This window comes from Pantoea sp. X-Soil-ISGK-421, from assembly GCF_059730785.1.
In genome coordinates this window covers 1-115,343 of sequence record NZ_AP035979.1, presented here as the reverse complement: position 1 = coordinate 115,343, position 115,343 = coordinate 1, and the positions used below count along the sequence as shown (strand labels likewise).

General features: G+C 54.4%; 109 protein-coding genes and 1 tRNA gene (1 of these 110 running past the window's edge). 57 read left to right on the top strand and 53 right to left on the bottom strand.

The features are described 5' to 3' along the window. From selA to AC6I8K_RS00535, 4 genes are all read left to right on the top strand, one after another. Nucleotides 1-621 carry the 3' portion of an L-seryl-tRNA(Sec) selenium transferase gene (gene selA / locus AC6I8K_RS00550; protein WP_497826076.1) on the top strand. 759 nt of this gene lie to the left of the window's left edge, so only the last 621 of its 1,380 coding nucleotides appear in the window; its start codon lies beyond the left edge, outside the window; its stop codon occupies nt 619-621. Then, nucleotides 618-2,471, top strand: a complete 1,854-nt coding sequence (gene selB / locus AC6I8K_RS00545) for a selenocysteine-specific translation elongation factor (protein ID WP_497826075.1) — start codon at nt 618-620, stop codon at nt 2,469-2,471. The genes selA and selB overlap by 4 nt, the downstream gene beginning before the upstream one ends. A 111-nt stretch (nt 2,472-2,582) precedes the next feature. Beyond that, on the top strand, nt 2,583-2,867 hold the full coding sequence (locus AC6I8K_RS00540; RefSeq protein WP_064738334.1) for a type II toxin-antitoxin system ParD family antitoxin: 285 nt from the start codon (nt 2,583-2,585) through the stop codon (nt 2,865-2,867). Further along, nucleotides 2,854-3,141, top strand: coding sequence for a type II toxin-antitoxin system RelE/ParE family toxin (locus AC6I8K_RS00535; protein ID WP_497826074.1), 288 nt, complete (start codon nt 2,854-2,856; stop codon nt 3,139-3,141). The genes AC6I8K_RS00540 and AC6I8K_RS00535 overlap by 14 nt, the downstream gene beginning before the upstream one ends. A 75-nt stretch (nt 3,142-3,216) precedes the next feature. Here the strand turns inward: AC6I8K_RS00535 and glyS are convergent, their stop codons facing one another. Together glyS and glyQ are read right to left on the bottom strand one after the other, a co-directional pair. Further along, complete coding sequence (gene glyS / locus AC6I8K_RS00530; protein ID WP_497826073.1) at nt 3,217-5,286, bottom strand: glycine--tRNA ligase subunit beta; 2,070 nt, start codon at nt 5,284-5,286, stop codon at nt 3,217-3,219. A gap of 9 nt (nt 5,287-5,295) precedes the next feature. Next, complete coding sequence (glyQ, locus tag AC6I8K_RS00525) at nt 5,296-6,207, bottom strand: glycine--tRNA ligase subunit alpha (RefSeq protein WP_497826072.1); 912 nt, start codon at nt 6,205-6,207, stop codon at nt 5,296-5,298. A 347-nt stretch (nt 6,208-6,554) separates the two neighbouring features. Between glyQ and AC6I8K_RS00520 the strand changes: the two genes are divergently transcribed. The 10 genes from AC6I8K_RS00520 to AC6I8K_RS00475 all read left to right on the top strand — a co-directional run bounded on the left by AC6I8K_RS00520 (nt 6,555) and on the right by AC6I8K_RS00475 (nt 16,983). Beyond that, nucleotides 6,555-6,947: a RidA family protein gene (locus AC6I8K_RS00520; RefSeq protein ID WP_064738236.1), complete on the top strand. Its 393-nt coding sequence runs from the start codon at nt 6,555-6,557 to the stop codon at nt 6,945-6,947. Next, the gene (locus AC6I8K_RS00515) at nt 6,947-7,918 is read left to right on the top strand and encodes a D-2-hydroxyacid dehydrogenase (protein WP_497826071.1); all 972 of its coding nucleotides are present in this window, start codon (nt 6,947-6,949) and stop codon (nt 7,916-7,918) included. Before AC6I8K_RS00520 ends, AC6I8K_RS00515 begins: the two co-directional genes overlap by 1 nt. Before the next feature lie 116 nt (nt 7,919-8,034). Further along, nucleotides 8,035-8,931 carry a transporter substrate-binding domain-containing protein gene (locus AC6I8K_RS00510; protein ID WP_064738335.1) on the top strand — a complete coding sequence of 299 codons (897 nt, stop codon included), beginning with the start codon at nt 8,035-8,037 and terminating at the stop codon, nt 8,929-8,931. 64 nt (nt 8,932-8,995) lie between these two features. Beyond that, nucleotides 8,996-10,522: an amino acid ABC transporter permease/ATP-binding protein gene (locus AC6I8K_RS00505; RefSeq protein WP_483816536.1), complete on the top strand. Its 1,527-nt coding sequence runs from the start codon at nt 8,996-8,998 to the stop codon at nt 10,520-10,522. Next, nucleotides 10,509-11,561, top strand: a complete 1,053-nt coding sequence (locus AC6I8K_RS00500) for an alpha-hydroxy acid oxidase (RefSeq protein ID WP_497826070.1) — start codon at nt 10,509-10,511, stop codon at nt 11,559-11,561. Before AC6I8K_RS00505 ends, AC6I8K_RS00500 begins: the two co-directional genes overlap by 14 nt. Continuing rightward, entirely contained in the window at nt 11,561-12,484 is a 924-nt protein-coding gene (locus AC6I8K_RS00495) for an ABC transporter substrate-binding protein (protein WP_497826069.1), read from the top strand. Before AC6I8K_RS00500 ends, AC6I8K_RS00495 begins: the two co-directional genes overlap by 1 nt. Then, nucleotides 12,484-13,860 (top strand): dihydroorotase, encoded by a 1,377-nt coding sequence (locus AC6I8K_RS00490; protein ID WP_483816533.1) that lies wholly within the window; start codon nt 12,484-12,486, stop codon nt 13,858-13,860. The genes AC6I8K_RS00495 and AC6I8K_RS00490 overlap by 1 nt, the downstream gene beginning before the upstream one ends. A 14-nt stretch (nt 13,861-13,874) precedes the next feature. Next, entirely contained in the window at nt 13,875-14,636 is a 762-nt protein-coding gene (locus tag AC6I8K_RS00485; protein WP_497826068.1) for a GntR family transcriptional regulator, read from the top strand. 33 nt (nt 14,637-14,669) lie between these two features. Then, on the top strand, nt 14,670-15,785 hold the full coding sequence (locus AC6I8K_RS00480; protein WP_483816531.1) for a mandelate racemase/muconate lactonizing enzyme family protein: 1,116 nt from the start codon (nt 14,670-14,672) through the stop codon (nt 15,783-15,785). Between the two features lie 202 nt (nt 15,786-15,987). Beyond that, nucleotides 15,988-16,983 carry an acyltransferase gene (locus tag AC6I8K_RS00475; RefSeq protein ID WP_497826067.1) on the top strand — a complete coding sequence of 332 codons (996 nt, stop codon included), beginning with the start codon at nt 15,988-15,990 and terminating at the stop codon, nt 16,981-16,983. On the opposite strand, the gene AC6I8K_RS00470 is transcribed toward AC6I8K_RS00475, so the two are convergent. From AC6I8K_RS00470 to xylA, 3 genes are all read right to left on the bottom strand, one after another. Beyond that, nucleotides 16,968-17,900 (bottom strand): GlxA family transcriptional regulator, encoded by a 933-nt coding sequence (locus AC6I8K_RS00470; RefSeq protein ID WP_483816529.1) that lies wholly within the window; start codon nt 17,898-17,900, stop codon nt 16,968-16,970. The two genes, AC6I8K_RS00475 and AC6I8K_RS00470, sit on opposite strands and share 16 nt — an antisense overlap. A gap of 202 nt (nt 17,901-18,102) precedes the next feature. Then, nucleotides 18,103-19,545 (bottom strand): xylulokinase, encoded by a 1,443-nt coding sequence (gene xylB, locus AC6I8K_RS00465; protein ID WP_497826066.1) that lies wholly within the window; start codon nt 19,543-19,545, stop codon nt 18,103-18,105. 17 nt (nt 19,546-19,562) lie between these two features. Then, complete coding sequence (gene xylA / locus AC6I8K_RS00460) at nt 19,563-20,885, bottom strand: xylose isomerase (protein WP_497826065.1); 1,323 nt, start codon at nt 20,883-20,885, stop codon at nt 19,563-19,565. 345 nt (nt 20,886-21,230) lie between these two features. Here xylA and xylF point away from each other — a divergent pair, with 345 nt between their 5' ends. From xylF to AC6I8K_RS00415, 9 genes are all read left to right on the top strand, one after another. Continuing rightward, nucleotides 21,231-22,223 carry a D-xylose ABC transporter substrate-binding protein gene (xylF, locus tag AC6I8K_RS00455; RefSeq protein WP_497826064.1) on the top strand — a complete coding sequence of 331 codons (993 nt, stop codon included), beginning with the start codon at nt 21,231-21,233 and terminating at the stop codon, nt 22,221-22,223. Between the two features lie 22 nt (nt 22,224-22,245). After that, entirely contained in the window at nt 22,246-23,772 is a 1,527-nt protein-coding gene (locus tag AC6I8K_RS00450) for a xylose ABC transporter ATP-binding protein (protein ID WP_497826063.1), read from the top strand. Then, nucleotides 23,765-24,946 (top strand): xylose ABC transporter permease XylH, encoded by a 1,182-nt coding sequence (gene xylH, locus AC6I8K_RS00445; protein WP_483816524.1) that lies wholly within the window; start codon nt 23,765-23,767, stop codon nt 24,944-24,946. The genes AC6I8K_RS00450 and xylH overlap by 8 nt, the downstream gene beginning before the upstream one ends. A gap of 93 nt (nt 24,947-25,039) precedes the next feature. Then, complete coding sequence (gene xylR / locus AC6I8K_RS00440) at nt 25,040-26,218, top strand: D-xylose utilization transcriptional activator XylR (RefSeq protein ID WP_483816523.1); 1,179 nt, start codon at nt 25,040-25,042, stop codon at nt 26,216-26,218. A gap of 61 nt (nt 26,219-26,279) precedes the next feature. Continuing rightward, nucleotides 26,280-26,374: transfer RNA gene (locus AC6I8K_RS00435), tRNA-Sec, on the top strand. A gap of 431 nt (nt 26,375-26,805) precedes the next feature. Next, nucleotides 26,806-26,937, top strand: a complete 132-nt coding sequence (locus tag AC6I8K_RS00430; RefSeq protein WP_497826062.1) for a hypothetical protein — start codon at nt 26,806-26,808, stop codon at nt 26,935-26,937. After that, on the top strand, nt 26,937-27,212 hold the full coding sequence (locus AC6I8K_RS00425) for an ogr/Delta-like zinc finger family protein (RefSeq protein ID WP_497826061.1): 276 nt from the start codon (nt 26,937-26,939) through the stop codon (nt 27,210-27,212). The genes AC6I8K_RS00430 and AC6I8K_RS00425 overlap by 1 nt, the downstream gene beginning before the upstream one ends. 622 nt (nt 27,213-27,834) lie before the next feature. Continuing rightward, complete coding sequence (locus AC6I8K_RS00420) at nt 27,835-29,565, top strand: ATP-dependent nuclease (protein WP_497826060.1); 1,731 nt, start codon at nt 27,835-27,837, stop codon at nt 29,563-29,565. A 69-nt stretch (nt 29,566-29,634) separates the two neighbouring features. Further along, nucleotides 29,635-30,492 carry a DNA adenine methylase gene (locus AC6I8K_RS00415; protein ID WP_497826059.1) on the top strand — a complete coding sequence of 286 codons (858 nt, stop codon included), beginning with the start codon at nt 29,635-29,637 and terminating at the stop codon, nt 30,490-30,492. A 168-nt stretch (nt 30,493-30,660) separates the two neighbouring features. Here the strand turns inward: AC6I8K_RS00415 and AC6I8K_RS00410 are convergent, their stop codons facing one another. After that, nucleotides 30,661-31,320 (bottom strand): DUF1345 domain-containing protein, encoded by a 660-nt coding sequence (locus AC6I8K_RS00410; protein WP_064738252.1) that lies wholly within the window; start codon nt 31,318-31,320, stop codon nt 30,661-30,663. Between the two features lie 78 nt (nt 31,321-31,398). Continuing rightward, nucleotides 31,399-34,116 carry a TMAO reductase system sensor histidine kinase/response regulator TorS gene (gene torS, locus AC6I8K_RS00405; RefSeq protein ID WP_497826058.1) on the bottom strand — a complete coding sequence of 906 codons (2,718 nt, stop codon included), beginning with the start codon at nt 34,114-34,116 and terminating at the stop codon, nt 31,399-31,401. Between the two features lie 77 nt (nt 34,117-34,193). Here torS and torT point away from each other — a divergent pair, with 77 nt between their 5' ends. Next, nucleotides 34,194-35,219, top strand: a complete 1,026-nt coding sequence (gene torT, locus AC6I8K_RS00400; protein ID WP_497826057.1) for a TMAO reductase system periplasmic protein TorT — start codon at nt 34,194-34,196, stop codon at nt 35,217-35,219. Here torT and torR read toward each other — a convergent pair. Then, on the bottom strand, nt 35,192-35,884 hold the full coding sequence (gene torR / locus AC6I8K_RS00395; RefSeq protein ID WP_064738255.1) for a two-component system response regulator TorR: 693 nt from the start codon (nt 35,882-35,884) through the stop codon (nt 35,192-35,194). The genes torT and torR overlap by 28 nt on opposite strands. 131 nt (nt 35,885-36,015) lie before the next feature. Here torR and torC point away from each other — a divergent pair, with 131 nt between their 5' ends. From torC to AC6I8K_RS00375, 4 genes are all read left to right on the top strand, one after another. After that, nucleotides 36,016-37,179, top strand: a complete 1,164-nt coding sequence (gene torC / locus AC6I8K_RS00390; protein ID WP_497826056.1) for a pentaheme c-type cytochrome TorC — start codon at nt 36,016-36,018, stop codon at nt 37,177-37,179. A gap of 10 nt (nt 37,180-37,189) precedes the next feature. Further along, nucleotides 37,190-39,724 (top strand): trimethylamine-N-oxide reductase TorA, encoded by a 2,535-nt coding sequence (gene torA, locus AC6I8K_RS00385; RefSeq protein ID WP_497826055.1) that lies wholly within the window; start codon nt 37,190-37,192, stop codon nt 39,722-39,724. After that, nucleotides 39,724-40,359, top strand: a complete 636-nt coding sequence (torD, locus tag AC6I8K_RS00380) for a molecular chaperone TorD (RefSeq protein WP_497826054.1) — start codon at nt 39,724-39,726, stop codon at nt 40,357-40,359. Before torA ends, torD begins: the two co-directional genes overlap by 1 nt. 101 nt (nt 40,360-40,460) lie before the next feature. Beyond that, entirely contained in the window at nt 40,461-41,309 is an 849-nt protein-coding gene (locus AC6I8K_RS00375; RefSeq protein WP_081112537.1) for an AraC family transcriptional regulator, read from the top strand. Here AC6I8K_RS00375 and AC6I8K_RS00370 read toward each other — a convergent pair. After that, the gene (locus AC6I8K_RS00370) at nt 41,266-41,658 is read right to left on the bottom strand and encodes a helix-turn-helix domain-containing protein (protein WP_483816517.1); all 393 of its coding nucleotides are present in this window, start codon (nt 41,656-41,658) and stop codon (nt 41,266-41,268) included. The genes AC6I8K_RS00375 and AC6I8K_RS00370 overlap by 44 nt on opposite strands. Before the next feature lie 244 nt (nt 41,659-41,902). Between AC6I8K_RS00370 and AC6I8K_RS00365 the strand changes: the two genes are divergently transcribed. Continuing rightward, entirely contained in the window at nt 41,903-42,280 is a 378-nt protein-coding gene (locus tag AC6I8K_RS00365; protein WP_483816516.1) for a DUF1360 domain-containing protein, read from the top strand. Nucleotides 42,281-42,310: 30 nt separating this feature from the next. Here the strand turns inward: AC6I8K_RS00365 and AC6I8K_RS00360 are convergent, their stop codons facing one another. Continuing rightward, nucleotides 42,311-42,775: an Rrf2 family transcriptional regulator gene (locus AC6I8K_RS00360; protein WP_064738261.1), complete on the bottom strand. Its 465-nt coding sequence runs from the start codon at nt 42,773-42,775 to the stop codon at nt 42,311-42,313. A 133-nt stretch (nt 42,776-42,908) separates the two neighbouring features. Here AC6I8K_RS00360 and AC6I8K_RS00355 point away from each other — a divergent pair, with 133 nt between their 5' ends. Further along, the gene (locus AC6I8K_RS00355) at nt 42,909-43,349 is read left to right on the top strand and encodes an acetyltransferase (RefSeq protein WP_483816515.1); all 441 of its coding nucleotides are present in this window, start codon (nt 42,909-42,911) and stop codon (nt 43,347-43,349) included. A 1-nt stretch (nt 43,350) separates the two neighbouring features. Here AC6I8K_RS00355 and AC6I8K_RS00350 read toward each other — a convergent pair whose 3' ends face one another. Then, nucleotides 43,351-44,343, bottom strand: coding sequence for a LacI family DNA-binding transcriptional regulator (locus tag AC6I8K_RS00350; protein ID WP_064738263.1), 993 nt, complete (start codon nt 44,341-44,343; stop codon nt 43,351-43,353). A gap of 401 nt (nt 44,344-44,744) precedes the next feature. Between AC6I8K_RS00350 and AC6I8K_RS00345 the strand changes: the two genes are divergently transcribed. Beyond that, nucleotides 44,745-46,208: a sugar porter family MFS transporter gene (locus tag AC6I8K_RS00345; RefSeq protein WP_497826053.1), complete on the top strand. Its 1,464-nt coding sequence runs from the start codon at nt 44,745-44,747 to the stop codon at nt 46,206-46,208. A 56-nt stretch (nt 46,209-46,264) separates the two neighbouring features. On the opposite strand, the gene AC6I8K_RS00340 is transcribed toward AC6I8K_RS00345, so the two are convergent. From AC6I8K_RS00340 to AC6I8K_RS00320, 5 genes are all read right to left on the bottom strand, one after another. Beyond that, entirely contained in the window at nt 46,265-47,398 is a 1,134-nt protein-coding gene (locus AC6I8K_RS00340) for an ROK family protein (protein WP_497826052.1), read from the bottom strand. Between the two features lie 8 nt (nt 47,399-47,406). Further along, nucleotides 47,407-48,147, bottom strand: a complete 741-nt coding sequence (dnaC, locus tag AC6I8K_RS00335) for a replicative helicase loader DnaC (protein ID WP_007893471.1) — start codon at nt 48,145-48,147, stop codon at nt 47,407-47,409. Continuing rightward, nucleotides 48,147-48,683 carry a primosomal protein DnaT gene (gene dnaT, locus AC6I8K_RS00330; RefSeq protein ID WP_497826051.1) on the bottom strand — a complete coding sequence of 179 codons (537 nt, stop codon included), beginning with the start codon at nt 48,681-48,683 and terminating at the stop codon, nt 48,147-48,149. The genes dnaC and dnaT overlap by 1 nt, the downstream gene beginning before the upstream one ends. 111 nt (nt 48,684-48,794) lie before the next feature. Next, nucleotides 48,795-49,472, bottom strand: a complete 678-nt coding sequence (locus tag AC6I8K_RS00325) for a hypothetical protein (protein ID WP_497826050.1) — start codon at nt 49,470-49,472, stop codon at nt 48,795-48,797. Nucleotides 49,473-49,545: 73 nt separating this feature from the next. Further along, nucleotides 49,546-50,241, bottom strand: coding sequence for a hypothetical protein (locus AC6I8K_RS00320; protein ID WP_064738268.1), 696 nt, complete (start codon nt 50,239-50,241; stop codon nt 49,546-49,548). A 141-nt stretch (nt 50,242-50,382) separates the two neighbouring features. On the opposite strand from AC6I8K_RS00320, the gene AC6I8K_RS00315 reads away from it, so the two are divergent. The 9 genes from AC6I8K_RS00315 (at nt 50,383) to AC6I8K_RS00275 (ending at nt 59,763) form a co-directional block, all read left to right on the top strand. Beyond that, nucleotides 50,383-50,943 carry a DNA-3-methyladenine glycosylase I gene (locus AC6I8K_RS00315; protein ID WP_064738269.1) on the top strand — a complete coding sequence of 187 codons (561 nt, stop codon included), beginning with the start codon at nt 50,383-50,385 and terminating at the stop codon, nt 50,941-50,943. 109 nt (nt 50,944-51,052) lie between these two features. Then, entirely contained in the window at nt 51,053-51,715 is a 663-nt protein-coding gene (locus AC6I8K_RS00310) for an OmpA family lipoprotein (protein ID WP_064738270.1), read from the top strand. Nucleotides 51,716-51,874: 159 nt separating this feature from the next. Beyond that, nucleotides 51,875-52,879, top strand: coding sequence for a LacI family DNA-binding transcriptional regulator (locus AC6I8K_RS00305; RefSeq protein WP_483816510.1), 1,005 nt, complete (start codon nt 51,875-51,877; stop codon nt 52,877-52,879). Nucleotides 52,880-52,937: 58 nt separating this feature from the next. After that, complete coding sequence (locus AC6I8K_RS00300) at nt 52,938-53,963, top strand: LacI family DNA-binding transcriptional regulator (protein WP_497826049.1); 1,026 nt, start codon at nt 52,938-52,940, stop codon at nt 53,961-53,963. A gap of 125 nt (nt 53,964-54,088) precedes the next feature. Next, entirely contained in the window at nt 54,089-54,835 is a 747-nt protein-coding gene (locus tag AC6I8K_RS00295) for a sugar phosphate isomerase/epimerase family protein (protein WP_497826048.1), read from the top strand. Between the two features lie 10 nt (nt 54,836-54,845). Beyond that, nucleotides 54,846-55,790 (top strand): sugar kinase, encoded by a 945-nt coding sequence (locus tag AC6I8K_RS00290; protein WP_497827211.1) that lies wholly within the window; start codon nt 54,846-54,848, stop codon nt 55,788-55,790. A 320-nt stretch (nt 55,791-56,110) separates the two neighbouring features. After that, nucleotides 56,111-57,394 carry an MFS transporter gene (locus AC6I8K_RS00285; protein WP_064738275.1) on the top strand — a complete coding sequence of 428 codons (1,284 nt, stop codon included), beginning with the start codon at nt 56,111-56,113 and terminating at the stop codon, nt 57,392-57,394. Nucleotides 57,395-57,459: 65 nt separating this feature from the next. Further along, nucleotides 57,460-58,434, top strand: a complete 975-nt coding sequence (ghrB, locus tag AC6I8K_RS00280; RefSeq protein WP_064738276.1) for a glyoxylate/hydroxypyruvate reductase GhrB — start codon at nt 57,460-57,462, stop codon at nt 58,432-58,434. 81 nt (nt 58,435-58,515) lie between these two features. Then, nucleotides 58,516-59,763: a valine--pyruvate transaminase gene (locus AC6I8K_RS00275; protein ID WP_497826047.1), complete on the top strand. Its 1,248-nt coding sequence runs from the start codon at nt 58,516-58,518 to the stop codon at nt 59,761-59,763. Between the two features lie 32 nt (nt 59,764-59,795). On the opposite strand, the gene AC6I8K_RS00270 is transcribed toward AC6I8K_RS00275, so the two are convergent. Next, nucleotides 59,796-61,229 carry an aminotransferase-like domain-containing protein gene (locus AC6I8K_RS00270; protein WP_483816506.1) on the bottom strand — a complete coding sequence of 478 codons (1,434 nt, stop codon included), beginning with the start codon at nt 61,227-61,229 and terminating at the stop codon, nt 59,796-59,798. Nucleotides 61,230-61,427: 198 nt separating this feature from the next. Between AC6I8K_RS00270 and AC6I8K_RS00265 the strand changes: the two genes are divergently transcribed. Genes AC6I8K_RS00265 through AC6I8K_RS00240 form a run of 6 tightly spaced genes read left to right on the top strand, consistent with a single transcriptional unit; the run spans nt 61,428 to nt 67,145 of the window. Beyond that, complete coding sequence (locus AC6I8K_RS00265) at nt 61,428-62,894, top strand: hypothetical protein (RefSeq protein WP_064738279.1); 1,467 nt, start codon at nt 61,428-61,430, stop codon at nt 62,892-62,894. Between the two features lie 17 nt (nt 62,895-62,911). Continuing rightward, a complete protein-coding gene (locus tag AC6I8K_RS00260) occupies nt 62,912-64,189 on the top strand; it encodes an ATP-grasp domain-containing protein (RefSeq protein WP_064738280.1) in 1,278 nt (425 codons plus the stop codon). Further along, complete coding sequence (locus AC6I8K_RS00255) at nt 64,177-64,884, top strand: class II glutamine amidotransferase (protein WP_497826046.1); 708 nt, start codon at nt 64,177-64,179, stop codon at nt 64,882-64,884. Before AC6I8K_RS00260 ends, AC6I8K_RS00255 begins: the two co-directional genes overlap by 13 nt. Nucleotides 64,885-64,889: 5 nt before the next feature. After that, a complete protein-coding gene (locus tag AC6I8K_RS00250) occupies nt 64,890-65,690 on the top strand; it encodes a 2OG-Fe(II)-dependent halogenase WelO5 family protein (protein WP_064738282.1) in 801 nt (266 codons plus the stop codon). Between the two features lie 27 nt (nt 65,691-65,717). Then, the gene (locus tag AC6I8K_RS00245; RefSeq protein ID WP_064738283.1) at nt 65,718-66,218 is read left to right on the top strand and encodes a YbaK/EbsC family protein; all 501 of its coding nucleotides are present in this window, start codon (nt 65,718-65,720) and stop codon (nt 66,216-66,218) included. Nucleotides 66,219-66,239: 21 nt separating this feature from the next. Then, nucleotides 66,240-67,145, top strand: a complete 906-nt coding sequence (locus AC6I8K_RS00240) for an EamA family transporter (RefSeq protein ID WP_497826045.1) — start codon at nt 66,240-66,242, stop codon at nt 67,143-67,145. Nucleotides 67,146-67,226: 81 nt separating this feature from the next. Here AC6I8K_RS00240 and ibpA read toward each other — a convergent pair whose 3' ends face one another. Further along, complete coding sequence (ibpA, locus tag AC6I8K_RS00235) at nt 67,227-67,640, bottom strand: small heat shock chaperone IbpA (RefSeq protein ID WP_049852393.1); 414 nt, start codon at nt 67,638-67,640, stop codon at nt 67,227-67,229. 286 nt (nt 67,641-67,926) lie between these two features. On the opposite strand from ibpA, the gene AC6I8K_RS00230 reads away from it, so the two are divergent. Continuing rightward, complete coding sequence (locus tag AC6I8K_RS00230; RefSeq protein WP_064738337.1) at nt 67,927-68,286, top strand: YceK/YidQ family lipoprotein; 360 nt, start codon at nt 67,927-67,929, stop codon at nt 68,284-68,286. Here AC6I8K_RS00230 and AC6I8K_RS00225 read toward each other — a convergent pair. From AC6I8K_RS00225 to AC6I8K_RS00180, 10 genes are all read right to left on the bottom strand, one after another. Next, on the bottom strand, nt 68,264-69,526 hold the full coding sequence (locus tag AC6I8K_RS00225; RefSeq protein ID WP_497826044.1) for a YidR family protein: 1,263 nt from the start codon (nt 69,524-69,526) through the stop codon (nt 68,264-68,266). The genes AC6I8K_RS00230 and AC6I8K_RS00225 overlap by 23 nt on opposite strands. 127 nt (nt 69,527-69,653) lie before the next feature. Further along, complete coding sequence (locus AC6I8K_RS00220) at nt 69,654-70,946, bottom strand: MFS transporter (protein WP_483816502.1); 1,293 nt, start codon at nt 70,944-70,946, stop codon at nt 69,654-69,656. A 196-nt stretch (nt 70,947-71,142) separates the two neighbouring features. Then, nucleotides 71,143-72,291, bottom strand: coding sequence for a galactonate dehydratase (gene dgoD / locus AC6I8K_RS00215; protein ID WP_483816501.1), 1,149 nt, complete (start codon nt 72,289-72,291; stop codon nt 71,143-71,145). Then, nucleotides 72,288-72,905: a 2-dehydro-3-deoxy-6-phosphogalactonate aldolase gene (locus tag AC6I8K_RS00210; RefSeq protein ID WP_483816500.1), complete on the bottom strand. Its 618-nt coding sequence runs from the start codon at nt 72,903-72,905 to the stop codon at nt 72,288-72,290. Before AC6I8K_RS00210 ends, dgoD begins: the two co-directional genes overlap by 4 nt. Next, the gene (locus tag AC6I8K_RS00205; protein WP_497826043.1) at nt 72,889-73,767 is read right to left on the bottom strand and encodes a 2-dehydro-3-deoxygalactonokinase; all 879 of its coding nucleotides are present in this window, start codon (nt 73,765-73,767) and stop codon (nt 72,889-72,891) included. The genes AC6I8K_RS00210 and AC6I8K_RS00205 overlap by 17 nt, the downstream gene beginning before the upstream one ends. Next, nucleotides 73,764-74,462: a FadR/GntR family transcriptional regulator gene (locus tag AC6I8K_RS00200; protein WP_064738289.1), complete on the bottom strand. Its 699-nt coding sequence runs from the start codon at nt 74,460-74,462 to the stop codon at nt 73,764-73,766. Before AC6I8K_RS00200 ends, AC6I8K_RS00205 begins: the two co-directional genes overlap by 4 nt. Nucleotides 74,463-74,704: 242 nt before the next feature. After that, on the bottom strand, nt 74,705-75,514 hold the full coding sequence (yidA, locus tag AC6I8K_RS00195; protein ID WP_064738290.1) for a sugar-phosphatase: 810 nt from the start codon (nt 75,512-75,514) through the stop codon (nt 74,705-74,707). A gap of 151 nt (nt 75,515-75,665) precedes the next feature. Beyond that, a complete protein-coding gene (locus tag AC6I8K_RS00190) occupies nt 75,666-75,980 on the bottom strand; it encodes a pentapeptide MXKDX repeat protein (RefSeq protein WP_497826042.1) in 315 nt (104 codons plus the stop codon). Nucleotides 75,981-76,048: 68 nt separating this feature from the next. Beyond that, nucleotides 76,049-76,837 carry a molybdopterin-dependent oxidoreductase gene (locus AC6I8K_RS00185; RefSeq protein ID WP_497826041.1) on the bottom strand — a complete coding sequence of 263 codons (789 nt, stop codon included), beginning with the start codon at nt 76,835-76,837 and terminating at the stop codon, nt 76,049-76,051. Between the two features lie 10 nt (nt 76,838-76,847). Beyond that, nucleotides 76,848-77,459 (bottom strand): cytochrome b/b6 domain-containing protein, encoded by a 612-nt coding sequence (locus AC6I8K_RS00180; protein ID WP_483817939.1) that lies wholly within the window; start codon nt 77,457-77,459, stop codon nt 76,848-76,850. Between the two features lie 267 nt (nt 77,460-77,726). On the opposite strand from AC6I8K_RS00180, the gene AC6I8K_RS00175 reads away from it, so the two are divergent. Together AC6I8K_RS00175 and AC6I8K_RS00170 are read left to right on the top strand one after the other, a co-directional pair. After that, nucleotides 77,727-78,437 carry a response regulator transcription factor gene (locus tag AC6I8K_RS00175; protein ID WP_497827210.1) on the top strand — a complete coding sequence of 237 codons (711 nt, stop codon included), beginning with the start codon at nt 77,727-77,729 and terminating at the stop codon, nt 78,435-78,437. A 10-nt stretch (nt 78,438-78,447) separates the two neighbouring features. After that, nucleotides 78,448-79,920, top strand: coding sequence for a sensor histidine kinase (locus AC6I8K_RS00170; protein WP_483817937.1), 1,473 nt, complete (start codon nt 78,448-78,450; stop codon nt 79,918-79,920). Nucleotides 79,921-79,971: 51 nt separating this feature from the next. Here AC6I8K_RS00170 and gyrB read toward each other — a convergent pair whose 3' ends face one another. From gyrB to dnaA, 4 genes are all read right to left on the bottom strand, one after another. Next, the gene (gene gyrB, locus AC6I8K_RS00165; RefSeq protein ID WP_064738294.1) at nt 79,972-82,380 is read right to left on the bottom strand and encodes a DNA topoisomerase (ATP-hydrolyzing) subunit B; all 2,409 of its coding nucleotides are present in this window, start codon (nt 82,378-82,380) and stop codon (nt 79,972-79,974) included. 17 nt (nt 82,381-82,397) lie between these two features. Beyond that, on the bottom strand, nt 82,398-83,483 hold the full coding sequence (recF, locus tag AC6I8K_RS00160) for a DNA replication/repair protein RecF (protein WP_064738295.1): 1,086 nt from the start codon (nt 83,481-83,483) through the stop codon (nt 82,398-82,400). Nucleotides 83,484-83,582: 99 nt separating this feature from the next. Next, nucleotides 83,583-84,683 carry a DNA polymerase III subunit beta gene (dnaN, locus tag AC6I8K_RS00155; RefSeq protein WP_497826040.1) on the bottom strand — a complete coding sequence of 367 codons (1,101 nt, stop codon included), beginning with the start codon at nt 84,681-84,683 and terminating at the stop codon, nt 83,583-83,585. 5 nt (nt 84,684-84,688) lie between these two features. After that, nucleotides 84,689-86,095 carry a chromosomal replication initiator protein DnaA gene (gene dnaA, locus AC6I8K_RS00150; protein ID WP_064738297.1) on the bottom strand — a complete coding sequence of 469 codons (1,407 nt, stop codon included), beginning with the start codon at nt 86,093-86,095 and terminating at the stop codon, nt 84,689-84,691. Nucleotides 86,096-86,697: 602 nt separating this feature from the next. On the opposite strand from dnaA, the gene rpmH reads away from it, so the two are divergent. The 6 genes from rpmH to AC6I8K_RS00120 all read left to right on the top strand — a co-directional run bounded on the left by rpmH (nt 86,698) and on the right by AC6I8K_RS00120 (nt 91,352). Beyond that, nucleotides 86,698-86,838 carry a 50S ribosomal protein L34 gene (gene rpmH, locus AC6I8K_RS00145; protein ID WP_003849659.1) on the top strand — a complete coding sequence of 47 codons (141 nt, stop codon included), beginning with the start codon at nt 86,698-86,700 and terminating at the stop codon, nt 86,836-86,838. A 14-nt stretch (nt 86,839-86,852) separates the two neighbouring features. Next, nucleotides 86,853-87,212 carry a ribonuclease P protein component gene (gene rnpA, locus AC6I8K_RS00140; RefSeq protein WP_034830013.1) on the top strand — a complete coding sequence of 120 codons (360 nt, stop codon included), beginning with the start codon at nt 86,853-86,855 and terminating at the stop codon, nt 87,210-87,212. Next, entirely contained in the window at nt 87,176-87,433 is a 258-nt protein-coding gene (gene yidD, locus AC6I8K_RS00135; protein ID WP_007893564.1) for a membrane protein insertion efficiency factor YidD, read from the top strand. Before rnpA ends, yidD begins: the two co-directional genes overlap by 37 nt. 2 nt (nt 87,434-87,435) lie before the next feature. Then, nucleotides 87,436-89,082, top strand: coding sequence for a membrane protein insertase YidC (gene yidC, locus AC6I8K_RS00130; protein ID WP_064738298.1), 1,647 nt, complete (start codon nt 87,436-87,438; stop codon nt 89,080-89,082). A gap of 84 nt (nt 89,083-89,166) precedes the next feature. Beyond that, nucleotides 89,167-90,531: a tRNA uridine-5-carboxymethylaminomethyl(34) synthesis GTPase MnmE gene (mnmE, locus tag AC6I8K_RS00125; protein WP_497826039.1), complete on the top strand. Its 1,365-nt coding sequence runs from the start codon at nt 89,167-89,169 to the stop codon at nt 90,529-90,531. 230 nt (nt 90,532-90,761) lie between these two features. Next, nucleotides 90,762-91,352, top strand: coding sequence for a malonic semialdehyde reductase (locus AC6I8K_RS00120; protein WP_064738301.1), 591 nt, complete (start codon nt 90,762-90,764; stop codon nt 91,350-91,352). 42 nt (nt 91,353-91,394) lie between these two features. Here the strand turns inward: AC6I8K_RS00120 and AC6I8K_RS00115 are convergent, their stop codons facing one another. Further along, nucleotides 91,395-91,904 (bottom strand): flavin reductase family protein, encoded by a 510-nt coding sequence (locus AC6I8K_RS00115; protein ID WP_064738302.1) that lies wholly within the window; start codon nt 91,902-91,904, stop codon nt 91,395-91,397. A 293-nt stretch (nt 91,905-92,197) separates the two neighbouring features. Between AC6I8K_RS00115 and AC6I8K_RS00110 the strand changes: the two genes are divergently transcribed. Then, a complete protein-coding gene (locus AC6I8K_RS00110; protein WP_064738303.1) occupies nt 92,198-92,944 on the top strand; it encodes a 4'-phosphopantetheinyl transferase family protein in 747 nt (248 codons plus the stop codon). A gap of 27 nt (nt 92,945-92,971) precedes the next feature. Here AC6I8K_RS00110 and AC6I8K_RS00105 read toward each other — a convergent pair whose 3' ends face one another. After that, complete coding sequence (locus tag AC6I8K_RS00105; RefSeq protein WP_497826038.1) at nt 92,972-94,285, bottom strand: NCS2 family permease; 1,314 nt, start codon at nt 94,283-94,285, stop codon at nt 92,972-92,974. Nucleotides 94,286-94,437: 152 nt separating this feature from the next. Here AC6I8K_RS00105 and yieH point away from each other — a divergent pair, with 152 nt between their 5' ends. Beyond that, nucleotides 94,438-95,100, top strand: a complete 663-nt coding sequence (gene yieH, locus AC6I8K_RS00100) for a 6-phosphogluconate phosphatase (RefSeq protein WP_064738304.1) — start codon at nt 94,438-94,440, stop codon at nt 95,098-95,100. Nucleotides 95,101-95,189: 89 nt separating this feature from the next. Here the strand turns inward: yieH and AC6I8K_RS00095 are convergent, their stop codons facing one another. The 19 genes from AC6I8K_RS00095 to mnmG form a co-directional block, all read right to left on the bottom strand. After that, a complete protein-coding gene (locus AC6I8K_RS00095) occupies nt 95,190-96,428 on the bottom strand; it encodes an MFS transporter (protein ID WP_497826037.1) in 1,239 nt (412 codons plus the stop codon). A 119-nt stretch (nt 96,429-96,547) separates the two neighbouring features. Next, a complete protein-coding gene (gene phoU, locus AC6I8K_RS00090) occupies nt 96,548-97,282 on the bottom strand; it encodes a phosphate signaling complex protein PhoU (RefSeq protein WP_007893583.1) in 735 nt (244 codons plus the stop codon). A 14-nt stretch (nt 97,283-97,296) separates the two neighbouring features. Continuing rightward, complete coding sequence (pstB, locus tag AC6I8K_RS00085) at nt 97,297-98,070, bottom strand: phosphate ABC transporter ATP-binding protein PstB (protein WP_007893584.1); 774 nt, start codon at nt 98,068-98,070, stop codon at nt 97,297-97,299. Between the two features lie 43 nt (nt 98,071-98,113). Next, nucleotides 98,114-99,001 carry a phosphate ABC transporter permease PstA gene (gene pstA / locus AC6I8K_RS00080; RefSeq protein ID WP_064738306.1) on the bottom strand — a complete coding sequence of 296 codons (888 nt, stop codon included), beginning with the start codon at nt 98,999-99,001 and terminating at the stop codon, nt 98,114-98,116. Then, a complete protein-coding gene (gene pstC, locus AC6I8K_RS00075) occupies nt 98,998-99,960 on the bottom strand; it encodes a phosphate ABC transporter permease PstC (protein ID WP_061719978.1) in 963 nt (320 codons plus the stop codon). The genes pstA and pstC overlap by 4 nt, the downstream gene beginning before the upstream one ends. 74 nt (nt 99,961-100,034) lie before the next feature. Next, nucleotides 100,035-101,078 carry a phosphate ABC transporter substrate-binding protein PstS gene (pstS, locus tag AC6I8K_RS00070; RefSeq protein WP_064738307.1) on the bottom strand — a complete coding sequence of 348 codons (1,044 nt, stop codon included), beginning with the start codon at nt 101,076-101,078 and terminating at the stop codon, nt 100,035-100,037. Between the two features lie 176 nt (nt 101,079-101,254). Continuing rightward, entirely contained in the window at nt 101,255-103,084 is a 1,830-nt protein-coding gene (gene glmS, locus AC6I8K_RS00065; protein ID WP_064738308.1) for a glutamine--fructose-6-phosphate transaminase (isomerizing), read from the bottom strand. 129 nt (nt 103,085-103,213) lie between these two features. Further along, nucleotides 103,214-104,584 carry a bifunctional UDP-N-acetylglucosamine diphosphorylase/glucosamine-1-phosphate N-acetyltransferase GlmU gene (glmU, locus tag AC6I8K_RS00060; RefSeq protein WP_483816488.1) on the bottom strand — a complete coding sequence of 457 codons (1,371 nt, stop codon included), beginning with the start codon at nt 104,582-104,584 and terminating at the stop codon, nt 103,214-103,216. A 163-nt stretch (nt 104,585-104,747) separates the two neighbouring features. Next, complete coding sequence (locus AC6I8K_RS00055) at nt 104,748-105,167, bottom strand: F0F1 ATP synthase subunit epsilon (protein WP_008106717.1); 420 nt, start codon at nt 105,165-105,167, stop codon at nt 104,748-104,750. A gap of 24 nt (nt 105,168-105,191) precedes the next feature. Beyond that, nucleotides 105,192-106,589 (bottom strand): F0F1 ATP synthase subunit beta, encoded by a 1,398-nt coding sequence (gene atpD, locus AC6I8K_RS00050; protein WP_007893594.1) that lies wholly within the window; start codon nt 106,587-106,589, stop codon nt 105,192-105,194. A 63-nt stretch (nt 106,590-106,652) separates the two neighbouring features. Beyond that, on the bottom strand, nt 106,653-107,519 hold the full coding sequence (gene atpG / locus AC6I8K_RS00045) for a F0F1 ATP synthase subunit gamma (RefSeq protein WP_007893596.1): 867 nt from the start codon (nt 107,517-107,519) through the stop codon (nt 106,653-106,655). 52 nt (nt 107,520-107,571) lie between these two features. After that, nucleotides 107,572-109,113, bottom strand: coding sequence for a F0F1 ATP synthase subunit alpha (gene atpA / locus AC6I8K_RS00040; RefSeq protein ID WP_064738310.1), 1,542 nt, complete (start codon nt 109,111-109,113; stop codon nt 107,572-107,574). A 14-nt stretch (nt 109,114-109,127) separates the two neighbouring features. Continuing rightward, a complete protein-coding gene (atpH, locus tag AC6I8K_RS00035) occupies nt 109,128-109,661 on the bottom strand; it encodes a F0F1 ATP synthase subunit delta (RefSeq protein ID WP_064738311.1) in 534 nt (177 codons plus the stop codon). Nucleotides 109,662-109,675: 14 nt separating this feature from the next. Then, entirely contained in the window at nt 109,676-110,146 is a 471-nt protein-coding gene (gene atpF, locus AC6I8K_RS00030) for a F0F1 ATP synthase subunit B (RefSeq protein ID WP_007893603.1), read from the bottom strand. A gap of 107 nt (nt 110,147-110,253) precedes the next feature. After that, nucleotides 110,254-110,493: a F0F1 ATP synthase subunit C gene (gene atpE / locus AC6I8K_RS00025; RefSeq protein WP_003849523.1), complete on the bottom strand. Its 240-nt coding sequence runs from the start codon at nt 110,491-110,493 to the stop codon at nt 110,254-110,256. A gap of 49 nt (nt 110,494-110,542) precedes the next feature. Then, nucleotides 110,543-111,361: a F0F1 ATP synthase subunit A gene (gene atpB, locus AC6I8K_RS00020; protein ID WP_007893608.1), complete on the bottom strand. Its 819-nt coding sequence runs from the start codon at nt 111,359-111,361 to the stop codon at nt 110,543-110,545. 8 nt (nt 111,362-111,369) lie between these two features. Further along, nucleotides 111,370-111,750, bottom strand: coding sequence for a F0F1 ATP synthase subunit I (gene atpI / locus AC6I8K_RS00015; RefSeq protein WP_064738312.1), 381 nt, complete (start codon nt 111,748-111,750; stop codon nt 111,370-111,372). Nucleotides 111,751-112,463: 713 nt separating this feature from the next. After that, complete coding sequence (gene rsmG / locus AC6I8K_RS00010; RefSeq protein WP_497826036.1) at nt 112,464-113,081, bottom strand: 16S rRNA (guanine(527)-N(7))-methyltransferase RsmG; 618 nt, start codon at nt 113,079-113,081, stop codon at nt 112,464-112,466. 47 nt (nt 113,082-113,128) lie between these two features. Continuing rightward, nucleotides 113,129-115,018, bottom strand: a complete 1,890-nt coding sequence (gene mnmG / locus AC6I8K_RS00005) for a tRNA uridine-5-carboxymethylaminomethyl(34) synthesis enzyme MnmG (RefSeq protein WP_064738314.1) — start codon at nt 115,016-115,018, stop codon at nt 113,129-113,131. Between the last annotated feature and the right edge of the window lie 325 nt (nt 115,019-115,343).

Here is a 115,343-nt window from a genome sequence, read left to right as displayed (position 1 = left end):
GATCTTGGCAGCGGTTCACTGATCGATATGACCGAATATGGCCTGCCCGCCGAGCCGATGCCGCAACAGCTGATTGCCGCAGGCGTCAGTTTGGTGAGTTTCTCCGGCGACAAACTGCTCGGCGGACCGCAGGCGGGCATCATCGTCGGTAAACAAGCGCTGATTGATCAGCTACAGTCGCATCCGCTTAAGCGTGCGCTGCGCGTCGATAAAATGACGCTCGCGGCGCTTGAAGCTACACTGCAACTCTATCGCCAGCCGGAAACGCTGCGCGAAGTCCTGCCGACGCTGCAACTGCTCACGCGTTCCGCCCATGACATTCAGCAACAGGCCGAACGATTGATGCCGGCATTACAACAGGCTTATGGCGCCGATTTTTCGCTAGCGATCGCCCCTTGTTCATCCCAAATCGGTAGCGGATCGCTGCCGGTCGAGCGCATTCCCAGTTTTGCGCTTACCTTCGCGCCACGCGATGGTCGCGGCAGCCAGCTTGCCAGTTTGTCACAGCGCTGGCGCAACTTAGCGCGGCCGGTGATTGGCCGCATTCAGGAAGGCAAACTGTGGCTGGATTTACGCTGCCTTGACGATGAAGCCGCGCTGATTCAGGCCTTAGCACCATGATTATTGCCACCGCTGGACACGTCGATCATGGCAAAACCGCGCTGCTACACGCCTTAACCGGTGTCGATGCCGATCGCCTGCCGGAAGAGAAGCGGCGCGGCATGACCATCGATCTCGGCTACGCTTATTGGCCGCAGCCGGAGGGTCGCGTGCTCGGCTTTATCGATGTGCCGGGCCACGAAAAATTCCTCGCTAACATGCTGGCCGGTATCGGCGGCATTCATCATGCGCTGTTGGTGGTGGCCTGCGACGACGGCGTGATGCCGCAAACCCGTGAACATCTGCAGCTGCTCAGTCTGGCCGGGCAGCCGCCGCTCAGCGTAGCGCTGACCAAAGCCGATCGCGTGGATGAGCTGCGCATCGCCGACGTGCAGCAGCAGGTGGCGCAGCTCACGCAGCAACTTGGCTGGCAGGCGGTGCCGCAATTTGTCACCAGCAGTCACACGCAGCGAGGTATTGATGCGTTGCGCCTGCATCTCAGCAGCCTGCCAGAGCCTGCTTTCGACGATCGTTACCGTTTCCGCCTCGCCATCGATCGCGCCTTCACGTTGAAAGGGACTGGCTTAGTGGTCACCGGCACCGCGCTTGCTGGCGAAGTGAACGTCGGCGATACACTCTGGCTCAGCAGCCTGAACCTGCCGCTACGCGTGCGTGCGCTGCATGCGCAGAACCAATCGGTGACGCGGGCGCAGGCTGGAGAACGTATTGCGCTAAATATCGTCGGTGACGTAGAAAAAGCACAGATCGCGCGCGGTGATTGGCTGCTGTCTCAGGCAAAACCGGAAGGCATCACGCGCTTAACGGTGGCGCTGCGTTTGCTGCAGCCGCTGAAAAGCGCATCACAGCCGATTCATATCCACCACGCCGCCAGCCACGTCACCGGACGCGTCACGCTGCTGGCGGATGACATAGCGGAAATAGTACTGAATGAGCCGCTGTGGCTCGCTGAAAACGATCGGCTGATTATTCGCGACAGCAACGCGCAGCAAACGCTGGGTGGTGCGCGCGTGCTGCTGCTCGACAGTAAAAAACGCGGCAAACGTCAGACGGATTATCTGGCCTGGCTGCAACAACTCGCTGCTGCAGACGATGACGACGCCCGCCTACGCGCACATCTGGCATATCAACCTATCGAGGTGCGTGAGCTGGGCTGGGCACGGCAATTCACCGAGCCAGCGCTGGACACGTTAATCGAGGACATCGCGCCAGTGCAGCTTGGCAGCGCGTTGATGAGTCCGGCGCAGGCCGCGCAATGGCAACAGATGCTGCTGGAGTCTTTAGCACATTTTCATCAGCAGCATCCGGAAGTACCGGGCATTGGCCACGATCGCCTGCGTCGTGTGGCAATGCCGCATCAGCCTGCTGAATGGGTGTTAGAACTGATAGATCAGTTGCTGGCGCAAGGTCAGCTGCAACAGCGACAAGGCTGGCTGCATCTGCCCGATTTCGAACCGCGCTTTAACCCGCAGGAAGCAACACTGTGGCAGCAGGTTGGCCCGCTATTTGGCGATCAGCCGCTGTGGGTGCGTGATATCGCGCTGACGCTGCAGCAGGATGAGCAGGCGATTCGCTCGCTGTTGCTTACCGCGGCACGCCTCGGACATATCACCGCGATCGTGCGCGATCGCTACTATCGCAGCGACCAGATCCAGATCTTCGCCGATCTGATTCGTCAGCGTGCCGGGCAAGGTGGCAGCACCAGCGCCGCCGATTTCCGCAATCAGCTGGGAACCGGCCGTAAAGTGGCGGTACAAATTCTCGAATTCTTCGACCGCAGCGGTTTCACCCGTCGCCGGGGTAACGATCACCTGCTGCGCGACGCGCGCCTGTTTCCCGCTTCTTCCCGCTAAATTCCCTCGCGTTGCCTCGCAGTTCAACTTGTAACTGCGCTGCAACGCACGTTCCCTGTTGCGCAAAAAAGTGCCAGAATGTAAGAAATACTCTTACATTGGATAATGATGATGGCACGTACCATGACGATCGATTTAGGCGATGAACTGCGCGAGTTTGTTGAATCTCTGGTGGAGTCCGGCGACTACCGTACGCAAAGCGAAGTGGTACGCGACTCGCTGCGTTTGCTGCGTGAAAAGCAGGCGGAATCAAAGCTGGAGAATTTGAAAAAATTGATTCAGCAGGGACTCGATAGCGGAGTAGCGGAAGATTGGGACATAGACGTTTTTCTTAGCAGAATGAGAGCCAAGGTCGGCATAGATGAAAAGGATGATAAAGATAATGAAAGAAGCTGATGATGATTTGGAATCGATTTGGTTTTACGGCTATTTAAACTTCGGCAGTAAGAAAGCAAAGCAATATGTGCTCATGCTGCATCAGCGGTTTAATCAGCTAACCACAAATGAGCTAGGCCGCAAGCGCGCAGAACTGGGCGCAAACGTATTTTCGCTGCCGCATCGAGAGCATGTCATTTACTATCGCTCAGAACCTGAGAACGTATTTATTGTTCGTGTACTACATCATTCACAAGATGCATTTGTTCGTTTCACACAGCTTCAGTGGTTCTGAATAAAAAAGGGACGATTTCTCGTCCCTTTTGTTGATAAGCCTTTGTAGGGTCGCCATTCATGGCGACCTGGCCAATTACTGCAGCAGCGAAATGTCCGCCACCTGCAGGAACAGCTGGCGCAGCTGTGCCAGCAGCGTCAAACGGTTAATACGCACCGCCTGATCGTCAGCGTTAACCATCACTTTATCGAAGAAGTTGTCCACCGCTTCACGCAGTTGCGCCAGTTCCTCCAGCGCATCCTGATAGCGACCTTCTGCAAAGTACGGCTGCAGCTTGTCGCCCAGCGCGGTCACGAAGGTCGCCAGTTGGATCTCTTCGTTCTCTTTCAGCAGGGAAGCCTGCACGCTGTCATTCAGGGTTTCGGTCGACTTCGCCAGGATATTCGACACGCGTTTGTTAGCAGCGGCCAGTGTGGCTGCGGCTTCCAGCGTGCGGAAGTGCGAAACCGCCTTCATGCGCGCATCGAAATCAGCTGGACGCGTTGGACGACGCGCCAGCACCGCCTGAATGGTGTCAACGCTGTGGCCCTCTTCCTGATACCAGGTACGGAAACGGCCCAGCATAAAGTCGATCACTTCATCGACAACCTTGGCGTTGCTCAGCTTGCTACCGTACAGGCGCACCGCTTCTTCGGTCAGCGTTTGCAGATCGAGCGGCAGGTTTTTCTCCACAATGATGCGCAGCACACCCAGCGCGGCACGGCGCAGTGCAAACGGATCTTTGTCGCCTTTCGGATGCTGACCAATACCGAAGATACCCGCGAGGGTGTCCATCTTGTCGGCAATCGCCACGGCACAGGCCACCGGATTCGATGGCAGATCGTCACCGGCAAAGCGCGGCTGATACTGCTCGTTCAGCGCTACAGCCACATCTTCCGCTTCGCCATCGTGGCGCGCGTAGTGCATGCCCATCACGCCCTGCGTGTCGGTAAACTCGAAGACCATGTTGGTCATCAGGTCACATTTCGACAGCAAGCCCGCGCGGGTGGCGTGATTCACATCAGCGCCAATCTGCGCGGCAATCCAGCCAGCCAGCGCCTGAATGCGATCCGTTTTGTCACGCAGCGTACCCAGCTCTTTCTGGAACAGTACGGTTTCCAGACGCGGCAGATTATCTTCCAAACGCTTTTTGCGATCGGAGTTGAAGAAGAACTCGGCATCCGCCAGACGCGGACGCACCACCTTCTCGTTACCGGAGATGATCTGCTGTGGATCTTTGGATTCGATGTTGGTAACGAAGATGAAATTCGGCAGCAGCTTGCCCGCCGCGTCATACACCGGGAAGTACTTCTGGTCACCTTTCATGGTGTAAACCAGCGCTTCAGCCGGTACCGCGAGGAACTTCTCTTCGAATTTTGCCGTCAGCACCACCGGCCATTCCACCAGCGAGGTCACTTCTTCCAGCAGGCTTTCGCTCAGATCGGCGATGCCGCCAATCTGCTGTGCCGCTGCTTCCGCATCCGCTTTGATTTTGGCTTTACGCGCGGCGTAATCCGCCATCACTTTGCCGCGTTCCAGCAACAGCTGCGGATACTGATCGGCGTTGTCGATGGTGAACTCAGGCTCGCCCATAAAGCGATGACCGCGAATCACGCGATCAGAGGTGATTCCGAGAATCTTCGCGGGAATGAGCTCGTCACCCAGCAGCAGCGTAACGGTGTGCACCGGACGCACAAACTGCACGTCGCTCGCGCCCCAGCGCATCAGCTTAGGAATCGGCAGCTTGCTCAGCGCGGTGGCCAACATGGCTGGCAGCAGCGCCTGCGCGCTTTCACCGGTGATCGCGGCGCGATGCACCAGCCATTCGCCTTTGTCGGTGCTTAGACGTTCAGCCTGAGCAACGGTGATACCGTTACCCCGCGCCCAACCTTCGGCCGCTTTGGTGGCGTTGCCCTCAGCATCAAACGCAGCGGCAATCGCCGGGCCACGTTTTTCAACTTCACGATCCGGCTGCGCGGCAGCCAGCTGGGCGACTTTCAGCGCCAGACGGCGCGGAGCAGCAAACCAGCTCACTTCGCCGTGCGCCAGACCGGCGCTATCGAGTTCAGCGGTGAAGTGCGCAGCAAAGGCTTCGGCCAGGCTGCGCAGCGCTTTCGGAGGCAACTCTTCGGTGCCAATTTCCACCAGGAAAGTTTTATCGGTCATGGCTGCCTCTTACTTGTTTTTATTGCACAACGGGAAGCCAAGCGCCTCACGGGACGCATAATAGGCTTCCGCCACGGCTTTCGTCAGGGTGCGGATACGCAGGATATAGCGCTGACGTTCGGTAACCGAAATCGCCTTGCGTGCGTCCAGCAGATTAAAGCTGTGCGCCGCTTTCAGAATGCGCTCGTAAGCCGGCAGCGGCAGCGGTTTCTCCAGCGCCAGCAGCTGCTGTGCTTCTTTTTCATACTGCTCGAAGCAGGTGAAGAGGAAGTCGACGTCGGCGTATTCGAAGTTGTAGGTCGATTGTTCCACTTCGTTCTGATGGAACACTTCGCCGTAAGTGGTTTTACCGAACGGACCGTCGCTCCACACCAGATCGTAAACGCTGTCGACGCCCTGAATGTACATCGCCAGGCGCTCTAAGCCGTAAGTGATCTCACCGGTCACCGGCTTGCACTCAAGGCCGCCAACCTGCTGGAAGTAAGTGAACTGCGTCACTTCCATGCCGTTCAGCCACACTTCCCAACCGAGTCCCCATGCGCCAAGCGTTGGGTTTTCCCAGTTGTCTTCGACAAAGCGAATGTCATGGATGGTGGGATCCATACCCAGCTCTTTCAGCGACCCAAGGTATAGCTCCTGAAGGTTGTCCGGGTTCGGCTTAATCACCACCTGGAACTGGTAATAGTGCTGCAAACGGTTCGGGTTTTCACCGTAACGTCCATCAGTTGGACGACGAGATGGCTGCACATAGGCGGTCGCCATCGGCTCTGGGCCTAAGGCGCGCAGGCAAGTCATCGGGTGTGAGGTGCCGGCGCCCACTTCCATGTCCAACGGTTGGACAATGGTGCAGCCCTGGCGCGCCCAGTAATCCTGCAAGGTCAGGATCAGGCCCTGAAAGGTCTTGGTATCAAACTTTGGCATGTTGAATTCGCACGCGATACGCATCGGTTAAAAAAAGAGTGCGCCAGTATACCCTTTGACCGCAGATTGTGCAGCCGGAAATCCAGGCCAGCGATCAGGCGATTGCGGCAGGGTTTAGCGGGTTAAAACAGAACAATAAGAAAATCGTATACGATTCACACTCATCCTCCTTCACTGCAATAAAAATCCCATTAAAACCTTAAATTTCATTATTTTGACATATATATCAGCGAATCTTATTACGTGATATACATCACCTTTTTGACCCAATGGTTAAAAATTGCGCATTGACACTCATGTGATCGTATACGAAATTGCGGTGAAACAGATTCGCTTGAGATTTCACCATGAAGATTGCGCTTAGTTACCCAGGAATGAACGCCAGCGACCGCCCAATGGGACCTGCGCCGCTCTCCGCCGCCGTGTTGCACGAACCGATGCTGTTTATTTCCGGCCAGGTGGCTATTGATCCCTACAGCGGCGAGATTATTGGCCACGACATTGCCAGCCAGACGCGTCAGGTGCTGAAAAACGTCGGCGATCTGCTGAGCGAAGCGCAAATGACCTTCGACAACGTGGTCCGCGTCACCATTTATCTCACCGATCTCAGCACTTTCAGCGAGATGAACGCCGCTTACAGCGAATTCTTCCAGTTTCCCTTCCCGGCACGTGCCACCGTCGGCATTCAGCTCAACCATCCTGACCTGCTGGTCGAGATGGAAGTCACGGCGATGCGCTGATGCATATTCATATCGAAAATGATGCCAGCGCCCCGCACGCTCTCCACCTTTCAATCGAGCAATTGCAACTGCAGCTGGACGCGCATCCGCCGCTGCGCAGCCACTTCACGCTGAGCGAAAACAGCGATCCGGCACAGACCGCCGACTTTCTCACCCGCTGCGACATTCTGTGGAGCGGCCGCAAGCTGGCGCTCGATCAGTTCAGCACGCCCCGTCTTGGCTGGGTGCAAGTGATGTCCGCTGGCGTTGAACAGTGGCTGGCGCACTGGCCACAAGGCGTAACGCTGACCAATGCATCTGGCGTGCACGGCGATAAAGGGGCCGAGTTCATTTTAATGGCGGCGTTGATGTTTAACTTCGGCATCCCCGGTTTTCTGCAGGATCAGGCGCAGCGTCTGTGGCGTCCAACATTTGGCGGCTGCGCGCGTGGCAAAACGGTTTTACTGCTGGGCGTCGGCGGAATTGGCAGCGCGGCAGCAAAACTGCTGACCGCACAAGGCTATCGCGTGATTGGCGTGACGCGCAGCGGTCAGTGCGATGCCATCGTGGCGCGCTGCATCCGGATTGATGCGCTAGACGATGTGTTGCCGCAGGTTGATGTGGTGGTGTCGACGCTGCCGCTGACGCCGCAAACCCACAATCTGTTCGATCGCCGCCGTCTCGATCTGCTGCCCTCGCGTGCTGGCATCGTGATTGTCGGTCGCGCTGATGTCTTCGATTACCGTGCGATGCGCGAAAAACTGAACGCGGGCGAACTGGCTGGCGCGGTGCTGGATGTCTATCCGCAGGAGCCGTTGCCGTCAGACGACCCGCTGTGGCACACGCCCGGCGTGGTGATGACACCACACTGCAGCCTCGACGATCACAGCGCTTACCTCGCCGGTTGTCTTGAGGTGTTTATCGATAACCTGACGCGTTTCCGCCACGGGCAAGCGCTGCGCAATCAGGTTGATGCAGCAAGAGGATACTGAGCCTCGCCATTTCCGTAGGGTCGCCATTTATGGCGACCACCAAAAAAAGCACCAAAGACGTTCATAAATCACAAGGTCATCGCTTTCTCATTTACCAGCATCAGGGAAACCTTATTATGAAATTTGCACGCACTGCTTTGTTAATCTCTGGTCTCACCGGCAGCTTACTGGCGGGCATCTCCAGCGCCCACGCCGCCAGCACCGATCCCATTACGCCCACCGCCAGCGACTTTGCCGCCATGGCGCAGTGCAAAGCGCTACAAACCAGGTATCCGTCGCTGAAAGGCAAAGATCTGGTGGTTGGCCTCGGCGGCTACACCAAAGGCTTTGAAGCGCCATCGGAAAAAGATCCCAGCATCATTGAAGGTCTCGATCCCTCGCTGTTCGAGCGCATTAGCAGCTGCCTCGGCGCGAAACACAGTTACCAAAGCGGCTCGTTCAACGTGCTGCTCACCTCGATCGCCAGCGGACGCGCCGACATCGGCCCGATGCTGTACGTCACCGAAGAGCGCATGAAACAGATCGCCTTTGTCGCCTCGATGCAAGTGCAGGATGGCTCGGTGCTGGCGCAAGGCAACCCGAAGAAAATCAACAGCGTTGACGACCTGTGCGGCAAAACCGTCGCCGCCGCTGCCGGTTCCTATGAAGCCAACAAACTGGTACCTGAACAGAGCGCCAAATGCAGTGCCGCCGGAAAACCGGAAGTCAGCATGCTGATGGTGCAAAACACCGACAACAGCATTCAGGCGGTGAAAAGCGGTCGTGCCGACGTCTATCTGACCGAAGCCGGATCAGCGATTGCCATCGCCAAAGCTGACAAATCTCTCCAGAGCGGCTTCACCGTTGATCTGCCGATCATGGTCGGCTTCCCGATCGCCAAAGACAACGCCACGCTGCGCGCTGCGGTGCTGGATGCGATGAAGGTGATTCAGGAAAGCGGCGCTCAGAAAAAACTGCTGGATTACTGGGGCCAGGGCAGCGCTGCCGAACGTCCGGTTGTAGCGCGTGGTTAATGCATAAACTCAGCCGCCTCGTTTGAGTGAACAACGCACTCGAGGCGCTGAGGAGGATAACGCCTTGGATGATTTTCTTAAGTACCTGACTTTCCCCTACTTGTGGGAAGGCGCTGTTATCGCCGTGCAGCTGTTGGTTGGCGCGCTGGCGGGCGGCATTTTGATTGGTTTTTTCCTGGCGTTAGCCAGCAACTCAAAGCACTGGTTTATTCGCCTGCCGGTGAAAATTTACATCTATACGCTGCGCGGCACGCCGGTGCTGCTGCAGCTGATTCTGCTGTACAACGTGCTGCCGGAATTTGGTCTGCGCTTGAGTCCGTTCACCAGCGCGCTGCTCGCCCTGATGATCAATGAAACCGCCTTCTGCGCCGAAATCATTCGCGGCGGCATTATGGCGACCGATCGCGATCAGAGCATGGCGGCGCAGGCATTCGGTTATTCGCGCAGCAAAGAGATGATTCACGTGGTGATTCCGCAGGCGCTGCGCGCCATTCTGCCCACCATGGGCAATGAAACCGTCGGGCTGCTGAAATCCACCTCGCTGGCTTCGGTGGTGGGCGTCAATGAGCTGACGATGCGCGGCCAGGCGATAGTGTCGCAAAACTTCCTGTTTATTCCGGTGCTGGTCGCGTCGGGCGGCATCTACCTGATTCTTTCTACGCTATTGGCGGGCGGTCAGTGGTGGCTGGAGAAGTTCTACAACCTCGATGAACGTGCGCGCCGGGCACGCGCGCGCCTGGCGAAACTGCCGCCGGAGGCGGACGTGATGCCGATGCAGCTGCCGAAACGGCGCTGGGACACGCAAACCGCCGCGCCGGTGCTGGAAGTGGATCAGCTGTGCGTCGAGTACGCGGGTAAAGCGGTGCTGAAATCACTGTCGTTAACCGTACGTCGCGGCGAAGTGGTGGTGCTGCTGGGCCGTTCGGGTTCCGGCAAAAGTACGCTACTGAAATCGATTCTGGCGCTGACGCCACGCAGCAGCGGCACGATTCAAACCGAAGGACATTTCATGGGCAGCGATGAAAACGGTCGCGCGCTGGCGCAACGTCATCTGCCGCTGAACCGTGCTAAATCGGGCATCGGCATCGTGTTTCAGCACTTCGCATTGTTCGATCACCTCACCGCGCTGGAAAATGTGATGAGCATTCTGCTGCGCGTACAGGGCGCGCAGCCGGAAATCGCGCGGGGTAAAGCGATGCGCGCGTTGAAAATGGTAGGACTCGGTGATTTCGCCGCCTCGCTGCCGCATGAACTGTCCGGCGGACAGAAACAGCGCGTCGGCATTGCGCGTGCGCTGGCGGCAGAGCCGCAAATTCTGCTGTTTGATGAACCGACCTCGGCGCTCGATCCTGAACTGGTGCGCGAAGTGAACCAAACCATGCGCAGCCTGGCGCAAACCGGCATCACCATGATCATCAGCACCCACGACATCGCCTTTGCGGCCGGCGTCGCCGATCGCGTGGTGTTCCTGCAAAACGGCGCGCTGATTGAAGAAGGTCCACCGGCGATTCTGCAAAATCCGCAAACGCCGGCTTTTGCCACCTTCCTGGAACATGAAAATGCGGCGGAGGTACAGCATGCCAACGCCTGAACTGCCGTTTGAACTGACCACGCGTGAGCGCCTCGGCGATGCGCTGTTCCGCTACATGCAGGGCCAGCCTGCCGATGCCCAGGGCAACAAAGCGGATGCCAACCAGCAAGCGCTGCGCCGCTATCGTCTACTGCCGCGCGTGTTGCAGGGCAATGAAAGCATCAGCACCCAGATTTCACTGCATGAGCAAAGCTGGTCTGCGCCGATTGGCGTCGGCGCCTTTGCCGGTGACCGCATTTTCCATGAAGAAGGTGTGCTGCCGATTGCGCGCGCCTGCAAACGGCTGCAGCTACCGCTGGTGATCTCTGAGGAGACCGTCACGCCACTGGAGCAAATCGGCGCGGAGTACGATCGCTGCTGGCTACAACTGCGAGCGGCGGGCGATGTCGGCCGCATCAAAGCCTTGATCGATCAAGCCGCGCAGGCCGGATTTAAAAATATCGTGCTGACGGTGCTGGCACCGGTGCATCCGGTGGCCGGATTGCAGCCCGGCGGTTTCTCCATCGGCGACGCATTAAAACAGCGCGGCTGGCACACCATCGGCGGCACGCAGCCGGGCGTTGCGCCACTGCCGGCTTTTCCGGTGTGGCGCTGGCAGGAGATTGCTGAGGTGGCGGCGCACTGTGCCGATCGCCACTTGCCGCTGTGGCTAAAAGGCGTTTTGCATCATGACGATGCGGCGCAGGCGACCCAGCACGGCGTTAGCGGTTTAATTGCCTCGAATATCGGTCTGCGCCAAAGCGCGCGCTGGGCCACGCCGGTTGATCAGCTGCCGGATTTACAGGCGGTGACGCGGCTGCCGCTGCTGCTGGATGGCGGCGTGCGCAGCGGCAGCGATGCGGTGGTGGCGCGCTGTCTCGGCGCGTCGCTGTCACTCAGCGTGCGGCCGATCATCAGTGCGTTAGTCGCCGGTGGCGAAAGCGCGGTGTTTGATCTGCTTTCCGGCTGGATTAATGAGATCACAGCCATCGGTCACTGGTGTGGCGTCAGCGACATGGTGGCACTCAATGGCAGCTTTATCACTGAGGTGCGCAACTGATGCAGACCTTAATTTTCAATCAGGGCGATGCCAGCGAATCACGCATCTATTACTGCGCTCACTATCTGGCGCACAGCCTCGGCCTGTTCGCCGCGCAGCAGTTGCAGGTGATCTTCACCACCAGCGAATCGGGCGGACATACCGTGCAGGGTGGACAAGTGCCGGCGGTATTAAGCCGCGATGCCGATCTCACGCTTGGCGGTCCGATGGTGGTCATGAAGCATTTTCAGCAGCACGGCGCAGAGTTGCAGTGTTTTTGCGCCTCCGTCGCCGCCAACCCGTGGTTTCTCGCGGCGGCGCAGGCGCAGCCGGATTTTCAGCTCAGCGACCTGCGCGGCAAACGCGTGCTGGATATCGGCAATGTCGGCACTGCAACGCTGACATTCCGCTGGCTGCTGGCGCGCCACGGTTTGCAGGATGATATTGAGTTGATCGCGGGCAGCGGCGATCTGGCGCGTGATTTCGCCGCCGTTGCCAACGGTGACGCCGATTATGCACTGCACGCCATGCATATGCTGGCACCCGCCATCGCCGCCGGACAACTCAGCAGCATCAGCAGCCTCGCCAGCTTATGCGGTCACGTGCCGTGGAGCGCCTACATCGCACGCGCCGATGTGCTGCAGGAGAAAGCCGCCGCCTTTGCTGCCTTCTCCCACGCTATTGCGCAGGCGCTGGGGTGGATGGCTACGCATGATGCCGCCGAACTGGCAGAAAATGTGCAGGCGTTTTATCCCGATTATCCGCGTGATGCGCTGGAACGCGGCCTCGCCGCCTATCAACACGCCAATGTATTTGCGCCAGACAGCGTGATTCCACGCGCTGAGTTTGAACATTTCAGCCAGCTATTGGGCGCTATCGGTTGGCTCGATCCTTCACAGCCGTTGCCCTATGCGGCGCTGGTGACGCAGGCAGGAGCAGAGTGATGAAACAATTAATTATTAACGGCTTGGTAGTCAGCGAAAACGGCGCGGCCCCCGCCGATCTGTTACTGGAAAACGGCAAAATCAGTGGCTTGTTGACGCCGGGCGCACTTACCGACGGCGTTGACGAGGTGATCGATGCGCATGGCTTGATCATCGTGCCCGGCGCCATTGATGTGCATACCCATTTCACCGGCTCACACGATTTCCCCGAACAGGAGCTGCGTGAAGGCACGCGCGGTGCGGCGGCGCACGGCGTCACCACCATCGTCGAGATGCCGCATTCACTGCCACCGGCAACATCGCTGGCTAACTTCAGCGCCAAAAAAAGCTGGCTGGCTGACAACTGTTCGGTGGATTACGCCATGTGGGCCGGGCTGGATGGCCGCAACCTGCATGAACTGGCGGCGCTGGATCAGGCCGGTGCGCTGGCGTTCAAAGCCTTCCTGTGCAGCGGCGCGCCTAACGGTGAAGCCACCGACGAGAAAGGTTTACCGCGCCTCGATGATGACGGCCTGCTGCGCGCGATGCGTGAGCTGGCAACCTTCGACGGGCTGATTGGCGTACACGCCGAGAATCACGACATTTTGATCGGTGCCGGTAGTGAACTGCGCCGTGCCGGACGCAAAGATACCCGCGCTCACGCGCAGGCAGGACCGGAAATCGCAGAGATTGAAGCGGTGGGACGCGTGTTAGCCATCGCCGAAGAGACCGGCGCACGCTGCCATATCGTGCATGTGAGTTCGGCGCGCGCGGCGGAAACCATCGTCGCTGCCAAAAACCGCGTGCGTGCCAGCTTCGAAACCTGCCCGCACTATTTACTGCTCGACGAAGACGATTTGGTGCGCATCGGCCCTAACGCGCGCTGCGGCCCGCCGATCCGCCCGCGTCCAGTGGTGGATGCGCTGTGGCAGGTGCTGCTGCGCGGCGATGTCGACATGATCGCCTCCGACCATTGCCCCTACACGCCCGCACAAAAACAGGCGGGTGAAGCCAGCATCTGGGATGCCGGCATGGGCCTGACCGGCGTTGAAACGCTCAGCCCGATGTTCTTCAGCGCGGCCCATATCGAGCGCGGCGTGGCGCTCAGCGAGTTTGCGCGCATGACCGCCAGTGGCCCGGCCAAAGCTTTCCAGCTGTGGGGCAAAAAAGGAGCGATTGCACCCGGCTTTGACGCCGATTTAGTGTTCTACGACGCCAGCCAGCGCTGGACGGTGAGCGGCGCAAATTTCCAGGGACTTGGCAAGTGGAGCGCATTTGAAGGGATGCGCTGTCAGGGTAAAGTGGTGCGCACAATGATTCGTGGCGTCACGGTATTCCAGGATGACCAGATGCAGGTTGAGCCCGGCTTCGGTCAGTTCGTGACCCGACAGGTTTAAACAGGACAAACAACATGGCAGGAAAACCTTCTAGCGCAACGCGTAAAAACAGCGCCCCACTGGCGCAGGAAACGGTGACGGATCACAGCTGGAATGCGGCGCGTCCGCGCACGCTGGTCGATCACGCGGTGGATGCGATTCTCAGCGCCGCCTCACGCGGTCTGATCCTGCCCGGCGATCGCATTGCTGAACCGGAGTTGGTGGCCAAACTCGGCATGAGCCGCGTCCCCATTCGTGAAGCGCTGCGCATTCTGGAGAGCCAGGGCATTGTCACCAGCGAGCCGTATAAAGGCATCCGCCTGATGGAGATTTCCCATCAGCGGCTGGAGCAGATTATCGATGTGCGCATCCCGCTGGAGACCCTGGCCTGTCGCCGCGCGATTGAGGCTGGCCGCAACAGCACCGAGCAGCTTAATCAGCTCTATCAAGGCGTGGCGCAGATGCAGGCGATGATGCAAAACGACGATGTTTACGGCTTTGCCTCCGCCGATACCGATTTCCACCGCACGCTGTGCAGCTTTGCGCTCAACCCGGTGCTGAGCAATTTGTGGGAGTCGATTGCCCGTCAGCTGACGGTGATTTTCGGCCTTTCCACCATGGGCAAATCAATGAGCGACATCATTGAGGAGCACCAGCGGCTGATTAATGTCTTTGCCGATGGCGACATCGCCAAAATGACCGACGAGGTTGAGAACCACATCCGCATTCAAGCGCTGGACGTGGATTACGAAACCCTGATAACACAGCGCCGACAGCACCGTTCCGCTCTCCGCTAATTTTTGAATTGCCTTTACACCAGGGAAAACACCATGAAAATCATCAACGTTGAGGCGTTTTACCTGCGCCTGCCCGTGATTGAGCAGCGCACCGACAGTTCTCAGGATGCGCTGCTGATCAAAATCACCACCGATGCCGGCATCATCGGCTGGGGCGAAGTGGATGGCAGCCCGTATGTCACCAAAGCCATTATCGAAGCGCCCTATTCGCACACCATGGTCACTGGCCTCAAATCGCTGCTGATGGGCGAAAATCCGCTGGAAACTGGCCGTTTGTGGAAGAAAATGCACCGCGCCACGATCTATTACGGACGCAGCGGCGCGGTATTGCAGGCGATGGCCGGTATCGACATTGCGTTATGGGACATCAAAGGCAAAGCGCTCGGCAAGCCGATTGTGGAACTACTGGGCGGCGCGCTGCGCGACAAGATGCGCGTTTACTCCTCCAACATGTTTCAGTTCAGCGTGGAAGAGACCGTTGCTCGCGCGCAACACGCCATTGATACCGGCCATAGCGGCGTGAAGTTTGGCTGGGAGCCGTTTGGCACCGACGAAGCGCTGGATCTGCGCTATCTCGAAGCACTGCGTAAAGCGATGGGCGATAACGTGGATCTGATGCTGGATGTCGGCCATGTGTGGGACGCCAAAACCACCGTTCGACGCAGTCAGCGTTACGAGCATCTCAATCTGTTCTGGATCGAAGAGCCGCTGCATCCCGATAACTACGCCGGTTACGGCCAGGTTTCCGCCGCCTGCCAGCAGCATATCGCCGCCGGAGAGCAAGAGTGTTCCGTCGTCGGCTTCCAGCGCCTGATTGATGAAGGCGGCATCGACATAGTGCAGATTGATCTGACACGCACCGGCTTCACTCAGGCGATGGAGATTGCCAGCTACGCGCACAGCCGCGGACGCAAGGTGTGCAATCACAACTTCACCACCGACATCAATACCGCCGCCTCGCTGCATTTCCTGTGTGCAATTGAGAATGCATTGGTGATGGAGTATTGCGTCGAGCCGGGCGAAATCAGCCGCTCGCTGGCGAAAAATCCGGTGCGCATCGCCGACGGTTACGCGTGGCTGCCGAGCGAGCCAGGCCTCGGCGTGGAACCGGACGAAGCGGTGATCGAGAAGTTTTTGGTGCGTGATTAAAGTCCGTCATGGCAAAACACCGATATATCAAGACACACACATCGTAGCGGCGCAATTTATTGCGCGATGAATCGCGCCGCTACGGCATGTGCGGTAACTGAATCCTGTACCAAACATCAGAGCGATCTGAATTCCAACGCAAAAGGTTGTTGCCGTGCCGCTCACTGGCTACCCTTCTTCGCAGCTAATGCAAGAGGACGCCATGCAGCAAAAAATTTACTGGATCGACAACTTACGTGCGGTTGCCTGCTTGATGGTGATCGTCATCCACACCACGACCTGGTATATCACCGGACCAATGGCTGCATCGGGTATGAGCTGGGATGTGGCGAACCTGCTAAACTCGGCGTCACGCGTCTGCGTTCCGCTGTTCTTTATGATCTCAGGTTACCTGTTTTTCGGTGAACGCAGCGCCCAAGGGCGTCATCTGCTGCGCATCGTGCTGTGCCTGCTGTTCTATAGCGGGGTGGCGCTGGCGTATATCACCTGGCTAACGCCGATCAGCGAAGGGCGATCGTTGCTCAAGCTGCTGCAAAAACCGGTGTTTTACCACCTGTGGTTCTTCTTCGCCATCATCGGCATCTATCTGTTATCACCGCTGATTCAGGTAAAAAGCGTGGCACCGCGTTATGTGGCCATGCTGGTAATCGTGCTGGCGGTGCTGGCGAATCCAAATACCGTGAGCCAATCGCTCGGGCCATTCCACTGGCTGCCGGTGAACCTGTATGTTAGCGGCGACAGCATTTACTATTTGTTGTATGCACTGCTCGGACGTGCGATTGGCTGCATGGAAACTGACAGGCGTAGCGTGAGCTGGCTGGCGGGATTGGGCTTTCTCGCCTGTGTGCTTGGCATTGCGCTCGGCACCAAGCAGATGCTGAAAATCAACGGCGCGTTCAACGATACCTGGTATCTCTATTGCGGGCCGCTGGTGTTTATCGCTGCTATCAGCCTGTTGATCTTGTTCAAAAATACGCTTAATCAGCGTGCGCTGCCGATTCTCGCCACCATTTCTCATTACTCGCTACCGATCTACGGCTTTCACGCGCTGTTCATCCACTTTCTACGCACCAATCATTACGATGACATGTCGCGGCCCTGGCTCGATTTACCGTGGGTAATGGGCGTAACGCTATTGGGTAGCCTGCTGCTGGCGATACTGCTAAAACGCGTGGATAAACGTCATCTGGTAAGCTGATCGTCCCAGCGCTGATGTGCGCGTCGCAGCTGGCGCGCCGAGGAGAATCCGGCCGCCAGCGCCGCTTTCTCCGCCGCTTCACCCTGTTGCTGACGTTGGCGTGCAATCACTAAGCGCAGCTGTTCGTGGTACTCGCGCACGCTGATGCCCAGATGCTGGCGGAACAAGCGAGTCAGATGGCGTTCGCTGACGTGCGCCCGCTCGGCCAGCGCGCTCAGCGACCAGTCGTGTTCGGGATGGGCGATCATTACATCCTGCGCGCGGTGAATCGCTGGATGCATGTGGTTGCGATAGCGTAGCCACGGCGACAGCTGCGGATCGTCGCCGGAACGGCGGAACCACACCACCATTTCGCGTGCCACCTTCAAAGCCTGCGGCGCACCGCACAGCCGATTAATCAAATGCAACGCCAGGTCAATGCCAGCGGTAATGCCCGCGCTGGTCCAGATACCGCTATCTTCGACGAAAACACGGTTATCTTTCACTAATGCCGCCGGTGCTGCCGCTTTCAGCCGCGATAAGACATCGTGATGCGTGGTGCAATGTATGCCATCCAGTAATCCCGCCTGTGCCGAAAGAAGTGCCCCGGAACAGATGCACACCAGCGTGATGCGCTGCTCGTTAATCGCCGATTGCTGCTGACGCAGCCAGTCACGCGCCATCGCTGCCGGTTCGGTGTCGAAACAGACGCGAGAATCGTACACGCCGGGCACCACCAGCAGGCTGTTTCCGGGCAGTTGTGCGGGTAACGGCGCGATGTCAGCGATGGTCATGCCGGTGGAGCACAGCACGCTCGGCTGCGGGCCGATGTAGTGCAGCGCAAAGTGGCCGTCAGCCAGTTGCAGGGTTTCAGCGGGGCCGGTGAGATCGAGCGCCATCACGCCGGGAAGGACAAGGAAGAAGACGTGTTGTGGCATGGTGGGCTCCGTAGGATGGGTGCGACGTTTGGCCAGGGCGGCATGAATGCCAAATTAGGTGCGACGTTCGGCCAGGGCGGCATGAATGCCGCCCCTACAGTAGGGTCGCCATTCATGGCGACCAAATCAGGCCAAACAATCTGACATGACTCGCACATCATACCTGACAAAAAACCTCACATCCTGCCAAATCCAGCCATCATCAAGACATCAACGGCTGTAACTGCTGATACAAGCGTGCAAACACTTCACGCTGCGGCTGATAGGCTTGATGTCGTGCCGCGTCCGGCTGATGCCGCTGCGCCAATTCCAGCGCGGGCCAACGGCTATCGGCATCAATCGCCAACTGCGCCAGTCTCGCCGCACCCAGCGCCGGGCCAACCTCGCCGCCGTGACAATAATCCAGCGTGTGTCCGCTGATATCGGCCAGCATCTGCCGCCAGTACGCACTTCGCGCACCGCCGCCAATCAGCATCACGGTTTTCGGCTGCACGCCGCACTCATGCACCGCGTCCATACCTTCAGCCAGCGCAAAGCCCACGCCTTGCAGCACCGCGCGCGCCAGCTCTGGTCGGCCATGCTGATGCGTCAAACCAAAGAACGCGCCCTGCGCCTGCGGATTGTTATGCGGTGTGCGCTCGCCAGAAAGATAAGGCAGGAACCACACTGACGGCACATCGCTGCGCGCTTTCTCCGCCTCACTCAGCAGCTGCGGCACATCCTCACAACCGGTCAGCGCCGCCGCCCAATCGAGGCAGGAAGCCGCGCTCAAAATCACCGACATTAAATGCCAGCGTTGCGGCAGCGCGTGACAGAAACTGTGCACCGCACGCTGGGGATTACTGAGATAGCCGTCGCTCACCAGGAAATAGACGCCTGACGTACCGAGCGACAGCATGCCTTGTCCCGGCTCAACCATGCCAACGCCTACCGCGCCCGCCGCGTTATCGCCGCCGCCCGCCACCAGCGGCACCGTTTGCATGCCCCATCGTGCAGCGACATCCGGCAACAAAGTACCGGTAATCTGATTGCCCTCAAACAGTTGCGGCATCTGGCTACGCTGCAAATCGCAGGCGTTGAGCATCTCCTCACTCCAGTCGCGCTGCGCCACATCCAGCCACATCGTTCCCGCCGCGTCCGACATATCGCTGGCAAAATCTCCACTCATACGAAAGCGCAGATAATCTTTGGGTAACAACACTTTAGCCACCTGAGCAAACACCTGCGGTTCATGCTGTTTCACCCATAGCAGCTTAGGCGCGGTGAAGCCGGGCATCATCAAGTTACCCGTGATGCGACGCGCATCCGGCACGCGCTTTTCCAGTTCCTGACACTGCTCACCACTGCGCCCGTCATTCCACAAAATCGCCGGACGCAGCACCTGATTATCGCTATCCAGTAAAGTGGCACCGTGCATCTGCCCGCTCAGTCCAATCGCCTTAACGCCGCGCAGGTCGTGCTGCTGCGCCAGCGCCTGCATGGCTTGATCCGTCGCTTGCCACCAGCTTTCGGCATCTTGCTCACTCCATAACGGCTGCGGCCGCGACACCTCCAGCGGCGCACTCTCCACTGCGATCACTTTGCCGTGTGCATCCAGCAGTGCCACTTTCACGCCGGAGGTGCCTAAATCGATGCCGATAACCATGCTGCGCTCCTGAAAAGTTAAAAATCAAACAAGTAGTGATTCACCAGATTCTCCAGCTGCTCCTGGCGTCCACTGCGATGCTGTGGATCAAATTGCTGTTGCTGCGCCTGTTCCGCCAGCGCGGCGAGGGAAAATTCCCCCTTCAGGATCTGCTGTCCGAACTCGCCGTTCCAGCCGCTGTAACGCTGTGCCACACGCTTATCCAACTCACCATCCGCCACCATGCGTGCCGCGACTTTTAACGCCAGCGCCATGGTATCCATCGCGCCGATATGGCCGTAGAACAAGTCATATTTATCCGTGCTCTGACGACGCACTTTGGCATCAAAGTTTAAGCCGCCGGTGGTGAATCCGCCCGCTTTGATAATTTCGTACAGCACTAGCGCATTCTCTTCAACGCTGACCGGGAACTGGTCGGTATCCCAGCCACACTGCATATCGCCGCGGTTAGCATCCACCGAGCCAAATATCCCCAGCGCGATGGCGGTTGCGATTTCATGATGGAATGAGTGCCCGGCCAGCGTCGCGTGGTTGGCTTCCACATTTACTTTGATCTCTTTCTCCAACCCGAATTGCTTCAGGAAGCCATAAACTGTCGCGACATCATAGTCATACTGATGTTTTGTCGGTTCCTGTGGCTTGGGTTCAATCAGCAGCATGCCGTGGAAACCGATCTTATGTTTGTGCTCCACCACCATCTGCATAAACCGGCCAATCTGCTCGCGCTCCTGGCGCAGGTCAGTATTCAGCAGGGTTTCATAACCTTCACGCCCGCCCCACAGCACATAGTTCTCGCCGCCAAGGGTTTTCGTGGCCTGCATGGCGCTGCACACCTGGCTGGCGGCCCAGGCAAAAATTTCCGGATCTGGATTGGTTGCCGCACCCGCACCGTAACGCGGATGGGTAAAGCAGTTCGCGGTTCCCCACAGCAGTTTCACGCCGGTTTCCTGCTGTTTTTCCAGCAACTTATCCGTCATCACGGCAAAGTTTTCGCGATAGCTTTTCAACGAATCGCCTTCCGGTGAGACATCCACATCATGGAAACAGTAGTAAGGCACATTCAGTTTATGAAAGAACTCAAAAGCAACGTCGGCCTTTTGCTTCGCCAGTTCAAGTGCATCACCCGGCTTCTGCCACGGACGATCAAACGCCCCGACGCCGAACATATCCGCGCCATTCCAGCAGAAGGTATGCCAGTAACAGGCCGCAAAGCGCAGATGCTCCGCCATGGTTTTACCGAGAATCACTTCGTCCGGGTTGTAATGACGAAACGCCAGAGGATTGCGGGTATTACTTCCTTCAAAACGAACGCGTTCAAGCTGGTCGAAATAGGCGTGCATAGTTAGCTCCTTAGCAAGAGGACCCGAATGGTCAGCTTTGAGCCGTTATTGTGATGATGTAATTTACTGCTGCTCAATTACGATATTTAACACTCACCGTAAGATAATTATTATTTGTGCGCCAGCTCGCAAAATAATGTCGTTATTTTCATCGAACCCTCTCACTCTCACTTTTTCTGAAAGCGTTCAAATATCGATCGCGCTCATAAAAACATAAATAAACTAAAAAACGTAATAGCCGGATAAAAATCAGTAATTGATGTTGCCTGAAACTCAGGGCAACAATTCATCGGCCTGGTTATAAGCCTTACAACGACAACAGCCTCTACCTACAGGATTAACACCATGAATATGAAAAAATCACTGTTGGCCGCCTGCGCGGCTCTGGCCCTGTTTAGTCACACGGGTAGCGCCAAAGAAATCAAAATCGGCATGGCCATTGATGATTTACGTCTGGAACGTTGGCAAAAAGATCGCGATATCTTTGTTAAACAAGCCGAATCCCTGGGTGCAAAAGTGTTTGTGCAATCCGCTAACGGCAACGAAGAAACGCAGATGTCGCAAATTGAAAATATGATCAATCGCGGCGTCGATGTATTGGTCATCATCCCTTATAACGGCCAGGTTTTAAGTAATGTGGTTGCGGAAGCGAAACGTGAAGGCATTAAAGTGCTGGCGTATGACCGCATGATTAATAATGCCGACATTGATTTTTATATCTCATTCGATAATGAAAAAGTGGGTGAATTACAGGCCGAAAGTATTGTGAAGCAAGTACCAAAAGGTAATTACTTCCTGATGGGCGGCTCGCCGGTGGATAATAACGCGCGCCTGTTCCGTGCCGGTCAGATGAAAGTGTTAAAACCTTATATCGATAATGGCAGTATTAAAGTGGTCGGCGATCAATGGGTTGATGCCTGGCTGCCGGAAAATGCGCTGAAAATAATGGAAAACGCCTTAACCGCCAACAGTAACCACATTGATGCCGTTGTGGCGTCGAATGATGCCACCGCAGGTGGTGCAATTCAGGCATTAAGTGCGCAGGGACTGTCGGGCAAAGTCGCGATCTCCGGTCAGGATGCCGATCTCGCCGCCATCAAACGCATCATGAACGGCACGCAAACCATGACGGTCTACAAACCTATCACCGAGCTGGCTACCGAAGCGGCCAAAATCGCGGTGGAACTCGGTGACGATAAGCAACCTGCCAGCAACAGCAAGCTGAATAATGGCCTGAAAGATGTGCCATCGCGCCTGCTAAATCCTATCCCCGTGAACAAAGACAATATCGAAAGCACGGTAGTGAAAGACGGCTTCCACAAGCAGAGCGAACTCTAAGGCGCGAGCCCGCAAAGGAGAGATGTCGATGTTGCTGGAAATGAACCATATCACCAAACGCTTCGGCGCGGTGAAGGCACTGGATGACGTTAGCCTGCAGCTGGAAGCCGGTGAAGTGATGTCGCTGTGCGGCGAAAACGGCTCGGGGAAATCGACACTGATGAAGATCCTGTGCGGGCTTTATCCGCACGGTGACTTCGAAGGAAGTATCCATTTTGCGGGCGACGAGATTCAGGCGCAAACCATCCGAGATACCGAACGCAAAGGGATCGTGATTATCCATCAGGAGCTGGCATTGGTGCGACAGCTGACGGTGATGGAGAACATTTTCCTTGGGGCTGAGCTGGGACGTTTCGGCTTGGTGGATGACGAAACCATGACGCTGCGCTGTCAGCAGTTGCTGGAGCGGGTGAAATTGCCTGTTTCCCCGGATACGCGCGTTGGTGAGCTGGGATTAGGCCAGCAACAACTGGTGGAGATTGCGCGCGCGCTGAATAAACAGGTGCGCCTGCTGATCCTTGACGAACCGACCTCTTCGCTCACTGAACAGGAAACCGAGGTGCTGCTCAGCATTATCAAAAACCTGCGCGAGCACGGCATCGCCTGCATCTACATCTCCCACAAACTCAACGAGGTAAAAGCGATTTCAGACATCATCTGCGTGATCCGCGACGGTCAGCATATCGCGACACGCCCGGCCGCCGGACTGAGTGAAGATGACATCATCACCATGATGGTTGGGCGCGAGCTGACTGCGCTCTATCCGCATAGCCCACACGAGATTGGCGAAACCGTGTTGCAGGTAGACAACCTTACCGCCTGGCATCCTATCAACCGTCATATCCGCCGGGTGGATAACGTCTCCTTCAGCCTGAAGCGTGGCGAAATCCTGGGGATTGCCGGGCTGGTCGGTGCCGGTCGAACCGAAACCGTACAGTGCCTGTTTGGCGTTTGGCCCGGTCGCTGGCAGGGCGATATTCAGATTAATGGCAAGAAAGTCCGCATTAATGATTGTCGCGCCGCCATCGCCCATGGCATCGCGATGGTGCCGGAAGATCGCAAAAAAGATGGCATCGTACCGCTGATGGGCGTGGGCAAAAACATCACGCTGGCCGCGCTGGATCAATTCTCTCCCCGGCTTTCCCTGCTGGATGAAGCGCAGGAGCAACAGGCGATTAACCAGGCCATTGCGCGCCTGCGGGTGAAAACTTCGTCAGCGGAGCTGCCGATTGGTCGTCTGAGCGGTGGCAACCAGCAAAAGGCGATCCTCGCCAAATGTCTGTTGCTCAATCCAAAAATCTTAATTCTTGATGAGCCCACGCGCGGCATTGATGTGGGCGCACGCCAGGAAATCTATCTGCTGATCAATTCGCTCGTGCAACAAGGGATCGCCGTGATTGTCATTTCGTCCGAGCTGCCCGAAGTATTGGGCCTGAGCGATCGGGTTTTGGTGATGCATGAAGGAAAAATCAAAGCCGATCTGATTAACGATAACCTGACTCAGGAGCAGGTGATGGAAGCCGCCCTGCGGAGTGAACACTATGCTTAAAACCGAAAGTACGCAACGCGGCCTCACCACGCCGGGTAAAGGTGCGCCAGGTAAATTCTCGCTACCGGATTTACAGGTGCTGGTGATGCTGGGTGCGATTGTCCTGATTGCCCTGTTTTTCACCTGGACCACCGACGGTGCCTGGCTTAGCGCACGTAATGTCTCCAACCTGCTGCGCCAGACCGCCATCACCGGCATTCTCGCGGTCGGTATGGTGTTTGTCATTATCTCTGCAGAGATCGATCTCTCGGTGGGGTCAATGATGGGATTGCTCGGCGGCGCCGCGGCCATCTTTGACGTCTGGCTCGGTTGGCCTTTGCCGCTCACCATCGTCGTGACGCTGGTGATGGGCTTACTGCTTGGCACCTGGAACGGCTGGTGGGTGGCCTATCGCAAGGTCCCGTCGTTTATTGTCACGCTGGCGGGGATGCTGGCGTTTCGTGGCATTCTGGTCGGCATCACTGATGGCACCACGGTAGCGCCGACCAGCCCGGCGATGTCGCAAATAGGGCAAAGTTATCTGCCTGGCGGGATCGGTTTTGGCTTCGGCTTTGCTGGCCTGGCGCTGTTTATCCTCTGGCAATGGCGTTTACGTCTGCGTCGCCAACATCTTGGCCTGGCACAAACGTCCGTCAGCGGGACGCTTGCACGCCAGGTTATCACCGCCGTGCTGGTATTAGGGGCGATTTGGCTGCTCAACGATTATCGCGGTGTACCAACGCCCGTCTTGCTGCTGGCGCTGTTGTTGCTCGGCGGTATGTTTATGGCAACCCGCACTGCCTTTGGCCGCCGGATTTATGCCATCGGTGGCAACCTGGACGCCGCGCGCCTTTCGGGCATTAATGTGGCCCGCACCAAGCTGGCTGTGTTTGCCATTAATGGCGTGATGGTGGCGATTGCGGGTCTGATTCTGAGTTCACGCCTTGGCGCGGGTTCGCCTTCGGCAGGCAATATTGCCGAGCTGGATGCCATCGCCGCCTGTGTAATTGGCGGTACCAGTCTGGCGGGCGGCGTGGGCTCAGTGGCAGGCGCGGTAATCGGCGCCTTTATTATGGCTTCCCTGGATAACGGCATGAGCATGATGGATGTCCCGACCTTCTGGCAGTACATCGTGAAGGGCGCCATTCTGCTGCTGGCGGTGTGGATGGATACCGCGACACGGCGTCGGGTGTAATCGCGTGGGGGATCACACTGTGGCGCAAATTCTTTCTGCTGTCCGTCGTGCCATGCTATGCAAGGTGCTGTCGATTTAGGAGAGTGCGCCACGATGCATGAAAAACGCTTTCGCATTACGTTGCTGTTCAACGCCAATAAGGTCTATGACCGCCAGGTGGTTGAAGGTGTCGGTGAATATTTACAAGCGTCGCAAACGGATTGGGATATCTTCATTGAAGAGGATTTTCGTTGCCGCATCGACAACATCCGAGAATGGCTGGGTGATGGCGTTATCGCGGATTACGACGATCCCTCGATTGAAAAACTGCTGGCTAACGTGTCGGTGCCGATCGTCGGCGTAGGCGGATCGTATCATCAGCCGCAGGACTATCCCCCCGTGCATTACATCGCCACCGATAACGCCGCATTGGTCGAGAGCGCCTTTTTGCATTTGAAAGAGAAAGGCGTCAACCGCTTTGCTTTCTATGGCTTGCCCGCAGCCAGCGGCAAACGTTGGGCGCAGGAGCGTGAGCATGCATTCCGCCAGCTGGTGGCGCGCGAGCGTTATCAAGGCGTGGTCTATCAGGGCATGGAAACGGCTCCGGAAAACTGGCAGCACGCCCAAAACCGCTTGGCTGACTGGCTGCAAACCCTGCCGCAGCAAACCGGCATCATCGCCGTCACCGATGCCCGTGCGCGCCATCTTCTGCAGGCCTGCGAGTATCTCAAGATTCCGGTGCCTGAGAAGCTCACGGTAATCGGTATCGATAACGAGGAACTGACGCGGTATCTGTCGCGCGTGGCACTTTCGTCCGTGGCGCAGGGTTCGCGCCAGATGGGTTATCAGGCCGCAAAATTGCTGCATCGCCTATTGGATAATCAGCCTCTGCAACTGCAGCGTATTCTGGTGCCACCGGTGAAAGTGATTGCGCGCCTATCCACCGATTTCCGCTCTTTGCACGATCCTGCGGTCATTCAGGCGATGCATTACATTCGCTTTAACGCCTGCAAAGGTATTAAGGTTGAACAGGTGCTGGATGCCATCGGCATCTCGCGATCAAATCTGGAAAAACGCTTCCGCGATGAAACCGGCGACACCATTCACGCCATGATTCACCGAGAAAAACTGGAGAAGGCGCGCGAGCTGCTGGCATGTTCTTCATTAAGCATCAATGAGATATCACAAATGTGTGGTTACCCTTCGCTGCAATATTTCTATTCGGTATTTAAGAAAAGTTATGCCAATACACCCAAAGAGTATCGGCAGCTTCACGGTGAAAATGTGCTGTGACGCACGCCTGAGATCAAGAATTCAGCCGCGAATGTCGCTATACTCCTGCGGCATCTTCAGAGGAAGATCGTCGTCTCCGGTGAGGCGGCCGGATTTCAAATCCGGTTGGGGCCGCCAGCGGTCCCGGGCAGGTTCGACTCCTGTGATCTTCCGCCATCCTCATTCTTTCCACGTCAAGAATCGTCAGTCAAAATCATAAAAATCTGCCAGTTAGGTTGAAACCTTACTCTTGTGATTTCACTCTACGTCTACTCAAATCTACCCCCACAAAGGAGTATTTAAGAGGTTAAAAATTACCCCATTGAATTGATACCCCCAAGAGGAGACGGAATGCCCTTAACTGACGTCAAGGTGCCCACAGCAAAGCCCCTCGATAAACCTTAGTAGCTTGCTGACGGCCGCGACCTGTACTTGCTAGTCAATCCCAACGGTTCACCGGTCGCACCGCACACGACTACATTCAGACTCACAAGGCTGTACTGAAAAAACATGCGTACCAGACGTTCCGCCGCTTTATTGATGCATCCATTATCGCGCCTGCACAATCAGTACGTCCTGAAGTCGGTGATGACGAGGTGCTGCAGGAAATGGGTGTTTATCCTGAGCCTGAAGCTCAGGCAGACGCCCGCCTGCGCCCAAGTCCAATGGATGCTCACAACCATTACGTGCGCAAGCAGGAAGAAGCCAAAAAAGCAGCACAGCAGAAGGGCAGGAACTGATGGCAATGAAATGTCCTGAGTGTGGCCTGACCGCACACACCCGCACCAGTGAGTACCAGACAGGTACGCTGAAAAAGACCTGGTATCAGTGCCGTAATATTGACTGCTCCTGCACGTTCACGACGATGGAGAGTTTGGACACAATAATTATGAAGCCGCAGAAAGTTGCAAAAGAGCCTGAACCAGTGCAGGAAGTTCAACAGCGTCTGCCGCAGACGCTGAATCGCTATGGTTCGGCCAGCAGGCTTTCGAACCGTCAGAAAGCCCCCGTCTGAGGTTCACCCGCTACATCTCCCCGGCCATCGCGCCGGGTTTTTTCAATCTCTCTTCCCTGGCTGGCGTTCCGCTGCGTGAGTGTATGTCTATGCTGCATGAAAACGCATGAATAATTGCACCCTGAATTTACCCGGTCAGCCCAGCAGCGGCGCGGCCTGAAATCAGTCATGCAGCCGCATGAAAACCACTCAATAAAGCGGGCAGGCGTGGCGGGGGTACGAGCGCGCGCTATGACCTGAAGTTTAAAGCACCGCAATTATAGGGCGCTACTTCAAACACGGTTTAAGCGCATGCATAAACAGAATTGATTAGGATTTCAAAAAAATATTCTTCTACGCAGACACATGCGTCACAATTTTTTGATACGCCCCTAAAGATTTTCTGATTGGTGGCGAGTATAAATAGGTGTTGATGTATAGGACGTGTGGATCTGCATGAACATTTTAGCAACCAAAGATGCTTACAGCAGCCCAACTGGCGCGGCCAGAGTACTTATCTTGCACTTGCATGATAAGCGATACACAAAGCGGGCAGGCGTGGGGATAGCATTGCGCGCAAGGCGCTAACTTCAAAATTAGACAGTGTTTAGCCAAAAATATATTTATCGCTAATGGAGTAGTCATGGCCAAGAGATTTACCAAAATACAAAAAATAAAAATCAATAAGTTTAGAGGGCTAACAGACGTAACGATTGATTTCGGATCACGAATAACTGTTATTTGTGGAAAAAACGGAACGTCCAAGTCGACAATATTAGGTGCTATCGCGCAAGTTTTTAGTTTCAGAAAAAACTACAGCCAAGATCCTGCCATCCTATTAAGCGGACACAAAACATTAACAGATGTAAAATTTGAATCAAACTTTTCTGACCACTTTAGGTTTTCAGAGAAATTTGATAAACCTGGCTCGATGGATATTGGCTTTGAAATATATGATGCTAATTTCAACAAAACGCTAAATAATATTAATTTAAAGTTATATGACACTAAAGGTCGCAACAAAGCTAGGCCTATAGTCCGAGGAAATGATGCCGTAACAGGGAAAAACACTAGCCGTAACGTTACACACCCCGTTATTTTCTTAAGTTTGGCACGCCTACTGCCAATAACTTTAAGGCCAAATTATTCAGTTCGAAACGTCGAATATTTAAAGCTGAATGAAGATTATTTTAAAGGACTCAATGGACGTCTACTGTTAAAAGCTGGTGCAAACAATATTACAGCAACAACGGGTACAATTAATTCAATCGTAGCACACTCTGATACTTATGATCAAAACTCGGTGTCAGTCGGTGAAGATAATGTCGGACAAATCTTGCAGGCATTACTTTCATTCAAGAAGCTTAAAGAAGAATATGAACACTATAAAGGTGGAATACTATTAATTGATGAAGCGGATGCAGGATTATTTCCCGCCGCACAGGTAGAGTTTGTTTCGCTGCTATCTAAAATTTCTAAAGAACTGGACCTACAAATAATTATTACATCTCACTCTCCCACCATGATCGAAGAGATATTCAAGCTGAGTAAACTGGATTCTTCAATGTATAGAACCGTTTATCTTACAGATACCTATGGTGATATAAAAGCTATGGAGCAATTTTCATGGCGAGAGATTTATGCAGATTTGCGTGTAGAAACTATTAGGTTGGATGACAACTACTTCCCTAAGATAAATGTTTATTTTGAAGACATTCAAGGGTATGATTTTTACAAAGCTATAATTACTGAGAATGCTTTTAAAAAGGTAACCAACAATCTAAACAATATTAACATGAGTTGTTCTGACCTGATTAATCTTGTAATGAGAAAGGTTCCTGAGTTCTCTCAGAAAAGTATTATTATATTTGATGCCGATGTTAAAGAAGATAAAAACATTGGAAAGATACCACACTCTAATATTTGCTTCCTGCCAACAGAATTACCACCAGACCAGCTTTTATTTGAATTCCTTTACAACTTAGATGATAATGATAAGTTCTGGAAAAACGAGAGTAAATTTACTAAAGCAGTATTTAGACGCAGTGCTGCACCGGTCACAGAAAAATTAAAAATAAATCTACCTCGCGGTGAAACATTAGATTTAAAAAAAGTAATTGATGAATTTAGAAGAACACAAGAAAACCATAAAGGCCTTGTCAGGGATATATTCAAAAGTTTCGCCAAGGATGCGGAAATTAAAAAGGTAGTGGAAGGAAAAGTCAACTCTAACCCTTATAGATACTGGGCAAAACAAAACGAATCCAAAGCTGACGCATTTAGAGTAAGCTTTATTAAGGCACTTTCAAATGTTTTAATCAAAGGTCATGGTTTTGACGCTGCTCTGGTTAATAGCCAATTCAAGTACAATTGACCGTTATTTTGATATTTAACTAAAAAATTGATATACTCATTTATCTAGAAAAGAGACTCAGGTTTATTTATGCGTTTTAATACTCCTCTTCGCTATCCGGGAGGCAAAGGCAAACTAGCCAATTTTGCCAAAAAAATATTGGATATCAATGAGATGAAAAACATCCATTATGCCGAGCCGTATGCTGGGGGAGCAGGTCTTGCTTTAAAATTATTGTTTGATAATTATGCCCAACATTTATATCTTAACGATATTAACAGAGCTGTATATGCGTTTTGGCATTCAGTCATTAATAAAACTGACGAATTGTGTTCCATAATTTCTTCAACATCAGTAAACATGGATGAATGGAACAAACAAAAATTCATAATTTCTAATGCTGATGAACATGATTTGTTAACATTAGGATTTTCAACATTTTTTCTTAATAGAACAAATCGTTCTGGAATCCTTAAAGGCGGCGTTATTGGTGGAAAAAATCAGGACGGGAAATGGAAAATAGATGCAAGATTTAATAAAGAAGATTTGATAAACAGGATAATAAAAATATCTGAAAAATCAGATCAAATAAGCTTATTTAATCTTGATGCATGCGATTTTATCGACATAATGTCATCTCGGCTTAACTCAAACTCTCTGATATATCTCGACCCACCTTATTATGTTAAAGGCCAAGGGTTATATGAGAATCATTATAAATATGATGACCACGAATTTATTTCATCAAAAATTTGCAATGAAATAAAAACTCCGTGGATTGTCTCATACGATTTGGTTCCCGAAATAGTAAATCTCTATGAGAAAGAGAAAAAAATTTGTTACGGTATTAATTATAGCGCTCAAAAAAGATACCAAGGTTCTGAGGTAATGTTTTTCAGCAAGGATATTAAGTTACCTGCTAAAAAGGTGATTGAATCGTTGTTGTAGATGTTACTAATAAAAGTACGATTAGTTTTAGATTCACTCTAAGCTATGAAAAATGGTGGTACAAGTGGGGGTACTTACCATGTAAAATTAAAAAAACAACAAATTTTCAATCTCTTATCAAGAAAGTAGACTCCTATGATCTTCCGCCACTTCGACGTTTCTACAACGCTAACTCAGCAATCCCGCCCCCACATTCACCGACAATCCCAAAATCGCCAGATTGAACACGAACGAAATCACTGACTGCAGCAGGGCTATTTGCCGCATATCTGTGGTGCCCGTTGCCACATCGGCGGTTTGCGAAGCCACGGCAATGGTGAAAGAGAAGTAAAGGAAATCCCAGTATCCCGGCTGTTCGGGCTTTTCGGGAAAGATCATTGGCGTGACGTCTTTACTGCGTCGCAGATAGTGATGATGCGCGTAATGCATGGCAAATGAAGTAGGAAGCAGCGCCCATGACACCACCAGAGTTGCAGCCGTTAGCAGCAGATGCAGAACGCGCGGCGTGCCCGTCAGGCTCTTGAGCGTGGTGAGTTCCAGCAGAATCGCCAGAATGCTGACCATGCAGGTGAGCGTCACCATACTCAGCACTATCGTTGCGCTTTCGTCTTCAATTTTTGCTATATGCGGAATGTCTTTTGCCTCAGTGCGCAACATGCGCAGCCACAGAAAACCGAGATAGAGCCATGCCAGCACGTTCCAGCCAATCAGCAGACGCTGCAACATACCCAGCTGCGCAGGCAGGAAAAAATAACAGGCCACGCCAGCCACAATCGAAATCAGCAAACGCAGGCGCGCGTGAAGGTAATGCATCAGAGAAAGGCTCATGGTGTCAGTGGCTTAGTGACGGTAGGTGGATAAGTTAACTGTAGTCGCTGTTGATGAGGTTGTAGGAGTTGTTCGGTTTTAACGAACAACTTGCGCAGAGATAAAACTGTCCACCTGCATTACCCCACGCTCAATAATCGCCCTTAACGGAATATCCGCCTGCGGATGCTTCTCCAGCCGCGCACAGGCCTGATAAGCGGTTTGCATCGCCAGACTACCGCAGCTGCTTTTCAACTGATGCGCCAGCCGCGTCACCGTTTCGTCATCTCCAGCAGCCTCAATGTCATCCAGCAAAGGCATCGCATGCTGGCGGAACAACATTAGCCAGCCACGAAGTGTGTCAGCGCCCAGGGCGGCGAAATCCTGCTGCAACTGCGCTTCATTAATGTCCATCGCCGGAGTTGCCGCCAGGAAGCGCAAAATTTGCCGACATAATGTTTCGCCCTGTAGCGGTTTCTGGATGATGCCGCAGAACAAACTGCCCACATGTTGCTGCATTTCATCTGAAACGCTGGCACTGAAACCTATGCGCCGCATAGCGGGATAATCTGCGGCCAATGTTTTTGCCAGCTGTACGCCATCCGCATCGGGTAAAGCAAAATCCACCAGCGCACAATCGATCTCTTTACCCTGTGCCAGCAGTGCCAGCGCCGCTTGCGCGCTGCCCGCAATGCTCACCTGCGCGCCCTTGCGCAACAGCATTTCCGCCGTGATGTGCTGCGTCAGTGGATTGTCTTCGATAACCAGCACGTGCAAATGGGCAAGATCAGCGGGCACCACATCGGACGATAACGTTATGGGCGCAGCGTTGACCAGCGGTAAGGTCAGGCGGAAACAGCTGCCAACCTGCGGCTGACTGCTCACCGTTAACGTGCCCTGCATCGCCTGCGCCAGACCGCGACAGATCGCAAGCCCCAAACCCGTACCGCCTTTGCCGGGATATAACTGCACGAAAGGCGAGAAAATCGCTTCCTGTTGGTCAGCCGCAATACCGCAGCCGCCATCTTCCACCTCAATAAACCACTCAGACGCGTTACTGTTAATGCGCAGCACAATCTCACCTTTTTCAGTAAATCTGAGCGCATTTATCAACAAGTTCATCACTATCTGGCGTAAGCGATGTACATCGCCCTGCAGCCAACGAGGAATGCCTGCATCCACTTCGGTTTTTAATCGTAAACCTTTGCTGTGCGCCCGCCCGCTCATCAATTGAGCGACGCTATCGAGCAACCGGCGGGGTTCAAACGGCGCATGATGCAAGGTGATGTTTTGCGGACTGGCTTCGATCGCCGAATAGTCGAGAATGTCATTGAGGATAAACAGCAATGTTTCACCGCAATCGTTGATGGCCTGCACATAGCGCCGATCGCTGGCGCTTAACGATTGATCGGCGAGTAGCTGCGCGGTGCCGAGAATGCCGTGCAGCGGCGTGCGAATTTCATGGCTCATCGCCGCCAGAAACGCCGATTTTGCGCGGTTGGCCTGCTCGGCATCGGCGCGGGCCTGATGATGTTCAATCACCAGCGCCTGCAAAGCTTCAGTTCGCGTTTTCACTAACTGCGCCAGATGCTGTTGTTGATATTGCAGCGCGCGAACATTGGTGCGAAACGCTTCCATCAGGCGGCTAATGGTATTGAGTTCGCGGGCATTTTCACTGGCAGGAAAAGGCGAATCGAGATCACCTTCAAGTAGACGTTGCAACGCATCAGTTTGCCGCGCCAGCGGCAGCGAAATGGAGCGATAAACCAGCCGCCACAATACCAGCGACAAGCTCAGCAACGCCGTGATTCCCAGCAACGCCAACGCCAGCGTGCCGAGCACACGCGCACGATTCACCTGACTCAGCGCGTCAGCATTACGCTGTTCAACCTCACTGACCTGACGTCCCATTTCGGCACTAAACTGGCTGAATGATGTGAGGTTCTGCTGCGCTAATCTCTGTAACCGTGCGTGTAAGTGCTGCTGCTCATCACACATCGTTAGCAATGTTTTATAGCGCTCCACTACCCTTTGCGCCTCGCCGATCTCATCACGAATACGCGGATCTTCGACCCGCTGCTGGCGACGATGCAGCACCTGAACCAACTCCGCGAGGGGCGCGATGACCGGCTCAACGGCACCGTTATAGCGCTTCAGCGTCATCACTATCTGTTCGACACGCAGCGCGGTAAGGCGCAATTCGCCCATCTGATTGAGGTATTCAAGATCGACATCAATCAAGCGGTCAAGCGCCTCACCGGCAGCGGCTGTGCGCTGTTGTTCGATTAAATCGTAGATGCCCGCCTGGGTCGCGCCCGCAGCGGTTGCGGCATTGCTCGCCTGACCCTGCGCCAAATCAGCTATGCGATGCGCGGCAGCGGCGATGTCATCACTCAACTGGCGCTGCTGCTGCATCAGTTGCAGACGCTGATGCACCACATCACCCTGCTGGATGATAGCCTGGCGAATGGCGGTTTCCAGCTGCGTCATGGCGTGAGTATCGAAACCCTGGGCGCTAAGTTGATTGAGCAGATGTACGATTTTTTTACTTTGGCGGCTTAGCATCGTGCGCTGCGCCTGCCAATCCTGTTCATCGCGGGCGCTGAGCAGTTGTTGGGCGGAAAATAACGCGTTCGCGCTGGCCACGCTGAGATGGCGCGCCATATTCATGCTTGAGATCAGCGATGGCGTGTTGGCCTGTTCGACGTGTCCGACAAAGCGCAGGTTAAGCCAGCCGGTGGCAACGCTCAGCAGTGTGAGCAATGCCATCAGCGCAAAAGCCAGCCATAGCCGACGAATTAAGGAAGTATTAGCCATGCGATTCCGCGATAAAAACGGTTGAGTCGGACGGGCGATTGCCACTAGCATTAGCCACACTTTGTTTGAGGTTATTTATGCGCACACTTATTTTGCTGCTGTTATTGCTGGCTGCCCCCCTGTTCGCGGCGCAGCCCTTGCTGCATTGGCAGGATAATCACAGTACGCCCGCCGCCGGTTTGCCAGCGTTACAGGCATCCCGTGCCTGGAAATTGTGCGCACTTTACCCCAACCTCAAAGACGGTTATTGGCTCTCGATCAACTATGGTATGAGTAAGGCGGCGGCACGTTTGGGTGTCGCGCTCAATGTTTATGACGCGGGCGGTTATCGTCAGGGTGGCGTGCAGCAAAACCAACTGCAAGCGTGTCAGCGCTGGGGCGCCGATGCCATTTTGCTTGGCAGCAGCGTGGCGCAGTTTCCTGATGCGGCGCTATTTGCCAGACACACGCCGCTGATTGAGGTGGTGAATGCCATCCACGATGTCCCGGTGCGCACGCGTATTGGCGTTCCCTGGTTTCAAATGGGTTATCAAACCGGCCACTATCTGGTTACGCATCATCACGACAAACCCTGGCGCATTCTGTTGATGCCGGGTCCGATAGACGCGGGCGGTAGCCAGGAGATGAGCGCCGGTTTCCGTGCGGCGTTGGCGGGTAGTGCGCTTGAAATCGTTGATGTGGCTTATGGTGATAACGACATCGAGGTGCAGCGCAATTTATTGCAGGATCGTCTGGAACGCTATCCCGACATCAATCTGGTTGCGGGTACGGCAATCGCGGCCGAAGTGGCGATGGGCGAAGGCCGCAATCGGGCAACACCGCTGGACGTTGCTTCATTCTATCTGACGCATCAGGTCTATCGTGGATTGAAGCGCGATCGCATTTTGGTGGCAGCCAGCGATCAGATGGTGTGGCAAGGAGAGTTAGCGGTGGAACAAGCGGTGCGGGTGCTGGAAGGACAACGTGTGCCGGATAATATCAGCCCGCCGATTCTGATTTTGACGTCGAAAAACAGCACTAGCGCGCGCGTGGCGTTATCGCTCTCGCCGCCCGGATTTCGTCCGGTGTACTTCTATCAGCGCACCTCGGCCGCCAGCAAATAGCCTTCGCCGTGCTGGGTAACGATTAGCTCACTGCGCAATTTGCTGCGCAGACGGCGAATCAATACATCGACGGTACGTGTGTCCGGCTGATCGACGCGGCTGGACGTCAGCATGCGCAACAGCCGTTCACGGCTGAGAATCTGCCCAGGATTGGTGACAAACGCCACTAACATCTCGTATTCAGCGCGCGTGAGTTTGATCAATGCACCATCATGCTCCAGCGTGTGGCGCGCAATATTCAGACTGTAACCGGCAAATTGATAGCAGTTCTCTTCCTGCGCCGGCAACGTCGGACGGGCCAGATCGATGCGCCACAGCAGGTTTTTCACCCGCACCACCAGCTCGCGTAACACCAGCGGCTTGGTGACATAATCGTCGGCGCCCATTTCCAGCCCGACGATGCGATCAATCTGATCACTGCGCCCCGTCACCAAAATAATGCCCACTGTCGATCGCTCGCGCAGAGCCCGCGTGAGCTGTAGCCCGTTTTCACCGGGCAGATTGATGTCGAGCAGCACCATATCCACCGGCTGCAACAGCATTTGCTCTCGTAATCCCGCGCCGCTGCTGACCACCGAAACACGATAGCCTTCCTGCACGAAATAGTCGCGCAGTCGCGTTTGCGTGACCACATCATCTTCAACTATCACTATGTGATGCGACATCGCTCATCCCTGTCTTTCTGTTCATAACTGTTCATATTCCGCCGCATCCTGTTCATCTGACCCGCTGACCTTGTTCATATCTCATCCCTAAAATTGCCGCGCGAAACCGTTGCAACAACAGGGTTATAACAATGAAAACACTATGGAAGAGATTACGTCGGCCCAGCGCACGCTGGTCGGTGCTGGCGATCCTGCTGGTCGGGATGGTCATTGGATTGGCCGTTATTGTGGTCCCTCACACCGGGATTAAGCTAACCAGTTCGACTGAGTTTTGTATTAGCTGCCACGGCATGCAGCAGCCTTACAAAGAGTATACGCAGTCAACACACTTCAAAAATCCGTCAGGCGTGCGCGCTGAGTGCCGTGATTGCCATATCCCGCGCGATATTCCGGGCATGCTAAAGCGCAAGCTGGAAGCGAGTAATGATCTCTATCAGGCTCTGATTGCACGGTCGATTGATACGCCGGAAAAGTTTGAAGCCAAGCGCTTAATCCTTGCCGAGCGTGAGTGGAAGCGTATGAAAGAGAGCAATTCCGCAGTATGCCGCGGCTGCCATAACTATGACGCCATGGATCACACGCGCCAGAAGCCGGAAGCCGCTCGCCAGATGAGCGCCGCCGCGCTGGAAAATCGTTCCTGTATTGATTGCCACAAAGGCATCACCCACCAGTTGCCCGATATGAGCAGCGGTTTCCGTAAACAGTTCGAAGAGATGCGTAAAACCGCTGACGCCAATAGCAGCGGCGATACCTTATTCGCGCTCGATATGAAACCGATCTTTGCCAACAAAACCGATAGCGCACCATCGGGTTCACTGCTGCCCGCTTCAGAAGTAAAGGTACTGAAGCGCGATGGCGACTGGCTGCAAGTGCAGATCACCGGCTGGAGCGAAACCCAGGGCCGCCAGCGCGTGCTATCGCTGCTGCCGGGTAAACGCATCTTCGTCTCCTCAATCCGCGATGACCTGCAGAAGAATGCCAAAACGCTGGAAACCACCACCGTCGCTGCCACTAACGTCCAATGGAGCAAGCTGCAAACCACCGCGTGGATGCAGAAAGGCGACATGGTTAACGACAGCAAACCGATTTGGGCTTACGCCAGCGCGCTCTACAGCGGTACCTGTAATCAGTGCCACGGCGCACCCGATAAAGCGCACTTTGATGCCAATGGCTGGATCGGCACCCTCAACGGCATGATCGGCTTCACCAGCCTGGATAAGCGTGAAGAGCGCACCTTGCTGAAATACCTGCAGTTAAATGCCTCCGATACCGGCGGCGCGGATCAGAAACATTAAGGAAGCGAGCATGAAAAATAACGATGCATTTAATCACTCACGCCGCCGCTTTCTGGTGCAGTTGGGTGGACTGAGCGCGCTGGGCATGTTGACCCCTTCGCTGCTGGTGCCACGTCAGGCGCAGGCTGCAGCACCGGCTGCACACGGGATTCTCACCGGTTCACATTGGGGCGCGATTCGCGCCACGGTGGTTGAGGGTCGCTTCGTGAAAGCCACGCCGTTCGAGCAGGATCGCTATCCCAGCAAAATCATCGCTGGCTTGCCGGATCACGTTCACAGCACCGCGCGCGTGCGCTATCCCATGGTGCGCGTGGACTGGCTGCGGAAACGTCATCAAAGCGATACGCGCCAGCGCGGCGATAATCGCTTTGTGCGTGTCAGTTGGGACGAAGCGCTGGACCTGTTCTATCAGGAGCTGGAGCGCGTACAAACCACCTACGGCCCGAGCGCATTGCTGAGCAGCAGCGGCTGGCAATCCACCGGCATGTTCCATAACGCGGGCGGCATGTTGAGTCGCGCGCTCGCGCTGCATGGGGCGTCCGTTGGCAGCGGCGGTGACTACTCCACCGGCGCGGCGCAGGTGATTCTGCCGCGCGTGGTCGGTTCGATGGAAGTATACGAGCAGCAAACCTCCTGGCCGCTGGTGCTGGAAAACAGCAAAACCATCGTGCTGTGGGGTTCCGATATGGTGAAAAATCAGCAGGCCAACTGGTGGTGCCCGGATCACGATGTTTACGACTACTACGCGCAGCTAAAAGAGAAGGTGGTGCAGGGCGAAATCCGCGTGGTGAGTGTTGATCCAGTGGTCTCCAGCACCCATGAATTTTTGGGACGCGACAAGGTGCAGCACCTGGCGCTGCATCCGCAAACCGATGTGCCGCTCCTGCTGGCGCTGGCTCACACGCTCTACAGCGAAAAACTGCACGACAGCCAATTCCTTAGCACCTATTGCGTCGGCTTTGAGCAGTTCCTGCCTTATCTCACCGGTGAAAGCGATGGCCAGCCGAAAGATGCCGAATGGGCAGCCGCCCTGACCGGAATTGAAGCGCAGACGATACGCGATCTGGCACGCCAACTGGCAGCCGATCGCAGCCAGATTATTGCTGGCTGGTGCGTGCAACGCATGCAACACGGCGAGCAGTGGGCGTGGATGGTGGTAGTGTTGGCCGCGATGCTGGGACAAATCGGTTTGCCCGGCGGTGGCTTCGGCTTCGGCTGGCATTATAACGGTGCCGGAACACCCACCCGTAACGGCATCATTCTTAGCGGTTTTTCCGGCTCGACCTCGACGCCGCCGCGCCACACCAGCAGCGATTTCAAAGGCGCCAGCAGCACCATTCCCATCGCGCGCTTCATTGATGCGATGCTGGAACCCGGCAAAGTGATCAACTGGAACGGTAAAAAAGTCACCTTGCCGCAGCTGAAAATGTGCGTATTTGCCGGCACCAACCCGTTCCATCGTCACCAGCAGACCAACCGCATCATTGAGGGCTGGCAAACGCTGGAAACCGTGGTGTCGATTGATAATCAGTGGACTGCCACCTGCCGCTTCGCCGATATCGTATTGCCTGCCACCACGCAGTTTGAGCGTAATGACATCGATCAGTACGGCAACCTCTCCAATCGCGGCCTGCTCGGCATGAAACAAATTGTGCCGCCGCAGTTTGAAGCGCGTAACGACTTCGATATTTTCCGCGATCTTTGTCGTCGCTTTGACCGCGAACAGGCGTTCACCGAAGGGCTGGACGAGATGGGCTGGCTCAAACGTATCTATCAGGATGGTGTTAAGCAAGGCAAAGGACGCGGCCTGCATTTGCCATCATTTGACGCGTTCTGGAACGACAGCGGCTATATCGAATTTGACGATGCCAAGCTGTTTGTCCGTCATCAGGCGTTCCGTAACGATCCCGATCTGGAACCTTTAGGCACGCCGAGCGGTTTAATCGAGATCTACTCAAAGAGCATTGCCGATCTGCACTACAACGATTGTCAGGGGCATCCGATGTGGTTTGAAAAAACTGAGCGCTCACACGGCGGGCCGGGATCGGCGCACTATCCGCTGCATCTGCAGTCGGTGCATCCCGATTTTCGTTTGCATTCGCAACTGTGTGAGTCAGAGACGCTGCGGGCGCAATATAGCGTGGCGGGCAAAGAGCCGGTTTATATCAGTCCACAGGATGCCGGCGCACGCGGCATTCGCAGCGGCGATGTGGTGCGCGTCTTCAATGCGCGTGGTCAGGTGCTGGCGGGTGCGGTGGTTTCTGACCGCTATCTGCCTGGCGTGATTCGCATCCATGAAGGCGCATGGTACGACCCCGATCGCGGCGGCATGATTGGCGCACTGTGCCAATATGGTAACCCTAACGTGCTGACGCTGGACATTGGTTCCTCGCAGCTGGCACAGGCGACCAGCGCCCACACTGCGATTGTGAATATCGAGAAGTACCTCGGAGATAGTGCACCGGTCAGCGCTTTTAACGGTCCCACTGAGATGATCGCGAAATGTGACTACATTCTGAAGCCCGAAGAAGCGAGTGCCAGCTGATGTCAGGACATTTAACTCCTCAACATTACGCCTGTTTGTATAGCTGGTTCGCCGGACTCTTTGCCCGCGAACTGGATAACCAGCATCTGGCGCAGCTGCAAAGTCCGGATGTGGCATTGTGGCTGGAACATCTGGCCACAATGCCTTCGCTACAGGATGGCGTGTTAGCATCACGCAACAGCATTGCGGCGCTGAACCTGCGCCCTGATGCGCGTCTGGAGCTGGCGGCAGATTTTGCGGGCCTGTTCCTGATGTCGCCCAAGCAGGCAGCACTGCCTTATGCTTCCTGTTATCAGCAGGATAATGCACGCTTTAGCCAGGCCGCTTGTGATGAGATGCAGCTCTTGTTACTGCAGGCCGGTTTAGAGCGCGATCGGACATTTCGTGAGCCGGAGGATCATCTGGCGATTTGCCTGGAGTTATTGAGCCATTTAAGTTTCGCCGCCAGCGAAAATAGGCCAAATGCAGCCGCCTGCCTGGCTCTGCGCGACAAGGCGCTAAAGCTGTTGTGGCGTTGGCTACCTGCGTTCACGGCACACTGTGTTGAGCATGACCCGTTCGGATTTTATGCCGCACAAAGTCAGCTGCTGTTGGCGATTGTCGCGCACGATCGAATGGTTGAGAGCGGCAACTAAACCCGCAAAACCCGGCGCGTTTCTAAACCGAAGCGCGCCCACGCTTTACTTCCCCATCAATCTCCGCCAATTTGCTCCTTCATCGCACTGAGGAGCCTGGCATGCTGATCCATCCAACCGATACGCTGACTTTTTCAGGTAATCCGCGTCAGGCTGAGCTGCGTCAGCGCCTGCTCGAGCCGGATGCGCCGACAGTGATTGCTGCTGCGTTATCCAAACAGCTGGATCGCGAAACGTTCATCCATCGCCACGCCGCGGGGCAACTCTTCTGTTTAAAACAAGGTTTGATGACGGTGAAAACGCCATCCGGCATTTTTGCCAATCCACCGCGGCTGGTTGGCTGGATTCCCCCCTACTTTGAACATGCGATCGTTGGGCCAGGCCGCGTGCTGGGTTGGACGGTTCTGGTTGACGATACGCTCACTGCACCGCTGCCAGATCGGCCCGTGTTGCTCTCATGCCCCTCGGTGCTGGAACCGCTGGCAGAAAGACTGGCAACCTTGTCACCTGATCATTGGGGTAGCGCGCGCTATAACCGCCTGTGCGCGGTGTTTCTCGATGAGTTATATCAATCGACCGAGCATCCGCTAACGTTACCGCTGCCGGCAGAACCGCGACTTCACCAAATTGCGCGCCTATTGATGGATGATCCTTCCGATACGCGCACCGGGCCAGAACTCGCACGTTGGGCAGGATTGAGTCCGCGAAGTCTGAGCCGTCACTGGGCCAGCACGGTGGGCATGAGTTTAACGCGTTATCGCCAGGTCTCACGCTTACTCAAATCATTGGAAGGATTGGCAGCCGGACATAGCGTACAGCAAGTCGCGTGGCAGGTCGGATTCGATAGCGTTAGCAGCTATATCAGCGCTTTTCGCAGCGCGTTTGGCTCCACGCCGGGTAAATATTTTACGCCGCCTGCCGATTCGGCGCATGCAAAAATAGCAGACTAGCTGGCCCATCAATGTTCGGCAGACTGTGCTGATATTTGCGACGAAATGCGCCAGGCGGCAAATCGAACATGCGACGAAATGTGCGGCAGTAAGTTTGCTGCGAGTCGAAGCCATATTGAATGGCGATATCCATTAGCGGCATATTGCTGTTTAACAGCGTAATCACCGATGCGGTTAGCTTGCGCTCGCGAATGTAGGTGCCCAGCGCAATGCCGGTGTAACTGCGAAACAGTCGTTGCAGATGCCACTGCGAATACCCGGCGCGGCGCGCCACGGTTTCCAGAATGAGTTTCTGCTCAATATTATCCTCAATCCAGATCATCAGTTGCTGCATAAAGGCGGCGTGCATATCCCTCTTTCCTCCTGATGTCGAAATGAAAACCGGACGTCGATCCGGCAAGTGGCAATCATTATAGAAAGCCGCTAGCTGGCTATGTGACGGGGAAAAGCCAATAAATAGCGATAACTCGCCAATATGATCCTGTTCAGCCAGTTGGCACCTGCGACATCTTGCAGCAACACCCATCATGTAATATTGTTAGTTACATGAAATGATACAACGGTTATGAACCTTGAGATGAAAAGGAAGATGTATGAGTAGCTTACTAATCACCAACCTGTCGATATGCCTGGCGATCGCGCTGGCATCAGCCAGTATTTCAATGACAATTACCCAAACTGAGCTGTTCGCAGGTTTACGCGCCTGGACCGCGAAAAAACATGCGTTATTAGGCCACTTGTTCCATTGCTTCTACTGCATGAGTCACTGGGTCGTATTTGTCGGCATGGTGATTTATCGCCCTGATTTATTACACAGCGGGATGGCGATCGTTGACTGGCTGATGACCGCATTTGTTACTTTAACATTCACAACATTTATTAATGGATTGATGTTTAAAGTTTTTCAGGCTGCAATTACCACTCACGTCATGAAGCATGAAGCGCAAATCACCTTACAAAAACAGGATTAACCGATGTGCCGAATAACCGATGAATGTCGGTTATTCACTGCATTTGGGGAAGGTATCTGAAGGAAGGCCCATTTTTTCCATTTTTTGCAGATAATCATTGCTGATATCAGCAACGGTAATTTGGCTAAAGCGGTGTAACAACATCGCTTCCGCTTCGCTGAGTGTTTGATCAAGCTGCGCATCAACAGCATGCTCAACCAGACAAGGTGACGGATCCGCAGCGGGGCCAATGCTAAACAGCGCTGGCGCACCGATTGCTTGATAAACATCCAGCAGGGAAATTTCCGACAACGCCACGCGCAGCTCCCATCCGCCACCGTGCCCTTTTTCTGACACCACATACCCTTTGTCACGCAGGCCAGACATCATCCTGCGCACCACCACTGGATTGGTGCCCAACATTTTGGCCATCGTTTCGGAAGTGGCGCGTTTTACGTGCCGATCCAGATGAATCAGTGCGTGCAACGAGCGAGACAAGCGATTATCGCGCGGCATAAATCATTCCTCTAAAATTCACGACACTCTAACAAAGGAGAGATGTGGCAACAATTTATCGCGCTATCATCAAGGCAGAATGCTTAATAATTGGCGTTTGCGGATATGACACGAAAATATAAAGGAGAACACCATGAAAGGAATTTACCCCGCGCAGAAGAGCGATTTCGCGGCGATTACCGCGGTGTGGGAAGCGTCGGTGCGGGCGACGCATCATTTTCTGCAAGAGTCAGATATTCGTGCTTTGCGACCGCAAGTGCGCGAGCAATATTTGCCGATGGTTGAGCTGCGCGTTTATCGCGATGAGCAGAACGCTATCGTCGGCTTTTTGGGCGTGGCAGAAAATCGGCTGGAGATGCTGTTTGTCGCGCCGGAAGTGTTTGGTCAGGGCGTGGGCAAACAACTGCTGCGCTTCGCCATCGAACAACTGGGTGTCACCGAGCTGGATGTGAATGAGCAAAATCCGCAGGCGCTAGGTTTCTATCAGCATCAGGGATTTGTGATGACGGGCCGCTCGCCGCTTGATGGTCAGGGAAATCCTTTTCCTCTGCTTCATTTGCGCTATACGCAGTGAACTAAATGGTCGCACCCATTGAGAGACGATAATGCAAATTCACCTGCTCAATGGTTGGCTGTTGGTTGATTTTTTTCAGGATGATTTCCGTCGCCACCTTGCCCATCTCAAAGCGGGGTGTGATCACGCTGGCTAATCTTGGCGTGGTTGCCTGACCAATTTCCAGCCCGTGAAAACCGGCGATTGCCATCGCTTGCGGCACAGCAATACGCGCTGCCTGGCACTCCTGCAGCACGCCAACCGCCAAATCATCGTTGGTACAGAGAATTGCATCCATCTCCGGATAGAGCTGACGCGCCAGTGTCATCATGCCGGTGCCAATCGAGACCGACGAGACCTTGTTCGGCACAATCCGGCCCGCCGGCAAACCGGCCGCTTCAACCGCATCGCGATAGCCGGCATAGCGCTGCTCATCACGACGATCGGACATCGAACCAAAATAGATGACGCGCTGTTTGCCGCTGGCCAACAACATCGCCGTCATATCGTAGCCGGCGCGATAGTTATCAAAGCCGACATTGATGCGCCCGCGCGCCTCGGTTAGCCCCATCACTTCCGCCACCGGAATATTGGCCGCGTTAAGGTATTTTTCTGCGCGCACGGTATGCACCGATTCGGTCAGGATCAATCCTTTGATGTTAAAGGCCAACACCGTGGCAATCTGCTCCTCTTCACGCTGAGCGTTATAGTCATAATTGACCACCAGTGTTTGATAACCCTGCGCGCTGGTCACCGATTCGATTCCCGCCAGCAGATCGGCAAAGATTTGATTATTAAAGGAAGGAATTAACACGCCGATACGCGGCGGATTCTGTTTGGCCGCCGCCACATTTTCGCTATCAGCGACGTAGCCAATTTCGGCAATCACGCTGGCGATTTTCTCCGCCGTTTCCGTTTTGACCTTTTCCGGTGTGCGCAAATAGCGGCTTACCGTCATTTTGGTGACGCCCGCCAGGGTAGCAATATCGTCCAGAGTGATGCGCTGCGTTTTCATTACGGCGTCCGCAAAGAGGGGCTGTGAATCAACGTATTATGCCCGTTGCGTGTTAAAAAATGAAACGCGCCCGTGCGCGTTGGCGGGTGAAATAAAATGGGCGAACATCTCCGCATAACAGAATGAAAATTCCAATAAAACGCAAAATTTGCAATGCTCTTAAAAAGTGAAGTGATGAAAAACCTATTATTTCATTAAGCTATAAATACACCCCTGACGACTTATGCAGCAATTTTCGCAACCCCCTTCACACTTTCCGGAAAAAATGATCCAAAAACCATCATTTAGAACATATATTCCAATACGAAACACTCGCGTGAATAAAAGATGAACATCGAACCTACATAACACCTCTTTCTGAACAAGCAACGTTCAGGCCGTAGAGACAAGGGGCTATAACAATGGATACCAGGCAAAAACGCTACAACATGAAGTATGTCATCCTCTGCTGTACCGTCGCGGCATTTGGCGGTCTGCTGATGGGATATGACTCTTCCATTATCTCCGGTGCAATCGAACCCTTAAGTGAATATTTTCAGTTAACCCCCGCTGAAACAGGTTGGGCGGTTTCCAACATTCTGCTAGGCAGTTTAGTTGGCTGCTTTATGGCACCACGCCTCAGCGACAAGCTGGGACGCAAAAAATCCCTCGCCATCACTGCCCTGCTGTTTACCGTTTCAGTTGTCGGCACGGCAATCGCCCATAACTTCACCGTCTTCGTCATCTTCCGTATGATCGGCGGATTAGCGATTGGCCTGGCGTCAGTGATTTCGCCTATCTATCTGGCGGAGCTCTCGCCCTCAAAGTTTCGTGGCCGTACCACCGCGCTGTATGCAGTGTGTTGCGTCGGCGGACAATCGGTGGTGTTGCTGACCAACTATTACATCACCAAATCCACCTTGCCTGACGTAATGATCAATATGGGCTGGCGCTACATCCTCGCCACTGCGCTGGTGCCTTGTGCGTTGTTTATGTTGTTTATCGCCTTTATCCCGGAGTCACCGCGCTGGAACGTGCTGAAAGGGAAGTACGATGAAGCACTGGATACGCTGACCAAAATCTCTAACCGCGAGCATGCCGAGAGCGTGTTCAACGAAATCAAACATTCGTTTTCTGATAAAACCGCCCATCAGCACAAATCGCGTCTGCGTCTGGATAAAACCACCGTTCCGTTGCTGATTGTCGGTATTGGCCTGGCGGTAGGTAACCAGATTAGCGGCATCAACGTGATTCAGTATTTTGGGCCAACCTTGCTGAAAAACGTCGCGGGCAGCACCGATTCAGCGCTGCTGCAAACCTTCTGGCTGTCGATTTGTCAGTTTATTGGCGTGCTGGCGGGGATGATGCTGATTGATAAAGTTGGCCGTCGTAAGCTGCTGCTGCTGGGCGCCATCACCTCATGCGTGTGCCTGACGTACTCCTTCATCGCCTTCTATTACCACTTGCCGGGCATGCTGGCAGTCATTGGCCTGTTCGCTTACATGATTTTCTTCGGTATGACGTGGGGTCAGATCGTGTGGACGGTGCTGGGCGAGGTGTTTCCAACCGAGATTCGTTCGATTTGCGTCGGCATTTCCATCTGCGCGATGTCGATGGCCAACTTTGTTATCAGCAGCACCTTCCCGATCATGAACAGCAGCCCGATGCTGCTGGATATGTTCCACGGTGGCTTCCCACTGCTGCTGTTCGCTATCTTCTCGCTGGGTATGTATTTCTTCACCTTCCGCTATCTGCCAGAAACGGCAGGCGTATCGCTTGAGAAGATTCATGCGCTGGTGCTGCGTAAATTTAATGTCGAAGCGGATTTGCCAGAGCGTATCTCAACCGGCAAAGCGAAGGAGTCATTTGATATTCCACGGCATTAATCCGTCAGGATGCCAGCGAATTGCGCCGCTACGGAGCGGCGCGATTTACCACGCTTTTATTGGCTCGGACGTTCGTATTGCTCAATCACCGCCAGCGCTAAGCCGTTGGCCGGATCGATACGCATCGGCAGGAAATGCAGCGCGGTGTGGGCGAAGGTAAACGCCAGCGTACCGGCCTGCGCCGCCTGCTGTACCGCTTGCACAAACGCGGGTTGCGCATTCCACGGCCCATCAATGATGATGCTGGCCGGATTCACCACCTGCATTACCTGACTGAGAGCGTTCCCCAGATATGTCCCCGCCTGCGTCATCACTTCCTTAAGAATTTCCGGCTCGCTTTCTCCGTTTTGCCAACGCAGGCCAGGCTTGCGCTTGGCCAATTGCTGCTGAATTGCCGGCTTGCTCACCAGTGTTTCCAGACAGCCTAAACGTCCGCAACTACAGCGTTCGCCGTTGGGTTTCATCGTGAGATGACCTATCTCGCCTGCCGTCCAGCTGCTGCCGGTGAATACCTCACCCTGTTCCACCAGCGCGCCGCCAAGCCCTTCAGAGATACGCAGATAGAAATGGCTCTGCGACTTATTCAGTTCAAGTTGCTGCACCGAGAGCAGTGCAGCGGCTTTGACGTTATTCATGATGCGCAACGGCAGCGGCATCTCGTGGCTGAGGATGGTCATGACATCCACATCCTGCCAACCAAGATGGGCCGAAAAATGCACCCATCCTCGGTGTGGATCGATGATACCGGGAAAGCCAATCGCCACGCCGAGCAGTTCGGGATGCGCCGCATGCAAGGTTTGGCACACTTCCACCAGTTCATGCAGCAACTGCTCAGGATCGCTGGTTTCCGTGCGCCAGGTCTGCTCGGCAATCACCTGCGAATAGTAGTCGCAAACGCGCCAGTGAATTGCCTGACGCTCCACCATGATGCCCGCGCTTTTCAATTTTTCTGCGCGCAGCGAGATTTCGATTTTGGGTCGCCCCGCTGAAGCCACGCTAACCGGGCCAAGCTCATTGATCAGCCCTTGCTCAAGGAGGTCGTCGACAATCAACGAAACGGTGTTCTTGCTCAGCTCGAGCGCTAATGCCAGATCCTGGCGGGAGGTGATGCGGGTGGTACGCAGTTGCGTCATCACCCGCTTCAGGTTATTCAGACGAAGTAGTGCTGGACCTTTACCGGCTGCTTTCATAGCACCCCTCAATACTCATCACCGCGTACACGGCTGCGATAGCTTTCCCAGTCAAAGCGCACCCATAAACTGTTGCCGAGGCGCATACGGTCCATTACCCGTTCACCCAGCAGCGAATTCATGCCCGCGGGATCGAGGTTCGATAACATGCCCGTTGGGCGTTTCGACGATGAGCGGCGATCGACAATCTGGTTGATGATCACTTTTTCATAGCGCGATTCACTCTGCATACCGATCTCATCGATCACCAGCAGATCCACATGGCTAAGATCGTGCAATAGACGCTCTTCGGTTAAATCACTGCCGCCGCTGAAGGTGCCCTTCATGCTCGACATCAAATCGGCCACGGTGACAATCAACACGCTTTTGCCGCGGATAATCAGATCGTTACCAATCGCTGCCGCAAGGTGGTTTTTACCGGTGCCGGGACGGCCAGAAAAGACAAAACTGGAGATGCTATTTTCGAATCCGGCGGCATATTCACGCGCCATGGCCAGCGCTTTACGCTGCCCATCATTTTCTACCCGATAGTTGTCGAACGAGCAGTTCATGTGCAATTCGCGGATGCCCGAACGCCCCATGATGCGCTGCATTTTCATCGCGCGGTTTTCGCGCACAATCGCTTCCGAGCGCAAACGGCCCTGCTCCTGATTCCAGGCTAGTAGCTCCGCGCCGTTTTTGAATTTCGGCTGCACTTCGGACGGCATCATCTTTTTCAGGCGGCTAAAGAGATCGTTCGGCGTTTTCATTACTCACCTCGGAATCCATCGGGAATATCGTAATCAGTATTGCTGATTTGTGTGAGATCGCGTTTTGGCTGCCCACCATTGGCGGCGCGATTCATCTGCACGCTGCGCGCTAACTTTTGCTGCCACTGCACATGATGGAACAAACGACCTTCCGCCTGCCAGTAAGCCACAAAGGTGGCCAGTTCGGCGGCAGTAACCGGTTCACTCAAGGCCACGCCCCAAATGGCAGCCTGACGCTGAAAATCGCTATCCGGTTGCCAGCCTTCGTACATCGCAAATTTGCCAACCGGTGTCGCGATCGGCGCGCTTTCGGTCTGAAAAAGACTCTCATCCAGCGTGACATCATTAGGCTGCTGCGCGGCGGCTTCCAGCGCCAGCAGCTGCGCCAGACGCTGCGGCGTTAGCGCATAAAACGCCGGGGCATTGTTATGCAGCACCGCCAGCGTGCCATTATCGGCCTGCTGCAGCACGGCGAGCGGGTCATGGCAAAAGCCATCCAGCCCCACCAACGTTGAAGATAAGATTTTGACTGACATGAAGAAACCTGACGTTAACCAGCATGGTGCGCCGGGCGGCGAATTCAACCCGGCGTTATGCGGTAAGTGTACCTGTTTTAAGGCAAGTGATCGTCAAAAAGGTCGTAGGTATTAGCGTGGCATAGACAGCGGTTCGGCGCGATCCACATTGCGTGACGCGTGCGGCATCGTTACAGCGACAGGTTGAGGGCGGGTTTGCCATAAATAGCGAGCCGATGCGATCAGGCACAGGCTGTAGCCGAACATCTCGCTGCCCTCTTCCGCCATGTTTTTTACCACGCGGTTATAGCCATCCATCATCAGATGTTCCCACAGCTGATGCATGCCAAATAGGCGCGAAAACACCAGAACAGCCAGTAAACCTGCGGCCATCATCTGCCAGCTACGGTGCTGAACCAGTGCAACCAAGCCGGGCAGAATCTGGCGTGGCTGACGCAATGCCACAGCAAGACTTGCCGCAGTTGTCGCCAGCGCGAACCACAGCCAGGCGCCGTGCTTGATAAAATCGAACAGGAAGTCCATCTCGCGAATCAGCATGCAGCTATAAAAGCCGCCGATGAGTACGAGCACACTGCGTTGCGATGGCCGTTGCCAGGCAGAGAAGAAATAGCCGGTAGCGATGAGCAAGAGCATCAGCTCTTGGGTGATTTCGGTGAAAGACGTTTCGTGCAGTGCATCGTTCATCCAGTTGACGTCGATATAGACCATCGCCATACAGAAAACGAGCACCAATCCACTGATGATAAAGGCCGTAATTTCACGGCTAATAAGTATAATATTGTTGCGCATAGTGTGACCAAAGTAATGATTAGCGCGCTTAGTATATTGATATCACTTTTTGTCACTTCTCTTTTTATGCCGATTAGAAGCTGGCGCTGACGCCCAGGCTATAAATAAACTGCTCGCCGCTGCTGACCGCGCCGGTTTGGCCGAATGAGGCAAAGGCCGCCATATGTTGACCCAGCGGCAGATTGGCACCAACATTGACATCCACCCAGTTATTTTCCCGACCGTTCATGTCGTTAGCGCGCTCACGGGTTGGCGATGGCAACTCTTCGTTCACTAAATGGCTATAGCTGACTTGCGCCCACGGCATTATTACGCCAAGGCTGGAGTCAACGCGCCACCCCAACGACGCAATGTGTTCGGCGTTATTGCTGTCTACGCGTTCGCATTTCGGACAACTCAGCGTCGAATCATCCACCGCAAACTGCGCCACTGGCCCGGTGCTCACCGCTTTACTCATCGGTATCGACCACCCTGCCGAATAACGATTAACAAACGGCGTGGCGCCAACACTGGCGGTTTCGCTGTGCATCTCCATCGCAAAGTCGCTCGGCGAATTAAGCGCAGCGTCGAATAAGTTGGCTTCGGGGTTTTCTGTCAACATTAAATGATTATTGGAAATTTTTTCGGCAAGTATTGCGTTGTAATCTGGCGCACTATTCGGGCTCGCCTGATCGTAGGCATAGCTATTTCCGGCCAGAAAACATAGCCACAAACCGCCAATAGCCAGCACAATTTTATGCTGGCCTGTCCGCTGACTTTTCTGCACCATGAAAGACTCCTGACGAGCCGGGAAGTGAACGGGCGTTTAGGTTTTATGAAAGATATATCGGCGCCCCTTGTATAACTATTAATCGATTTTGCTATTCGTCAAGGGAACTATCACTTTTTCATCTGCTTAAGGAGTGAAGCAATGCAACGTTGTGGCTGGGTAACTCAGGATCCACTGTATCTCGCGTACCACGATAAAGAGTGGGGCGTGCCGCAAACCGATAAGCGTGCCTTATTTGAGATGGTCTGTCTGGAAGGCCAGCAGGCCGGGCTTTCGTGGATTACGGTGCTAAAAAAACGTGAAAATTATCGCCGCGCTTTCCATGAATTTGATCCAAATGCCGTGGCCCTGATGGATGAGAGTGATATGGCGCATCTCATGCAAAACGCGGGACTGATTCGCCATCGCGGTAAGCTGGAAGCAATCATCAACAATGCACGCGCATTGTTAGCGCTGGAAGCAACGGGAGAGGACTTTTCGCGCTTTATCTGGTCTTTTGTCGACCATACGCCGATTTTGCACCGTTACGCCGATTACAAACTGGCGCCAACCACCTCCGAGCCCGCCATTGCACTGTCGAAAGCACTTAAGAAGCGTGGTTTTAAATTCGTCGGTCCTACAACCTGCCACTCATTTCTACAGGCCTGCGGCTTGATTAACGATCATCAAACCAGCTGTTTCTGCCATCCCGATAATCTTTAAAGCAAAAGTTTACAATTTAAGACTGACCCTCACGCATTTCCCCACAATTGAACGGCATAATAGTGCCGTTTTGGGGCATTTCCCCGTTTAGATCTGTGAGGGATTTTTCATGAATAAGCGTATTTTGGCGCTGACATTGTTATTGAGCGGCAGCATCGTGCTGTCGGGTTGTACCACTAATCCTTATACCGGCGAATCGCAGGCGGGCAAATCGGGTATCGGCGCCGGTTTAGGTGCGGTGCTGGGTGCGGGCGTTGGCGTGCTGTCGTCGTCGAAGAAAGATCGCGGTAAAGGCGCGCTGATTGGTGCAGCATCTGGTGCAGCCCTGGGCGGCGGCGCAGGTTATTACATGGATGTGCAGGAAGCGAAACTGCGCGACAAAATGCGCGGCACTGGCGTCAGCGTGACGCGTCAGGGCGACAATATTGTGCTCAACATGCCAAATAACGTCACCTTTGATTCTAACAGCAGCAACCTGAAACCGGCAGGTGCCAATACTTTGACCGGCGTGGCGATGGTACTGAAAGAGTATCCAAAAACGGCAGTGAATGTGGTGGGCTACACCGACAGCACCGGCACGCGCGCGCTGAATATGCGTCTGTCGCAGCAACGTGCCGACAGCGTCGCCAGCGGTCTTATTCTGCAAGGCGTGGCACAGAATCGCCTGCGCACCCAAGGTTCAGGTCCGGATAATCCGGTTGCCAGCAACAGCACCGAAGACGGTAAAGCGCAAAACCGTCGCGTTGAGATCACTCTCAGCCCGCTGAGCTAACCGCAAAGAGCCGATCTGCATCAACAGATCGGCTTTTATCACCTTTTTTCGCCTCTTTTGACGCCATATTTGTCAGAAAAAGCTAAAAAAATCGTAACTGATAGAGCCGTCTTTTCCTTTATGCTAGCGTGATCAAAAATTGATCAATTGGATGCTATCATGTCACTGAAAGCCATCGCCGCTACCCTTGGTCTCTCTGTTACCACCGTGAGCCGGGCGCTAAATGGCTACGATGATGTCGCGGCCGCCACGCGAAAACGCATTGAAGAAGAAGCGCATCTGCGCGGTTATCGTCCTAACGATGCGGCTCGCCGCCTGAAAACCGGGCGTGCCAATGCGGTCGGTCTGCTCTTCCCCATCAGTCATGCCTCACTTAACGACAGCTATTACAGCCAAATGCTGCTGACGCTGGATCAACGACTCGCACAGCACGATATCGATTTGCTGCTGTTACCCGATAAGTCACAAGATCAGCAGCGTAAGCTGATGCGTATGCTGCGCAGCGGCGCCATCGATGCATTGATACTGACGCACACCCTGCCGCAGGATGCGCGTTTGCAACGTTTACAGCAGAAGGGTTTCCGCTTCCTGACGCTCGGTCGCAGCGAGCTGCCACAGCCTTATGCCTGGATTGATTACGATAATCACGCCGGCACCTTTCTGGCGGCAGAACACTGCCTGCAGCAAGGATTGCCGCGTCTCGCCTATCTCGGCAGCAATGAGTCTTCAACCTATACCCTCGATCGGCGCCAGGGCTTTATCGATGCGCTGATCCGGCATCAGGCGCCAGTCGATCAATCCTTAATGGCAGCGTTGCCCGCCACGCGCCGCTCCGGCTATCAGCAAACCAACGCCTGGCTGGCACAAGGCGATGTGCCGCAGGCGATCATTACCGATTGCAGCACGCTGGGTGAAGGTGCCGCGATTGCACTGCAACAAGCCGCGCGGTTGAAGGGCGCGCAGGCGATTCCACTGTATGTTTACGATGGACTGCCGCCCGATTCCATTATCGATCAGCCCGTAAACACCATTTTGCAATCATCGCAGCAGCATATCGGCGAGCGCATCGCCGAAATGGTGTTGCAACTGCTTGATGATGCGCCCCTCAGCGAGCTGCAAACGTTATGGCAACCGGTGTTGCGACTCACTTCTGATGCGCAATGATTGCGCCTGGCGCGAGCTGTGTTAGTCTTCGCCTGTTTCTTTTCAGCAGGTGTAAGCAATGAAAACCAGGCCGCCACGAGCCACAATCAGTGACGTTGCCCGTACGGCAAAAACCGGTAAAACCAGCGTTTCCCGCTATCTGAATGGCGAAGTGAATCTGCTCTCGCCCGATCTCAAAGCCCGTATCGAACAGGCCATCGCCGAACTCAACTATCGTCCCAGTCAGATGGCGCGCGGACTCAAACGCGGCCGCACGCGTTTGATCGGCCTGATCATTGCCGACATCACCAATCCCTATTCGGTTGATGTGTTGAGCGGCATCGAAGCGGCGTGCCGTGCGCAGGGCTTTACCCTGCTGATGTGTAACACCAACAACGAAGTCGATCTCGAACAGCATTACCTGCAACTGTTGAGCAGCTATCAGGTTGAAGGCATTGTGGTGAATGCGGTGGGCATGCATGAAGAAGTGCTGAATCGCCTACAACAGTCAATGCTGCCGATGGTGTTGATCGACCGTAAAATCCCGGATTTTGCTTGCGATATGGTTGGACTGAACAATCCGGAAGCCTCGAACATTGCTACACAGCATTTGCTGGATAATGGCTATCAGGCGTTACTGTTTGTCAGTGAACCGCTGGGTAGCGTCAATACACGCCGCGAGCGCCTGCGTGCTTTCTACGACACGGTGAAAACGGCGCCACTGGTTGCGGCGGAGAATGCCGAAGTGGCGCTGCATCAACCTGACGAACTGGAAAAGCGATTACGTGATTTCTACCAGCGTCATTCAGGCCAGCGTTGTGCGGTAATTGCTGCACACGGCGCGTTGACACTCCAGGTGGCACGCGCCTTACAGCGCCTTGAACTGCGCTGGGGTGAAACCATCGGTCTGCTGGGCTTTGATGAGCTTGAGTGGGCCGCGCTGGCAGGCGTGGGCATCACCACCCTGAAGCAGCCCACCTGGCAGATTGGCTACGCCGCGCTGGAACAGGTTATCGCGCGCATTGAAGGCAGCGAACTCTCCATCAGCGAACAGCTTTTCTCCGGCGAACTGATCGTGCGCGGCTCCAGCCAGCCGCTGCGCTAATCTCCCTTTTTAGGGCTCACTTCGTGAGCATGATCATAATTCCGTAGTCTGCACCTTTCCTTTGGAACCGGTTCCATTTAGGTTTTTTATAACGAATGGGATGTGGTCATGCCCGGAGAAAAGTGATGAAACCAGAAATTATTGTTGTAACTGCCGCATATGGCGCGCAGAAAGTGGCGGAATTGGGTGGCCAAACAGCGCTGTTGCCGCTGATTAAGCAAGCAGGTGCGGATGGTGTCGAAATCCGCCGTGAGCTGTTCAACGAAAATGAACTCTGCCTGCTGCACGCGCTCGGCAATGCGCTTTCTCAGCATCAGCTAAGCGCCAGCTATTCCGTGCCGGAAGCGCTGTGGCTGGATGATGGCACGCTGAATCCGCGTCTGCCGCAGTTTCTGCAGGAAGCCGAACAAATCGGTGCTAAGCGCCTGAAAGTGGCATTGGGCCATTTTGTTGAACTTGATTCCAGCGCGCTGCTCAACGTTTTGCAAGCATCAACGGTAACGCTGGTGGTAGAGAACGATCAAACCCCTGACAGCAAACTGGCACCGATGCTGCGCTTCTTCCATCAGGCCTGTGATGCCGCGCTGCCGCTGGATATGACCTTTGATATGGGCAACTGGCAGTGGACCGGTGAAGACGGTTTGCAGGCCGCCGCTCAACTCAGCCGCTATGTCAGCTATATTCACGTTAAAACCGCAGTGCCACACGGCGACACTTTCCGCGCCATCGCGCTGGATGAGGCCGACGATAGCTGGCGCTCGCTGCTCAACGCGCTGCCCGTCGATGCGCCACGCGGCATCGAATTCCCGCTGGAAGGCGCGGATTTACTGGCGGTCACTCGCCATTACGTTGACCTGCTGCGTGCAGCGTAAGGAGTCGATGATGACGCAAAAAACGCTGGATGTGGTGACGATTGGCGAAGCGATGGCGATGTTTATCGCTCAGCAAACTGGCGATCTCGCCGCGGCTGAAGGCTTCGTCAAACGCATTGCTGGTGCCGAGCTCAACGTCGCGATTGGCCTGGCGCGTCTCGGGTTGAACGTCGGCTGGGTTAGCCGCGTCGGCGACGACAGCTTTGGTCGCTTCACACTGCAACAGCTGGAAAAAGAGGGTGTGGATCACCGCTGCGTCACCACTGACGCGCGCTATCGCACCGGCTTCCAGCTCAAATCCCGTGTCGATGACGGCTTCGATCCAGAAGTGGAATATTTCCGTAAAGACTCGGCGGCCAGCCATCTGTCGCCCGACGATTTCAACGACGACTACTTTGGCAGCGCACGCCACCTGCATTTAAGTGGCGTAGCGGCGGCGATCTCAGACAGTTCACTTGCGCTGGCACAACACGCGGCTAAAGAGATGCGCGCGCGCGGCAAAACCATCTCATTCGATCCGAATCTGCGTCCGGTGTTATGGCGTAGCGAAGAGGAGATGCGCAAGCAACTGAATCATCTGGCGGAATATGCTGATTGGGTGCTGCCGGGCGAGAAAGAGGGATTGATTCTCACAGGCTTCAGTCAGCCGGAAGCCATCGCCGATTTCTACCTCGATAAAGGGGTGAAAGCGGTGGTGATCAAAACTGGTGGCGACGGCGCCTGGTACAAAACCGCCGACGGCCAGCAAGGCCAGGTCGCGCCGATTCGTGTCGAAAATGTGGTGGATACCGTGGGCGCAGGTGACGGCTTTGCCGTTGGCCTGATCAGCGCCTTGCTGGAAGGAAAATCGCTGCCTCAGGCGATTCTGCGCGGCAACAAGATCGGTTCGCTGGCGATTCAGGTTGCGGGCGACAGCGAAGGTTTGCCGACGCGCGCGGCGTTGGGCGATTACTAAGCACGATTCCGTATTCAAAACCCAGGTCGCCATAAATGGTGACCCTACGAGATCGGTGAGGTTTTGTAGGGTCGCCATTTATGGCGACCACCCAACGTCAGTATGGTTTTTGTAGGGTCGCCATTTATGGCGACCACCCTACGTCAGTGTGGTTTTTGTAGGGTCGCCATTTATGGCGACCACCCAACGTCAGTGTGGTTTTTGTAGGGTCGCCATTTATGGCGACCTCCTGACAAAGATTCAAAAATAGCTGTACCCACTACAACAATATTCCGAGGCGCATCCACAGAATGCGTCCACCTCAACCAGAGGAGTCACCCATGAAATCGCAGACAATCGCGCCAAAACGCTGGTGGTTTATTATGCCCATCGTGTTTATCACCTACAGTCTGGCGTATCTGGACCGGGCGAACTTCAGCTTCGCCTCTGCCGCAGGGATTAACGAAGATCTCGGCATCACCAAAGGCATGTCATCGCTGCTGGGCGCCCTGTTCTTCCTCGGCTACTTCTTCTTCCAAATCCCCGGCGCGCTGTATGCCGAGCGCCGTAGTGTTAAGAAACTGATTTTCTGGTGCCTGATTTTATGGGGCGGCTGCGCCTCGCTGACCGGCGTGGTGAGCAACATTCCAATGCTGGCGGCGATCCGCTTTGTGCTTGGCGTAGTGGAAGCGGCGGTGATGCCAGCCATGCTGATTTACATCAGTAACTGGTTTACCAAATCGGAGCGTTCGCGCGCCAATACCTTCCTGATCCTCGGTAATCCGGTCACGGTGCTGTGGATGTCGGTGGTTTCCGGCTATTTGATTGAATCTTTTGGCTGGCGCGAGATGTTTATTATTGAAGGCATCCCGGCCGTTATCTGGGCAGTTGCCTGGTGGTTCCTGGTGCAGGATAAGCCGTCACAAGCCAAATGGATGAGCGAAAGCGAGAAAGCAGCGCTGCAGGCGCAACTGCAAAAAGAGCAGGAAGGCATCAAAGCGGTACGCAATTACGGCGAAGCGTTCCGTAATCGCAACGTGATCCTGCTGTGCCTGCAATATTTCGCCTGGAGCATCGGCGTGTACGGTTTCGTGCTGTGGCTGCCGTCTATTCTGCGTAACGGTTCGCAGATGGGCATGGTGGAAGCCGGTTGGCTGTCCGCGGTGCCCTATTTGGTGGCGACCATTGCGATGATCGTGGTGTCGTGGGCGTCGGATAAAACCCAGAACCGCAAACTGTTTGTTTGGCCGTTACTGCTGATTGGCGCACTGGCGTTCCTCGGTTCGTATCTGGTGGGTTCCAGCAACTTCTGGCTCTCTTATGCGCTGCTGGTGATTGCCGGGGGTGCGATGTATGCGCCGTACGGTCCGTTCTTCGCCATCATCCCTGAGATGTTGCCGCGCAACGTCGCCGGTGGCGCGATGGCGCTGATCAATAGCATGGGCGCACTCGGTTCTTTCGTCGGATCGTGGATTGTAGGCTATCTTAATGGCGCGACCGGTTCGCCTGCCGCCTCCTACATTTTCATGGGTGCTGCGCTGCTGGCCTCAGTCTGGCTGACGCTTGTCGTTAAACCGGCACAGAACAAAACGCCGCCGCCCGTACACGGGGCGAAGCACGCCTGAAAGCGTAAAAGATGAATTTTCGGGGCGACGTTGGTCGCCCACAACTCGTTCTATAGGGAGCAAAGATGAAACCTGCTGTGATTCTTTATAAGAGCCTGCCAGATGACCTGCGCGCCAAACTGGATGCCCATTTCACCGTCACTGAAGTGCATGATATTTCCCCGGAAACTATCCAGAAACACGCGGCGCAGTTCGAACAGGCGCAAGGTTTGCTCGGCTCTGGCGGCAAAGTGGATGGCGAACTGCTGGCGAAAATGCCCGCGCTGCGCGCCTGCTCCACGGTGTCGGTGGGTTACGATAACTTCAACGTTGACGCGCTGAATCAACGCAAGGTGTTGCTAATGCATACGCCAACCGTGCTGACCGAAACCGTCGCCGACACCATGATGGCGCTGGTGTTAAGCACAGCACGTCGCGTGACCGAGCTGGATAAGTGGGTCAAAGCGGGCGAATGGAAAAAGAGCATCGGTCCGGATCATTTCGGCATTGATGTACACCACAAAACCCTCGGCATTCTTGGTATGGGACGCATCGGCCTGGCGCTGGCGCAACGTGCGCACTTTGGCTTCGGCATGAATATTCTTTACAACGCGCGTCGCCAACATGAAGAAGCGGAAACCCGCTTTGGCGCGCGTGCCTGCGATCTGGAAACCTTGCTGAAAGAGAGTGATTTTGTCTGCATCAGCCTGCCGCTGACCGAACAGACACACCACATGATTGGCGCGGCGCAGCTTAAGCTGATGAAACCAAGCGCAATTCTCATTAATGCCGGTCGCGGTCCAGTCGTGGATGAGCAGGCGCTGACGACGGCGCTGAAAGACGGCACCTTGCACGCTGCGGGTCTGGATGTATTTGAAGTTGAGCCAGTGCCTGCCGATGCCGAGATTTTGACGCTGCCAAACGTGGTAGCGCTGCCGCACATCGGTTCCGCCACACATGAAACCCGTTATGGCATGGCGAGCGACGCGGTGGATAACCTTATTGCGGCCCTAAACGGCAACGTTGAGAAAAACTGCGTTAACCCGCAAATCCAAAGCTAAGCGGCTGCTTTACCCATTGCGCCTGCCTGCGGCGGGCGCTATGGTGGTTCCCCATTCGATTTCACAACGTTTTAACTTCCTATGTCCTTTTCTCAGTTCGGCGACAAATTTACTCAACACTCCGGCATCTCACGTCTGATGGAAGACATGGGTGAAGGCCTGCGCACGCCAGGCACCATCATGCTTGGCGGCGGCAATCCGGCGCAAATTCCGGCGATGAACGACTATTTCAATCAGCTGCTGCTGCAGATGCATCAGGACGGCAAACTGAGCGAAGCGTTGTGCAACTACGATGGCCCGCGCGGTAAAGCGCTGTTGCTGGATGCGCTGGCGAAGATGTTACGTGAGGAACTCGGCTGGCCGCTAACCGCGCAAAACATCGCGCTGACCAACGGTAGCCAGAGTGCGTTCTTCTATCTTTTCAATCTGTTCGCCGGACGTCGCGCCAACGGCAGTAAAAAGCGCGTGCTGTTCCCGCTGGCGCCGGAATATCTCGGTTATGCCGATGCCGGGCTTGAAGAGGATCTGTTTGTCTCCGCCAAGCCAAATATTGAGCTATTGCCGGAAGGCCAATTCAAATATCACGTCGATTTCGATCATCTGCCGCTTAACGATGATGTCGGTCTGATCTGTGTGTCCCGCCCGACCAATCCGACCGGCAACGTGATCACCGATGAAGAACTGCTGCAGCTCGATGCGCTGGCACAGCAACATGGCGTGCCGCTGCTGATCGATAACGCTTACGGCGTGCCGTTCCCCGGCATCATCTTTAGCGAAGCGCGACCACTGTGGAATCCCAATACTATTCTGTGCATGAGCTTGTCGAAACTGGGCCTGCCGGGCGCACGTTGCGGTATTATTGTTGCTGATGAGAGCACCATCAGCGCAATTGGCAACATGAATGGCATTATTAGTCTTGCTCCAGGCAGTATTGGGCCGGCGATTGCGAATGAGATGATCGGGCGCGGCGATTTACTGCGTCTGTCCGAAGAGGTGATTAAGCCGTTTTATCAGGCCAAAGTGAGCGAGACGATAGCGATTCTTCGCCGCTATTTACCGGAAGATCGCTGCCTGATTCATAAACCTGAGGGCGCGATTTTCCTCTGGCTGTGGTTCCGCGATCTGCCGATCAGTACCGAAACGCTTTATCAGCGCCTGAAAGCGCGCGGCGTGCTGATGGTGCCCGGCCACTTCTTCTTCCCCGGCCTCGAACACGAATGGCCGCATACTCATCAGTGTATGCGCATGAACTACGTGCCGGATGCCGAAAAAATTGAGCGTGCGGTGCAGATTCTGGCAGAAGAACTGGAAAGCGCGTTTACGAATTGACCGTAGGGTCGCCATTTATGGCGACCGCTGCATCACGTCGCTGGCAACGACAACTGGCACCATTGCGCTAACTGCTGAATCGCCTGCTCCACTTCCGCATTCCAGCCAAAGCCGGCATTCAGTCGGAAACAGTGATCGTAGCGGTGATCGGTAGCGAAAATATGGCCGGGCGCGATACCAATGCCCGCATTGCGCGCCTTGAGAAACAGCGCGCGCACATTCAACGCGCCGAGCGGCATCTCCACCCACAACACATAACCCCCTTCGGGATCCGACACGCGCGTGCCCGGCGGGAAATAGCGCAGCACCGCCTGACGCATGTGCTGGATTTGATTCTTCAGCTCGCGCCGCAGCTTGCGAAGATGCGCATCGTAGCCGCCGCTGCGCAGCAGCTCAGCAATCGCCGCCTGTGACAGTACCGACGTGCCCATGCTGGTGGTGTATTTCAGCGACGCGATTTTGCGCATGTAGTTGCTGCTGTGTACCCAGCCAATACGAATGCCGGGCGCGACGGTTTTTGAGAAGCCGCTGCATAAGATCGCGTTCGGGCTGAAAGCGCGCATCGGAAATGGACGGCGCTCGCCAAACGCGGTATCACCGAAGATATCATCCTCAATGATCACCACATCGTTCTCGTCGGCCTGACGCGCGATATAGGCTTTCTGTTCGTTAGGGATGCTTTTGCCGAGCGGATTATTGATGTTGTTGATGGTGAGATAGGCCTGCACCGCTTTACCCTGGAACAGCGACGTCAGTTTCTCCACATTGACGTAACCTTCCGGGCCCGCTTCCACCTCAATCACCCGCAGATTGAGGTTATGCAGCATCTGCAGCAGCACGAAATAACAGGGTGACTCCACTGCCACAATATCACCGGGTCGCGTGGTGGCGCGCAGCGCCAGCGAAATCGCTTCAATACAGCCATTAGTGATCAGGATGTCATCGGCATTGATATTGCAGCCATAATCGACTGCGCGGCGGGCAATTTCCGTTTTCAGCGGCAGGTAGCCGGTCCCTTTCACCGTGTTTCCGAGCAGCGCCGGTTTGCTGTAACCCATCTGGCGCATCAGCAAACCAATCTTTTTTACCGGATAAAGCGAGATGTCACCGTTCGCCAGATCCAGCCGCACGCGGCAGTCCGATCCCAGCATCGCCAGATGCAGTTCAGTTTGCTCATCAAGCGGGGCCACTTCACGCGCTTGCTCATTGATCAACGCTGGAAAAAGCCTATCCGCCTTACGTGGCGCCACAAAAAAACCGGACTTGGGACGCGCCACCGCGTAATGCTCATCCTCAAGCGTGCGTAATGTTTTGAGCGCCGTGGTCATGCTAACGCTGTACTGCGTTGCCAGCGTGCGCACCGACGGTAAACGGCTGTCGGGCGGCAGCGCGCCGCTGTGAATGGCTTGTTTTATCTGCTCTGCGATTTGACGGTAACGCCTGCCCTGTTCCGTTTCACCCGCCATCTGTTCCACCCTATTTCGTACTGATCTGTGCGTTTTCACCAGATTACATTCAAAGTACTTTAGGCTGCATTAGTTAATTGAAAACCCTGCGCATTGGTAATCAAGACATTCATTCCGTAGCACCTTCGTGGCCCATTTCCCGTCTGTTGCCGCCAGCACGGCAGCAGCGTTTTTATTAGCCAAAGGATGAAGTGAAAAATGAATAATCTGTCCACCATGATGAGAGAAATTAGTGGCTATCTCACCCCGGCGATTATCAATTCTGCTCAACATTGTTCACGCCGTTTACTTGCCGCGCTCCCCGATGCCGCGCATCCGGAAAATAACCGCGTGCTGCTGGCCTATGGCGGCGGTAAAGACAGCAGCTATATGGTGGCGTATGTGCGCTACATTCAGGGGCTGATCTGGCAGCAGCACGGCAGCACTTTTCAGTTACGCATCAGCACCAACCGCCATGCGGCGATGAATGACAGCGTGATGGAAAATATCGATCGCGTGTATCGCGCGCTGCACATCCTCGATGATGACTTTACCGAATGTCTGGTGACCGACGGCCTGCAAATTCGCCACTTCGATCGCCATTTACCGATGCCAGACAGCGTGCGCCAGCAGAATCGCAACGATGTGCTGATGAATGGCCACCGCTTTCGTGCTGATGCACGCTCCACTTTCTGTAATGCCTGCAATCTCAGCATGGTGAACTCGTTTGGCCTGGCGGCGCATTACGACGGCGGCGTTGATGTGATCATCACCGGCGATTCGCCGCAGGAACAAACCGCTTACCTTGCGTGGGCGCGCCATCTTTCGCGGCTGTTTGATGCGCCGGTGGCGGATAAATCGCGCGGTTTTAGCGGCTTCCTGCAGACGCTGGATGGCGTGGCCGAACGCTATTTCGCCGATATCTACGGCGCCGATCAGGTGACGCCTGCGCACCGCATTACCTGGCAGCTGGAACGCGACCCGCTGTTCTTCAATATCTATCAAGACACCGCGTATGAAGCGGGTGCGCATTGGGCGCTGCTCACTGAATTTATGCATTTTCGCTTCGATGAACTGATGTTCAGCTTCTCCGAATCGGACTGCGGCAATCCAACGTTAATGGCGCATATTCGCGGTCTGCGTGCGGAGACGCTGTTGCAGCGGAACTACGCCGAAGGCATTCGCGAATATGTGCGCTTTGCGCTCGGACTGATGGTGAAAAAAGATTTCCCGCCGCAGCTGATCGATGAGATGGCGGCACGTTATCAGGACGATGAGGCGATTAAGCGCGCCCGCCAGCGCGCGGCGCAGTTCGCCGAGCAGGCTTTCGGCCTCAATGAAACCCAACTGGTTTGCATGATCTATTCGCCGTTTATAGCTGAAGGTCATCAGCTGAAAAGCTGGCTGCTGCAGTTAGACGATGCGCCGGACGACGCAGCGGTGCGCGCCCTGCTGCGCGCTGAAAGCAATGACGTGTTGCTGGCGCAGCAGCTCGAACAGCTTTCTGGTTTGACCCTAACGCAGATGCGTCACTGCTGGCGCAGCGCGCAGGTGAGTTCACTGCTGGACGATCGGCGCGGCGATGCGCTTTCGCGCGTACTGCGTTTTGACCCGCACAAAGCAGTGATTCAGGTGAATAACGGTGTCATGCAAGACGTCGTCACTGAAGTGATCTCCGGGCGTTAACCCGGTAAGGCAACGCGATGAGAAAGATTTTCCTGCAGATTGGCGCCACCCGCGACGGCCAAAACCCTTACTGCGCGGTGGCCAAACGCGAAGGCTATTTTACCGTTCTGGCGGAGATGGGCGATTTCGTCGATTACCAATCGCTGAGCATCCCGTTGCCGTTCGATCTGATTGTGCGGCTGGATCGCCCGGAAAATCCGTGGGATGTGCTGCAAGCCTGTTTACATGCTGGGTTGATGGAGCATCCTCATGTGGTGCTGGCGGGCTTTGAAGCCTACAACGCCAGCGCCGGTCGCGTACGAGAGTTGCTGGCGGGACCCGATGCCGACGCGAGCTTTATTCCGCCGGATAAGTACGCGCAGCGCATGGCATTGCGCAAAGCCTGGCAGCGCTTTCCGCAGCCCGAATTTCGCTTCTTCGCCTCACCGCTCAGCATTCGTGACGCGCGTGAGGCGTTGCTCTATCCCTGCGTGATCAAGCCGGTAGACGGCGGCGGCGGGCTTGGCATCTGGTTGGTGAAAGAGTCTGGCCAGCTTGATGCGGTAATCGGCAAGCTGGTCGATACCATGAATTACGGCGGGCGCAGCTTCAGCGGTTTTATCGTTGAGAGTTGGCTGGCAGGTGATGAGTATTCGCTGCAAGGCGTGGTAGTGGAGGGCCATGCCGTCGCATTGACCTGCTGCCAAAAGGTGATCGAACACCATAGCGATGCCGACGGCTGCGTCAGCTTTTACGAGTCCGGCCATGTAGCGGTCGCGGCGCAGCAACTGCCGGCCAGTTTTAGCAGCCTGATGAGCTTCTGCTGCGAAACCTTCGGCTATCGCCAGGGCGCATTTCACATTGACTTCATTCTGGTTAATGGCGAACCACACTTCCTCGAAATGGGCTTCCGCCTTTCCGGCATGGGCGTGGTGAATCTGGTGCAGGAAGTCACCGGCATCAACTGGGCTGAAGTGGCGTTTCACATCGAAGCCGGTTACGGCATGCCGCCGCTGCATTTCCCGCCGCAGCCTCAAGCGGTGGGCCGGGTGCGACTGCGTCAGCGCCTGCAGTATGACGCGGCTGAGCGCTGGATTGAACAGAACCAACGCGGTCAGCTGTTGCCGCCGCTCAATCTGCCTGCGCTGGCGGTTTCGCCGCGCTCTTCGCTGTATGCCGATTTAACCCGCCACGCGGGAATTCTGGCAACCTTCCGCCTCGCTGCGACCAGCCGCGACGACATTCTGGCGGTATTCCACCAAATCCTTGAGGTCTCATCGCTCACCACACGGAGAGATTTACTATGTGCAGAATGATTGTGGCGCACGGCCAATTTGATGCCGCGGCGGTGCTGGATGCCGCCCGAGCCATGAGCTGCGGCGAAACCGCAACGCACGAAGGACCGATTAAGCAGCATCCCAACGGGTGGGGCTGTTTATGGCTGGAGCAAAGGCACATTCGCACGCTGCACGGCACTGGCACCTTCGCCGATGCGCTGCCGACAATTGATGTTGATCGCCTGCGCGGCCGCTTTCTGGCGGTGCATGTGCGCCATGCCACGCTAAGTAAAAATCACGGTATCGAATTTTCCCATCCGCTGTGGCGCACCAGCGGCGAAACCCAATGGTACATGATGCACAACGGTTTTTTGCCCACTGTTTACCAGCAATTAGGCATGGCGGAGTCGCGCTTTGATTCCGCCGAGTACCTCGAATACATGGTTGATCGCGCCACGCCCGCCGATTTTACTCGCGACTATCTGCGCAACAAGATGGCGCAGGTGGCGCCGGGCGGCAGCTCGGCTAATGCCATCTTTGTCACGCGCGATAAAGCCTGGGCATGGCAATGGCATCCCGACGATACGCCCTATCCCAACTATTTCACGCTGCACCGTTTCCAGAATGACAACACGACGTTTATCTCTTCTGAACCCATTTCAACACTAGGCACGGCGTCTGAATGGCGTCGTATGAGTAACCATGAACTTCATGAATTTCCTATTGGGGAGTGAGCAACATGGCGATTTTCAATCAGATACGCGTTATCCATCCAAATATGTTTGTGGAAAGTACCTGGCTGGATGACATCGTGACGGCGCGCGTGCCGCTGCTGGTATTACGCAATTTTCTGACACCGGATGTGCGTGAGGCCGTGGTGGACGATTTGCAGCAGTGCCGCGAGCAAGTGCGGGTTTCGCACTATCCGAATGGTGCATTGACCACGCTCGGTCCCTATCTGGCGAAACACACAGCCGCGCCGGAAAACTACTTCACCGAACTGCGCGATATCCAGCCTGCGCTGCCGCCGTCGCTGCACGGTTTACGCGATCAGATCTACAACTGGGTGAAACACGCGCTGCGCCTGGACAGTCTGCAAACCGCCAACGAACCCGAGCTGGGCGAGTACGCCGGTTCGATTGTGCGCTTCCACGCCAATGGCGTCGCCAATCCACTGCATAACGACAACATCGTGCGCGATGCCGCCGGCAGCGGATTGGCGGTAACCCACATCCTGCATCAGCTGAGTTGCGTGGTCTGTTTGCAGGAGTGCAACGCGGGCGGCGAACTGCGCATCTTTAACAAGAAGTGGCAGCCGGTGGATGAGTGCTACAAAACACCGGGCGAACTCGGTTATCAAACCGGCGTCATTGAGCACAGCGAGGTGTGTGAATTCTCACCGCGCAGTGGCGATATCTATCTATTTAATCCTGCGTTTTATCATGAAATTGATCGTGTGGAAGGCGACACGCGCATCACCATGGGCTTCTTCTTTGGCCTGACCGACAAAAAAATGAAACACGCCATCGCCTGGAGTTAACGCCAGGTTTTCGACGAGGAGACGAGCATGAATACCTATGAAAAAGTGACGGCCCTGCTGGATCAACATCAGGCGCGTTATCGCGTGGTGGAGCATGAAGCCATCGGCCAGACCGACCTGATCAGCGAGATCCGCGGTAACGATCTCAATCAGGCCGCTAAAGCGATGGTGCTGGAAGTGACCATGCCAGAGGGCGCGGATGCGCGCTATTTGCTGGCGATTGTGCCGGGTGACTGCAAGATTAACTTCAAAAGTGCCGCGCGCGCCATTGGCGGCAAGAAGTCGAGTTTTGCTGCGCCCGAAAAAGCGCAGGCGTTAACGCAATGCGTAATGGGCGCGGTACCGCCGTTTAGTTTTGATGATCGGCTGGCGCTGCGTGTCGATACACGCCTGCGCGATGTCGGCACGCTGTGGTTTAACGCGGGTGCATTGGAATGCTCAGTGGCTTTACAGGTGGATGATTTCTTTAAAATTGTCGGTGATGAATGTTGTGCCGAGATCGCGACACCGGTGACGGCAACCGCCTGATCGCGGCAGTAAGGACTTCGTATGTCAGTAAAAGATATGTTGTTAGCCCTGCTGGTTGTGGTGGCGTGGGGCGTGAATTTTGTGGTGATCAAGCTGGGTCTGCAGGACATGCCGCCCTTCCTGCTGGCGGGACTGCGTTTTACCCTGGTGGCGTTCCCGGCGATCTTCTTCGTGAAGCGTCCGGCGATTCCACTGCACTGGCTAGTGGTCTACGGCATGACCATCAGCTTCGGGCAGTTCGCCTTTCTGTTCCTTGCCATCAAGCTCGGCATGCCGGCGGGACTGGCATCGTTGGTTTTACAGGCGCAGGCCTTTTTCACTCTGCTGCTCGGCGCGCTGTTCCTGGCTGAGAAGCTGCGCTGGAATCACATCGTCGGCATTTTGGTGGCCACGCTCGGCATGTTTATGCTGGCGACCGCAGGTATGGAAGGCCAAACCACGGCGGGCATTACGCTCACCACCATGATGCTAACGCTGGCGGCCGCGCTGTCGTGGGGGCTCGGCAATATCACCAACAAAATCATTTTGCGTAACCGTAAAGTGCCGGTGATGTCGCTGGTGGTGTGGAGTGCGCTGGTACCGGTGGTGCCGTTCTTTGCCTGCTCATGGCTGTTCGACGGCGAAACGGCGATTGTCAGCAGCCTGCTGCATATCTCGCTGCAAACGGTGTTGGCGCTCGTTTATCTCGCCTTTGTCGCCACCATTGTTGGCTACGCGATTTGGGGCAACTTGCTGAGTCGCTATGAAACCTGGCGCGTCGCACCGCTGTCATTGCTGGTGCCGGTGGTGGGAATACTTAGCGCCGCGCTGGTTCTGGGTGAAACCTTATCGATGCAGCAGATGATCGGGGCTTCGGTGATCATTCTTGGTTTGCTGGTAAATGTGTTTGGCGGCATGGTCAGTCAGCGATTGTTAGTGCGGACTTGATGGCTTTTGATCACCATGAATGGCGACCCTACAATAAAAACGCCGCTTTTCAGCGGCGTTTTTTTCAACTCTGCATCCTGATTACAGGATTTCGATACGGCGCGGTTTCGCCTCTTCCGGGACAATGCGTACCAGATCGATGCTTAACAGACCATTTTCCAGACGCGCATCGCGCACCGTGATGTGATCGGCCAGCTGGAATTTGCGCTCAAAGTTGCGTTCGGCGATGCCCTGATACAAGTACTTACGCTCCGGCTGCTCTTCAGGATGCGCGCCGCGCACCACCAGCACGTTGTCGTGCGAAGTGATATCTAATTCGCTCTGAGCAAAGCCTGCCACAGCAATGGTGATACGGTAGAAGTTCTCATCCACCAGCTCAACGTTATACGGAGGGTAGCCGCCATTGGCCTGGTTCTGATTGGTCTCAAGCAGGTTAATCAAGCGATCAAAACCAATGGCAGAACGATAAAGTGGAGAGAGATCAAAATTACGCATAATAAGACTCCTGATAATCAGCAAGTTTAGGCAACCTTCCACAGTGGACAGGTTGTTCAGTTCGATGCTGTCCCTTCCGGCAACAGCAACACGAACGTAACTTAAAAGTGGGTGCAGCAAGGTCGCTTTCAAGGGCTGATGCGTATTTTTTTACAGCAATTCTGACGATATGGCATACACTCAGGTGACTATTCGCCTGAGACACAAGACTTAGCCATAGAGCTTTGCTTAGCGTCAGGTGACACACTCCAGCCAGGGCCATGCCATGACTGAAGGGATGATGATGATGAATATGATGAAACGCTTTCCGCTCACAGCAGTACTGGTTTGCAGTACCTTTGTTACTTCAGGTTGCTCCAGCGTGATGTCTCACACGGGTGCCAGTCAGGGCTATTATCCCGGCACGCGGGCCAGCGCCGAGATGCTTACAGACGACAACACCAGTTGGGCGATCAAGCCGCTTGCGCTGATTGATTTACCTTTCTCAGCGGTGATGGATACCGTGCTGCTGCCGTGGGATTACTTCCGTTCCGACGACGATAAAAGTAAAGATTCCATCCACGAGCGCGTGCTGCAAAGCGAAAAACTGGCCGGCACTCAAACCAGCCTGGCGACCGCGGCCTCTATGCCTGAGCATTCGCACTAACGCAAAACAGCTGTCGCCAACCGTCAACGTCCCGCATATAGGCGATCTTTTCCCCATCCGGCGACCAGACCACGGCATCACCGGATGGCGCGTGATCGCTACGCTGCGTTAAGCGCGTACATTTACCCGTGGCGACTTCACACTGCATCACACTGTTATCGCAGATAAAAGCGATGGCGCTGCCATTGGGCTGCCAGCTCAATGCGGACTGGATGCTGCTTGCCAACTGCGTCACCTGACGCGGCTGTCCGCCATTGGGTGAAACCGTCCACAGTTGAATGACGCCATGCTTATCCGCCAGCAAAAAAGCAATGGCACGGCCATCTGCTGATGCGCGCAGCCAATGGCGCGGTTGCAGTGCCAAACCATTGGTGTGCGTAATGCGGCGCTGCTGCACGCCAGCCGGCGGCGCAGGCAATTTATCCGCGGTGCCCTGCAAAGGCGATGCGCCTGCTTTGGCGTAATCCGCCAGCGCGGCGGGCAGATCGACAACGAAGATTTCCGGCACTTTGTCGCCGTTCGCGGCACGCGTATCGCCGATAAAGGCGATGGCCCAACGCTGCCAACTGCCGTCGGCTTTCTGATAGCCTTGATCACCTATCCAGCACTCTTCATAAGCGCGATCGATTTGGTCGCTGCCCGGCAGTGGATCGCGCTGCGTCTGGCTGATAAGCACGCAATAATGGCTGCCCTCGTATTCACGCGGATGCTGCTTTGGCGGACACACCGGATGCAGCGGCACGGCCACGCCAACGTTGCGCAGATCGTCGCCCGCGTCCTTTTCATGCATCACATGATCGTTATAGGTGAAACTCAGGCGCGAACCATCCGGGCTGAAGACGTGGACATGCGAGCCACCGCGCAGCGCGCCGGGCGTATAAGGCGCGGTGATATCGCAGGCATCGAGGTTCTCCGCGATGCTCTGCTGCACGATCACCCCACGACGGTGATGAAAATCGTAGCGCCAGTGCGCATCGGGATGCTCCGGCCCGTGAATACAGACGTAACGCGGCGGCAGATCCGGACTGACGGTGACCACACCAACGTGTGCGCCATCGCGCGCCTGGTACAGCACTTCAACCGCGCCGCTCGCCACATTGACGCGTTCGATAGTCAGGCTGGTGAATGATGCGCCGGAAGGCCGCACATCAAATGCCAGCCACTGACTGTCACCGGTCCAGACGTTAATGTTGGTGAGTTGATGATGACGCGGGGCAAAGGTGATTTGTTTTTCTGACATGAGGCAACCTTCCATCGAACAGTTGCCGGATAAATTACGTGATTTATTGGTGAGGTGCGAATAAACCCGGTCGCCATTATCGTGCGGTTATTAGCCAGGTCGCCATAAATGGCGACCCTACGATAGATTAACCTACGCGCTTCACATCGCCGACCAGCAGGATATATGACAGCGCACCGATCAGCGCCACCGCCGAGATATACACCAGCGCAGGCGCAAAGCCGTAATCCTGCGCCAGATAGCCAACAACCAGCGGCACAGTGATGCCGCCCAAGCCGCCAACAAAGTTGAACATGCCTCCCGTCAAACCAATCAGGCGTACCGGCGCCAGCGACGACACCAGCGACCAGGTAATCGAGGCGAAACCATTGCCGAAGAAGGCGATCGCCATCAGCGTCATAATCCAGATCGGATCGTCGGTATAGTTCGCGCCCATGATGCAGGTGGAGATCAGCAGACCGCAGATAATTGGGGTTTTGCGGGCAAAACCAAGCGAACGGCCGCTGCGCACCAGGCGATCGGCCACGATGCCCGATAGAATCACGCCAACAAATGCTGCGAGGAAAGGCACGGTAGTCATGAAGCCGGCGGTGAGCGCCGCGATGTGTTTTTCCTGCGTCAGATAGTTAGGGAACCAGGTGAGGAAGAACCACAGCGTGGATGTCACGGCGAACTGGCCAAGATAAACGCCGCACAGCTTGCGATGGAACACCAGTTTCCAGTCGGCGGCGGTGAGTTTAATGCGGTTTTTCTTCTCGCTCGGCGCATCGCCATCGACCATCGCGCCGCCTTCACGGATGTAATCCAGTTCGGCTTTATTGATGCTTTTGCTTTGGCTTGGTGCCTGATAGCACTTAATCCAGATCAACGACCAGATGATGCCAATGCCGCCGGTAATAATGAATACCCAATGCCAGCTCAGCAGTTCCTGAATCCAGATCAGCAGCGGCGTGAGGAAGGCCAGGCCAACAAACTGACCGGACGTGTAAAAGCCGACGGCGGAAGCGCGTTCCTGCTCCGGGAACCAGCTGGTCACCAGGCGGTTATTGGTGGGGAACGCTGGCGCTTCAAATATGCCGGTAATCGCACGCAGGCCAATCAAAGATAATAAGCCCGTCGCGAATCCCTGCAATAACGTCGCCACCGACCAGCCAAAGATGGCAATAAAATAAGTTAAGCGTGAACCCACGCGATCGAGGAACCAGCCGCCAGGAATCTGGCACAACGTATATAACCAGGCAAAGGCAGAAAATACATAACCCATTTGCGCTTTAGTAATACCAAACTCTTCCTGAATATGCGCTGAAGCGACGGCTAAATTAGCGCGATCGACGTAACAAATTACCACCGTAATAAATATCATCAGCAGCGTGATATAACGACGGCGCGTCGGTTTGGCGTGAACAGCAGAGAGATCCATGGTGTTTCTCCGTAATGGTGTTTGCCTTACAGGCGCGACAAAGCACGCCCCGGCAAATGTAGGGTAGCGATATAAACGTTAAAACCGCATTAGCGGTAAATAAGCTGTGCCGGGAAAAAGGCTGAGTGAAGCCCTATGCTCTATTTCACCGGCATATAGATATTTTCAAATAACTCTTTTTTTTAGTGCGTGTTAATTACCATTCAGCAACTGAACCGTCCGGGAAACGCCACAGCGGATTGCGCCAGTCGGGGGCATTTTTACTGCGTTCAATCACCAGTTCTTCGTTAATTTCCACGCCGAGGCCTGGTTTATTTAACGGATAGAAATGACCATCATCCATTTTAAAATCGTCTTTGTTGATCACATAATCGAGCAGCTCGGCGCCCTGATTATAGTGAATACCCATGCTCTGCTCCTGGAACACTGCATTGCGTGAGACGAAGTCAACGTGCAGGCAAGCGGCCAGCGCTATCGGGCCGAGTGGGCAGTGTGGCGCCAGTGCGACATCGTAAGATTCGGCCATTGCCGCAATCTTGTAGCACTCGGTGATGCCGCCCGCATGCGACAGATCGGGTTGGAGAATCGCGAGTCCACCCGCTTCCAGCACACGCTTGAACTCAAAACGCGAGAACATGCGTTCACCGGCGGCAATCGGAATGTGAGTTTGCGCCGCCAGACGCGGATAATATTCCGCCTGTTCCGCCAGCACCGGCTCCTCAATAAACAGTGGGCGATACGGTTCCAGCTCTTTGATCAGCACTTTTGCCATCGGCGCGCTGACGCGACCGTGGAAATCGAGGCCAAACTCAATCTCTTTACCAAAGGCTTCGCGGATTTGCGCCACGGTATTTACCGCGTCATCAACCTTGCGAGCGTTATCGATCATGCCCATCTCTTCGCAGCCATTGAGTTTGAAGGTATCAAAACCGATGGTGCGCAGTTTCTTAATGCCGTCAATCACATCGGCCGGACGATCGCCGCCCACCCAGCTATACGCTTTGATGCTGTCACGCACTAAACCGCCAAGCAGTTGATAAACCGGCACGCCGAGCGCTTTACCTTTGATATCCCACAATGCCTGATCGATACCGGCAATCGCGCTCATCAAAATCGGTCCGCCGCGATAGAATCCCCCGCGATACATCACCTGCCATAAATCATTGATGCGTGCGGGATCCTGACCAATCAGGTATTCCGACAGCTCATGTACCGCCGCTTCCACGCTGCGGGCGCGGCCTTCAATCACCGGTTCACCCCAGCCGACGATGCCTTCGTCAGTTTCGATTTTCAGGAACATCCAGCGCGGCGGCAGGCGGTAAGTGGTCAGTTTGGTAATTTTCATCGTACAGCGTCCTTATATGCAGCAATAAATGCGCGAGCTTGTTCCACAGTGCGCGACAACGGCTGACCGGCGCGATAAAGATCGCTGCCTAAGCCCGCGCCGATGCAGCCTGCGGCCATAAATTCATGCAAGTTTTCCGGCGTCACGCCGCCCACCGCAAACACCGGCACTTCTGGCGGCAATACCGCTTTCAATGCTTTGATGTAGCCCGGACCAAAGGCTGACGACGGGAAAATTTTCAGCGCCTGCGCACCGGCCTGCAAGGCGGTGAACGCTTCGGTGGCGGTGGCGCAACCGGCGGCCACGATCATGCCTTTGGCTACCGCCTGGCGGATCACGGCAGCATCGGTATTCGGCGTGACGACTAATTTGCTGTTGAGCGTCGCCAGCTCATCGACCTGCGCCGGATTCAGTACCGTACCGGCACCAATCAGCGCCCTGTCGCCAAAGGTTTTCACCATCGCACCAATGCTTTTCGCCCATTCCGGCGAGTTAAGCGGGATTTCAATCGCATCGAAACCCGCCTCAATCAGTGCGCCGACGTGCGCTTCAGCTTCATCCGGCGTGATACCGCGCAGAATAGCGATCAGCGGGACTTTAGTTTGCCAGGCCATTTGCAATACTCCTTATTCCGTGCTGGAAAGCGCGATCGCCTGCCAGCGTGACTGAATCCACACCGATAAACTGCAGCGCCTGTTGATAGCGTTGCGCCAGCGCGCTACCGGCAATAATGGTGATCGGTTGGCTGCCGATGTCGGCATGTTGCGTCATCAACGCCACTTCGTGACCAATCAGCAATCCTGAAAGGAAATCGCTGATATGGCGGCGATCGCGTGCGCCGAGCACATGTGAAGCACGCACTTCAAACAGCCGCGACAAGATGGAGGCATCGTGACTTCCCACCTGCACGCCTTCACGGAAGGCTGCGGCGTTCTCTTCCTGTTCCGGCAATCCGGCACCAATCAACGACTGCCTGAGCAGCAGATGATGCAATTCACCGGTCATCACGGTGCGGAAATCCTGCACGCGATCCTGCTCCACCTGCACCCATTTGGCATGCGTGCCGGGCATTACGTAGAGCGAAGCCGGTTGCAATTCAATAGCACCGAGCAGTTGCGTCTCTTCACCGCGCATCACGTTGTAGTTGTCGTCACGTTCGACGCTCAATCCCGGCACGATCCACGCTTTATCTTCGACGCGCGTCAGGCGGCTGGCGATCTCACCCAATGAAACCGGGCAGGAAAGATAAGGCACCGACAGCCAGCCGGCGTTGCTGCCCACCATGCCCGCCATCACCACCGGCACCTCGTTGACGGGCCAGCCATCGGTGACGCTGGCAAAGACGTCGGCAGGCGTGCGATCGCCAAGCCGCGTGACGCCAGCTTCTGAACGGCGCTCATCGATGCAAACGCCGTCTTGATAATGCCAGGCGCGTAGGTTGGTCGAACCCCAATCAATCGCGATATAGCGGGTCACATAATCTCCTTGAGTCGGGCGGTTGAGCTGGCAATCATCGCTTTCGCTGCCTGCTCCGCCGCATCGCCATCCTGATGTCGAATGGCATCGAACAGCGCCTTATGTTCGGCGAGCGTGCGCGGCATATTGCCCTCATCCGCCATGTAGGTTTGCGCAAACACCGCTTTTTGCAGCTGGCTGATCGCCACGTTGAGCTGCTGCAGCACCGGGTTATGCACCGAATTCAATACCGCTTCGTGATAGCGAATATCTGCTTCGTTAAACGCTTCACGATTGAGGTGATTCGCCACCATGTCGTTGTAGGCCAGCTCAATCGCAGCTAAATCGCTTGAGGTGGCGCGTTCCGCCGACCAACGTGCGATCTGTGGCTCCACCAGCACACGCACTTCGTTCATTGCGGCAATCAGACGCGGGTCTTGATCGTGTGCCAGCGCCCACTGCAATACGTCGCTATCCAGATAGTTCCACTGGTTGCGCGGCGTGACGAACGCCCCGCGATAACGCTTCATCTCCATCAACCGCTTAGCCATGAGTGAACGAAACACTTCGCGGATGATGTTGCGTGAGGTACTGAAGCGTTCACACAATTCCGCTTCGGCTGGCAGCGCCGCACCCGGCACAAACTTCCCGGCTACAATCTCTTCACCGAGCGTCAGGATGATGCGCTCTGTTTTGCTTAAGGGTTCTTGCGTCATGATGTTCCATTGATTGAAAGACGGTAGCGCATCAGATTACTGCTTTCACTGCGCCAAGCCTATGCCGCCGATTGTAGTACCATCAAGCATAGTTGTACTACAATACGGATCACAAAATAGACAATACGTGTGCGAGAACGCGTTGAGGTCGCCATGAATGGCGACCCTACGATAGTTAGTTCGGGCTTGTAGGGTCGCCATTTATGGCGACCAAAAACAGCGTGAGGAGAAATAAGAAAGGGTTACAACACCAGCTCTTCAATGGCGTGCGCTACGCCGTCTTCCATGTTGGTTTTGGTAATGAACTGTGCGATTTTCTTGACCGAATCAATGGCATTTCCCATTGCTACGCCAGTTCCCGCGTACTCAATCATCGCCAGATCGTTTTCCTGATCGCCAATCGCCATCACTTCCTCGCGCGCCAGGCCAAGCTTCTCTGCCAGCATTTTCACGCCTTGTCCTTTATTGACGCGTGAATCAAGGATTTCGAGATAATAAGGCGCACTTTTGAGAATGGTGTAACTGTCGCGTGCCTGCTGCGGTAAGCGCTGAATAGCGGCGTCCAGCAGATCGGGTTTGTCGATCATCATCAGCTTAGGAAAACGCGTGGCGCGATCCATCTCCTCAACGGAGCGGTAACGCACTGGAATGCCGGTCAAACTCGCTTCGTGGATGGTGAATTCACTGATGTCTTTATTCGGCGTGTAGAGGAAGGATTTATCAAAGGCCTGAAAGTGCACGCCAAGATCGCGCGCTAACTGTTCGATATACAGGTAATCGTCAAAACCCAGGGTAATTTCAGCCACACATTCGCCATCATTGGCGCGATGCACCAGCGCACCGTTGTAACTGATGCAGTATTGGCCTTCATCAACCAGGTTCAGTTCCATCAGATAACGCTGAATGCCGACCAAGGGACGACCGGTGGTCAGTACCACCATGACGCCTTTCTTGTGCGCACGCTCAATGGCAGATTTAACGGCGGGCGTGATCTCGTGCTGTGGATTAAGCAGCGTGCCGTCCATATCGATTGCTACCAGTTTTATTGCCATAACGTCCTCGTTGAGTCAGGGTTTTAATCAATGCTAGCGCGATTCAGCTCACATTGACCAGTTTCGCACCTGACTTCAGATTTTTCCCGCGCAAAGAAAAAAGGCCATCACGCAAATGATGGCCCGGCATACATGGAGTTAGAGGATGATTTTAGTGGCTCATGGCGTCTTTTTTCATGCCCATTTCATCTTTTTTCATGGCATCTTTCTTCATGCCCATTGCATCTTTGTGCATGCCGTCTTTCTTCATGCCCATTTCGTCTTTCTTCATGGCATCTTTCTTCATGCCCATCTCATCTTTGTGCATGCCGTCTTTCTTCATGCCCATTTCGTCTTTCTTCATGGCATCTTTTTTCATGCCCATTTCATCTTTTTTCATGGCATCTTTGCCCATGCTGTCAGCAGCATAAGCAACAGACATGGTCATCATTGAAGCGATAAAGGTTGCTACGATTACATTTTTCATAGGGTGTTTCCTTACAGTTTTTGATGTTTACAAAAGGTGTTGGCGCAATAAGGCACCGAGTTAAAGGATCAGCTTCCGCCGAACCAGTTGTAGCCTTCGTCTTCCCAGTAACCACCGGTATAACGATTGGTTATTTCAATCACCTGAATGTGCTTCGGATTTTTGTATCCCAGCTTGGTGGGAATCCGTATTTTCATTGGATAACCGTATTCAGGTGGCAGAATGCGTCCATCCCAGCTTAACGCCATGATGGTTTGTGGATGCAGCGCCGATGCCATATCAATGCTGGTGTAGTAATCATCTGCACACTTAAAGCTGACGTATTTGGCGCGGGTATCCGCACCAATCAGCTTGAGGAAATCGGCAAAACGCACGCCGCCCCAGCGCCCAATTTCGCTCCAGCCTTCTACGCAAATATGGCGAGTAATCTGATCCACCTGCTGCATGTTGTAGAGTTCCGGCAGCGACCAGCTGCGTTTATCATTCACCCGCCCGGCAATCTCCAGACGCCATTGGTCGCCATTGATCTGCGGAATATCCTCCTCACCATAAAAAGCGTTAAACGGGAAGGAGGATGAAATACGATCGACGCTGTATTCCGGTGACAGATTGGCGGGATTAAACAGCCAGCTCTGCACGCGGTCGTTAAAGCGAGAAAAGGTATTCAGCACGCTATCAACATCCGGTTTATCACTGAGATCGCAGCCGGTTAGCATCACCACGCCGCCCAACGTTAAACCCTGACGCAAAAAGTGGCGACGTGAGGCGGAATCCAGTTTGCGCGCCAGTAACTGCTGCGCCTCTTTAACTAAGGCATCCGCATCGCTGGGGGAAAGATCGACATTTATTTTTTTCATTTCGCTCTCCTTAGCGTCCGCGCAACATGGCAAGCAGGGTTTTCGGTACCAGCGCGACCATCAATAGATGAACCGCCACAAAACCCACCAGCGCCGACATAGCATAAAAATGGATGTATCGAGCCGCTTCATAGCCGCCGAGGAGATCGCGCAACAATCCAAACTGCACCGATTTCCACAACACCAGCCCTGACAGCACCAGCAGCAGGCAAATCACCACCACAAACAGATAGGCTGCGCGCTGAACATGGTTGTATTGGCGGAGATCCGCATGAGCCAGTTTGCCTTTCAGAGCACTGGCAGCATCCTGGAACAATCCGCGTAAATTTAACGGCAGAAATTTCTTAGCAAAGCGACCGGTAATCAAGTTCATCGTCAGATAAACCGCGCCATTCGCGGCAAAAATCCACATGGCAGCGAAATGCCACTGCAAGGCGCCACCTAACCATCCGCCGAGGGTGATCTCGCCAGGAAAATAAAAGTCGAACAGGGGCGAAGCGTTATAAATGCGCCATCCACTCAGCGTCATAATCACAATGGCGGCGGCATTCATCCAGTGACAAACCCGCAGCCAGCCGGGATGGATAACGACTGAACGTCCTGGTTTTTCATCCATCTGCATTTCCATTTACTCGTTCCTTCCGTTTAGTCAGGGCGCATTCTGCCGCCAGGGCATCGGGTTTCATGACAAGAAATGTCTCAATAACGGCATGAGCGCATTCGCACCGCGCCACTAATTCAATCCGTTTCTGACCCGAGCAACCCAGACCGCAGTGCTATGGTGCTGCGTTCCTGTTCACCAAAGCATCACGTGGAGTTAAACAAAAAGTGAAAAATCAGCGGCGAAGGAAGCGGTAACATTACTTAATAATGCGATACGGAATGGATGATGAACGACGCAAAAAAACTCCTTATTGTCGAAGATGATGGCGGTATCGCCGACGTTCTTCGTTTGAATCTTCAGGATGAAGGTTATGCGGTGACGCATGCTGCTGACGGTCTTCTGGCGCTAAAACTGTTGGAAGCACAGCACTGGGACGCCCTGATTCTTGACCTGATGTTGCCTGGCGTTGATGGTCTGGAGATCTGTCGTCGCGCACGCACCATGAAGCGCTACACGCCGATCATTATGATCAGCGCCCGCTCTAGCGAAGTGCACCGCGTCTTGGGTCTTGAACTGGGTGCCGATGACTATTTGCCGAAGCCCTTTTCGATGATTGAGCTGATAGCGCGGCTCAAAGCGCTGTTCCGCCGCCAGGAAGCGATGAACATGAATTCGCGCATGGAAGCGGGAACCTTACAACTTGATGCCTTAACGATTGATCCCGTGGCGCGGGAAGTGTGGATGCACGATAAGCCGATAAACCTGACGCCACGTGAGTTTGATCTGCTTTACCACTTCGCCAAAAACCCGGGAAAAGTATTTTCCCGCCTTAATCTGCTCAATCAGGTTTGGGGCTATCAGCACGATGGTTATGAACATACCGTCAATACGCATATCAACCGCTTACGGTTGAAAATTGAAGATAATCCAACTGAACCGCACTACATTCTGACGGTGTGGGGAAAAGGCTATAAATTTTCGCTGCCGGCTAATTAGGTTCTTAATGATGAAACGCCTGACACTCAGCCAGCGCCTGGCGCTGGTTTTCGCTTCTTTGCTGTTGCTCTGTACATTGTTGTCAGGCTGGATGCAGATTCGCATTAACGCGCAATACGGTAGCGCGGTGGTGCAACGCTTATCCGATGGTCTGGCGCGGCATATCATCAGTACCAATCCCAATATGATTGGCGTGCAGGGTGTGAACCTGCCACTGATGAAGGTGCTGTTTAAGGATTTGATGGTGCTTAATCCCAGCGTAGAGGTCTATCTGCTCGATTTGCAGGGCAATATTCTTGCCGATGCCGCCCCACCCAATCATATTAAACGCACCAGAGTGAGTCTTGCGCCAATTCATTCGCAGCTTCATGGCGCCTCATCGCCAATCTACGGCGACGATCCGCGTAATCTGAAGGAGAAGAAGGTCTTTAGCGCCGCTCCGGTTGCGCTAAATGGCCAACCTGCCGGTTATCTTTACGTGATTTTGCAGGGAGAGAATTATCACCAACTGGCGCAGGAAGCGCAGATCGATACCCTGATGCGCACCTCATTTTGGTCATCCTTGCTGGTGGTGTTATTTGGTCTGACAGCGGGCGCTGTGGCGTTTAGCTTAATTACTCGTCCAATACGCCAGCTTACGCAGCGCGTGCGTCAGCTTAATCGTGACGATATGGCCGAGATAAAAAAACTGGCTGAACTGCCGTTGCCACAGGCGCAGGAGAAGGATGAGGTGAGTTTGCTGCAAGGCGCCTTTGTTGGCATGGCGCGACGCGTCGCCTTTCAGTGGGAAAAACTGACCTATCAGGACCAGCTGCGCCGCGATTTTGTCGCCAATATCTCGCACGACCTGCGCACGCCGCTGACCACCTTACATGGCTATCTCGAAACCTTGCTGTATAAATCAGACAGCCTCAAATCAGCCGATAGCCAGCGTTATTTGCACATTGCGCTTTCGCAAAGCCAGAAAGTCAGCATGCTGGCGCAGCAGCTTTTTGAACTGGCGCAGCTGGAATATGGCGTGATTAAGCCCAATCGCGAAAATTTCAGCCTGTCGGAGCTGACTTACGATGTGATGCAGAAATTTGAGTTAATGGCCAGTACGCGCCATATCCGCTTTGTGGTGGATATGCCGGAACAGCTGCCGCAGGTTTATGCGGATGTTTCGATGATCGATCGGGTGTTGACCAATCTTTTCGACAATGCCATCAAATATACGCCGGAAGCAGGAATCATCGAGGTAACGTTACGTAGCACCGATCGCGAGGTTGAAGTGAGTCTGAAAGATTCCGGGCCGGGTATTCCTGAACATCTTCGTGCGACCTTATTTGAACGTCCGTCGGCGTTAACACATGCCAGCACGCGCAAAAACAGCGGTGGGCTGGGATTGATGGTGGTGCGCCGCATCCTGCAACTGCATGAGCGTGATATTCGGCTGGATGAACAAGCATCGGGCGCGTGCTTCCGCTTCTCCGTCCCCCGCTGAAAACAAAAAACCCTTCCACCAGGGAAGGGTTTTGCTTTTTTGCCTAATCGATTAAATATCGATATTGGCCGCTTTCAGCGCATTCTCTTCAATGAAGGCACGACGCGGTTCTACCGCATCACCCATCAACGTGGTGAACAGCTGATCGGCAGCAATGGCATCTTTGATGGTCACGCGCAGCATGCGGCGACTATCCGGATCCATGGTGGTTTCCCACAGCTGCTCTGGGTTCATCTCACCCAAACCTTTATAACGCTGCACGGACAGACCGCGACGTGACTCTTTCACCAGCCACTCAATGGCCTGCTCGAAGCTGGTGACCGGCTGACGACGTTCGCCACGTTCGATATAGGCATCTTCTTCGATCAAGCCACGCAACTGCTCGCCCAAGCTACAGATTTTGCGGTATTCCGGCCCATCAATGAACTCGCTATCCAGCGGATAATCAGTATCAACACCGTGCGTACGCACACGCAGCACCGGTTCGAACAGGTTCTGTTCACGATTCGCACGAACCTGCGCCATGTAGCTGCTGCCGTGCGCTTCCCGCTCGGTCAGATACGCCACCAAACCGTCGATCCAACCTTGTACCGCGGCTTCATTGCTGAGGTCGCTTAAGGTCGGATGGTAGATCAGGCCACGCAGCAGAGCCACCGGGAAACGGCGCTCCATACGTTTGATCATGCGTTGCGTGCTGTTGAAATCAGCCACCAGCGTTTCCAGCGGCTGGCCGCCCAGTGCTGGCGCGCTGGCATTAGTGTGCAGCGTAGCGCCGTCGAGCGCGATAGAAATCTGATACTGATCCATCGCTTCATCGTCTTTAATGTACTGTTCTTGCTTGCCTTTCTTCACTTTGTACAGTGGCGGCTGCGCAATATAAACATGACCACGTTCCACAATTTCTGGCATCTGACGATAGAAGAAGGTCAACAGCAGCGTACGGATGTGCGAGCCGTCGACGTCCGCATCGGTCATGATGATGATGCTGTGATAACGCAGTTTGTCCGGGTTGTATTCGTCACGGCCGATACCGCAGCCCAGCGCAGTAATCAGCGTGGCGACTTCCTGCGAAGCGAGCATCTTGTCGAAACGCGCTTTCTCCACATTAAGAATTTTACCTTTCAGCGGCAGAATCGCCTGATTCTTACGGTTACGGCCCTGTTTGGCCGAGCCGCCTGCGGAGTCACCCTCCACCAGGTAGATTTCAGACAGCGCCGGATCGCGCTCCTGACAGTCCGCCAGTTTGCCCGGCAAACCGGCCAGATCCAGCGCGCCTTTACGGCGGGTCATTTCACGCGCACGACGCGCCGCTTCACGCGCACGCGCTGCATCGATGATTTTGCCAACCACGATTTTGGCGTCAGATGGGTTCTCCAGCAGGTATTCCGCCAGCAGTTCATTCATCTGCTGCTCAACCGCCGATTTCACCTCGGATGAGACCAGTTTATCTTTGGTCTGTGAGGAGAATTTCGGGTCCGGCACTTTCACGGAAACCACGGCAATCAGGCCTTCACGTGCATCATCACCGGTGGCGCTGACTTTGGCTTTTTTGCTGTAGCCTTCTTTATCCATGTAAGCATTCAGCGTACGCGTCATTGCCGCACGGAAGCCGGCCAGATGCGTACCACCGTCGCGCTGTGGAATGTTGTTGGTGAAGCAGTAGATGTTTTCCTGGAAACCATCGTTCCACTGCAGCGCCACTTCCACACCGATGCCATCTTTCTCAGTCGAGAAGTAGAACACCGTTGGATGGATCGGGGTTTTGTTCTTGTTGAGATACTCAACAAACGCCTTGATACCGCCTTCGTAGTGGAAGTGATCGTTTTTGCCGTCGCGTTTGTCTTCGAGACGAATCGAGACGCCGGAGTTCAGGAACGACAGTTCACGCAGGCGTTTCGCCAGGATCTCGTACTCAAACTCAATCACGTTGGTGAAGGTTTCATAGCTTGGCCAGAAACGCACGCGAGTACCGGTGGCATCGGTATCGCCTGAGACCGCCAGCGGAGCCTGCGGCACGCCATGCTGATAAACCTGCTGATGCACTTTGCCTTCGCGGCGAATAGTCAGCTCCAGCTTCTGCGACAGGGCGTTAACCACAGAAACACCCACGCCGTGCAGGCCGCCAGACACTTTATACGAGTTATCATCAAATTTACCGCCTGCGTGCAGGACGGTCATGATCACTTCAGCCGCAGAGACGCCCTCTTCCGGATGAATGCCGGTCGGAATACCGCGGCCATCATCTTGCACGGAGACAGAGTTATCGGCATGAATAGTAACGGTAATATCACTACAGTGACCGGCGAGCGCTTCGTCGATAGCGTTATCCACGACTTCGAATACCATGTGATGCAGACCGGTGCCGTCATCCGTATCGCCGATGTACATACCCGGGCGTTTGCGTACCGCATCAAGCCCTTTCAGGACTTTGATACTTGAGGAGTCATAAGAATTCGACATCAACGTTTCTCGCTCATTTAATCTTCAGGTTGAACCACTATTTTACCCTGTTCCACGCGGAACATCTTGCCCTTTTCATCACTCATGTCGATTACATGCTCGACACCAATGGCGCTGACAAATACTTGAGCCTGCGTGGCTTTTAGGCGTTCAGCTAACAGCCGACGACGGGTGTCATCCAGCTCTGAGGCAAAGTCATCAATCAAATACAAACAGCGTCGTCCGCTGCTGCGCGTCAGGTATTCTCCCTGCGCTAAGCGCAGCGCGCACATCAGCAGTTTTAACTGGCCGCGTGAGAGTAAATCTTCCACCGGCGTACCCTCGGCACGAATGCGAAAATCGGCTTTATGCGGGCCGCTAGCGGTGTAGGTGAGCGCACGATCGCGCTCGAAATTGCGTTCCAGCAGTTCGGCGTAGTCGCTCTCTTTGTCCCAGCCGCGCTGGAAAGAGAACGTCAACGCAAACTCCGGTAAAAATTGGCCGCAGGTGGCGATGATCTCGCGGGAGATCGCGGCGCTATATTCGGCGCGCCAGGCGCTGATCTGTTCAGCCAGCGGCACCAACTCTTGATCCCACGGACGAATTTGGCTGTAGCGTGTTACCTGACGCAGCGCCGCATTGCGCTGCTTCAATAAGCGACGCAAATTGCTCCAGGCATGGAAAAAACCCGGCGCGGCGTGAAAACAGCCCCAATCGATGTAGGCGCGTCGATATTTCGGACCGCCATTGAGCAACGTAAAGCCTTCCGGCGTAATGAGCTGCATCGGTAACAGCTGCGCCAACTCCGCCACTTTGTGGCCATCGCTGCCATCAATACGCACTTTGCTGTCGCCGGCGCGATTCTTGGTCAGACCAACCGACATTTCGCGTTCGCTGCCTTCAATGCGCCCGTGCAGTACAAAGGCGTCCTGATCGTGACGAATCACGCGACCAGCTTGCAAACTGCGAAACGCGCGGCCATGCCCCAGCGTATAAATCGCCTCCAGCACGCTGGTCTTGCCACTGCCGTTGGCACCGACAAGGAAATTAAAGCCGGGCGCTAACGTCAGATCGGCTTGTTCGATATTACGAAAATCTTTAATCAGGAGGCGGGTTAAAGCCATGAGGTGTTCCGGGATGAAGCCATTCGGGATGTTGTAGGGGAGCCATTAATGGCTCCCAGGATGGTGCGAACATTGGCCAGGTCGGCATAAATGCCGACCCTACAAGCGCATCGGCATAACGACATACGCTGCGGCTGGACTGGCAACATCTTCAATTTGTACGCTGGAAACTGAGTCAGTTAAAAGCAAACGCACATTCTCGCACTTTAGTGCATTCAACACATCCAGCACGTAACTGACGTTGAAACCAATCTCCAGATCGGTGCCGTTGTAAGAAACATCCAGCATCTCTTCAGCTTCTTCCTGCTCGGGGTTATTTGCCGTAATTTTGAGCTGATTTTCGGTGATATAGATGCGAACACCGCGGAACTTCTCATTTGAGAGAATTGCCGCACGCGCAAACGCCTGTTTTAAAATATCACAGCCCGCTTCCAGCGCCTTGTCGGGATTTTTCGGCAATACGCGGCGATAATCCGGGAAACGGCCATCAACCAGCTTGGAAGTAAAGATGAAGTCGCCAACGTGTGCGCGAATATTGCTGCTGCCAATCTGCACCTGCAGCGGCGTTTCGCCGCCGTCGAGCAAACGCATCAGCTCAATCACCCCTTTACGCGGTACGATCACCGAATGGTTTGGCAGCGCCTGACCAATTGGCATTGAACAGACGGCGAGGCGGTGACCATCGGTCGCAACGGTACGCAACTCTTCACCTTCGGTTTCGAACAGCATACCGTTGAGGTAATAACGCACATCCTGATGCGCCATTGAGAATTGCGTCGCTTCGATCAGGCGTTTCATCGTTGCCTGTGGCAAGGTGAATTCCACCTCGCTCTGCCAGTCATCCAGATTCGGGAAATCGCTGGCTGGCAGCGTTGATAGCGAGAAACGGCTGCGGCCAGAACGCACCAGCATTCTGTCGCCCTCCAGCGTCAGGCTGATTTCCGCGCCTTCCGGCAAACCACGGCAAATATCGAGGAATTTACGCGCGGGAACCGTGGTGGCGCCCGGCTCGTGTGGCTGCGTCAGCGCAACACGTGCCACCATTTCCATTTCCAGATCGGTACCGGTCAAGCGCAGCGAGCCTTCGCTGACCTGCAGCAGTAAATTTCCCAGGATCGGCAGCGTTGGGCGTCCGCCAAGGGGACCGCTAACCTGTTGCAGTGGCTTCAGTAACTGCTCACGTTCTACAATAAATTTCATATGCGTCAGGAAGATAGTGTTCGAATGAGGTTAGAGAAATCTTCTTTGATGTCGTGGCTCTCTTCGCGCAACTGCTCGATTTTACGGCAAGCGTGAAGCACGGTGGTATGATCGCGGCCGCCAAACGCATCGCCAATCTCTGGCAAACTGTGGTTGGTGAGCTCTTTCGCCATCGCCATCGCCATCTGGCGCGGACGCGCTACCGAACGCGAACGGCGTTTCGACAGCAAATCCGCCACTTTGATTTTGTAATACTCGGCCACCGTCTTCTGAATATTATCAATGGTGACCAGCTTCTCCTGCAGCGCCAACAGATCGCGCAGCGCTTCGCGCACGAAATCGATGGTAATGGCGCGACCGGTAAAGTTCGCGTTCGCAATCACGCGGTTCAGCGCGCCTTCCAGCTCTCGCACGTTGGAACGCAAACGCTTAGCAATAAAGAACGCCACTTCGCCCGGCAGACGAATGTCGTTTTCATCGGCTTTCTTCATCAGGATCGCGACGCGCGTTTCCAGTTCAGGCGGCTCGATCGCCACGGTTAATCCCCAGCCAAAACGCGATTTCAGGCGGTCTTCTACGCCGTTGATCTCTTTTGGATAGCGATCCGAAGTCAGGATGATTTGTTGATTGCCTTCCAGCAGCGCGTTAAACGTATGGAAAAACTCTTCCTGTGAACGCTCTTTATTAGCAAAAAATTGGATGTCATCGATCAGCAGCGCATCAACCGAACGGTAATAGCGCTTAAACTCTTCAATCGCGTTGTTTTGCAAGGCTTTAACCATGTCCTGCACAAAACGCTCAGAGTGCATATACACCACTTTGGCATTGGGCTTGCGTGCAATGATGCCGTTACCCACCGCGTGCAACAGGTGAGTTTTACCCAGGCCGGTGCCGCCATAAAGGAAAAGTGGGTTGTAAGCGCCACCAGGATTATCCGCCACCTGACGTGCCGCCGCGCGCGCCAGTTGGTTCGATTTACCTTCAACGAAGTTATCGAAGTTATGACGGTTATTCACATTGGAGCGGTAAGTTACATCGGCTGGCGCAGGCACTGAATCCCAGCTTGGACGCAGAATTTGCGTTGGCGCGGGACGATTTTCAATCGGTGCAGGCGCGCTGTAATTGGAAGTGGCCATCGCCGGTTGGCTAGTGGTCATCTGTGCGGCAGGACGCGTGCCGACTTCAAAACGCAGTAACGGCACATTTGCACCGCAGAACTCATTCAGCAGCCCATTGATACTATTGAGATATTTATCTCTAACCCAGTCGAGTACAAACCGATTTGGTGCATACAAGGTCAGCGTATTGTCGTTCAATTCAGCTTGCAGCGGACGAATCCACATGCTGAATTCGGTGGCAGGAAGCTCATCCTGCAAACGGGCAAGACACTGTTGCCAAAGCGTAAGTGACACGGCGGACTCCACTCGTACAAAATCGATAAGAATTTTAGGCGCTAATAAATAGAAACGTAATTTTTAGACACAGACGGTTGGAAAGCGCCTGCGACCGCTATTCGCGGTAGTCTTCCCCGGCGATCGCAGTGAGGATCGTCAGCGGAAGGGCGGATCATAACGTAAAGCCGCACAGAGATCTTCCCTTTCTACACAGTTTTGATCCAATTTATCCACAGGCTGCTGAAGCGATAATGAGTTTACGCTTTCTGCGAAAAAAGCCAGCGTTAATGTGGCTGAAAGCGGTATTTTTTCTGGCGAGCTCTCGTTTCTGCGCAACAAATCTGCAATTTGATCGCAAGAAGATCCTGCGCGATCCTTGCGCTTTAACCCACAGCCCGTATAATTCCCCACCCGGCATTATTGCGTGAAGCCTTGATGCCCGGAATCAGCGGGCTGTATCTGGGTTTCCAGGTGCCGCGACCAGCGAAGTGAATTGACTCTGGACTGTACAATTATTACAATCCCGCCTCTTTATTAAAGACACATTGAGGCGTTGGTCGATTTACTGGCCCGAAAACGCGTCACCCAGTGAAAATTTTCAAGTTTAGGTAGAAATCGCCATGAAACGCACTTTTCAACCGTCCGTACTGAAGCGCAACCGTTCACACGGTTTCCGTGCTCGTATGGCAACAAAAAATGGTCGTCAGGTTCTGGCACGTCGTCGTGCTAAAGGCCGTTCTCGTCTGACCGTTTCTAAGTAATAAAGCTAACCCTCGTGGTTAAGCTCGCATTTCCCAGGGAGTTACGTTTGTTAACTCCCACTCATTTCACTTTCGTCTTCCAGCAGCCACAAAGAGCCGGTACGCCGCAAATTACCATACTCGGCCGACTTAACTCGCTGGGGCATCCCCGCATCGGTCTCACCGTCGCAAAAAAACATGTAAAACGCGCCCATGAACGCAACCGGATCAAGCGATTGACCCGCGAAAGCTTTCGTCTGCGTCAACATGAGCTGCCTGCGATGGATTTTGTGATCGTGGCTAAAAAAGGGATTGCTGACCTGGATAACCGTGCGCTGACGGAAGCGTTGGAGAAACTATGGCGTCGTCACTGTCGCCTGGCTCGCGGCTCCTGATTGCCCTGATACGCGTTTATCAACGCGCCATCAGCCCACTGCTGGGACCTCATTGCCGGTTCCATCCCACCTGTTCGCAGTATGGGATTGAGGCCTTACGCCGCTTTGGCGTTGTAAAAGGCAGTTGGTTGACGATAAAACGCGTATTAAAATGCCACCCTTTGAACCCGGGTGGTGACGATCCTGTGCCGCCAAAAACCTTTGATACCAGAGAACATTAACGATGGATTCGCAACGCAATCTCTTTCTCATCGCTTTTCTGTTCGTGTCTTTTATGATCTGGCAAGCCTGGCAGACGGACCACGCTCCGCAGCCACAGCAAACCCAGACCACGCAAAACACAAGCAGCGCAGCGGGTGATGCCGCCACTTCCGGCGTGCCGGCTAGCGGACAGGGCAAAACGATCACCGTTAAGACAGATGTCCTGTCACTCAACATCAACACGCGCGGTGGCGATATTGAGCAGGCTCAGCTGCTGACTTACCCGGACAAACTGGGTTCAGATGCACCGTTCCAGCTGCTTGAGACCACTCCAGCATTCGTTTATCAGGCGCAGAGCGGCTTAACCGGTCGCAACGGTCCGGATAACCCGAACAACGGCGCACGTCCGCTGTATACCACGTCGCAAGATAGCTTCGTGATGGCGGATGGCCAGAGCGAGCTGCGCGTGCCGCTGACCTGGACCGGTGAAAACGGTGTGGTTTACACCAAGACTTTCGTCTTCAAGCGCGGTGAGTATGCGGTAAACGTTGACTACAACATCAACAACACCACCCAGCAGCCGCTGGAAGTGTCGATGTTTGGTCAGTTGAAGCAGACCATCGAGGTGCCTAAGCACCGCGATACCGGCAGCAACAACTTCGCTCTGCATACCTTCCGTGGCGCAGCGTACTCAACCAGCGATGCGAAATACGAAAAATATAAATTCGACACCATCGCGGATAATGAGAACCTGAACGCCACCACCAGCAATGGTTGGGTGGCGATGCTGCAACAGTACTTTGCTACCGCCTGGGTGCCACGCACACAGGGTAACAACACGCTGTACACCAGTAATCTCGGCAATGGTATCGCGGCAATTGGCTATAAATCTGCACCGGTTACCGTTGGCGCAGGCGCACAGCAAGATCTTGGCGCAACGCTGTGGGTAGGCCCGGAAATTCAGGATCAGATGGCCGCTATCGCGCCTCACCTGGATCTGACCGTGGATTACGGCTGGTTGTGGTTCATCTCTCAGCCGCTGTTTAAGCTGCTGAAGTTCCTGCACAGCTTCATCGGTAACTGGGGCTTCTCCATTATCGTTATCACCTTCATCGTTCGTGGCATCATGTACCCGCTGACCAAAGCGCAGTACACCTCCATGGCGAAGATGCGTATGCTGCAGCCGAAGATTCAGGCGATGCGTGAGCGTTTAGGCGATGACAAGCAGAAGCAGAGCCAGGAGATGATGGCGCTGTATAAAGCGGAGAAAGTGAACCCGCTGGGCGGCTGCTTGCCACTGGTTATCCAGATGCCAATCTTCCTGGCCTTGTACTACATGCTGTCCGGCTCGGTTGAACTGCGTCATGCACCGTTCATTCTGTGGATTCATGACCTGTCTGCGCAGGACCCGTACTACATTCTGCCGATCATCATGGGTATCACCATGTTCTTCATTCAGAAGATGTCACCGACTACCGTGACCGATCCGATGCAGCAGAAGATCATGACTTACATGCCGGTTATCTTTACCGTGTTCTTCCTGTGGTTCCCGTCAGGTCTGGTGCTGTACTACATCGTCAGCAACCTGGTAACCATTCTCCAGCAGCAGCTGATTTATCGCGGCCTGGAAAAACGTGGTTTGCATAGCCGCGACAAGAAGAAAGCGTAACGTCTGACTGCCTTCAGCAGTAGCGTATAATTCAGGGGCGGCATTTATGTCGCCCTGTTTTTTTGTTTTGAGAAAAGGTGAATCATGAGCCACAGCGACACCATCGTTGCCCAGGCGACGCCTCCCGGACGTGGCGGCGTCGGCATTCTGCGTATCTCCGGCGCTAAAGCCGCTGAGGTGGCGCAAGCCGTGCTTGGCAAGCTGCCAAAACCGCGTTATGCCGATTATCTGCCCTTCACCGATGCCGATGGCAGCGTGCTCGATCAGGGCATCGCGCTGTGGTTTCCTGGGCCGAACTCCTTTACCGGCGAAGATGTGCTGGAGCTGCAAGGCCACGGTGGACCGGTGATTCTCGACCTGCTGCTCAAACGCATCGTGGCACTGCCCGGCTTGCGCATTGCGCAGCCCGGTGAATTCTCGGAACGCGCCTTCCTCAACGACAAGCTCGATCTGGCACAAGCCGAAGCGATTGCCGATCTGATCGATGCCAGTTCGGAACAAGCCGCCCGCTCTGCGGTGAACTCGCTGCAGGGCGCATTTTCCCTGCGCATCAACGCGCTTGTGGAAGCACTTACTCACCTGCGCATCTATGTAGAAGCGGCAATCGACTTCCCGGATGAAGAGATCGATTTCCTTTCCGACGGCAAAATTGAAGCGCAGCTCAATGTGGTGATCGGCGACCTTGATGGCGTGCGTGCCGAAGCGCGGCAAGGCAGCCTGCTGCGTGAAGGAATGAAAGTGGTGATTGCTGGTCGCCCTAATGCCGGAAAATCGAGCCTGTTGAACGCCTTAGCAGGACGCGAAGCGGCAATTGTGACCGATATCGCCGGTACGACGCGCGACGTATTGCGCGAACACATCCATATCGACGGCATGCCGCTGCATATCATTGATACCGCCGGTTTACGTGAAGCCAGTGATGAAGTGGAACGCATTGGTATCGAACGCGCCTGGCAGGAGATCGAGCAGGCCGATCGCGTGCTGTTTATGGTCGATGGCACCACAACGGATGCCACTGAAGCCGCCGCCATTTGGCCAGATTTTGTCTCGCGTTTACCGGATGCGCTGCCAATTACCGTAGTACGCAATAAAGCGGATATGACTGGCGAAGTCCTAGGCCTGACTGAAGTGAACGGTCACTCACTGATTCGTCTCTCGGCGCGAACCGGTGAAGGCGTAGAAGCGCTGCGCGATCACCTGAAACAGAGCATGGGGTTTGCCGGCAATATGGAAGGTGGATTCCTGGCACGCCGTCGCCATCTGCAAGCGCTGGAGTTAGCGGCTACTCACCTGCAACAGGGAAAACATCAGTTATTAGGCGCGTGGGCCGGTGAATTACTGGCGGAAGAGTTACGTTTAGCGCAGCAGGCACTGAGCGAAATCACCGGCGAATTCACCTCCGACGATCTGCTGGGCAGAATCTTCTCCAGTTTCTGTATTGGTAAGTAATCGCCCATTACGCGGTCGCCATAAATCACGATCCCACAGCGAATTAGCGCGGTTTTCGTAGGGTGCGCATTCATGCGCACCTGACTCCCACTAAACATGCGTCTTTGTTATTTGGCTCCCCTTTCGCTTTGCAGTATAACGATTACTGCCCGGCGAACAGGTCCTGTCGGGTACATCCACTATTCATGCTAGATATTGGGCGCAAGTTGCGGCCTGAACAGGAGAGAAACATGAGTACAACGCTCGACAGCGTGGCGCTGAATGCGCTGTTCAATGACGCCCGCACCCACAGTTACTGGCAGGACAAACCAGTTTCACCGGAGTTGCTGCAGCAGCTCTACAATCTGACCGCGCTCGGCCCAACCTCCGCGAACTGCTCGCCAGGCCGTTTTGTCTTTGTGACTTCACAGGAAGGCAAAGAGAAACTGAAACCAGCGCTCTCTTCCGGCAACGTTGATAAAACCATGGCCGCACCGGTGACGGTGATCGTGGCGTGGGATCCAGAATTCTACGAAGCGCTGCCTAAGCTGTTCCCGCACGGCGATGCGCGCAGCTGGTTCACCAGCAGCCCGGACCTGGCAAAAGAGACCGCGTTCCGTAACAGCAGCTTGCAGGCAGGGTATTTGATTCTGGCGGCACGTTCGCTGGGCTTGGATGCGGGCCCGATGTCCGGTTTCGATCCGTCAAAAGTGAACGAAGCCTTCTTCAGCGAGAGCAAATGGCAGGTTAACTTGCTGATCAATCTGGGATATGGCGAAGCCAGCAAGCTGCATCCGCGTCTGCCGCGTTTGGGCTTTGATGAAGCCAGCAAATTCGCCTGATTGAGAGCTGGGCGTCGCGCAGGACGCCCCTTTCCTCCGCGATTATCCCAGTGAATGGAAGCCGCTGTTGAAGTAGATCATCGGCTCTGCCGCTTCACCAGGCAGAGCGATGCCAACAATCCGCGCCAGCAGCACGCTGTGCGTGTTCCACTCCACCACTTTCTCCAGCTGGCAATCAAAGCTCACCAGCGCATCAGCCAGAATCGGCGAGCCGGTATTCAGCGTCTGCCACGCACCGTTTTGAAAACGCTCGGCGCGACGTGAGGATTGGCTGAACTGGGCACACAAGTCGTCATGCTGCTCACGCAGCACGTTAACGGCAAAATGGCCAGCTTCGATAAAGGCATCATGACTGGACGCGCTGCGATTGACGCACACCAGCAGACTGGGTGGCTCAGCGGCCAGCGAACTGACCGAGGTCGCAATCAGCCCCAGCTTTTCGCCCTGAAATTCAGTGGTAACCAGAGAAACACCCGCGGTTAAGCGACGCATGCCGTGACGAAACTCATCAAGAGAGATCGATTCCTGGCGAGTAATAGCGGTAACTGACATAAAAAACTCCGACGTGCATGCTTCTGATGCGCACGATTGGCAGATGAATGAATTGGTTAGCGCACTTCAATGTGCCTTTTTACTGTCCAAATCCTACACCACATCAGGCCGTTCGGCACCCGTTCAGCGATGAATCTGCAAAAGCGTTCTATGCAAAGTTGCTAAATGGGATTGCCGTACGGCTTCGTCCTTATCTGAAATATCACCTATTCCATCTTAAGCCGGATGCAAACCCATGAGAAAATTCTTACAATAGCGCTGATGATTATTCGACCATTTTCACGGAGCGACAGATGGCTAGTCATTTTGTACGTTGGATAGGTAATCCGCCCTTTTCTTCCGAGAACATGCGGGTGCCACAGGAAGTGATTCATAGCGCTCAGCGCTTCGCTGATAAGCGTCGCGGACGCTTTCTTGCCGCACGCGAGTTGCTGGCTCAGCTGATGCTGCGCGTCTACGGCATTCGCGAACTCCCCGCGCTGATGACCACCAGCAGCGGACGTCCCTGTTTTGCCGATGCCAACCTGCCCGATTTCAGCATTTCTTACGCTGGAAATACTATCGGTGTGCTGCTGGCCGAAGAAGGCGGTCGCGCCGGGCTGGATATGGAAATTGTGCGCGCGCACAGTCGTCAAACGCAGGACATGTTAACGCAGGATCTCTCCTCCGGCGAAAAAGCCTGGATCAACGCGCAGCAGGATTTCATGGAAGCGCTGACGCAAATCTGGACGCTACGCCAAAGCATTCTCAAGCTCACCGGTGAAACCAATAGCGGTATTGATTCACTGCGTTTGCATCCTGCGGCCGGACGGCTGCGCTCCACCGTATTTCCTGATATTCAGGCGGTGTGTGATGCGGAACCCACGCTGGTGTGGTCGTGCGCGCTGTCGCCCGGCACTGAACGCTTACACTTGTGGGAGATTGATGGCGCGCAGCAATGGCAAGCGCTGCGCGATGTCGAGATAAGCAAACCCAATATTGGCCCGCGCACCCTGCGCCTGACCAGCCTGGTCGCACCGCAAGAGATGGGACATCTGTAAAAAAGGCCGCTGAAGCGGCCTTTTCGTTTAATGAGCGTCGATAAAGACGATTTTTAGCACGAACAACAGTGCAACCACCACCACACACGGGCTGATTTCACGCCAGCGACCGGTTCCCAACTTCATCACGCAGTAAGAGATAAAGCCCAGCGCGATACCTTCGGTGATCGAGAAGCTGAAGGGCATCATTGCCGCAGTAACGAATGCCGGCACCGCTTCGGTGAGATCATCCCACTGCACGCGTGACAGCGACGCCGTCATCAACACACCAACGTAAATCAGCGCACCTGCCGCCGCATAAGAGGGCACCATCGCCGCCAGCGGTGACAGGAACATCACCAGCAGGAACAGAATCCCCGTGATCACCGCCATCAAGCCGGTACGACCGCCGATCGCCACGCCAGATGAGCTTTCAATGTAGGCCGTCACCGATGAGGTACCGATCAGCGAACCGGTCACCGAACTGATGCTATCGACGTACAGCGCCTGCTTCATGCGCGGGAAAGTGCCTTTCTCGTCGGTGAGGCCAGCTTTATCGGTCACGCCAATCAGCGTGCCAGAGGAGTCGAACAGGTTGACCAGCATAAATGAGAAGATCACACCCGCCATACCGATGTTGAACGCGCCTTTAATATCGACCTGCCCCACAACGGAAGTGATAGCAGGCGGAGCCGCGAACACGCCGCTGAATTTCACATCGCCAATCATCAGGCCGAGCGTGGTTGTTACCACAATCGATACCAGCACCGCCGCATGGATGTTGCGCGAAGCCAGAATCGCGATGATAAAGAAACCGAGCGCTCCGAGTAGCACGCTGTGCGAGTTCAGATTGCCAACGGCAACAATCGTGTCAGCGTTCGGCACAATGATCCCGGCATTTTTCAGTCCCATCATGGCGATAAATAGGCCGATACCGGCGGTGATGCCAACGCGCAGGCTCAGCGGAATATTGGCAATCATCCAGTAGCGCACGCGCAGCAGGGTGAGGATCAACAGACCCAGCGCGCCCCAGAAAATCGCGCCCATGCCAATCTGCCACGAATAGCCCATCGCACCGACCACCACAAAGGCGAAGAAGGCGTTCAGGCCCATCGCTGGCGCCAATGCCACCGGCAAGTTCGCCACCAGCCCCATCAGGATGCTGCCGAACGCGGCAATCAAGCAGGTAGTGACAAACACTGCCTGCGTATCCATGCCCGCCACACCGAGAATTTGCGGGTTAACAAAAACGATGTACACCATCGTCAGGAAAGTCGTGCAACCGGCAATCACTTCGGTGCGTACGGTGGTTCCATGTTCCTGCAGTTTGAAGATACGCTGCAAAAGGCCCTGATTTGTCATTCCACTGTTCCGATGAAAAATTTTATCGCCGCGTATCGTATAGAGTTTAGCGCGGCAAAACACTGATTTTTCGCAACCGGTTGCTCAGGGTCGCTTTCTGCGCTCAGTGCGCTAGAGTGTCAGCTTATTGTTTAACAAAAGGATGATGTGCAATGTCGGTTGAATGTATTTTTTTTGATTGCGACGGCACGCTGGTCGACAGCGAAGTGATCTGTACGCAATCTTACGTCAACACCTTTGCCCGCTACGGTATTGAATGCTCTCTACAGCAGATGTTTGAGCAGTATAAAGGGGTCAAGCTTTACGACATCATCCGCGATGTTGCGGCAGCACATCAGGTTGAGTTGCCGCTCGAAGAAGTGGAAGCCGCCTATCGCGCCGAAGTGGCGCGATTGTTTGATCTCGATTTGCAGCCGATTGCCGGTGCCAAAGCGCTGGTGGAGTGCGTGAAAGTGCCGATGTGCGTGGTTTCAAACGGTACGGTTAAGAAGATGCAACATTCGCTGGGATTAACCGGCATGCTGCCGTATTTCGAAGAGAAGCTGTACAGCGGTTATGACATTAACCACTGGAAGCCAGATCCAGAGCTGATGTATCACGCCGCCGAGCAGATGCAGGTGCCGATTGAGAAGTGCATTCTGGTGGATGATTCCGAGGCAGGCGCACGCGCGGGCATCGCGGCCGGGATTCCGGTGTTTTACTACTGCGCCGATGCGCACAATCCTGAGTTAGATCATCCGCTGGTGACGCGCTTTGACGATATGGCGCAATTGCCGGATCTGTGGCGTGCGCGCGGCTGGGATTTGGTGGGATAGTGCGGTGTTCAGCCAGGTCGGCATAAATGCCGACCCTACGTTCGTGCACTCTTCAATTGTAGGGTCGCCATTCATGGCGACCACCAACATTAGCCAATCGCCCCTAACGAATCTTCGTTACTCTGCTTCTTCGGCAGCAGGAACAGCGTGGCGGCGATATCCAGCAGATAGATCAGTGCCAGCAGCGTAATCGCGGCGGTAAAGGAGATGTTGGTCGCCAGCAAACCAATCACCAGCGGACCAAAGCCACCCACGCCGCGTCCGAGGTTGAACAACACGTTCTGCGCCGTGGCGCGGGCCTGCGTCGGGAAGGTGTCAGAAATCAGCGCGCCGTAGCCGCCAATCATGCCGTTCACAAACATCCCCATCAGCGCGCCGGTAAACAGCATCACCGTGGGATCGCGCAGCTGCGCATACACCACCACCATCACCACCGCGCCGAACTGGTACAGCAGGAAGATTTTCCAGCGTGCGAAGCGATCGGCCAGCACGCCAAACAGCCAGATACCGAATGTCATGCCGACGACCGTTACCGCCGTCCACACGCCAGATTTTGTCAGGCTGAAGCCAAAGTTGGATGACAGATAGCTCGGCATCCAGATCATCAGCCCGTAATAACCAAAGTTTTGCACTGAGCAAAGGATGAATATCCCCAGACTGGCTTTGCTGGTCGCGCGATCGGCGAACAGCAATTTACTACGCGCAGCGAAAGAGAGCTGCGGCGTTTTCTCAACGTGGCGGGTAAAGCCTTCCGGCTCGCCCATGCTTCGACGAATCACAAATGACACCAGCGCCGGTAACAAACCAACGAGAAACATCCCGCGCCAGCCAATCACGCTCAGCAGCGGCGGCGTAATAAAGGCCGCCAGCAGCACACCAAGCTGCCAGCCAATGCCCACCCACGCTGAGGCGCGGTTGCGCTTCTCTTTCGGCCAGGCTTCAGCGATCAGCGCCATGCCGATGCCGAACTCACCGCCTAATCCCACGCCCGCCAGTGTGCGATACGCCAGCAGATCCCAATAACCTTGCGCCACTGCACACAACCCGGTGAAAACCGAGAACACTAAAATAGTGACGGTAAGAATGCGAATGCGGCCATAGCGATCGCTGAGATGACCAAACACGATGCCGCCGATCACTGCGCCGATCAGCGTCCAGGTGACCAGGGAACCGGCCTGAGAAGGATCGAGCGCCATCGAAACGCTGATCGCTGGCAGCATAAAGCCGAGAATCAGCAGATCAAATCCGTCCATCGCGTAGCCGCTGATGGCAGCCAGCATCGCTTTTGCCGGTGTAATGGCTTGTTTTTTAGGGAGTGGGGAGGACATGCAGCAGCACCTTGCAGAAAAAAGTGCGCCAAGTATAAAGAGAGGGAATCGCCGAGAACAGACAGAATTTAAGCAGGCAGCCCGTTAACCACAGTGGCAACGGGCCGCTAAAGCGTCAATCAAGAGGGTTTATTGCTGCCGTCATCGCCCGATAGCAGTTCATCCAGCTTGTCGCCGCCCACATGGCGGAAATCCTGACCTTTGACGAAATAGAAGATAATTTCGCAGATGTTCTGGCAGCGATCGCCGATACGCTCAATGGCGCGTGCGCAGAACAGCGCGGTCAACACGCTTGGGATAGTGCGCGGATCTTCCATCATGTACGTCATCAGCTGACGCACGATGCCTTCGTACTCTTTATCTACCTTCTTATCTTCGCGATAGATTTTGATGGCTTCGTTCAGATCCATGCGCGCAAATGCATCCAGCACATCATGGAGCATCTGCACGGTATGATGCCCAAGCGCTTCGAGGCTCACCAGCAGCGGCAGGTGCTGCTGGCTGAACTTCTCCAGCGCGGTGCGGCTGATTTTCTCTGCCACGTCACCAATGCGTTCCAGCTCAGAAATGGTCTTGATGATCGCCATCACCAGACGCAAATCGCTGGCGGTGGGTTGGCGCTTAGCGATGATGCGCACGCAGGCTTCATCAATCTCCACTTCCATCATGTTGACCTTCTGGTCGCCGTCAATGACGTGACGTGCCAGCTCGCCATCCTGATTGTGCATCGCGGTGATGGCATCCATCAGCTGCTTCTCAACCATGCCGCCCATGATCATCACTTGCGTGCGAATGTGCTCCAGCTCCGCATTGAACTGACCGGAGATGTGTTTGTTCAGATTTAAATTATCCATGTGCGTCTCCTGAATCAGCCGTAACGACCGGTGATGTAATCTTCGGTCTGCTTCTGTGCGGGCTTAGTGAACAAGGTATCGGTATCGCTAAACTCAATCAGCTCGCCCAGATACATAAAAGCGGTATGGTCAGAACAACGCGCGGCCTGCTGCATGTTGTGGGTAACGATCACCACGGTGTAATCCTGCTTCAGCTCGGTGATCAGCTCTTCGATACGACCGGTAGAGATCGGATCCAACGCTGAACACGGCTCATCCAGCAGCAGCACTTCCGGACGAATCGCGATGCCGCGGGCGATACACAAACGTTGCTGCTGGCCGCCGGAAAGACTGTAACCGCTCTGATGCAGCTTGTCTTTGGTTTCATTCCACAGCGCGGCTTTGGTCAGCGCCCACTGCACGCGTTCATCCATATCGGCACGCGACAGCTTTTCAAACAGACGCACGCCAAAAGCGATGTTGTCGTAGATCGACATTGGGAACGGCGTAGGCTTCTGGAACACCATGCCGACACGCGCACGCAGCAGGGCGATATCCTGATTTGAAGCCAGAATGTTATCGCCATCCAGCAGGATGTCACCTTCTGCACGCTGCTCTGGATAGAGTGAGTACATTTTGTTGAAGGTGCGCAGCAAAGTCGATTTACCGCAGCCTGAGGGGCCGATAAACGCGGTGACCTGGTTTTTAGTGATATCCAGGTTAATGTTTTTCAGCGCGTGAAACTTACCGTAATAGAAGTTCAGATTACGGACCTGAATTTTACCGGCTGATGAAGTCACGTTACTCATTCTCGTCTCTCATATGCAGCGCCGCCGAAGCCGCGCCGGGAAATTAGTGTTTGCCCTTGGCGAAAATCACACGCGCCACAATGTTCAGCAGCAGCACGCACACTGTAATAATCAGCACACCCGCCCACGCCAGGCTTTGCCACTCGGCAAATGGGCTCATGGCGAATTTAAAAATGGTGACCGGCAGGTTAGCAATCGGCTGCATCATGTCGGTGCTCCAGAACTGGTTCGACAGCGCAGTAAACAGCAGCGGTGCGGTTTCACCGGCGATACGCGCCACGGCCAATAGCACACCGGTGATGATGCCGGAAACCGAGGCTTTCAGCGTAATCGCTGAAATCATCTTCCACTTCGGCGTACCCAGCGCATAAGCCGCTTCACGCATGCTATCTGGCACCAGACGCAGCATGTTTTCGGAGGTGCGAATCACAATCGGGATTTGCAGCAGCGCCAGCGCAACCACACCGGCCCAACCAGAGAAGTGCTGCATCTGCGACACCACAATGGTGTAGACGAACAGGCCGACCACAATCGACGGGGCAGACAACAGAATGTCGTTGATGAAGCGAATCACTTCTGCCAGCCAGTGTTTACGGCCATATTCCGCCAGATAAATCCCGGCCATGATGCCGAGCGGCGTTCCGATGATCGTTGACCAGAAAATCAGTAAACCGCTGCCGACCAGGGCATTCGCTAAACCGCCGCCAGCCGTATTGGGCGGCGGGGTCGATTCGGTAAACAGTGACCAGCTCAACCCATCAACACCGCGCGTGACGGTGGTGAATAAAATCCACACCAGCCAGAACAAGCCGAAGGCCATGGTCATCAGCGACAGCGTCAGGGCAATTTTGTTTTTGGTACTGCGCCACGCCTGCATTTTGCGGCGCGAGGCTTCCAGCTCAGCGCGAGCCTGCACTTCAATAACGGTCATGAACGGGCTCCTTCACTCTTCGCCAGTCGCAGGATCATCAGTTTGGAGATCGCCAGCACGATAAAGGTAATCACGAACAGAATCAGGCCCAACTCCATCAGCGCGGCGACGTGGACACCGGATTCCGCCTCGGCGAATTCGTTGGCCAGCGCGGAGGTAATGCTGTTACCGGGCATAAACAGCGAGGCGCTATCCAGCTGGTAGGTGTTACCGATGATAAAAGTCACCGCCATGGTTTCACCCAACGCGCGCCCCAGACCGAGCATGACGCCACCGATCACACCGTTTTTGGTGAAGGGCAGCACGATGCGCCAGATCACTTCCCACGTGGTACAGCCGATACCGTAAGCCGACTCTTTCATCATTACCGGCGTTTGCTCAAACACGTCACGCATTACCGAGGCGATGTAAGGAATGATCATGATGGCGAGAATCACGCCCGCCGCAAGAATACCGATACCAAAAGCCGGGCCAGAGAACAGCGTGCCGACAATCGGGATATTCGACATCACATTGCCAACCGGCGTCTGGAAATATTCGGCGAACAGCGGGGCGAAAACAAACAGGCCCCACATGCCGTAAACGATGCTGGGAATCGCTGCCAGCAATTCAATGGCGGTGCCCAGCGGGCGACGCAGCCAGCCTGGCGCCAGTTCAGTCAGGAACAGCGCAATGCCGAAGCTCACCGGCACGGCAATGATCAAGGCGATAATCGAGGTGACGAGGGTGCCGTAAATCGGTACCAGCGCACCAAATTGTTCGTTTGGCGCATCCCAGGTTTTGTTCCACAGGAAAGAGAAACCAAATTTCTGGATGCTTGGCCAGGAGGAGAAAATCAGGGAGACGATAATGCCGCCCATCAACAGCAACACAATAAGCGCAGACAGTTTGACCAGTGCGCCGAAAATCATGTCGCCTTGTTTACCGGGGGCTTTGAACGTCGGCTTAGTGGCAGCCATAGAATTCTCTGTTCTCAGGAGGATATCAGGGCGGCATTCATGACGCCGCCCATTGGAGTAGCCGGATAGATCAGTTACTGGTACAGCGCTTTGCCGGCGCTATCTTTAATGTTGGCTTTCCACGCTGCACGAATCTGGTTTGCTACGCTTTCAGGCAGCGCGGCATAATCCAGGTCAGTGGCGGTTTTGCTGCCACCTTTGTAAGCCCAGTCGAAGAACTTCAGCACTTCGCTACCTTTCTCCGCATTCGCCTGATCTTTGTAAATCAGGATGAAGGTAGTTGAGGTGATCGGCCATGCATCGTTGCCTTTCTGGAAGGTCAGATCCTGAGCGAAGGTTTTGCTCCAGTCTGCGCCTTTCGCTGCATTAGCAAAGCTCTCTTCGCTTGGTGCTACCGCTTTACCGTCGGCATCAACCAGTTTGGTGTAGGTCAGGTTGTTCTGCTTAGCGTAAGCATATTCCACGTAGCCAATTGAACCCGGCAGACGCTGCACGAAGGCGGCCACACCGTCGTTACCTTTACCGCCGAGGCCGGTTGGCCAGTTAACGGTGTTACCTTTACCGATTTTGCTGTTCCACTCTTCGTTCACTTTCGCCAGGTAGCTGGTGAAGACGAATGACGTACCGGAACCGTCAGCGCGGCGAACCACGTTGATGTTGGAATCGGGCAGTTTCACGCCTGGGTTCAGTTTAGTGATCGCCGGGTCGTTCCACTTTTTGATGGTGCCGAGGTAGATATCACCCACGGTTTTACCGTCGAGGGTTAATTCACCTGATTTCACACCTGGGATGTTAACCGCCAGCACCACACCACCGATGACGGTAGGGAACTGGAACAGGCCGTTTTTCTGCAGATCTTCTTCTTTCATTGGCGCATCAGACGCACCGAAATCGACGGTTTTAGCAATGATTTGCTTCACGCCGCCTGAAGAACCAATTCCCTGATAGTTAACTTTGCTACCGGTGGCTTGCTGGTACTCGGCTGCCCACTTGGCATAAACCGGCGCCGGGAATGTCCCGCCTGCGCCAGTCAGATCGGTTGCTGCAAAAGCAGATACCGCGCTTACGGCGAAGGTGGCGGCGAGGATTCGGGCTACGGTGCTACGCATCAGTGTCATGTTCCCTCCAGGGGATTCAAAAAAATCAGGCTCAATGCCTTTTTAGTAGGAGTTAGTGATTGCTGCTGGAGGGAAAATAGGACAGTTTGATGACAGTGAAATGTACGAAATATGACAGTTATATGACAGTGCGCAGAAATGAAGCGGGCCCATTGCGGGCCCACTCTTGTGACTGATTATTCAACGGTAACTGATTTCGCCAGGTTACGCGGTTGGTCAACGTCAGTGCCTTTGATCAACGCCACGTGATACGAAAGCAGTTGCAGCGGCACCGTATAGAAGATCGGTGCTATCACCTCTTCTACGTGCGGCAGAGAGATGATTTTCATGCCATCGCTGTCGCTGAAACCGGCATCCTGATCGGCAAACACGTACAGCAAACCGCCGCGCGCGCGCACCTCTTCAATATTGGATTTCAGCTTCTCGAGCAGTTCATTGTTTGGCGCGACTACAATCACTGGCATATCGGCATCGATCAGCGCCAGCGGGCCGTGCTTCAGCTCGCCCGCCGCATAGGCTTCTGCGTGGATATAGGAAATCTCTTTCAGCTTCAGCGCGCCTTCCATAGCGATCGGATACTGATCGCCACGGCCAAGGAACAGCGCGTGATGTTTATCCGAGAAACCTTCCGCCAGATTTTCGATCACTTTATCCTGCGCCAGCATCTGCTCGATGCGGCTTGGCAGCGCCTGCAATCCGTGCACAATTTCGTGCTCGGTTTCGGCTTTCATGCCGTGCAGACGACCGAGTTTCGCCACCAGCATCAGTAATACCGCGAGCTGCGTGGTGAAGGCTTTGGTTGAAGCAACGCCAATTTCAGTGCCGGCTTTGGTCATCAGCGCCAAATCAGACTCACGCACCAGCGATGAACCGGCCACGTTACAGATCGCCAGCGAACCGAGATAACCCAGTTCTTTCGACAGACGCAGCGCCGCCAACGTATCGGCGGTTTCCCCGGATTGTGACAGCGTGATCAGCAGGCTATTTTTACGCACCGCTGATTTGCGATAGCGAAATTCAGAGGCGATTTCCACATCACAGGGAATGTTGGCCAGCGATTCGAACCAGTAACGCGATACCATGCCGGAGTTGTATGACGTGCCGCAGGCGATGATCTGAATATGCTCGACCTGACTCAGCAGCTTTTCAGCATCCGGACCCAGCTCGCTGAGATCGACTTCGCCGTGATTAAAACGACCGGTTAAGGTGTTTTTAATCGCGTTTGGCTGCTCATAAATCTCTTTCTGCATGTAGTGACGATAAATGCCTTTATCACCGGCATCGTACTGTGCGGTCGATTCGATTTCGGCGCGCTTAGCCGTTTTACCGTCACGATCGATAATGGTGACTTCGCGGCGGGTGATTTCGGCAATATCACCCTCTTCCAGATAGATGAAGCGACGCGTCACCGGCAGCAAGGCCAGCTGATCGGAAGCAATAAAGTTTTCACCCACGCCACGGCCAATCACCAGCGGGCTGCCGGAACGGGCTGCCACCAGCAGTGAAGGATCGCGGCTGTCCATGATCACCATGCCATACGCACCGCGCAGCTGCGGGATGACACGCAACACCACTTCACGCAGCGTGCCGCCCTGCTTCTGCTCCCAATGCACCAGATGCGCCACCACTTCGGTGTCGGTTTCTGAGGCAAAGCGGTAGCCGCGCTCAAGCAACTGCGCGCGCAGCGGCTCATGGTTCTCAATAATGCCGTTGTGCACAATGATAATGTGCTCAGAAATATGCGGATGCGCATTGGCCTCTGACGGCTCACCGTGTGTCGCCCAACGCGTGTGAGCGATGCCCGTGCCGCCAATCAGCGGCTGTTGTTCTGCTGCTTCCGCCAGGTTTTGCACTTTGCCGAGACGACGCAGGCGCGTCATGTGGCCTTGACGATCGACCACCGCCAGACCGGCGGAGTCATAACCGCGATATTCAAGACGACGCAAACCTTCCAGCAGAATTTCTGCGATATCACGCTGCGCTACTGCACCAACAATTCCACACATAGTAATTTCCTGACTTCATGGCTTTCGGCCATTGCGTTGTCATACGACCTGATTTCCCCGAGCCTTGTAGAGAGTGGGGATATTTTTTATGGCACTGCTAACAGGCCGATCGTTGTCGGCCTTTAAAATTTATTTCTTCTTCGCCGGACGCTGCCAGCCAGACTTTTGATTCTGCTCTTTACGGTTATAGACCAGGTCAGCAGCTGTCACATCTTTCATTATGGTGGTGCCAGCCGCAATGGTGGCACCGCTCGCCACGCTGACAGGCGCCACCAGCTGGGTGTCCGAACCAATAAACACGTTGTCGCCGATGATGGTTTTGGACTTGTTGGCGCCATCGTAATTACAGGTAATGGTGCCTGCGCCAATATTTACGCCCGCGCCAATTTCCGCATCGCCAAGATAAGAGAGATGGCCAGCTTTAGAACCTTTGCCGAGCGTGGCTTTCTTCATTTCTACGAAGTTGCCAACATGCGCTTCTTCCGCCAATTCACTGCCCGGACGCAGACGTGCAAAAGGTCCAACCGTACAGGCGGCGGCTAACGTGGCATCTTCGATCACCGAGTAAGGGCTGATTTCACAGTCGTCAGCAATCACGCTGTTTTTAATGATGCAGCCTGCACCGATTTTGACGCGGTTGCCGAGCGTAACCTTACCTTCGATGATCACGTTGGTGTCGATCTCAACATCGCGGCCATGTTGCAGTGAACCGCGCAGATCGAAACGCGCCGGATCGCGCAGCATCACTCCTGCAAGCAACAGTTTTTCTGCCTGCTCGCTTTGGTAAACACGCTCCAGCGTTGCCAGCTGCAGGCGGTTGTTGACGCCGTCGGTTTCGCTGATGCGCGCCGGATGCACCGCATTGATCACGCGGCCTTCGTGGTGTGCCATGGCGATGATATCGGTGATATAGAATTCGCCTTGCGCATTATTGTTATTGAGCTGCGCCAGCCAGCGCTTGAGATCGCCGCCATTGGCAATCAGGATGCCGGTATTAATCTCCTGAATTTTCAGCTGTTCTGGCGAAGCATCTTTCTGCTCAACAATGCCGGTCACCGTGCCGTTTTCACGCACAATACGTCCGTAGCCGGTTGGATTATCCAGAACCACGGTGAGTAAGCCAATGCCACCCGCCGGTTTCGCGTCGCGCAGACGTTGCAAGCTGGCCTGCGAGATCAGCGGCACATCGCCGTACAACATCAGAATATCTTCGTCATCGGCAAAGAAGGGCGCGGCCTGCTGCATCGCGTGGCCGGTGCCGAGCTGTTCTGCCTGCAACACCCAGTTGAGTGCGTTATCCGCTAACGTCGACTTGAGTAAATCTCCGCCGTGACCATAAACCAGATGGATCTGCTGTGCGCCCAAACCGGTTGCGGCATCAATCACATGTTGGACCATGGGTTTACCTGCAAGGGTGTGCAGCACTTTGGGCAGGTCGGAATACATTCGGGTGCCTTTGCCAGCGGCCAGGATCACCACACTCATCGCGTTCGTAGACATATCTATCCTGATTCTCTTCAACTTTCGAAAGTGTAAGGTTTAGCCCTGAGATTACTACATTTTTCTCGGGTCGAAATTAGCGGAGGTAAGCGCATGGCGGCAAAATTCAGGCAAAAAAAATGCCAACCCAAAGGGCTGGCATTTCGTGACGCATAAAGCCTGATTACATCGCTTTTTTGGTCAGCTCGATGACACGCAGTTTCGCGATGGCTTTCGCCAGTTCCGCAGAAGCCTGAGCATAGTCCACGTCGCCGTGGCTGCTGTTCATGTGCTCTTCTGCTTTACGTTTCGCTTCCAGCGCGCGCGCTTCGTCGAGGTCTTCACCGCGAATCGCGGTGTCGGCCAGAACGGTGGTGCTGCCAGGCTGAACTTCCAGCACGCCGCCAGAGAGGTAAATAAACTCCTCTTCGCCGTGCTGTTTCACGATGTGAATCATACCAGGCTTGATGGCTGTCAGCAGCGGGGCGTGGCCAGGACGAATACCCAGCTCACCTTCGCTACCTGACACCTGGATGCGCTCGACCAGACCGGAGAACATTTGTTGCTCCGCGCTGACCACGTCCAGATGATAAGTCATAGCCATACCATTCCTCCTGGGAAACCTAAATTACAGTTTCTTCGCTTTTTCTACGGCTTCTTCGATAGCGCCGACCATGTAGAACGCCTGCTCTGGCAGGTGGTCGAATTCGCCTTCCATGATGCCTTTGAAGCCACGGATGGTGTCTTTCAGCGTGACGTACTTACCTGGAGAACCGGTGAAGACTTCAGCAACGAAGAACGGCTGCGACAGGAAGCGCTGAATCTTACGCGCACGTGCCACCAACAGTTTGTCTTCTTCAGACAGCTCGTCCATACCAAGGATGGCGATGATGTCTTTCAGTTCCTGGTAACGCTGCAGCAGAGACTGCACGCCACGCGCAACGTCATAGTGCTCCTGACCCACGATCAGTGGATCCAGCTGACGGCTGGTAGAATCCAGCGGGTCAACGGCTGGGTAGATACCCAGAGATGCGATCTGACGGCTCAGCGTAACGGTTGAGTCTAAGTGAGCAAAGGTGGTTGCTGGTGACGGGTCAGTCAAGTCATCCGCAGGAACGTAAACGGCCTGTACAGAGGTGATTGAACCGGTCTTGGTGGAGGTAATACGCTCCTGCAACACACCCATCTCTTCTGCCAGCGTCGGCTGATAACCTACCGCAGATGGCATACGACCCAGCAGTGCTGATACTTCAGTACCGGCCAGGGTGTAACGATAGATGTTGTCGATGAACAGCAGAACGTCACGGCCTTCATCACGGAATTTTTCCGCCATGGTCAAACCGGTCAGTGCTACGCGCAGACGGTTACCCGGCGGCTCGTTCATCTGGCCATACACCAGCGCTACTTTATCGATAACGTTGGAGTCAGTCATTTCGTGGTAGAAGTCGTTACCCTCACGAGTACGCTCACCCACGCCAGCAAAGACCGAATAACCTGAGTGCTCAGCCGCGATGTTACGGATCAGCTCCATCATGTTTACGGTTTTACCAACACCCGCACCACCGAACAGACCGACTTTACCGCCCTTCGCGAACGGACACATCAGGTCGATAACCTTGATGCCGGTTTCCAGCAGTTCCTGCGAGTTAGACTGATCTTCATAAGAAGGTGCTGCGCGGTGAATAGAGGAAACCTCTAATGCGCTGCCGTCGTCATTCTGCAGGTCGCCTTTCATGTCGATTGGCTCACCCAATACGTTCATGATACGGCCGAGGGTTGCTTTACCAACCGGAACCTGGATAGGTTTTTTCAGGTCAGTAACTTCCAGACCGCGCTTCAGGCCGTCAGAAGTACCCATGGCGATGGTACGAACCACGCCACCACCCAGCTGCTGCTGAACTTCCAGCACCAGACGAGCATCACCATTTTTCACCTCGAGAGCGCTGTATACCTGCGGTACCGCGTCCTGAGGGAATTCGACGTCAACTACGGCGCCGATAATCTGGACAATCTTTCCAGCTGCCATCTTGAATCCTCTACCTAATACGAAAATACCCAGCCGCGCTCGCGCGACAGGATATATGCCTGGTTAAACCGCGGAGGCTCCCGAGACGATCTCGGTAAGTTCCTGGGTGATGCTGGCCTGACGAGCTTTGTTGTAAACCAACTGCAGCTCTTTGATCAGGTTTCCGCCGTTATCGGTTGCAGCTTTCATCGCAACCATACGTGCGGCCTGCTCACTGGCCAGGTTTTCCACCACACCCTGATAAACCTGCGATTCGACATAACGGCGCAGCAGGGTATCCAGCAGCGCTTTCGGATCGGGTTCGTACAGGTAATCCCAGGTCTTCGCCTTCATCTCTTCTTCACCTTCCGCTGGCGGTAACGGCAGCAGTTGGGTAATGGTCGGAGTCTGAGACATGGTGTTATTAAACTTGTTGGCAACGATATACAGCTTGTCGATGCGACCTTCATCATAGGCCTGCAACATCACTTTTACCGGGCCAATCAAATCAGACAGTGCAGGCTTATCGCCCATACCGGTGACCTGAGCCACAATGTTGCCACCTACAGAGCCGAAGAATGAATTGCCTTTCGAACCGATAACGGCCAGATCGCTCTGTACGCCTTTATCTGCCCAGCCTTTCATATCTGCCAGCAATTTTTTGAACAGGTTAATGTTCAAACCACCACAAAGCCCGCGGTCAGTCGAAACGACCAGGTAGCCGACGCGCTTAACGTCACGCTCATCCAGGTAAGGGTGCTTGTATTCCAGATTACCCAGTGCAAGGTGACCAATCACTTTGCGCATGGTATCTGCATACGGACGGCTGGCCGCCATGCGTTCCTGCGTTTTACGCATTTTGGAGGCGGCGACCATTTCCATCGCTTTGGTGATCTTCTGCGTATTTTTTACGCTTCCGATCTTACTACGTATTTCTTTTGCGCCGGCCATTAGCTTCTCCTCAAAGCCTTGCGGCCTGCCTTTTCAGACAAGCCGCCAGACATTACCAGGACTGGGTTGCTTTAAACGTTTCGAGGAGGCCTTTCAGCTTCTCTTCGATTTCGTTATTGAAGTTACCCGCTTGGTTGATTTCAGCCATCAGCTCAGCGTGATCGCGATCCGCGAACGCCAGCAGAGCGGCTTCGAAGCTGCCGACTTTCGCCAGTTCAACATCGTTCAGATAGCCGCGCTCAGCAGCAAACAGCACCAGACCCTGTTGCGCGACTGACATCGGCGCATACTGTTTCTGTTTCAGCAACTCGGTCACTTTCTGACCGTGGCTCAGCTGTTTACGCGTTGCATCGTCCAGATCGGAAGCGAACTGAGAGAACGCAGCCAGTTCACGATACTGTGCCAGCGCGGTACGAATACCACCGGACAGTTTCTTGATGATCTTGGTCTGTGCAGCACCACCAACACGGGATACAGAGATACCCGGGTTAACGGCTGGACGAATACCGGAGTTGAACAGGTTAGATTCCAGGAAGATCTGACCATCAGTAATCGAGATTACGTTGGTCGGAACGAACGCAGAAACGTCACCCGCCTGAGTTTCGATGATTGGCAGCGCGGTCAATGAACCGGTCTGGCCTTTCACTTCACCGTTGGTGAAGCGCTCAACGTAGTCAGCGCTAACGCGTGATGCACGCTCCAGCAGACGAGAGTGGAGATAGAACACATCGCCAGGGAATGCTTCACGACCTGGTGGACGGCGCAGCAGCAGAGAAATCTGACGATAAGCAACAGCCTGCTTAGACAGGTCATCGTACACGATCAGTGCGTCTTCACCGCGGTCACGGAAGTACTCACCCATCGCACAACCGGCGTACGGTGACAGGTACTGCAGTGCTGCAGATTCAGAAGCAGAAGCCACAACGACGATGGTGTTAGCCAGCGCGCCATGCTCTTCCAGTTTGCGAACCACGTTAGAAATGGTTGACGCTTTCTGACCAATCGCAACGTAGACACATTTGATGCCTGAATCACGCTGGTTGATGATGGCGTCGATTGCCATTGCAGTTTTACCGGTCTGACGGTCACCGATGATCAGCTCACGCTGGCCACGGCCGATTGGAATCATCGCATCGACAGATTTGTAACCGGTCTGAACAGGCTGGTCTACTGACTGACGGTCGATAACACCCGGTGCGATCACTTCAACAGGCGAGAAGCCGTCGTTGTCAATTGCGCCTTTACCGTCGATCGGAGCACCCAAGGTGTTCACTACACGACCCAGCAGGCCACGGCCAACTGGAACTTCTAAAATACGACCCGTACATTTCACTTTCATGCCTTCCGCGAGGTCAGCATACGGGCCCATCACTACTGCACCAACCGAGTCACGCTCGAGGTTCAGTGCGATAGCGTAACGGTTGCCCGGCAGGGCAATCATCTCACCCTGCATAACATCGGCCAGGCCGTGTACGCGGATGATACCGTCACTTACAGAAACAATAGTACCTTCGTTGTGAGCTTCACTCACGACATTGAACTGAGCAATGCGCTGCTTGATCAGTTCGCTGATTTCGGTGGAATTCAGTTGCATATGCTCCAGTCCCCTTAAGACTGCAAGACGTCTGCCAGACGATCAAGACGGCCGCGTACGCTGCCATCAATGACCAGGTCACCCGCACGGATAACCACACCTGCCATTACAGACTTATCAATTTTGCAATTCAGCTTAACTTTACGTGACAGACGTTTTTCCATCGCGGCGCTGATTTTAGCCAGCTGACTGTCACTCAGCGTGCTGGCAGAAATCACATCAACTTCGGCTGTCGCTTCATAAGCGTCACGCAGTTGAATGTACTGAGCCAGTACGGCTGGAAGCGCTGTCAAACGTCCGTTTTCGGCCATTACCTTAATCAGGTTCTGGGCGTTTTCATCAAGTTGATCGCCACAAACTGCAATGAAAGAAGCAGACAAAGCTTCCGGTGCAAGCGCACCGGAAAGAAGATCTGCGATCTGTTCGTTGCGAGCCACTTCTGCGGCAAACGCCAGCATTGATTGCCAGCGATCGATGCTTTGATGCTCAACAGCAAAGTCAAAAGCTGCTTTGGCGTAGGGGCGAGCTACAGTAATCAGATCAGACATCAGCCCCTCCCTCCTTACAGTTCAGCGACCAGTTTATCAACGATGTCGCTGTTAGCAGCTTCATCCACGGAACGTTCGATGATTTTCTCGGCGCCAGCTAATGCCAGCAACGCGACTTGCTTACGCAGCTCTTCACGGGCACGCGAACGCTCGGCATCAATTTCTGCCTGCGCCTGTGCCACGATGCGGTTACGTTCAGTCTCAGCTTCAGTTTTCGCTTCGTCCAGAATCTGGGCACGGCGTTTGTTCGCCTGCTCGATAATGACCTGAGCGTCTTCTTTCGCTTTTTTCAGCTGGTCGGTCGCATTGGCCTGCGCGAGATCTAAATCTTTCTTCGCGCGCTCAGCAGAAGCAAGGCCTTCAGCAATTTCTTTCTGGCGCTTTTCGATGGCAGCCATAATCGGCGGCCATACGTACTTCATGCAGAACGCGACAAACAGAATGAACGCGATGGCCTGGCCGAGGATTGTTGCATTAATGTTCACAGCACAATGCCTCTTATTAAGTTAACTTGCTCTGCCGCTATCAGAGATAAACGGCAGAATCCGTCCCTCATCACACCAGGTGCCATGAGTGAACAAGGCTACCAGGTTTAAGCGACAGCAAACATCACATAGAGACCCAGACCTACAGCGATCATCGGGATTGCATCCACCAGACCCATTACAACAAAGAACTGCGTACGCAGCAGAGGGATCAGATCCGGTTGACGCGCGGCGCCTTCCAGGAATTTACCTCCGAGGATGCCGATACCGATCGCAGCACCGATTGCCGCCAGGCCCATCATCACAGCGGCAGCCATGTACAGCAGATCCATATTCAGGTTTTCCATGACAGTCTCCAGTTTGTTTCAGTTAAAAGCTTAAGTGTTGAGATAAAAATCAATGTTCTTCAGATGCCATCGACAGATAGACGATCGTGAGGACCATGAAAATGAAAGCCTGCAGCGAAATGATCAGGATGTGGAAAATGGCCCAAGGCACATTCAACAACCACTGCGACCACCACGGCAGCAAGCCGGCAATCAGGATAAAGATCAACTCACCCGCATACATGTTACCGAACAGTCGCAGACCCAGTGAAACAGGCTTGGACAGCAGGCTAACACCTTCAAGAATCAGGTTAATGGGGATGAAGATCGGGTGATTAAAAGGCTGCAGCGTCAACTCTTTGGTGAAGCCGCCAATGCCTTTCATTTTGATGCTGTAGAACAGAATCAAAATAAATACGCCCAGCGCCATAGACAGCGTGATGTTCACGTCTGCAGACGGCACGACGCGCAGCGCCGGCAGGCCTAAATAGTGCTCGCCGATAAACGGCAGCAAATCGATAGGCAGCAGATCCATGAAGTTCATCAGGAAGACCCAGACAAAAATCGTCAGAGCCAGCGGGGCGATAAGTTTGCTTTTACCGTGGTACATGTCGCGCACGTTGTTATCAACGAAACCGACAACCAGTTCGATAGCCGCTTGTAATTTCCCTGGAACACCGCTGGTAGCGCTTTTAGCTACTTTGCGGAACAACACCAGGAAAATAAGTCCCAGCACCACAGAGAAAAACATGGAATCGATATTTAATACCCAGAACGTCGCGGGAGCGTCGTGCGGATTCACCAACTCGAAAGTACGCAGGTCCAACTGAAGGTTATTCAGGTGGTGACCTATGTATTCTTGCGGAGTAGAGATTTCTCCAGCAGCCATGATGCCTCTTACCCTTTGTTGTTAATTACAGCCGGAGCGACGATCTGCACCACCAGCACCGATAACCACGTGATTGCGAGTGGCCAGAAGACCGCTCCAAACACACCCAACGCCACCGCAAGGAAAATGACGGTTGTGAACACCTTCAACACTTCACCGAGGGCGAAGCTCCAGGCAACACGTCCTTTCGCAGGCGTTTGATCCTGCAGGCGCCAGGCTAAAAACATAAACAACACGTTCGGCAGCCAGGCTGCCACTCCACCGGCGATGGCGGAGGCGCCCCAGGTGACCTCTTTCAGGGTAAAGAGCGCACCGATGATGACAAAGGTCACCAGCTGAATGATCAGCACGGCCCGGGCTAATTTCACACTGTAAAGAGACACTGACATGACGCTGAACTCTCCTGCCCCGAACGGGGTATGTCGCGTGTCGTATAAGACTGCCTTTACTCATTTGAGTCAAGCAGCAAAAGCCGTGCAAATTATACGGGCGCCACCTGCGATTTCAATCGGTAAGTAGCGAAAAGGTGAACAATTATTTAAATTTCTTTCTGAAGGGCTATTTTTCAAAACATCCACTTCCAACAATGCTTCGCTGAAAGTCTGAAATTGCCCAATCGACTTGCTTTTAAAGCGTGCTTTAGATCACATAATAAACAAGGATTAAGCTAGCGAATTTGTTTCAGACAAGAATTATACGATTTCAAAATTGCTTAAAGCATTTCATTATCAAAGAATTAAAATTATCACCCAAGCGCTACACGCTGATTTTCGATAAAAACACTCTATTGACATCATGCTCTGCAATAAAAACGTAAAAGTGATATTACGCACGCCAACTTATTGCAAAGTTATATTTTCCCCAGTGATTATTCGGTTGGGTAAATACACGCTGTGAAGTGATCTAAGTGATAATGAAATGTGAATTAATCGTTAAATGTAACAGAGCTTTTCGGATAATTTCCGTCGCGGATGTTAACTCCCTTACCCTGCCCTGCTAAATAAAAGCGTTTGTCTGAAAGTGTTCAATCGCTGCTTTTTTATTCAGCAGAACAACTAAGGCAAACGGTATGAATTGGCGTAATTCCATACCGTTTAAAAGGCTATTGACGAGTAATGATCACCAGATGGCGTTCGCCATCCAGTTCAGGTACCAGCAATGGCTGAATTTTCTCCACCACGAATCCACTCGGTAGCGCTGAAATTTCATCATCCGGTCGCACCCCTTTCAAGGCATAAAAGCGCCCTTCACGGCCCGGCAAATGGTGGCACCAGTTCAGCATATCGTCCAGTGAGGCAAATGCTCGGCTGATAACACCATCAAATGGCGGCTCGGAGGGGAACTCTTCAACGCGGCTCTGCACTGGCGTGACGTTAGTAAGTCCTAACTCATGTTGTACCTGACGCAGAAAACGCACGCGCTTGCCGAGGCTATCCAGCAAAGTGAAATGAGATTGCGGGCGCACAATGGCTAACGGAATGCCGGGTAAGCCCGGGCCGGTCCCCACGTCAATAAAGCGTTCGCCCTGCAAATGCGGCTCAACCACTACGCTATCGAGAATATGACGCACCAGCATTTGCTGCGGGTCACGCACTGATGTCAGGTTATAGGCCTTATTCCACTTATGCAGCAACTCAACATAGCCAACCAACTGTTGTTTTTGTTGATCGGTAAGCGAAATGTTTGCCGCTTTCAGCAGCGAGGAGAGTTTGTTGATCACGAAGAGAATTCCATTAACGGGGGCGAGTTGCCTCGCCCCAAAGTCTATCAGGCGCTTTTACGCAGCAGGCCCTGTTTTTTCAGGTAAATCAGCAGAATTGAAATAGCCGCAGGTGTGATACCCGAAATACGTGAAGCCTGGCCAATGGAGGTCGGTTTGTGATCGTTGAGTTTCGCGATCACTTCATTCGACAGCCCATTCACCTGACGATAATCAAGCTCGACAGGCAACAAGGTGTTTTCATTGCGCTGCTGGCGATCAATCTCTTCCTGCTGACGCGCAATATAACCTTCGTATTTTACCTGAATCTCCACTTGCTCAGCGGCTTGCTCATCAGGCAGTGCCGGACCGTAGCTGGCGAGTGAAGTCAGCAATGGATAAGTCATCTCTGGACGACGCAGCAGATCTTCGCCGCTGGCTTCTTTGGTGAGCGGCGCGCTGATAACAGCGTTGACTTCAGCCACGTTGTCCGATTTTGGATGCACCCACAGATCGCGCAGGCGCTGACGTTCTTGCTCAATCGTCTCCAGTTTCTGGTTGTAGCGCGCCCAGCGTGCATCATCGACCAGACCCAGTTCGCGACCGGCTTCGGTCAAACGCAAGTCGGCGTTATCCTCACGCAGCATCAAGCGGTATTCCGCGCGCGATGTAAACATGCGGTACGGCTCTTTGGTACCGAGCGTGCAGAGATCGTCGACCAGCACACCAAGGTAAGCCTGATCGCGACGTGGTGCCCAGCCCTCTTTGTCCGCTGAAGCGCGTGCGGCGTTCAGACCGGCTAGCAAACCTTGCGCTGCCGCTTCTTCGTAGCCGGTAGTGCCATTGATCTGCCCGGCAAAGAACAGGCCGTGGATAAATTTGCTTTCCAGCGTCGGTTTGAGATCGCGTGGATCGAAGAAATCATACTCAATGGCATAACCCGGACGGATGATCTTCGCATTTTCCAGCCCTTTCATCGAACGCACGATCTGCATCTGTACGTCAAACGGCAGGCTGGTGGAGATACCATTCGGGTAGATCTCGTTACTGGTGAGGCCTTCTGGCTCCAGGAAGATCTGGTGTGCATTACGATCGGCAAAGCGCATCACTTTATCTTCGATCGACGGACAATAACGTGGACCAATACCTTCGATGATCCCGGCGTACATTGGGCTGCGATCGAGATTATTGCGGATCACATCATGCGTCTGTTCGTTGGTGTAAGTGATCCAGCACGGCACTTGTTGTGGGTGCTGTGAAACCTTGCCCATGAACGAGAACACCGGCATCGGATTATCGCCGTGCTGTGGTGCCAACACCGAAAAATCGATTGAGCGTGCATCGATACGAGGCGGCGTACCGGTTTTCAGACGGTTAACACGCAGCGGCAGCGCACGCAGGCGTTTTGCCAGCGGGATGGATGGCGGATCGCCAGCACGGCCACCGCTGTAGTTATCAAGGCCAATATGAATTTTGCCATCGAGGAACGTCCCGACGGTCAGCACCACCGTTTTGGCGCGGAACTTCAAGCCCATCTGCGTCACCGCACCGACGACACGATCGTTTTCCACAATCAGATCGTCAACCGCCTGCTGGAAGATCATCAGGTTCGGCTGGTTCTCTAACGCAGTGCGTACCGCCTGGCGATACAGTACACGGTCAGCTTGAGCACGCGTGGCACGAACGGCTGGGCCTTTGCTCGCGTTTAGTATCCTAAACTGGATACCCGCTTGGTCAATTGCCGTGGCCATCAAACCGCCTAAGGCATCCACTTCCTTCACCAGATGTCCTTTCCCGATACCACCGATCGCCGGGTTACAGGACATTTGTCCAAGCGTATCAATGTTATGGGTGAGTAACAGGGTTTGCTGACCCATTCGAGCGGCGGCCATCGCGGCCTCTGTGCCCGCATGACCACCACCGATTACGATGACGTCAAAAGGATCTGGATAAAACATGAAGTGGGTCCTCGTTAGTGTTCGGACAGGGATCGTTGCCCTGGGCGGTGGATTCTACTGAAATTATGTCGGCGGCGAAAGTCGCGGGATCCTGAGGTTTTAAATAAAGGATCTTTAATTCTTTTATATGATCTCTCTGTTAGATCTACTATTAGGATCGCCCCAGGTTGTTGATAACCCCGAAAAGAACAGGTTAAACAGTCGATTAGAAAGGATCATTAGCTGTGAATGATCGGTGATCCTGATCCGTATAAGCTGGGATCAAAATGGACACTTATACACAGCCTAAAAAAGAAACAGCGGTTGTTATTTGGATAACTACTGG

Excerpts from the sequence above, each read along its gene's own strand:
- selB (WP_497826075.1), top strand. The coding sequence starts at position 618 with ATGATTATTGCCACCGCTGGACACGTCGATCATGGCAAAACCGCGCTG.
- AC6I8K_RS00540 (WP_064738334.1), top strand. The coding sequence starts at position 2,583 with ATGGCACGTACCATGACGATCGATTTAGGCGATGAACTGCGCGAGTTT.
- AC6I8K_RS00535 (WP_497826074.1), top strand. The coding sequence starts at position 2,854 with ATGAAAGAAGCTGATGATGATTTGGAATCGATTTGGTTTTACGGCTAT.
- glyS (WP_497826073.1), bottom strand. The coding sequence starts at position 5,286 with ATGACCGATAAAACTTTCCTGGTGGAAATTGGCACCGAAGAGTTGCCT.
- glyQ (WP_497826072.1), bottom strand. The coding sequence starts at position 6,207 with ATGCCAAAGTTTGATACCAAGACCTTTCAGGGCCTGATCCTGACCTTG.
- AC6I8K_RS00520 (WP_064738236.1), top strand. The coding sequence starts at position 6,555 with ATGAAGATTGCGCTTAGTTACCCAGGAATGAACGCCAGCGACCGCCCA.
- AC6I8K_RS00515 (WP_497826071.1), top strand. The coding sequence starts at position 6,947 with ATGCATATTCATATCGAAAATGATGCCAGCGCCCCGCACGCTCTCCAC.
- AC6I8K_RS00510 (WP_064738335.1), top strand. The coding sequence starts at position 8,035 with ATGAAATTTGCACGCACTGCTTTGTTAATCTCTGGTCTCACCGGCAGC.
- AC6I8K_RS00500 (WP_497826070.1), top strand. The coding sequence starts at position 10,509 with ATGCCAACGCCTGAACTGCCGTTTGAACTGACCACGCGTGAGCGCCTC.
- AC6I8K_RS00495 (WP_497826069.1), top strand. The coding sequence starts at position 11,561 with ATGCAGACCTTAATTTTCAATCAGGGCGATGCCAGCGAATCACGCATC.
- AC6I8K_RS00490 (WP_483816533.1), top strand. The coding sequence starts at position 12,484 with ATGAAACAATTAATTATTAACGGCTTGGTAGTCAGCGAAAACGGCGCG.
- AC6I8K_RS00485 (WP_497826068.1), top strand. The coding sequence starts at position 13,875 with ATGGCAGGAAAACCTTCTAGCGCAACGCGTAAAAACAGCGCCCCACTG.
- AC6I8K_RS00480 (WP_483816531.1), top strand. The coding sequence starts at position 14,670 with ATGAAAATCATCAACGTTGAGGCGTTTTACCTGCGCCTGCCCGTGATT.
- AC6I8K_RS00475 (WP_497826067.1), top strand. The coding sequence starts at position 15,988 with ATGCAGCAAAAAATTTACTGGATCGACAACTTACGTGCGGTTGCCTGC.
- AC6I8K_RS00470 (WP_483816529.1), bottom strand. The coding sequence starts at position 17,900 with ATGCCACAACACGTCTTCTTCCTTGTCCTTCCCGGCGTGATGGCGCTC.
- xylB (WP_497826066.1), bottom strand. The coding sequence starts at position 19,545 with ATGGTTATCGGCATCGATTTAGGCACCTCCGGCGTGAAAGTGGCACTG.
- xylA (WP_497826065.1), bottom strand. The coding sequence starts at position 20,885 with ATGCACGCCTATTTCGACCAGCTTGAACGCGTTCGTTTTGAAGGAAGT.
- xylF (WP_497826064.1), top strand. The coding sequence starts at position 21,231 with ATGAATATGAAAAAATCACTGTTGGCCGCCTGCGCGGCTCTGGCCCTG.
- AC6I8K_RS00450 (WP_497826063.1), top strand. The coding sequence starts at position 22,246 with ATGTCGATGTTGCTGGAAATGAACCATATCACCAAACGCTTCGGCGCG.
- xylH (WP_483816524.1), top strand. The coding sequence starts at position 23,765 with ATGCTTAAAACCGAAAGTACGCAACGCGGCCTCACCACGCCGGGTAAA.
- xylR (WP_483816523.1), top strand. The coding sequence starts at position 25,040 with ATGCATGAAAAACGCTTTCGCATTACGTTGCTGTTCAACGCCAATAAG.
- AC6I8K_RS00430 (WP_497826062.1), top strand. The coding sequence starts at position 26,806 with ATGGGTGTTTATCCTGAGCCTGAAGCTCAGGCAGACGCCCGCCTGCGC.
- AC6I8K_RS00425 (WP_497826061.1), top strand. The coding sequence starts at position 26,937 with ATGGCAATGAAATGTCCTGAGTGTGGCCTGACCGCACACACCCGCACC.
- AC6I8K_RS00420 (WP_497826060.1), top strand. The coding sequence starts at position 27,835 with ATGGCCAAGAGATTTACCAAAATACAAAAAATAAAAATCAATAAGTTT.
- AC6I8K_RS00415 (WP_497826059.1), top strand. The coding sequence starts at position 29,635 with ATGCGTTTTAATACTCCTCTTCGCTATCCGGGAGGCAAAGGCAAACTA.
- AC6I8K_RS00410 (WP_064738252.1), bottom strand. The coding sequence starts at position 31,320 with ATGAGCCTTTCTCTGATGCATTACCTTCACGCGCGCCTGCGTTTGCTG.
- torS (WP_497826058.1), bottom strand. The coding sequence starts at position 34,116 with ATGGCTAATACTTCCTTAATTCGTCGGCTATGGCTGGCTTTTGCGCTG.
- torT (WP_497826057.1), top strand. The coding sequence starts at position 34,194 with ATGCGCACACTTATTTTGCTGCTGTTATTGCTGGCTGCCCCCCTGTTC.
- torR (WP_064738255.1), bottom strand. The coding sequence starts at position 35,884 with ATGTCGCATCACATAGTGATAGTTGAAGATGATGTGGTCACGCAAACG.
- torC (WP_497826056.1), top strand. The coding sequence starts at position 36,016 with ATGAAAACACTATGGAAGAGATTACGTCGGCCCAGCGCACGCTGGTCG.
- torA (WP_497826055.1), top strand. The coding sequence starts at position 37,190 with ATGAAAAATAACGATGCATTTAATCACTCACGCCGCCGCTTTCTGGTG.
- torD (WP_497826054.1), top strand. The coding sequence starts at position 39,724 with ATGTCAGGACATTTAACTCCTCAACATTACGCCTGTTTGTATAGCTGG.
- AC6I8K_RS00375 (WP_081112537.1), top strand. The coding sequence starts at position 40,461 with ATGCTGATCCATCCAACCGATACGCTGACTTTTTCAGGTAATCCGCGT.
- AC6I8K_RS00370 (WP_483816517.1), bottom strand. The coding sequence starts at position 41,658 with ATGCACGCCGCCTTTATGCAGCAACTGATGATCTGGATTGAGGATAAT.
- AC6I8K_RS00365 (WP_483816516.1), top strand. The coding sequence starts at position 41,903 with ATGAGTAGCTTACTAATCACCAACCTGTCGATATGCCTGGCGATCGCG.
- AC6I8K_RS00360 (WP_064738261.1), bottom strand. The coding sequence starts at position 42,775 with ATGCCGCGCGATAATCGCTTGTCTCGCTCGTTGCACGCACTGATTCAT.
- AC6I8K_RS00355 (WP_483816515.1), top strand. The coding sequence starts at position 42,909 with ATGAAAGGAATTTACCCCGCGCAGAAGAGCGATTTCGCGGCGATTACC.
- AC6I8K_RS00350 (WP_064738263.1), bottom strand. The coding sequence starts at position 44,343 with ATGAAAACGCAGCGCATCACTCTGGACGATATTGCTACCCTGGCGGGC.
- AC6I8K_RS00345 (WP_497826053.1), top strand. The coding sequence starts at position 44,745 with ATGGATACCAGGCAAAAACGCTACAACATGAAGTATGTCATCCTCTGC.
- AC6I8K_RS00340 (WP_497826052.1), bottom strand. The coding sequence starts at position 47,398 with ATGAAAGCAGCCGGTAAAGGTCCAGCACTACTTCGTCTGAATAACCTG.
- dnaC (WP_007893471.1), bottom strand. The coding sequence starts at position 48,147 with ATGAAAACGCCGAACGATCTCTTTAGCCGCCTGAAAAAGATGATGCCG.
- dnaT (WP_497826051.1), bottom strand. The coding sequence starts at position 48,683 with ATGTCAGTCAAAATCTTATCTTCAACGTTGGTGGGGCTGGATGGCTTT.
- AC6I8K_RS00325 (WP_497826050.1), bottom strand. The coding sequence starts at position 49,472 with ATGCGCAACAATATTATACTTATTAGCCGTGAAATTACGGCCTTTATC.
- AC6I8K_RS00320 (WP_064738268.1), bottom strand. The coding sequence starts at position 50,241 with ATGGTGCAGAAAAGTCAGCGGACAGGCCAGCATAAAATTGTGCTGGCT.
- AC6I8K_RS00315 (WP_064738269.1), top strand. The coding sequence starts at position 50,383 with ATGCAACGTTGTGGCTGGGTAACTCAGGATCCACTGTATCTCGCGTAC.
- AC6I8K_RS00310 (WP_064738270.1), top strand. The coding sequence starts at position 51,053 with ATGAATAAGCGTATTTTGGCGCTGACATTGTTATTGAGCGGCAGCATC.
- AC6I8K_RS00305 (WP_483816510.1), top strand. The coding sequence starts at position 51,875 with ATGTCACTGAAAGCCATCGCCGCTACCCTTGGTCTCTCTGTTACCACC.
- AC6I8K_RS00300 (WP_497826049.1), top strand. The coding sequence starts at position 52,938 with ATGAAAACCAGGCCGCCACGAGCCACAATCAGTGACGTTGCCCGTACG.
- AC6I8K_RS00295 (WP_497826048.1), top strand. The coding sequence starts at position 54,089 with ATGAAACCAGAAATTATTGTTGTAACTGCCGCATATGGCGCGCAGAAA.
- AC6I8K_RS00290 (WP_497827211.1), top strand. The coding sequence starts at position 54,846 with ATGACGCAAAAAACGCTGGATGTGGTGACGATTGGCGAAGCGATGGCG.
- AC6I8K_RS00285 (WP_064738275.1), top strand. The coding sequence starts at position 56,111 with ATGAAATCGCAGACAATCGCGCCAAAACGCTGGTGGTTTATTATGCCC.
- ghrB (WP_064738276.1), top strand. The coding sequence starts at position 57,460 with ATGAAACCTGCTGTGATTCTTTATAAGAGCCTGCCAGATGACCTGCGC.
- AC6I8K_RS00275 (WP_497826047.1), top strand. The coding sequence starts at position 58,516 with ATGTCCTTTTCTCAGTTCGGCGACAAATTTACTCAACACTCCGGCATC.
- AC6I8K_RS00270 (WP_483816506.1), bottom strand. The coding sequence starts at position 61,229 with ATGGCGGGTGAAACGGAACAGGGCAGGCGTTACCGTCAAATCGCAGAG.
- AC6I8K_RS00265 (WP_064738279.1), top strand. The coding sequence starts at position 61,428 with ATGAATAATCTGTCCACCATGATGAGAGAAATTAGTGGCTATCTCACC.
- AC6I8K_RS00260 (WP_064738280.1), top strand. The coding sequence starts at position 62,912 with ATGAGAAAGATTTTCCTGCAGATTGGCGCCACCCGCGACGGCCAAAAC.
- AC6I8K_RS00255 (WP_497826046.1), top strand. The coding sequence starts at position 64,177 with ATGTGCAGAATGATTGTGGCGCACGGCCAATTTGATGCCGCGGCGGTG.
- AC6I8K_RS00250 (WP_064738282.1), top strand. The coding sequence starts at position 64,890 with ATGGCGATTTTCAATCAGATACGCGTTATCCATCCAAATATGTTTGTG.
- AC6I8K_RS00245 (WP_064738283.1), top strand. The coding sequence starts at position 65,718 with ATGAATACCTATGAAAAAGTGACGGCCCTGCTGGATCAACATCAGGCG.
- AC6I8K_RS00240 (WP_497826045.1), top strand. The coding sequence starts at position 66,240 with ATGTCAGTAAAAGATATGTTGTTAGCCCTGCTGGTTGTGGTGGCGTGG.
- ibpA (WP_049852393.1), bottom strand. The coding sequence starts at position 67,640 with ATGCGTAATTTTGATCTCTCTCCACTTTATCGTTCTGCCATTGGTTTT.
- AC6I8K_RS00230 (WP_064738337.1), top strand. The coding sequence starts at position 67,927 with ATGAATATGATGAAACGCTTTCCGCTCACAGCAGTACTGGTTTGCAGT.
- AC6I8K_RS00225 (WP_497826044.1), bottom strand. The coding sequence starts at position 69,526 with ATGTCAGAAAAACAAATCACCTTTGCCCCGCGTCATCATCAACTCACC.
- AC6I8K_RS00220 (WP_483816502.1), bottom strand. The coding sequence starts at position 70,946 with ATGGATCTCTCTGCTGTTCACGCCAAACCGACGCGCCGTCGTTATATC.
- dgoD (WP_483816501.1), bottom strand. The coding sequence starts at position 72,291 with ATGAAAATTACCAAACTGACCACTTACCGCCTGCCGCCGCGCTGGATG.
- AC6I8K_RS00210 (WP_483816500.1), bottom strand. The coding sequence starts at position 72,905 with ATGGCCTGGCAAACTAAAGTCCCGCTGATCGCTATTCTGCGCGGTATC.
- AC6I8K_RS00200 (WP_064738289.1), bottom strand. The coding sequence starts at position 74,462 with ATGACGCAAGAACCCTTAAGCAAAACAGAGCGCATCATCCTGACGCTC.
- yidA (WP_064738290.1), bottom strand. The coding sequence starts at position 75,514 with ATGGCAATAAAACTGGTAGCAATCGATATGGACGGCACGCTGCTTAAT.
- AC6I8K_RS00190 (WP_497826042.1), bottom strand. The coding sequence starts at position 75,980 with ATGAAAAATGTAATCGTAGCAACCTTTATCGCTTCAATGATGACCATG.
- AC6I8K_RS00185 (WP_497826041.1), bottom strand. The coding sequence starts at position 76,837 with ATGAAAAAAATAAATGTCGATCTTTCCCCCAGCGATGCGGATGCCTTA.
- AC6I8K_RS00180 (WP_483817939.1), bottom strand. The coding sequence starts at position 77,459 with ATGCAGATGGATGAAAAACCAGGACGTTCAGTCGTTATCCATCCCGGC.
- AC6I8K_RS00175 (WP_497827210.1), top strand. The coding sequence starts at position 77,727 with ATGAACGACGCAAAAAAACTCCTTATTGTCGAAGATGATGGCGGTATC.
- AC6I8K_RS00170 (WP_483817937.1), top strand. The coding sequence starts at position 78,448 with ATGAAACGCCTGACACTCAGCCAGCGCCTGGCGCTGGTTTTCGCTTCT.
- gyrB (WP_064738294.1), bottom strand. The coding sequence starts at position 82,380 with ATGTCGAATTCTTATGACTCCTCAAGTATCAAAGTCCTGAAAGGGCTT.
- recF (WP_064738295.1), bottom strand. The coding sequence starts at position 83,483 with ATGGCTTTAACCCGCCTCCTGATTAAAGATTTTCGTAATATCGAACAA.
- dnaN (WP_497826040.1), bottom strand. The coding sequence starts at position 84,683 with ATGAAATTTATTGTAGAACGTGAGCAGTTACTGAAGCCACTGCAACAG.
- rpmH (WP_003849659.1), top strand. The coding sequence starts at position 86,698 with ATGAAACGCACTTTTCAACCGTCCGTACTGAAGCGCAACCGTTCACAC.
- yidD (WP_007893564.1), top strand. The coding sequence starts at position 87,176 with ATGGCGTCGTCACTGTCGCCTGGCTCGCGGCTCCTGATTGCCCTGATA.
- yidC (WP_064738298.1), top strand. The coding sequence starts at position 87,436 with ATGGATTCGCAACGCAATCTCTTTCTCATCGCTTTTCTGTTCGTGTCT.
- mnmE (WP_497826039.1), top strand. The coding sequence starts at position 89,167 with ATGAGCCACAGCGACACCATCGTTGCCCAGGCGACGCCTCCCGGACGT.
- AC6I8K_RS00120 (WP_064738301.1), top strand. The coding sequence starts at position 90,762 with ATGAGTACAACGCTCGACAGCGTGGCGCTGAATGCGCTGTTCAATGAC.
- AC6I8K_RS00115 (WP_064738302.1), bottom strand. The coding sequence starts at position 91,904 with ATGTCAGTTACCGCTATTACTCGCCAGGAATCGATCTCTCTTGATGAG.
- AC6I8K_RS00110 (WP_064738303.1), top strand. The coding sequence starts at position 92,198 with ATGGCTAGTCATTTTGTACGTTGGATAGGTAATCCGCCCTTTTCTTCC.
- AC6I8K_RS00105 (WP_497826038.1), bottom strand. The coding sequence starts at position 94,285 with ATGACAAATCAGGGCCTTTTGCAGCGTATCTTCAAACTGCAGGAACAT.
- yieH (WP_064738304.1), top strand. The coding sequence starts at position 94,438 with ATGTCGGTTGAATGTATTTTTTTTGATTGCGACGGCACGCTGGTCGAC.
- AC6I8K_RS00095 (WP_497826037.1), bottom strand. The coding sequence starts at position 96,428 with ATGTCCTCCCCACTCCCTAAAAAACAAGCCATTACACCGGCAAAAGCG.
- phoU (WP_007893583.1), bottom strand. The coding sequence starts at position 97,282 with ATGGATAATTTAAATCTGAACAAACACATCTCCGGTCAGTTCAATGCG.
- pstB (WP_007893584.1), bottom strand. The coding sequence starts at position 98,070 with ATGAGTAACGTGACTTCATCAGCCGGTAAAATTCAGGTCCGTAATCTG.
- pstA (WP_064738306.1), bottom strand. The coding sequence starts at position 99,001 with ATGACCGTTATTGAAGTGCAGGCTCGCGCTGAGCTGGAAGCCTCGCGC.
- pstC (WP_061719978.1), bottom strand. The coding sequence starts at position 99,960 with ATGGCTGCCACTAAGCCGACGTTCAAAGCCCCCGGTAAACAAGGCGAC.
- pstS (WP_064738307.1), bottom strand. The coding sequence starts at position 101,078 with ATGACACTGATGCGTAGCACCGTAGCCCGAATCCTCGCCGCCACCTTC.
- glmS (WP_064738308.1), bottom strand. The coding sequence starts at position 103,084 with ATGTGTGGAATTGTTGGTGCAGTAGCGCAGCGTGATATCGCAGAAATT.
- glmU (WP_483816488.1), bottom strand. The coding sequence starts at position 104,584 with ATGTCTACGAACGCGATGAGTGTGGTGATCCTGGCCGCTGGCAAAGGC.
- AC6I8K_RS00055 (WP_008106717.1), bottom strand. The coding sequence starts at position 105,167 with ATGGCTATGACTTATCATCTGGACGTGGTCAGCGCGGAGCAACAAATG.
- atpD (WP_007893594.1), bottom strand. The coding sequence starts at position 106,589 with ATGGCAGCTGGAAAGATTGTCCAGATTATCGGCGCCGTAGTTGACGTC.
- atpG (WP_007893596.1), bottom strand. The coding sequence starts at position 107,519 with ATGGCCGGCGCAAAAGAAATACGTAGTAAGATCGGAAGCGTAAAAAAT.
- atpA (WP_064738310.1), bottom strand. The coding sequence starts at position 109,113 with ATGCAACTGAATTCCACCGAAATCAGCGAACTGATCAAGCAGCGCATT.
- atpH (WP_064738311.1), bottom strand. The coding sequence starts at position 109,661 with ATGTCTGATCTGATTACTGTAGCTCGCCCCTACGCCAAAGCAGCTTTT.
- atpE (WP_003849523.1), bottom strand. The coding sequence starts at position 110,493 with ATGGAAAACCTGAATATGGATCTGCTGTACATGGCTGCCGCTGTGATG.
- atpB (WP_007893608.1), bottom strand. The coding sequence starts at position 111,361 with ATGGCTGCTGGAGAAATCTCTACTCCGCAAGAATACATAGGTCACCAC.
- atpI (WP_064738312.1), bottom strand. The coding sequence starts at position 111,750 with ATGTCAGTGTCTCTTTACAGTGTGAAATTAGCCCGGGCCGTGCTGATC.
- mnmG (WP_064738314.1), bottom strand. The coding sequence starts at position 115,018 with ATGTTTTATCCAGATCCTTTTGACGTCATCGTAATCGGTGGTGGTCAT.